The sequence below is a fragment of the Providencia sp. PROV116 genome (assembly GCF_028482485.1).
GTDB classification, from domain to species: Bacteria; Pseudomonadota; Gammaproteobacteria; order Enterobacterales; family Enterobacteriaceae; genus Providencia; species Providencia rettgeri.
Window position 1 is genome coordinate 115,344 of the sequence record NZ_JAMPQO010000011.1, and the last position, 115,343, is coordinate 230,686.

General features: G+C 42.1%; 118 protein-coding genes, 1 tRNA gene and 1 pseudogene (2 of these 120 cut by a window edge). 63 read left to right on the forward strand and 57 right to left on the reverse strand.

Annotated elements, in window-relative coordinates; all coding sequences use genetic code 11:
• From hldE to PSE72_RS08630, 3 genes are all read right to left on the reverse strand, one after another.
• Positions 1-97, reverse strand: the start of a protein-coding gene (gene hldE / locus PSE72_RS08620) for a bifunctional D-glycero-beta-D-manno-heptose-7-phosphate kinase/D-glycero-beta-D-manno-heptose 1-phosphate adenylyltransferase HldE (RefSeq protein ID WP_004908578.1). 1,331 nt of this gene lie to the left of the window's left edge; 97 of the gene's 1,428 nt are visible here — the first part of the coding sequence; the start codon lies at positions 95-97; the stop codon falls past the left edge of the window.
• 92 nt (positions 98-189) lie between these two features.
• Positions 190-3,036, reverse strand: coding sequence for a bifunctional [glutamate--ammonia ligase]-adenylyl-L-tyrosine phosphorylase/[glutamate--ammonia-ligase] adenylyltransferase (glnE, locus tag PSE72_RS08625; RefSeq protein ID WP_198641615.1), 2,847 nt, complete (start codon positions 3,034-3,036; stop codon positions 190-192).
• Between the two features lie 12 nt (positions 3,037-3,048).
• Positions 3,049-4,011 carry a CYTH domain-containing protein gene (locus PSE72_RS08630; RefSeq protein ID WP_115167811.1) on the reverse strand — a complete coding sequence of 321 codons (963 nt, stop codon included), beginning with the start codon at positions 4,009-4,011 and terminating at the stop codon, positions 3,049-3,051.
• Positions 4,012-4,291: 280 nt separating this feature from the next.
• Between PSE72_RS08630 and PSE72_RS08635 the strand changes: the two genes are divergently transcribed.
• Together PSE72_RS08635 and PSE72_RS08640 are read left to right on the forward strand one after the other, a co-directional pair.
• On the forward strand, positions 4,292-4,906 hold the full coding sequence (locus PSE72_RS08635; RefSeq protein WP_036958005.1) for a TIGR04211 family SH3 domain-containing protein: 615 nt from the start codon (positions 4,292-4,294) through the stop codon (positions 4,904-4,906).
• Between the two features lie 14 nt (positions 4,907-4,920).
• Positions 4,921-6,165 (forward strand): multifunctional CCA addition/repair protein, encoded by a 1,245-nt coding sequence (locus PSE72_RS08640; protein ID WP_198641616.1) that lies wholly within the window; start codon positions 4,921-4,923, stop codon positions 6,163-6,165.
• A gap of 39 nt (positions 6,166-6,204) precedes the next feature.
• Here PSE72_RS08640 and folB read toward each other — a convergent pair whose 3' ends face one another.
• Positions 6,205-6,564: a bifunctional dihydroneopterin aldolase/7,8-dihydroneopterin epimerase gene (gene folB, locus PSE72_RS08645; RefSeq protein ID WP_115167814.1), complete on the reverse strand. Its 360-nt coding sequence runs from the start codon at positions 6,562-6,564 to the stop codon at positions 6,205-6,207.
• A 108-nt stretch (positions 6,565-6,672) separates the two neighbouring features.
• On the opposite strand from folB, the gene plsY reads away from it, so the two are divergent.
• Together plsY and PSE72_RS08655 are read left to right on the forward strand one after the other, a co-directional pair.
• Positions 6,673-7,329: a glycerol-3-phosphate 1-O-acyltransferase PlsY gene (plsY, locus tag PSE72_RS08650; protein ID WP_004908566.1), complete on the forward strand. Its 657-nt coding sequence runs from the start codon at positions 6,673-6,675 to the stop codon at positions 7,327-7,329.
• Between the two features lie 276 nt (positions 7,330-7,605).
• Positions 7,606-9,138, forward strand: coding sequence for a methyl-accepting chemotaxis protein (locus tag PSE72_RS08655; RefSeq protein WP_109911771.1), 1,533 nt, complete (start codon positions 7,606-7,608; stop codon positions 9,136-9,138).
• A gap of 68 nt (positions 9,139-9,206) precedes the next feature.
• On the opposite strand, the gene tsaD is transcribed toward PSE72_RS08655, so the two are convergent.
• On the reverse strand, positions 9,207-10,226 hold the full coding sequence (gene tsaD, locus PSE72_RS08660) for a tRNA (adenosine(37)-N6)-threonylcarbamoyltransferase complex transferase subunit TsaD (RefSeq protein WP_004908561.1): 1,020 nt from the start codon (positions 10,224-10,226) through the stop codon (positions 9,207-9,209).
• 329 nt (positions 10,227-10,555) lie between these two features.
• Between tsaD and rpsU the strand changes: the two genes are divergently transcribed.
• The 3 genes from rpsU to rpoD all read left to right on the forward strand — a co-directional run bounded on the left by rpsU (position 10,556) and on the right by rpoD (position 14,731).
• The gene (gene rpsU / locus PSE72_RS08665; RefSeq protein ID WP_001144069.1) at positions 10,556-10,771 is read left to right on the forward strand and encodes a 30S ribosomal protein S21; all 216 of its coding nucleotides are present in this window, start codon (positions 10,556-10,558) and stop codon (positions 10,769-10,771) included.
• A gap of 171 nt (positions 10,772-10,942) precedes the next feature.
• Positions 10,943-12,688 (forward strand): DNA primase, encoded by a 1,746-nt coding sequence (gene dnaG, locus PSE72_RS08670; RefSeq protein ID WP_004908557.1) that lies wholly within the window; start codon positions 10,943-10,945, stop codon positions 12,686-12,688.
• 102 nt (positions 12,689-12,790) lie between these two features.
• Positions 12,791-14,731: an RNA polymerase sigma factor RpoD gene (gene rpoD, locus PSE72_RS08675; protein ID WP_109911769.1), complete on the forward strand. Its 1,941-nt coding sequence runs from the start codon at positions 12,791-12,793 to the stop codon at positions 14,729-14,731.
• A 68-nt stretch (positions 14,732-14,799) separates the two neighbouring features.
• Here rpoD and PSE72_RS08680 read toward each other — a convergent pair whose 3' ends face one another.
• From PSE72_RS08680 to PSE72_RS08690, 3 genes are all read right to left on the reverse strand, one after another.
• Positions 14,800-16,260 (reverse strand): MFS transporter, encoded by a 1,461-nt coding sequence (locus PSE72_RS08680; RefSeq protein ID WP_109911768.1) that lies wholly within the window; start codon positions 16,258-16,260, stop codon positions 14,800-14,802.
• 139 nt (positions 16,261-16,399) lie between these two features.
• Positions 16,400-16,807 (reverse strand): hypothetical protein, encoded by a 408-nt coding sequence (locus PSE72_RS08685; protein ID WP_109911767.1) that lies wholly within the window; start codon positions 16,805-16,807, stop codon positions 16,400-16,402.
• Complete coding sequence (locus PSE72_RS08690; protein ID WP_272687985.1) at positions 16,808-18,139, reverse strand: MFS transporter; 1,332 nt, start codon at positions 18,137-18,139, stop codon at positions 16,808-16,810.
• 99 nt (positions 18,140-18,238) lie between these two features.
• Between PSE72_RS08690 and PSE72_RS08695 the strand changes: the two genes are divergently transcribed.
• Positions 18,239-19,138 (forward strand): LysR family transcriptional regulator, encoded by a 900-nt coding sequence (locus PSE72_RS08695; protein ID WP_004908546.1) that lies wholly within the window; start codon positions 18,239-18,241, stop codon positions 19,136-19,138.
• A 112-nt stretch (positions 19,139-19,250) separates the two neighbouring features.
• Here the strand turns inward: PSE72_RS08695 and PSE72_RS08700 are convergent, their stop codons facing one another.
• The 13 genes from PSE72_RS08700 to PSE72_RS08760 all read right to left on the reverse strand — a co-directional run bounded on the left by PSE72_RS08700 (position 19,251) and on the right by PSE72_RS08760 (position 32,452).
• Positions 19,251-19,550, reverse strand: coding sequence for an HdeA/HdeB family chaperone (locus PSE72_RS08700; RefSeq protein WP_004908543.1), 300 nt, complete (start codon positions 19,548-19,550; stop codon positions 19,251-19,253).
• Between the two features lie 233 nt (positions 19,551-19,783).
• Positions 19,784-21,079, reverse strand: a complete 1,296-nt coding sequence (locus tag PSE72_RS08705; RefSeq protein ID WP_115167817.1) for an MFS transporter — start codon at positions 21,077-21,079, stop codon at positions 19,784-19,786.
• 93 nt (positions 21,080-21,172) lie between these two features.
• Positions 21,173-21,634, reverse strand: a complete 462-nt coding sequence (locus tag PSE72_RS08710; RefSeq protein WP_110731723.1) for a RidA family protein — start codon at positions 21,632-21,634, stop codon at positions 21,173-21,175.
• Positions 21,635-21,643: 9 nt separating this feature from the next.
• Positions 21,644-22,804: a M20 family metallopeptidase gene (locus PSE72_RS08715; protein ID WP_109911764.1), complete on the reverse strand. Its 1,161-nt coding sequence runs from the start codon at positions 22,802-22,804 to the stop codon at positions 21,644-21,646.
• Positions 22,805-22,819: 15 nt separating this feature from the next.
• Positions 22,820-23,887 carry an alanine racemase gene (locus PSE72_RS08720; RefSeq protein ID WP_115167818.1) on the reverse strand — a complete coding sequence of 356 codons (1,068 nt, stop codon included), beginning with the start codon at positions 23,885-23,887 and terminating at the stop codon, positions 22,820-22,822.
• Between the two features lie 11 nt (positions 23,888-23,898).
• On the reverse strand, positions 23,899-24,558 hold the full coding sequence (locus PSE72_RS08725) for a helix-turn-helix transcriptional regulator (protein ID WP_109911762.1): 660 nt from the start codon (positions 24,556-24,558) through the stop codon (positions 23,899-23,901).
• 283 nt (positions 24,559-24,841) lie between these two features.
• Positions 24,842-25,942, reverse strand: coding sequence for an ABC transporter substrate-binding protein (locus PSE72_RS08730; RefSeq protein ID WP_004908526.1), 1,101 nt, complete (start codon positions 25,940-25,942; stop codon positions 24,842-24,844).
• A 78-nt stretch (positions 25,943-26,020) separates the two neighbouring features.
• Positions 26,021-28,222: a TonB-dependent siderophore receptor gene (locus PSE72_RS08735; protein ID WP_115167819.1), complete on the reverse strand. Its 2,202-nt coding sequence runs from the start codon at positions 28,220-28,222 to the stop codon at positions 26,021-26,023.
• Positions 28,223-28,444: 222 nt separating this feature from the next.
• The gene (locus tag PSE72_RS08740; protein ID WP_115167820.1) at positions 28,445-29,215 is read right to left on the reverse strand and encodes a class I SAM-dependent methyltransferase; all 771 of its coding nucleotides are present in this window, start codon (positions 29,213-29,215) and stop codon (positions 28,445-28,447) included.
• 13 nt (positions 29,216-29,228) lie between these two features.
• On the reverse strand, positions 29,229-29,579 hold the full coding sequence (locus PSE72_RS08745; protein WP_115167821.1) for a cupin domain-containing protein: 351 nt from the start codon (positions 29,577-29,579) through the stop codon (positions 29,229-29,231).
• A 35-nt stretch (positions 29,580-29,614) separates the two neighbouring features.
• Complete coding sequence (locus PSE72_RS08750; RefSeq protein WP_115167822.1) at positions 29,615-30,355, reverse strand: ABC transporter ATP-binding protein; 741 nt, start codon at positions 30,353-30,355, stop codon at positions 29,615-29,617.
• Positions 30,352-31,371 (reverse strand): FecCD family ABC transporter permease, encoded by a 1,020-nt coding sequence (locus PSE72_RS08755; RefSeq protein WP_115167823.1) that lies wholly within the window; start codon positions 31,369-31,371, stop codon positions 30,352-30,354. The genes PSE72_RS08750 and PSE72_RS08755 overlap by 4 nt, the downstream gene beginning before the upstream one ends.
• The gene (locus tag PSE72_RS08760; protein ID WP_217007790.1) at positions 31,364-32,452 is read right to left on the reverse strand and encodes an ABC transporter substrate-binding protein; all 1,089 of its coding nucleotides are present in this window, start codon (positions 32,450-32,452) and stop codon (positions 31,364-31,366) included. Before PSE72_RS08760 ends, PSE72_RS08755 begins: the two co-directional genes overlap by 8 nt.
• 95 nt (positions 32,453-32,547) lie before the next feature.
• On the opposite strand from PSE72_RS08760, the gene PSE72_RS08765 reads away from it, so the two are divergent.
• Positions 32,548-33,264 carry a Crp/Fnr family transcriptional regulator gene (locus tag PSE72_RS08765; RefSeq protein ID WP_109911756.1) on the forward strand — a complete coding sequence of 239 codons (717 nt, stop codon included), beginning with the start codon at positions 32,548-32,550 and terminating at the stop codon, positions 33,262-33,264.
• 39 nt (positions 33,265-33,303) lie between these two features.
• Here PSE72_RS08765 and PSE72_RS08770 read toward each other — a convergent pair whose 3' ends face one another.
• Entirely contained in the window at positions 33,304-35,361 is a 2,058-nt protein-coding gene (locus tag PSE72_RS08770) for a TonB-dependent receptor family protein (protein WP_109911755.1), read from the reverse strand.
• Between the two features lie 258 nt (positions 35,362-35,619).
• Here PSE72_RS08770 and PSE72_RS08775 point away from each other — a divergent pair, with 258 nt between their 5' ends.
• The gene (locus tag PSE72_RS08775) at positions 35,620-37,164 is read left to right on the forward strand and encodes a S8 family serine peptidase (RefSeq protein WP_198641629.1); all 1,545 of its coding nucleotides are present in this window, start codon (positions 35,620-35,622) and stop codon (positions 37,162-37,164) included.
• Between the two features lie 46 nt (positions 37,165-37,210).
• On the opposite strand, the gene PSE72_RS08780 is transcribed toward PSE72_RS08775, so the two are convergent.
• From PSE72_RS08780 to PSE72_RS08805, 6 genes are all read right to left on the reverse strand, one after another.
• Complete coding sequence (locus tag PSE72_RS08780; RefSeq protein ID WP_162598833.1) at positions 37,211-37,804, reverse strand: ATP-binding cassette domain-containing protein; 594 nt, start codon at positions 37,802-37,804, stop codon at positions 37,211-37,213.
• Between the two features lie 14 nt (positions 37,805-37,818).
• Positions 37,819-38,595, reverse strand: coding sequence for an ATP-binding cassette domain-containing protein (locus PSE72_RS08785; RefSeq protein WP_004908500.1), 777 nt, complete (start codon positions 38,593-38,595; stop codon positions 37,819-37,821).
• Positions 38,589-39,401 carry an ABC transporter permease gene (locus PSE72_RS08790; RefSeq protein WP_115167826.1) on the reverse strand — a complete coding sequence of 271 codons (813 nt, stop codon included), beginning with the start codon at positions 39,399-39,401 and terminating at the stop codon, positions 38,589-38,591. The genes PSE72_RS08785 and PSE72_RS08790 overlap by 7 nt, the downstream gene beginning before the upstream one ends.
• Entirely contained in the window at positions 39,398-40,366 is a 969-nt protein-coding gene (locus PSE72_RS08795) for an ABC transporter permease (RefSeq protein ID WP_004908492.1), read from the reverse strand. The genes PSE72_RS08790 and PSE72_RS08795 overlap by 4 nt, the downstream gene beginning before the upstream one ends.
• Positions 40,366-41,919, reverse strand: coding sequence for an ABC transporter substrate-binding protein (locus tag PSE72_RS08800; protein WP_232800942.1), 1,554 nt, complete (start codon positions 41,917-41,919; stop codon positions 40,366-40,368). Before PSE72_RS08800 ends, PSE72_RS08795 begins: the two co-directional genes overlap by 1 nt.
• A 240-nt stretch (positions 41,920-42,159) precedes the next feature.
• Entirely contained in the window at positions 42,160-43,017 is an 858-nt protein-coding gene (locus PSE72_RS08805; RefSeq protein ID WP_272690948.1) for an AraC family transcriptional regulator, read from the reverse strand.
• 447 nt (positions 43,018-43,464) lie between these two features.
• Between PSE72_RS08805 and PSE72_RS08810 the strand changes: the two genes are divergently transcribed.
• From PSE72_RS08810 to ureG, 7 genes are read left to right on the forward strand one after another with little or no spacing between them, the layout of a single operon-like run.
• Complete coding sequence (locus PSE72_RS08810; RefSeq protein ID WP_217007791.1) at positions 43,465-44,301, forward strand: urease accessory protein UreD; 837 nt, start codon at positions 43,465-43,467, stop codon at positions 44,299-44,301.
• 20 nt (positions 44,302-44,321) lie between these two features.
• The gene (locus PSE72_RS08815) at positions 44,322-44,624 is read left to right on the forward strand and encodes an urease subunit gamma (RefSeq protein ID WP_004908484.1); all 303 of its coding nucleotides are present in this window, start codon (positions 44,322-44,324) and stop codon (positions 44,622-44,624) included.
• 8 nt (positions 44,625-44,632) lie between these two features.
• The gene (locus PSE72_RS08820; RefSeq protein WP_004908481.1) at positions 44,633-44,956 is read left to right on the forward strand and encodes an urease subunit beta; all 324 of its coding nucleotides are present in this window, start codon (positions 44,633-44,635) and stop codon (positions 44,954-44,956) included.
• Positions 44,957-44,958: 2 nt separating this feature from the next.
• On the forward strand, positions 44,959-46,662 hold the full coding sequence (gene ureC, locus PSE72_RS08825; RefSeq protein ID WP_198641633.1) for an urease subunit alpha: 1,704 nt from the start codon (positions 44,959-44,961) through the stop codon (positions 46,660-46,662).
• A 23-nt stretch (positions 46,663-46,685) separates the two neighbouring features.
• Positions 46,686-47,162 carry an urease accessory protein UreE gene (gene ureE / locus PSE72_RS08830; RefSeq protein WP_004908477.1) on the forward strand — a complete coding sequence of 159 codons (477 nt, stop codon included), beginning with the start codon at positions 46,686-46,688 and terminating at the stop codon, positions 47,160-47,162.
• 22 nt (positions 47,163-47,184) lie between these two features.
• Positions 47,185-47,850 (forward strand): urease accessory protein UreF, encoded by a 666-nt coding sequence (locus PSE72_RS08835; RefSeq protein WP_115167828.1) that lies wholly within the window; start codon positions 47,185-47,187, stop codon positions 47,848-47,850.
• 10 nt (positions 47,851-47,860) lie between these two features.
• Positions 47,861-48,478: an urease accessory protein UreG gene (gene ureG, locus PSE72_RS08840; RefSeq protein ID WP_115167829.1), complete on the forward strand. Its 618-nt coding sequence runs from the start codon at positions 47,861-47,863 to the stop codon at positions 48,476-48,478.
• A gap of 218 nt (positions 48,479-48,696) precedes the next feature.
• On the opposite strand, the gene hypE is transcribed toward ureG, so the two are convergent.
• The 12 genes from hypE to hypF all read right to left on the reverse strand — a co-directional run bounded on the left by hypE (position 48,697) and on the right by hypF (position 61,378).
• Entirely contained in the window at positions 48,697-49,722 is a 1,026-nt protein-coding gene (hypE, locus tag PSE72_RS08845) for a hydrogenase expression/formation protein HypE (protein ID WP_115167830.1), read from the reverse strand.
• On the reverse strand, positions 49,723-50,835 hold the full coding sequence (hypD, locus tag PSE72_RS08850) for a hydrogenase formation protein HypD (RefSeq protein WP_272690949.1): 1,113 nt from the start codon (positions 50,833-50,835) through the stop codon (positions 49,723-49,725).
• Entirely contained in the window at positions 50,819-51,115 is a 297-nt protein-coding gene (gene hybG / locus PSE72_RS08855; protein WP_004908461.1) for a hydrogenase maturation factor HybG, read from the reverse strand. Before hybG ends, hypD begins: the two co-directional genes overlap by 17 nt.
• A complete protein-coding gene (gene hypB, locus PSE72_RS08860; RefSeq protein WP_115167832.1) occupies positions 51,106-52,110 on the reverse strand; it encodes a hydrogenase nickel incorporation protein HypB in 1,005 nt (334 codons plus the stop codon). Before hypB ends, hybG begins: the two co-directional genes overlap by 10 nt.
• Positions 52,111-52,200: 90 nt before the next feature.
• On the reverse strand, positions 52,201-52,542 hold the full coding sequence (gene hypA / locus PSE72_RS08865) for a hydrogenase maturation nickel metallochaperone HypA (RefSeq protein WP_115167833.1): 342 nt from the start codon (positions 52,540-52,542) through the stop codon (positions 52,201-52,203).
• Positions 52,535-53,026 carry a hydrogenase-2 assembly chaperone gene (gene hybE, locus PSE72_RS08870; RefSeq protein ID WP_004908451.1) on the reverse strand — a complete coding sequence of 164 codons (492 nt, stop codon included), beginning with the start codon at positions 53,024-53,026 and terminating at the stop codon, positions 52,535-52,537. Before hybE ends, hypA begins: the two co-directional genes overlap by 8 nt.
• Entirely contained in the window at positions 53,016-53,513 is a 498-nt protein-coding gene (locus tag PSE72_RS08875; RefSeq protein WP_004908450.1) for a HyaD/HybD family hydrogenase maturation endopeptidase, read from the reverse strand. The genes hybE and PSE72_RS08875 overlap by 11 nt, the downstream gene beginning before the upstream one ends.
• Positions 53,513-55,216 (reverse strand): hydrogenase 2 large subunit, encoded by a 1,704-nt coding sequence (gene hybC, locus PSE72_RS08880; RefSeq protein WP_109911743.1) that lies wholly within the window; start codon positions 55,214-55,216, stop codon positions 53,513-53,515. The genes PSE72_RS08875 and hybC overlap by 1 nt, the downstream gene beginning before the upstream one ends.
• On the reverse strand, positions 55,213-56,400 hold the full coding sequence (hybB, locus tag PSE72_RS08885) for a Ni/Fe-hydrogenase cytochrome b subunit (RefSeq protein ID WP_109911742.1): 1,188 nt from the start codon (positions 56,398-56,400) through the stop codon (positions 55,213-55,215). The genes hybC and hybB overlap by 4 nt, the downstream gene beginning before the upstream one ends.
• Positions 56,384-57,370, reverse strand: a complete 987-nt coding sequence (gene hybA, locus PSE72_RS08890) for a hydrogenase 2 operon protein HybA (protein WP_115168316.1) — start codon at positions 57,368-57,370, stop codon at positions 56,384-56,386. The genes hybB and hybA overlap by 17 nt, the downstream gene beginning before the upstream one ends.
• A gap of 2 nt (positions 57,371-57,372) precedes the next feature.
• Complete coding sequence (gene hybO / locus PSE72_RS08895; protein ID WP_004908437.1) at positions 57,373-58,491, reverse strand: hydrogenase 2 small subunit; 1,119 nt, start codon at positions 58,489-58,491, stop codon at positions 57,373-57,375.
• A gap of 592 nt (positions 58,492-59,083) precedes the next feature.
• Complete coding sequence (gene hypF, locus PSE72_RS08900; RefSeq protein ID WP_217007793.1) at positions 59,084-61,378, reverse strand: carbamoyltransferase HypF; 2,295 nt, start codon at positions 61,376-61,378, stop codon at positions 59,084-59,086.
• 485 nt (positions 61,379-61,863) lie between these two features.
• On the opposite strand from hypF, the gene PSE72_RS08905 reads away from it, so the two are divergent.
• The 15 genes from PSE72_RS08905 (at position 61,864) to PSE72_RS08975 (ending at position 76,148) form a co-directional block, all read left to right on the forward strand.
• On the forward strand, positions 61,864-62,793 hold the full coding sequence (locus tag PSE72_RS08905; RefSeq protein WP_217007794.1) for an MBL fold metallo-hydrolase: 930 nt from the start codon (positions 61,864-61,866) through the stop codon (positions 62,791-62,793).
• 354 nt (positions 62,794-63,147) lie between these two features.
• A complete protein-coding gene (nirD, locus tag PSE72_RS08910; RefSeq protein ID WP_004908430.1) occupies positions 63,148-63,462 on the forward strand; it encodes a nitrite reductase small subunit NirD in 315 nt (104 codons plus the stop codon).
• Positions 63,463-63,464: 2 nt separating this feature from the next.
• Positions 63,465-63,773: a recombinase-like helix-turn-helix domain-containing protein gene (locus tag PSE72_RS08915; RefSeq protein WP_004908428.1), complete on the forward strand. Its 309-nt coding sequence runs from the start codon at positions 63,465-63,467 to the stop codon at positions 63,771-63,773.
• Between the two features lie 57 nt (positions 63,774-63,830).
• Positions 63,831-64,871: an aromatic ring-hydroxylating oxygenase subunit alpha gene (locus tag PSE72_RS08920; protein ID WP_004908426.1), complete on the forward strand. Its 1,041-nt coding sequence runs from the start codon at positions 63,831-63,833 to the stop codon at positions 64,869-64,871.
• Entirely contained in the window at positions 64,864-65,619 is a 756-nt protein-coding gene (locus PSE72_RS08925; RefSeq protein WP_115167836.1) for an SDR family oxidoreductase, read from the forward strand. Before PSE72_RS08920 ends, PSE72_RS08925 begins: the two co-directional genes overlap by 8 nt.
• A 33-nt stretch (positions 65,620-65,652) precedes the next feature.
• Complete coding sequence (locus tag PSE72_RS08930) at positions 65,653-66,429, forward strand: IclR family transcriptional regulator (RefSeq protein ID WP_004908423.1); 777 nt, start codon at positions 65,653-65,655, stop codon at positions 66,427-66,429.
• Positions 66,430-66,538: 109 nt separating this feature from the next.
• A complete protein-coding gene (locus PSE72_RS08935) occupies positions 66,539-67,456 on the forward strand; it encodes a VOC family protein (RefSeq protein ID WP_115167837.1) in 918 nt (305 codons plus the stop codon).
• Between the two features lie 4 nt (positions 67,457-67,460).
• A complete protein-coding gene (locus PSE72_RS08940; RefSeq protein ID WP_115167838.1) occupies positions 67,461-68,678 on the forward strand; it encodes an NAD(P)/FAD-dependent oxidoreductase in 1,218 nt (405 codons plus the stop codon).
• Positions 68,679-68,698: 20 nt separating this feature from the next.
• Positions 68,699-69,979, forward strand: a complete 1,281-nt coding sequence (locus tag PSE72_RS08945) for an MFS transporter (RefSeq protein ID WP_196719670.1) — start codon at positions 68,699-68,701, stop codon at positions 69,977-69,979.
• A 25-nt stretch (positions 69,980-70,004) separates the two neighbouring features.
• The gene (locus tag PSE72_RS08950; RefSeq protein WP_004257990.1) at positions 70,005-70,517 is read left to right on the forward strand and encodes a cupin domain-containing protein; all 513 of its coding nucleotides are present in this window, start codon (positions 70,005-70,007) and stop codon (positions 70,515-70,517) included.
• A 15-nt stretch (positions 70,518-70,532) separates the two neighbouring features.
• Positions 70,533-71,372: an alpha/beta fold hydrolase gene (locus tag PSE72_RS08955; protein ID WP_115167839.1), complete on the forward strand. Its 840-nt coding sequence runs from the start codon at positions 70,533-70,535 to the stop codon at positions 71,370-71,372.
• 10 nt (positions 71,373-71,382) lie between these two features.
• A complete protein-coding gene (locus PSE72_RS08960; protein ID WP_115167840.1) occupies positions 71,383-72,177 on the forward strand; it encodes an SDR family oxidoreductase in 795 nt (264 codons plus the stop codon).
• Positions 72,178-72,188: 11 nt separating this feature from the next.
• Positions 72,189-72,980: an aspartate dehydrogenase gene (locus tag PSE72_RS08965; RefSeq protein ID WP_004908411.1), complete on the forward strand. Its 792-nt coding sequence runs from the start codon at positions 72,189-72,191 to the stop codon at positions 72,978-72,980.
• 13 nt (positions 72,981-72,993) lie between these two features.
• Entirely contained in the window at positions 72,994-74,463 is a 1,470-nt protein-coding gene (locus tag PSE72_RS08970; protein WP_198641637.1) for an aldehyde dehydrogenase, read from the forward strand.
• A 41-nt stretch (positions 74,464-74,504) separates the two neighbouring features.
• Entirely contained in the window at positions 74,505-76,148 is a 1,644-nt protein-coding gene (locus PSE72_RS08975; protein WP_198641638.1) for a thiamine pyrophosphate-binding protein, read from the forward strand.
• A gap of 121 nt (positions 76,149-76,269) precedes the next feature.
• Here the strand turns inward: PSE72_RS08975 and PSE72_RS08980 are convergent, their stop codons facing one another.
• The 5 genes from PSE72_RS08980 to PSE72_RS09000 all read right to left on the reverse strand — a co-directional run bounded on the left by PSE72_RS08980 (position 76,270) and on the right by PSE72_RS09000 (position 80,540).
• The gene (locus PSE72_RS08980; RefSeq protein ID WP_109911730.1) at positions 76,270-76,764 is read right to left on the reverse strand and encodes a nucleoside deaminase; all 495 of its coding nucleotides are present in this window, start codon (positions 76,762-76,764) and stop codon (positions 76,270-76,272) included.
• Positions 76,765-77,338: 574 nt separating this feature from the next.
• On the reverse strand, positions 77,339-78,337 hold the full coding sequence (locus tag PSE72_RS08985; RefSeq protein WP_115167841.1) for a hypothetical protein: 999 nt from the start codon (positions 78,335-78,337) through the stop codon (positions 77,339-77,341).
• Positions 78,334-79,353 (reverse strand): phage integrase, encoded by a 1,020-nt coding sequence (locus tag PSE72_RS08990; RefSeq protein WP_115167842.1) that lies wholly within the window; start codon positions 79,351-79,353, stop codon positions 78,334-78,336. The genes PSE72_RS08985 and PSE72_RS08990 overlap by 4 nt, the downstream gene beginning before the upstream one ends.
• Positions 79,350-79,871 carry a hypothetical protein gene (locus PSE72_RS08995; RefSeq protein WP_115167843.1) on the reverse strand — a complete coding sequence of 174 codons (522 nt, stop codon included), beginning with the start codon at positions 79,869-79,871 and terminating at the stop codon, positions 79,350-79,352. Before PSE72_RS08995 ends, PSE72_RS08990 begins: the two co-directional genes overlap by 4 nt.
• Positions 79,872-79,952: 81 nt before the next feature.
• A complete protein-coding gene (locus tag PSE72_RS09000; RefSeq protein ID WP_115167844.1) occupies positions 79,953-80,540 on the reverse strand; it encodes a phage repressor protein CI in 588 nt (195 codons plus the stop codon).
• A 144-nt stretch (positions 80,541-80,684) separates the two neighbouring features.
• On the opposite strand from PSE72_RS09000, the gene PSE72_RS09005 reads away from it, so the two are divergent.
• From PSE72_RS09005 to PSE72_RS09020, 4 genes are all read left to right on the forward strand, one after another.
• Entirely contained in the window at positions 80,685-80,909 is a 225-nt protein-coding gene (locus PSE72_RS09005) for a regulator (protein ID WP_072502806.1), read from the forward strand.
• 30 nt (positions 80,910-80,939) lie between these two features.
• On the forward strand, positions 80,940-81,449 hold the full coding sequence (locus tag PSE72_RS09010; protein WP_115167845.1) for a phage regulatory CII family protein: 510 nt from the start codon (positions 80,940-80,942) through the stop codon (positions 81,447-81,449).
• Positions 81,450-81,600: 151 nt separating this feature from the next.
• A complete protein-coding gene (locus PSE72_RS09015; protein WP_166685120.1) occupies positions 81,601-81,951 on the forward strand; it encodes a DUF5347 family protein in 351 nt (116 codons plus the stop codon).
• A gap of 69 nt (positions 81,952-82,020) precedes the next feature.
• Complete coding sequence (locus tag PSE72_RS09020; protein ID WP_243838300.1) at positions 82,021-82,263, forward strand: hypothetical protein; 243 nt, start codon at positions 82,021-82,023, stop codon at positions 82,261-82,263.
• A gap of 6 nt (positions 82,264-82,269) precedes the next feature.
• On the opposite strand, the gene PSE72_RS09025 is transcribed toward PSE72_RS09020, so the two are convergent.
• Positions 82,270-82,752 (reverse strand): hypothetical protein, encoded by a 483-nt coding sequence (locus PSE72_RS09025; RefSeq protein WP_217007796.1) that lies wholly within the window; start codon positions 82,750-82,752, stop codon positions 82,270-82,272.
• Between the two features lie 186 nt (positions 82,753-82,938).
• Here PSE72_RS09025 and PSE72_RS09030 point away from each other — a divergent pair, with 186 nt between their 5' ends.
• Positions 82,939-85,011: a replication endonuclease gene (locus PSE72_RS09030; protein WP_115167848.1), complete on the forward strand. Its 2,073-nt coding sequence runs from the start codon at positions 82,939-82,941 to the stop codon at positions 85,009-85,011.
• On the opposite strand, the gene PSE72_RS09035 is transcribed toward PSE72_RS09030, so the two are convergent.
• Positions 84,997-86,073 carry a hypothetical protein gene (locus PSE72_RS09035; protein WP_272690950.1) on the reverse strand — a complete coding sequence of 359 codons (1,077 nt, stop codon included), beginning with the start codon at positions 86,071-86,073 and terminating at the stop codon, positions 84,997-84,999. The two genes, PSE72_RS09030 and PSE72_RS09035, sit on opposite strands and share 15 nt — an antisense overlap.
• Position 86,074: 1 nt before the next feature.
• Positions 86,075-87,190: a hypothetical protein gene (locus tag PSE72_RS09040; RefSeq protein ID WP_115167851.1), complete on the reverse strand. Its 1,116-nt coding sequence runs from the start codon at positions 87,188-87,190 to the stop codon at positions 86,075-86,077.
• Between the two features lie 127 nt (positions 87,191-87,317).
• On the opposite strand from PSE72_RS09040, the gene PSE72_RS09045 reads away from it, so the two are divergent.
• Positions 87,318-87,524 carry a hypothetical protein gene (locus tag PSE72_RS09045; RefSeq protein WP_115167852.1) on the forward strand — a complete coding sequence of 69 codons (207 nt, stop codon included), beginning with the start codon at positions 87,318-87,320 and terminating at the stop codon, positions 87,522-87,524.
• Here PSE72_RS09045 and PSE72_RS09050 read toward each other — a convergent pair.
• From PSE72_RS09050 to PSE72_RS09060, 3 genes are read right to left on the reverse strand one after another with little or no spacing between them, the layout of a single operon-like run.
• Positions 87,504-87,821, reverse strand: a complete 318-nt coding sequence (locus PSE72_RS09050; protein WP_147281954.1) for an ogr/Delta-like zinc finger family protein — start codon at positions 87,819-87,821, stop codon at positions 87,504-87,506. The genes PSE72_RS09045 and PSE72_RS09050 overlap by 21 nt on opposite strands.
• Positions 87,822-87,877: 56 nt before the next feature.
• Positions 87,878-88,900 (reverse strand): phage portal protein, encoded by a 1,023-nt coding sequence (locus tag PSE72_RS09055; RefSeq protein ID WP_115167853.1) that lies wholly within the window; start codon positions 88,898-88,900, stop codon positions 87,878-87,880.
• Positions 88,900-90,678, reverse strand: a complete 1,779-nt coding sequence (locus tag PSE72_RS09060; protein WP_217007797.1) for a terminase large subunit domain-containing protein — start codon at positions 90,676-90,678, stop codon at positions 88,900-88,902. The genes PSE72_RS09055 and PSE72_RS09060 overlap by 1 nt, the downstream gene beginning before the upstream one ends.
• Positions 90,679-90,826: 148 nt before the next feature.
• Here PSE72_RS09060 and PSE72_RS09065 point away from each other — a divergent pair, with 148 nt between their 5' ends.
• The 23 genes and pseudogenes from PSE72_RS09065 (at position 90,827) to PSE72_RS09170 (ending at position 105,644) form a co-directional block, all read left to right on the forward strand.
• Complete coding sequence (locus PSE72_RS09065; protein ID WP_115167854.1) at positions 90,827-91,582, forward strand: GPO family capsid scaffolding protein; 756 nt, start codon at positions 90,827-90,829, stop codon at positions 91,580-91,582.
• Positions 91,583-91,628: 46 nt separating this feature from the next.
• The gene (locus PSE72_RS09070; protein ID WP_115167855.1) at positions 91,629-92,660 is read left to right on the forward strand and encodes a phage major capsid protein, P2 family; all 1,032 of its coding nucleotides are present in this window, start codon (positions 91,629-91,631) and stop codon (positions 92,658-92,660) included.
• On the forward strand, positions 92,660-93,361 hold the full coding sequence (gpM, locus tag PSE72_RS09075; RefSeq protein ID WP_115167856.1) for a phage terminase small subunit: 702 nt from the start codon (positions 92,660-92,662) through the stop codon (positions 93,359-93,361). Before PSE72_RS09070 ends, gpM begins: the two co-directional genes overlap by 1 nt.
• 95 nt (positions 93,362-93,456) lie before the next feature.
• Entirely contained in the window at positions 93,457-93,909 is a 453-nt protein-coding gene (locus PSE72_RS09080; RefSeq protein WP_115167857.1) for a head completion/stabilization protein, read from the forward strand.
• Positions 93,906-94,376 (forward strand): phage tail protein, encoded by a 471-nt coding sequence (locus tag PSE72_RS09085; protein WP_115167858.1) that lies wholly within the window; start codon positions 93,906-93,908, stop codon positions 94,374-94,376. Before PSE72_RS09080 ends, PSE72_RS09085 begins: the two co-directional genes overlap by 4 nt.
• Complete coding sequence (locus PSE72_RS09090) at positions 94,373-95,041, forward strand: hypothetical protein (protein WP_115167859.1); 669 nt, start codon at positions 94,373-94,375, stop codon at positions 95,039-95,041. The genes PSE72_RS09085 and PSE72_RS09090 overlap by 4 nt, the downstream gene beginning before the upstream one ends.
• A gap of 24 nt (positions 95,042-95,065) precedes the next feature.
• On the forward strand, positions 95,066-96,190 hold the full coding sequence (locus tag PSE72_RS09095; RefSeq protein WP_115167860.1) for a DUF2586 domain-containing protein: 1,125 nt from the start codon (positions 95,066-95,068) through the stop codon (positions 96,188-96,190).
• Positions 96,183-96,638 carry a phage protein gene (locus PSE72_RS09100; protein WP_115167861.1) on the forward strand — a complete coding sequence of 152 codons (456 nt, stop codon included), beginning with the start codon at positions 96,183-96,185 and terminating at the stop codon, positions 96,636-96,638. Before PSE72_RS09095 ends, PSE72_RS09100 begins: the two co-directional genes overlap by 8 nt.
• Before the next feature lie 14 nt (positions 96,639-96,652).
• Positions 96,653-96,955: a phage holin family protein gene (locus PSE72_RS09105; RefSeq protein WP_217007798.1), complete on the forward strand. Its 303-nt coding sequence runs from the start codon at positions 96,653-96,655 to the stop codon at positions 96,953-96,955.
• Positions 96,942-97,274 carry a M15 family metallopeptidase gene (locus PSE72_RS09110; protein ID WP_115167862.1) on the forward strand — a complete coding sequence of 111 codons (333 nt, stop codon included), beginning with the start codon at positions 96,942-96,944 and terminating at the stop codon, positions 97,272-97,274. The genes PSE72_RS09105 and PSE72_RS09110 overlap by 14 nt, the downstream gene beginning before the upstream one ends.
• Positions 97,274-97,672, forward strand: coding sequence for a hypothetical protein (locus PSE72_RS09115; protein ID WP_217007799.1), 399 nt, complete (start codon positions 97,274-97,276; stop codon positions 97,670-97,672). Before PSE72_RS09110 ends, PSE72_RS09115 begins: the two co-directional genes overlap by 1 nt.
• 91 nt (positions 97,673-97,763) lie before the next feature.
• Positions 97,764-98,024, forward strand: a complete 261-nt coding sequence (locus PSE72_RS09120) for a putative phage tail assembly chaperone (RefSeq protein WP_115167863.1) — start codon at positions 97,764-97,766, stop codon at positions 98,022-98,024.
• A 50-nt stretch (positions 98,025-98,074) separates the two neighbouring features.
• On the forward strand, positions 98,075-98,215 hold the full coding sequence (locus PSE72_RS19950) for a DUF6890 family protein (RefSeq protein WP_442958891.1): 141 nt from the start codon (positions 98,075-98,077) through the stop codon (positions 98,213-98,215).
• 215 nt (positions 98,216-98,430) lie between these two features.
• A pseudogene (locus PSE72_RS09125) lies at positions 98,431-99,030 on the forward strand (baseplate J/gp47 family protein); the annotation flags it as partial.
• A complete protein-coding gene (locus PSE72_RS09130) occupies positions 99,023-99,685 on the forward strand; it encodes a phage tail protein (protein WP_115167867.1) in 663 nt (220 codons plus the stop codon). The pseudogene PSE72_RS09125 and the gene PSE72_RS09130, both read left to right, overlap by 8 nt.
• Positions 99,686-99,688: 3 nt before the next feature.
• Positions 99,689-100,993, forward strand: a complete 1,305-nt coding sequence (locus PSE72_RS09135) for a phage tail-collar fiber domain-containing protein (protein ID WP_115167868.1) — start codon at positions 99,689-99,691, stop codon at positions 100,991-100,993.
• A gap of 5 nt (positions 100,994-100,998) precedes the next feature.
• Positions 100,999-101,325 (forward strand): hypothetical protein, encoded by a 327-nt coding sequence (locus tag PSE72_RS09140; protein ID WP_115167869.1) that lies wholly within the window; start codon positions 100,999-101,001, stop codon positions 101,323-101,325.
• Positions 101,326-101,333: 8 nt separating this feature from the next.
• A complete protein-coding gene (locus tag PSE72_RS09145; RefSeq protein WP_115167870.1) occupies positions 101,334-101,639 on the forward strand; it encodes a hypothetical protein in 306 nt (101 codons plus the stop codon).
• Positions 101,636-102,208, forward strand: coding sequence for a hypothetical protein (locus PSE72_RS09150; RefSeq protein ID WP_336298876.1), 573 nt, complete (start codon positions 101,636-101,638; stop codon positions 102,206-102,208). The genes PSE72_RS09145 and PSE72_RS09150 overlap by 4 nt, the downstream gene beginning before the upstream one ends.
• Positions 102,208-102,717, forward strand: a complete 510-nt coding sequence (locus tag PSE72_RS09155; RefSeq protein ID WP_115167871.1) for a tail fiber assembly protein — start codon at positions 102,208-102,210, stop codon at positions 102,715-102,717. Before PSE72_RS09150 ends, PSE72_RS09155 begins: the two co-directional genes overlap by 1 nt.
• On the forward strand, positions 102,714-103,460 hold the full coding sequence (locus PSE72_RS09160) for a hypothetical protein (protein ID WP_254178881.1): 747 nt from the start codon (positions 102,714-102,716) through the stop codon (positions 103,458-103,460). Before PSE72_RS09155 ends, PSE72_RS09160 begins: the two co-directional genes overlap by 4 nt.
• The gene (locus PSE72_RS09165; protein ID WP_272690951.1) at positions 103,426-103,965 is read left to right on the forward strand and encodes a baseplate complex protein; all 540 of its coding nucleotides are present in this window, start codon (positions 103,426-103,428) and stop codon (positions 103,963-103,965) included. The genes PSE72_RS09160 and PSE72_RS09165 overlap by 35 nt, the downstream gene beginning before the upstream one ends.
• 5 nt (positions 103,966-103,970) lie before the next feature.
• The gene (locus PSE72_RS09170; RefSeq protein WP_115167873.1) at positions 103,971-105,644 is read left to right on the forward strand and encodes a hypothetical protein; all 1,674 of its coding nucleotides are present in this window, start codon (positions 103,971-103,973) and stop codon (positions 105,642-105,644) included.
• Positions 105,645-106,127: 483 nt separating this feature from the next.
• Here the strand turns inward: PSE72_RS09170 and PSE72_RS09175 are convergent, their stop codons facing one another.
• From PSE72_RS09175 to PSE72_RS09190, 4 genes are all read right to left on the reverse strand, one after another.
• On the reverse strand, positions 106,128-107,459 hold the full coding sequence (locus PSE72_RS09175) for a PIN-like domain-containing protein (protein ID WP_272690952.1): 1,332 nt from the start codon (positions 107,457-107,459) through the stop codon (positions 106,128-106,130).
• Positions 107,460-107,523: 64 nt separating this feature from the next.
• Positions 107,524-107,889 carry a hypothetical protein gene (locus PSE72_RS09180; protein ID WP_115167875.1) on the reverse strand — a complete coding sequence of 122 codons (366 nt, stop codon included), beginning with the start codon at positions 107,887-107,889 and terminating at the stop codon, positions 107,524-107,526.
• A 116-nt stretch (positions 107,890-108,005) separates the two neighbouring features.
• Positions 108,006-108,082: transfer RNA gene (locus tag PSE72_RS09185), tRNA-Ile, on the reverse strand.
• 619 nt (positions 108,083-108,701) lie between these two features.
• Positions 108,702-109,298: a GNAT family N-acetyltransferase gene (locus tag PSE72_RS09190; RefSeq protein WP_109911818.1), complete on the reverse strand. Its 597-nt coding sequence runs from the start codon at positions 109,296-109,298 to the stop codon at positions 108,702-108,704.
• Positions 109,299-109,521: 223 nt separating this feature from the next.
• Here PSE72_RS09190 and PSE72_RS09195 point away from each other — a divergent pair, with 223 nt between their 5' ends.
• Entirely contained in the window at positions 109,522-111,543 is a 2,022-nt protein-coding gene (locus PSE72_RS09195; RefSeq protein ID WP_115167900.1) for an NADPH-dependent 2,4-dienoyl-CoA reductase, read from the forward strand.
• 109 nt (positions 111,544-111,652) lie between these two features.
• On the opposite strand, the gene sstT is transcribed toward PSE72_RS09195, so the two are convergent.
• Together sstT and PSE72_RS09205 are read right to left on the reverse strand one after the other, a co-directional pair.
• The gene (gene sstT / locus PSE72_RS09200; RefSeq protein ID WP_004908393.1) at positions 111,653-112,906 is read right to left on the reverse strand and encodes a serine/threonine transporter SstT; all 1,254 of its coding nucleotides are present in this window, start codon (positions 112,904-112,906) and stop codon (positions 111,653-111,655) included.
• 263 nt (positions 112,907-113,169) lie between these two features.
• Positions 113,170-114,129 carry a TerC family protein gene (locus PSE72_RS09205; RefSeq protein WP_109911701.1) on the reverse strand — a complete coding sequence of 320 codons (960 nt, stop codon included), beginning with the start codon at positions 114,127-114,129 and terminating at the stop codon, positions 113,170-113,172.
• Between the two features lie 613 nt (positions 114,130-114,742).
• On the opposite strand from PSE72_RS09205, the gene PSE72_RS09210 reads away from it, so the two are divergent.
• A protein-coding gene (locus PSE72_RS09210) for a DedA family protein (protein ID WP_004908389.1) crosses the window boundary here: on the forward strand, positions 114,743-115,343 show its 5' portion. The gene runs 68 nt beyond the window's last position; the window shows 601 of its 669 coding nt (coding positions 1-601); its start codon is at positions 114,743-114,745; the stop codon falls past the right edge of the window.

A 115,343-nucleotide genomic window follows, 5' to 3' on the forward strand; every position in this document is an offset into this window, starting at 1 on the left:
AAATACGGTTTGCAGGACCATGCCAATAACGGTCTAACATAACATCACCAACCACCAGCACACCGGCTTGTTTATAATCCGGAAGAGTTACTTTCATCCTGCACTCCAGTTTTAAAAAGGAAATCTGATAATAATTAGCAACAATACTAGCATATTGCGCTATTTAGCTAAATAAAATGCGTTTATTCCTTATTCCTCAAGCCATTTTTGCCAACTCGCTAAAACTTGTTCACGTTGTTGAGTAAATTGGGTCATTTCAACACGGCTTGGCAATGATTGTAATGCTAAGTGATGAAGTTCATTACGCATCGTAACATACGCTTGAGTTAAGGCATTTGCTTCATCTTCTGGCATAAAGCCATATTGCGCCATCAGCTCGAAAATACGCACATTATCGGACCAACGCGTTAACACATTATTTTCTGTGGCAAAACGCAAAACTAAGTATTGTGCGATAAATTCAATATCAGTGATCCCTCCGGGATCGGCTTTTAAATCGAACTCATTGGCTTGATGGCTTCCTAAGTGCTGATGCATTTTCAAGCGCATATCACGCACTTGCTGCTGCAAGGTGTGAGGGTCTCTTGGCATACACAGAGTTTCGTGGCGAGTCTGTATAAATTGCCGTTGTAAATCCTCATCACCAAATACCATTCGGGCTCGTATGAGCGCTTGATGCTCCCATGTCCAAGCATCATTTTTTTGGTAATCATCAAATGATTGTATCGTACTGACTAACATTCCTGACTCACCGGAAGGCCTGAGCCGCGCATCAACTTCATACAACACGCCTGAAGGTGTTCGAGTACTAAACAAATGGATAATACGCTGAGCAACACGTAAGTAAAATTGGCGTGCATCAATGGAGCGTTCGCCATTGGTAACCACATCTAAAGGGCAATCGAAAAGAAAAACGAGATCTAAGTCAGAGCCATAACCCAATTCCCAGCCGCCTAGCTTTCCATAACCTAATACCGCAAACCCATATTGTTTTTTGTCACTTTGCGCTAGATGTACTGGCTCACCATAACGTTTTACCATTTTTTGCCATGCTTGGTGTACCACCGCATCAATAATCGCCTCTGCAAGGTAAGTCAGATGATCACTAACTTTCATTACGGGTAAAACACCTGAAATATCTTCAGCAGCGATACGCAATAACTGGGCTTGTTTGAATTGACGTAATGCTTCCAGTTGTTGTTCTTCGTCATCTTCAGGAACGCGCATTAAATATTGGCGCAATTCATCACGGTAAGCGGTTAGTGGTAGAGGTTGGTATAACGATTGAGGGTCGAGCAACTCATCAAGTAACAATGGGTGACGGGCTAACTGCTCTGCTATCATTGGTGAAGCCGCACATAGGCGAATAACGTGCGTCAAAACCTCGTCAAATTCAAGCATTAACTCGAGGTAAGTTGTGCGGCTAACAATGCTCAATAACAGTGGTGTGATACGTTCAATGACTTGCCCTGCATCATCGCGCTCACCGACTTTTGCCAATAATTTAGGCATTAATTCATCAAGTACATCCCGTCCACGAGGGCCAATTGTGCGTTTATTGAGGTCATGACGGAACATCACTATGCCGTGGATAATACGTTGTGCAATCTCTTCATTTTTAGATGGCAAATAGGTGGCTAATTCTTCTTTTGACAATTCACTTTGCCACAATGTGATGTAGATTTCATCAAATGCATCAGTGTTCTCGGCGTCATCTTCCTGGCCTATTTGCTCAGTAAATATTTGATGCACTGCCGACATTTTCTGATTCAAAACCTGATAAAATGCAGGCCAATCAGCAAAACCCATTCCCCACGCTAAACGCGCTTGGTTTAAAGCCTCTTCAGGGAGCGTTTGTGTCTGTTGGTCATCAATACTTTGCAGTAAATTTTCGGCTCTACGCAAGAAAAGGTAGCTATTTTGCAGAATATTAACTTGATCTTCGGTTAATAATGCGAGTTCTCGGATACCTTGTAGCGTTGAAAATAAGGATTGTGACTGTAAAACAGGTTCCCGTCCCCCTCTAATTAACTGGAAAACCTGTGAAACAAATTCAACTTCACGAATACCTCCAGCCCCTAATTTGATGTTATTGACCAAACCACGGCGCCGAACCTCCCGCTCAATCATATTTTTCATATTGCGTAAGGATTGGATCACGCTAAAGTCAATATAGCGGCGATAAACGAAAGGACGCAAAAGTTTTCGTAAACACTCCTCATAATGGAGGCTATCAGCGCCCATAATACGAGCTTTAACCATCGCATAGCGTTCCCAATCACGCCCTTGTTCTTGGTAATAATCCTCAAGCGCGGAAAAGCTAAAAACCAGCGGCCCGCTATCACCAAATGGCCGCAAACGCATATCGACCCGATAGACAAAACCATACTCAGTCACTTGGTCGAGTACGCGAATTAATTTTTGCCCTAAACGGGTAAAAAATTGCGCGTTATCTAACTCTTTTCTGCCGCCTTGAGTAACTCCATTTTCTGGGTATGCAAAAATCAGATCAATATCTGAAGAAAAATTGAGCTCTCTGCCCCCTAATTTCCCCATTCCTAAAATCAATAGCGGCTGAGGTTTTCCTTCTGCATTACAAGGCGTTCCCCATGACTGACGATATTCTTGATACAACCAGTCGCGCGCCGCAACAACCAAGGTTTCTGCCAATACACTGAGCTGATAAATCGTTTCTTTTTGCGTGCTTATTTCCAGTACTTGCATCCAGGCGCAGCGCACTAACATATGATGACGAAATGAGCGTAATACTTGCATCAAGTGATCTTCGTTGCTAACAGATAACAAGTCTTGAGCTAACCATGACGCATAACTTTTCCATTCATCGGCTTTGGGTGGTTGAGCGCGAATTTCAAGTAAAAACCGTGAATGTGCCAATACCTGCTTTAACACAAAATCACTAAAGGTAAGCAATTGAATTTCTTGTTCATTTAACGGTAATAATTCATTCGCTTGTTCTGCTAATTGTCTTAAAACGCATTCACCTTGGCTTTGCAATAATTCAGGAAAAGCATGCATGTTATCAGTACCTTAATGGGCTTCTTGATAGGTTAAAGCACTTAACCATTGGATAAAGGCTAATTTACATTTTAACCACTGGCTGCTATAGCAAAAATCCTCAGCACTAACCGCTTCATTGGCAATATCCGAACGTAATTGCTCTAGCGGAGTGTCATGAATAAAGTGAGGCGCTGAATTTTGGTAATGGACTAAAAATGCCTGAACAAAGCGTAAAAATTCACTAAAGCCTTGGCGTGCATTGCTGCCATTGGCTAGCCAATAAGCTTCATGCTGCTGGCAAAGTAATTGCATATGAGTTAATGACTTTTCGAGAGGTTGCTCTTCATAGTCAAACAACGAATCTGGGCGAGTTAATGGTTCTTTTGGCGGCGATAACAATGAATATCCGCGCGCAGCTTTGCTAAGTGATGACAAATGCAGACCATCGATATCTGCAAATTTCTTTGCTAAATTAAGTACATCAGCAATAAAGCCTTTTTTAAGCTCTAATTCAAACTCTTGAATAGGCAAATCCTTTGCGCCTGAGGAAATTTCGCCTTGGTCAAAAACTACTTCTATTTCGCTATCTTCAAAAGTCACTAACCATTTTTCACGGGTAAAATTGGTGCTAAAGAGGATATTTAATTCAGACTGAAGCTGAGAAATATCAGTTCCTTCGGGCCAAATTTCAGCGGGTAATGCCGCTAAATCAAGTTCTGGCGAATCAATGTCAACATTATATTCAGGCCGTTGGTGTAAACCACCAATCGCCTGCCCAGCTGTTTTCATGGTCATTTCATAACGCCCATCACAACCTCGGATGCGTAAGCCCATATCCCACTGACGTAACTGCTTGTTTGCCGTATCAAAGTAGATATTAGTTAACTTTGTCGGCTCACTGTATTGGTGAGACAATGTCGATAAACACTGTCGTACAGCCTCTATTGCGGAACTCTTAGCAGCAAGTTTGAGTTCAACCTCTACGTGGCTCATACATATCCTTATTTAATTATTTCACTTCACTCATATTACCCCAATCGAGCTAAGCTGAGAAAAGAAACTGTATGGTAATCAAAAATTCTACCTGTCATATTTCTTTCAGTGAGTTATATTGAAAATAGAGTAAAAATAAGGGTAATTTAGACAGTTAGGATAGTTCTCATTCTCCTTTAGAGTGTAGAGACATCTGCGTTTAGGGTTTGCACCCATACACTTTACTCATTAATATTCAAATAATATAAAACTCACTCACCATCAAAAGACTGTAAATACCATGCGAAAAATTCCATTATTATTAATTTCAATCATGGGGCTAGGCCTTTCCTTAAATTCACACGCAGCAGAAAAACGTTATGTGTCAGATGATTTATCCACATACGTTCATAGTGGACCTGGCACAAAATATCGTATTGTAGGTACGCTCAATGCAGGGGAAGCGGTTGAATTGCTCTCCACAGATAACAAGTTCGCACAAGTCCGTGATGAAAAAGGCAGAACGGTCTGGTTACCTGTTGACCAACTCAGCAATACGCCAAGTATGAAAACCCGAATTCCAGAACTTGAAGCTGAGAACCAAAAATTACGCCAACAGCTCGACAATATTGACAGCACGTGGAATACACGAACGGCTGATATGCAGCAAAAAGTCGCTGATAATGACAATATCGTCAGCCAACTGAAGGCTGAAAATGAAAAATTAAAAAACGAGTTGATCAAGTCAGGTAAAAAACTCGAAATTGCAGAAGTTAACTTAGACGATCGCCGTCGCGAATTGATCTTACAATGGTTTATGTATGGTGGTGGTGTTGCTGGTGTTGGCTTAATTTTAGGCCTAATTTTACCGCACATTATTCCACGTCGTAAAAAACGTAATGACGGCTGGATGTAATTGAGGCCATTCGAATGAAAGTATATCTCGTGGGTGGAGCAGTACGTGACCAACTGCTTGGGCTGCCTATTTCAGACAGAGACTACGTGGTGGTTGGCGCAACCCCCGAGGCAATGCTATCGCAAGGTTTTCAACAAGTCGGAAAAGATTTTCCTGTTTTCTTGCACCCAAAAACCCATGAAGAATACGCTTTAGCCCGAACAGAACGTAAAATTGGTGCAGGCTATACCGGTTTTAGCTGCTATAGCGCACCGGATGTCACTATCGAAGATGACTTACTGCGTCGTGATTTGACGATTAATGCGATAGCTCAAGATGAGTCAGGTGAAATTATTGACCCATTCCACGGTGTCATTGATCTCGATAAGCGTATTTTACGCCATGTTTCCGATGCATTTTCTGAAGACCCTTTACGGGTTTTACGGGTTGCTCGTTTTGCCGCTCGCTACTTTGAGCATGGTTTTACTATCGCACCAGAAACACTCGCCTTGATGCAAACGATGGCCGCTACAGGGGAATTATCTCATCTCACCGCCGAGCGAGTTTGGACCGAAACAGAAAAAGCGCTGAAATCAAATTCCCCACAGGTGTATTTTGATGTCTTACGCCAATGCGGTGCTTTAGCTGTACTTTTTCCTGAAATTGATGCGCTATTTGGCGTTCCTGCCCCTGAAAAATGGCACCCTGAAATTGATACAGGTATCCACACTCTAATGGTAATGAAAGTGATTTCCCGCTTATCTAAGGATGTGGATGTTCGCTTTGCCGCATTGTGCCATGATTTAGGCAAGGCTCTAACACCACCCGATATTTGGCCAAGCCATCCAAACCATGGTGAAGCAGGTATTCCATTAATAGAAACACTCTGTGTAAGATTAAAAGTACCAACCACGGCTCGTGACTTAGCTCGTCTAGCGGCACGATATCATGATAAAATCCATGTTATCAATAAATTACATGCTAATGATCTAATTGCGATTTTTGATAGACTTGATAGTTGGCGTAAACCAGAACGTGTTGAACAACTAAGTTTAATCAGTGAAGCGGATGCCAGAGGTCGGTTAGGTCTTGAACAACAGCCGTACCCACAAGGGGTATATTTCAGGCAAGCTTTTGCTATTGCGCAAGCTGTTGAAGTCAAACCTATTGTTGAGCAAGGGTTTAAAGGCCCTGAAATTCGTCAAGAACTCACTCGACAACGTATAGAAGCGGTCGGCAATTGGCAACAGCGACAAAAAATCATAGTTGTCGTTGCCTAATAGATACAAAACTGGCGGTTAAACACCGCCAGACAACATTTAAGCGGTTTTCGTGCCTCTTTCGATAACAACCCCAACTTGTTTAGCGCGTGCTACTGCCCCCGGTTTAGCCACTTTAATGCGAACCCATGGACTATCAAACTGTGTTAGCAATAATTGTGCAACTTCTTCGGCAACACGTTCAACTAAACCAAATTTATTATTCCCAACATGAGCAAGGATAGCTTGGCTAACTTTGGCATAATCTAAGCAATGTTCAACATTATCGCTCATAGACGCGCTTTTGTTATCCCATCCCATTTCGATATCGAGCACCAATTTCTGTTCAATATCTTGTTCCCAGTCATATACACCAATCGTGGTGATGACTGATAATTGCTCAATAAATACGATATCCATCACGTCATTTTCTCATTTATGTACTGAATTGATACCACTTCAGCAAAAATATGCGTATTATCCAAGACTGAAGTGAATTTATGGTCTTAACCGTTTTTGGAGCTAGCTATGAGTGCAACCGCGCTTGGCATGATAATCTTCGCCTATCTTTGCGGCTCAGTTTCGAGTGCGATACTGATCTGCCGTTTGGCGAGACTACCCGACCCCCGTCAACACGGCTCTGGTAACCCTGGTGCAACTAACGTATTACGTGTAGGCGGTAAAGCAGCCGCTGCCGGAGTACTCATTTGTGACGTATTAAAAGGGATGATCCCAGTTTGGCTTGCTTATTATTTAAATGTGCAACCATTCTATCTTGGCTTTGTTGCAATTGCAGCTTGTCTTGGGCACATATATCCCATTTTCTTTCGTTTCAAAGGCGGAAAAGGGGTAGCAACCGCATTTGGTTCAATTGCCGCTATTGGTTGGGATCTTTCTGGTTTAGTCGCAGGAACATGGTTACTGACAGTGTTGCTTAGTGGTTATTCATCACTAGGAGCGATTGTCAGCGCCTTACTTGCCCCCTTCTACGTTTGGTGGTTTAAACCTGAATTCACCTTCCCTGTTGCTATGCTATCTTGTTTAGTGTTAGTTCGCCATCACGGTAATATACAGCGCCTTTGGCGTGGTCAAGAAAGCCGTATTTGGCAAAAACTGAAAAATAAAAAACGAAAAACCAATAAAGAAATAGCCCAAGAAGCTAAAGAACAAGAACTCGATGACTAATGGTGACATTTTATTTTCTCTAAGAAGAGCTGATTTCAGCTCTTTTTTTATGCTACTTGCCTTGTTTAAAATTTCCCAAAAATCCTCATTGATAATAACAGCGTGATATCCCTCCTTAAAACTGTACTAGTAGTAATTTGTGCTACGTTACATTTTTGCCATAACTAGCGCACACTTTTAAAAAAAAGTTAAATTATTGCAAATTTATTACTAAGGAATATTTAAAAGCTGTCGACTATATAAAAGGAAAATTAAACTATAATAATGGTATTTATAATGAGCAGAACCCCTTATATCACTCAAAATGAATATGTGTTAGATGAAAACATCACATTAATGACAACCAGCGATCTACAAGGAAACATTGTTCACGCTAATGATTTCTTTGTGCAGGTTAGTGGTTATGAATTAGATGAATTATTAACACGTCCACACAATATTATCCGCCATCCAGATATGCCCAAAGAAGCTTTTGCCGACATGTGGGCAACACTTAAAAAAGGAGAACCCTGGACTGGCATTGTGAAAAATCGTCGGAAAAATGGTGACCACTACTGGGTTCGAGCTAATATTGTCCCAGTGGAACGCAAAGGCGTTATTACAGGCTATATGTCCATTCGTACTCGAGCAACACGCCAAGAAATTGCAACGGTAGAACCACTCTATGCAGCAATGAATGAAAATAAAAGCCAACAAAAAATTTTCAAGGGGATTGTGCTTTCTAAAAAATTACCATTTCACTTCTCAACATATTCAACACGTTCACGTATCCGACTCATCATGAGTCTGTTATTTATCCTTTGGCTCATTACGGCTAGCTTTATTTTGCAGCCAAGCGTGCCTCTACTGCTGATGAGTGCCTGTACATTTATCATACTATTGGTCGGTGATGTGATACTTGAAAAAATGCTAGCAACTCCACTGGAAAACATGACCAAACAGGCACTTGGTATTGCACGAGGAAATCGACATAGCGTTAACCATATGCAGCGCACAGATGAAATTGGCTTAATATTACGTTCTATCGGGCAACTTGGGCTAATCTGCCGTTGGTTAATAAAAGATGTCTCCGAACAAGTTGATAACGTTCGCAAAGGCAGTGAATCTTTAGTCTCCGATTGTCATGAATTAGACACTCACACTCAACAAACCGTCGGCTATATGCAACAAACCGTTGCAACAATGAACCAAATGGCCGTTTCCGTAAAAATGAATGCTGATAACACGATTCAAGTTGACCAACTTTCGAATACAACGAGCAAAACAGCAGTGAATGGGGGCGCCATGATGGAAGCCGTTGTGGATACCATGGATGAAATTGTCAGTAGCACCAGCAAAATTAACTCCATCACTGACGTGATTAAAGACATCGCATTTCAAACCAATATACTCGCGTTAAATGCCGCGGTAGAAGCCGCACGTGCAGGTGAACAAGGCAAAGGCTTTGCCGTTGTCGCAAATGAGGTTCGTAGCCTAGCAAGCCGTAGTGCAAGTGCAGTAAATGATATTCGTGAATTAATTAATGATTGTGAAAAGAAAGTCAATTCAGGGAAAAATCAAGTCCATACGGCAGGGGATACCATGAAGGAGATTGTTGACCAAATACAAAACGTCACGCAATTGATCACCCATATTAGCCAAGCAACCTCTGAACAAGCGGCAGGGATAGCCGATATTACCCAAGCAGTCAGTGAGCTCGAAACCATCACACAACAAAGCACATTACTGGTAGAACAAAGCACAGAGACATCGAAAATGGTAAAAGAACGGTCAAGCCGGCTGGAAGATGCGGTCGTTATTTTACATTAGTACTTAACTGAATAACAAAAGGGCTGTCATCCCAGCCCTTTTACAAAAATAGAGATACACCAACAACACTATTTTTCTAGCGGGGGCAATTCTGCCAAAGGCCAACGTGGGCGAACCGTCACCCCAAGCCCTGTAGTGGTTCCACCTTTAAGGCGAATAAGCCCCGCCAGCGCGATCATTGCGCCGTTATCCGTACAAAATTCAGGGCGAGCATAAAAAACTTCACCACCACGCTGCTTGAGAACGTCTTCCATTTTAGCTCTAAGTGCGCGATTAGCACTAACACCCCCCGCCATCACCAAACGTTTAAAACCTGTTTGTTCTAAAGCGCGTTTGCATTTAATTGCCAGAGTATCGACCACGGCATCTTCAAAGGCTCTCGCAATATCCGCACGAGTTTGGTCGTCATCCGCATTTTCACGGATGGTATTGGCTGCAAAGGTTTTTAGCCCAGAGAAGCTGAAATCCAGCCCTGGTCTGTCGGTCATTGGGCGAGGAAACACAAAACGACCTGCAGTACCCTGCTCCGCCATGCGAGATAACACTGGGCCACCAGGGTAGTCTAAACCTAATAGTTTTGCTGTTTTATCAAACGCTTCGCCTGCTGCGTCATCGATGGATTCGCCTAGCAGCTCATACTCACCAATTCCGGTCACACTGATAAGCTGAGTATGCCCACCAGAAACCAGTAACGCGACAAAAGGAAATTCAGGGCTTTTCTCTTCTAACATCGGTGCCAATAAATGGCCTTCCATATGGTGAACGGCCACGGCGGGAACGTTCCAGGCAAAAGCTAATGAACGCCCTACTGTTGCACCAACCATTAAAGCCCCAACCAAACCTGGACCCGCAGTATAGGCTACAGCGTCGATGTCTTGACTTGTTAAATTGGCTTCTTTCAACGCTGCTTGAATTAACGGCACTGTTTTACGAATATGATCGCGTGAAGCCAATTCAGGCACGACACCACCGTAGTCTGCATGAACTTTAATTTGGCTGTATAATTGATTGGCTAATAAGCCATGCTCATCATCATAGATTGCGATACCAGTTTCATCGCAAGAGGTTTCGATACCTAAAACACGCATTGCACTACCCTTGTTTATTGCATAACCGCAAGTCTATCACTATTTTCGTTCAATCGCGTAATTAATGTTGTCAAAAGGCTGACTTTCCTGACTGTATAGTCTATAATCAGTCCCCTGTAATAAAAATTTCGTGTGGCTAATTCTCATTATTATCTGGTTTTGTTTGCTTTTTCATCAAATGAACTGCAAATCAGGTAATCTTGTGTGATTCAATTTTATACGGCACTTTACAAACCCGTACTCATTGAAGTAAAATTCCGCACCATTTTAAATGAAGGCTGGTGAATCAGTACCAGCAACAAACCGATTTCTATTGAGGTGAGAGGCACATGCCGGTAATTAAAGTACGTGAAAACGAGCCATTCGACGTTGCACTGCGTCGTTTCAAACGTTCCTGTGAGAAAGCAGGTGTTTTAGCTGAAGTTCGTCGTCGTGAATTCTATGAAAAACCAACGACTGAACGTAAACGCGCTAAAGCATCAGCTGTAAAGCGTCACGCTAAGAAACTGGCTCGCGAAAACGCACGCCGTACTCGTCTGTATTAATTGTTTGCGGTGAAAGCCGCATTCATTGTAGACGATAGCTAATACAAAACTTTAGTTTCTCTTGTAGTCACTCCAGTTTTTGTAGTAGTACATAGCTAAGCAGTTAAAGGCCGTGCTTTCCTAAAGGAAGCGCGGCTTATTATCGTTCATCAACAGGCGAAAAAGAGGCTTATGGCTGGACGAATTCCGCGTTCATTTATCAATGACTTGTTAGCAAGAACCGACATCATTGATTTAGTCGATGCAAAAGTCCCGTTAAAAAAACAGGGTAAAAACCATCACGCTTGTTGTCCGTTCCATAATGAAAAAACACCTTCTTTTACCGTAAATGGTGAAAGACAATTTTATTACTGTTTTGGTTGTGGTGCTCATGGCAACGCTATCGATTTTTTAATGAACTATGACAAACTCGATTTTGTTGAAGCCATTGAAGAATTATCTGCACTACATGGCCTTGATGTTCCTTACGAAAAAGGAACGGGTTCAAGCCAAATAGAACTTCATCAACGACAAAATTTATATCAGTTGATGGAAAAAATTAATCAATTTTACTGTGCTGCCTTAAGTCATTCTTCAGCTAATAAAGCGAAAGATTATTTAAGCCAACGTGGTTTAAGTGCCGAAATTATTGAGCATTTTTCAATTGGTTTCGCCCCTGCGGGCTGGGACAATTTGCTCAAAAAATTCGCTGTAAACCCAGAAAGTCGCAAACAGCTTGATGATGCAGGCATGTTAGTGACAAATGATAATGGCCGAGTCTATGACCGCTTTAGAGAGCGTGTCATGTTCCCAATTCGGGATAGGCGCGGTCGTGTGATTGCCTTCGGTGGGCGCGTATTAGGAGATGCTCTCCCTAAATACTTAAACTCCCCCGAAACAGATATTTTCCATAAAGGCCGTCAGTTATTTGGCCTCTATGAAGCAACACAAAACAGTAATGAATTATCAAAATTACTGGTAGTTGAAGGCTATATGGACGTTGTTGCACTTGCTCAGTACGATATCCGCTATGCGGTTGCTTCACTTGGCACATCAACAACCTCAGAACATATTCAGTTACTTTATCGTTCAACAGATACGGTTATTTGCTGTTATGATGGAGACCGCGCTGGCCGAGAAGCGGCATGGCGAGCACTTGAAACAGCACTGCCTTATCTGACTGACGGCCGTCAATTGCGTTTTATGTTTTTACCCGACGGTGAAGACCCAGATTCATTAGTACGAAAAGAAGGCAAAGACGCTTTTGAGCAACGTATGAAAGATGCTCAAACCCTTTCTGCTTTTTTATTTGATTCACTTGTGCCACAGGTAGATTTAAAAACACAAGAAGGGAAAGCAAAATTTAGTAAACTGGCTATCCCTTTGATTAAACAAATACCTGGTGAAACACTGCGCCTTTATATGGCACAAGAGCTAGGAAATTTTATTGGTATACCGGATATTTCTCAAGTTCTTGCTATGATTGATAGAGAGAGCACAGAACAAGTTAACTATCAGGCGCCCAAATTAAAACCAACCACAATGCGAATACTTATCGCGCTGTTGGTACAGAATCCGAACTTTTCGGAACTTGTTCCCTCATTAGAGGGAATTGCCCATATTCAAATGCCGGGGCTTTCTCTATTTCAGGAATTGGTCGATGTCTGCCGTTCCACCCCCGGAATGTCAACTGGGCAGTTGCTAGAGCGTTATCGTGATAATAAATTTGCGAAACAGCTTGAAAAACTCGCAACGTGGAACGATATAGAAATAGAGGAGATAGCGGAAAATACTTTTATAGATGCCTTAAACCATCTATTTAACAGCGCACTCGACGAACGTTTTGACTACTTAATAGCAAAAGAACGAACTGAAGGGCTGACCCCAGAAGAGCGCGAAGAAGTCCGCTTAATCACTCTTTCTAGAGTGAAAACATAGTATCAACCCAAAACAGAATTAGTATTTTAAACGGCTTAAGTGCCGATAAACACAAGGCAGATGCCTGTAAAATGCTACGAAAAATAAAGGGCGTAGCAAATAATAAATGTTCCCTTTGTATGTTCTTGTTGGCCGAATGTTTCGCCGACCGACACCAATCTAAATACTCAGAAGTGTGGATACCGTCTTATGGAGCAAAACCCGCAGTCGCAGCTTAAGCTACTCGTAACCAAGGGTAAAGAGCAAGGTTACTTAACCTATGCTGAGGTCAACGACCATCTGCCGGAAGATATCGTCGATTCAGATCAAATCGAAGATATCATTCAGATGATTAATGACATGGGCATCCAGGTCATGGAAGAAGCACCTGATGCCGATGATTTAATTTTGGCTGAAAATACTTCCGATACTGATGAAGATGCAGCTGAAGCCGCTGCACAAGTGCTGTCCAGTGTTGAAAGTGAAATCGGCCGTACAACCGACCCTGTCCGCATGTATATGCGCGAAATGGGAACCGTCGAGCTTCTCACTCGAGAAGGCGAAATCGACATTGCAAAACGTATCGAGGATGGGATAAATCAGGTTCAGTGCTCTGTAGCTGAATACCCTGAGGCTATCACCTATCTTCTTGAGCAGTATGACCGTGTTGAAGCAGGAGAAAGCCGTTTATCTGATTTAATCACCGGCTTTGTTGACCCTAACGCGGAAGAAGATCTCGCACCAACAGCGACTCACGTTGGCTCTGAATTACCACAAGAAGAGCTTGATAAAGACGATGACGAAGACGAAGAAGATGAAGACGGCGATGACAGCGATAGCGATGACGATAACAGCATCGATCCTGAATTAGCGCGTCAAAAATTCTCTGATCTTCGTGAGCAATATGAAAAAACGCGTCAACATATTAAACAATATGGTCGTAGTGACGCGAAAACGGCTGCCGCTATCGAGCAGCTTTCCGAAGTATTTAAAGAGTTCCGTTTAGTTCCTAAGCAATTTGACTATTTGGTCAATAACATGCGTGAAATGATGGACCGAGTTCGCTTACAAGAGCGTACCATCATGAAACTGTGTGTTGAACAATGTAAAATGCCGAAGAAAAACTTCATTACTTTATTTAGTGGTAATGAGACCAGTGAAACTTGGTTAACTGCTGCAAAAGCAATGAACAAGCCTTGGTCAGAAAAATTACTTGAAGTTGAAGAAGAAATTCTGCGTTGCCTACAAAGACTGCGCCAAATTGAAGAAGAAACGGGTCTGACAATCGAACAAGTTAAAGATATCAACCGTCGTATGTCTATCGGTGAAGCGAAAGCACGCCGTGCGAAAAAAGAGATGGTTGAAGCAAACTTACGTCTGGTAATTTCTATTGCTAAGAAATATACCAACCGTGGCTTGCAGTTCCTTGACCTGATTCAAGAAGGTAACATCGGTCTGATGAAAGCCGTTGATAAGTTTGAATATCGCCGTGGCTATAAGTTCTCAACTTATGCGACTTGGTGGATCCGTCAGGCTATCACGCGTTCAATCGCTGACCAAGCACGTACTATTCGTATCCCGGTTCACATGATTGAAACTATCAACAAGCTGAACCGTATCTCTCGTCAAATGCTGCAAGAAATGGGCCGTGAGCCATCGCCAGAAGAACTGGCAGAACGCATGCTAATGCCGGAAGATAAAATTCGTAAAGTACTGAAGATTGCTAAAGAACCGATTTCAATGGAAACCCCTATTGGTGATGATGAAGATTCACATTTAGGTGATTTTATTGAAGATACCACTTTAGAACTGCCTTTAGACTCTGCAACATCAGAAAGCTTACGCTCTGCAACTCACGAAGTGTTAGCAGGCTTAACCGCTCGTGAAGCAAAAGTACTGCGTATGCGTTTTGGTATCGACATGAATACTGACCACACCCTTGAGGAAGTTGGTAAACAGTTTGATGTTACCCGTGAACGTATCCGTCAGATTGAAGCGAAAGCGTTACGTAAATTACGTCACCCAAGCCGCTCAGAAGTGCTACGCAGCTTCCTTGACGAATAATTGATTCATTTATATCTAAAAACACCTGCTCCGGCAGGTGTTTTTTTATGCTTACTACCCAATATTCGCTAATTCTCTGATTTATTCCTTGCCATCAGACATAACGTTATCAATATCGCTATCGCGCCACCTAACATCGCCAGATTAAAACCGGAAACAAAAGCAGAACGCGTTGCCTGCTCAATAAATGTTGATGGCATCACCGAGGAAGTTTGAATCAAACGTTCGATTTCCTGTGCCGACAACATCATGGCCAGCTTGTTATCCTGTAATAGCTGCTCTACAGCGCGATGTGTCATCAATGTCCCTAAAAAAGCAATGCCAAGGGTCATACCTGTTTGCCTTAATGCGTTCATGACCGCAGAAGCAATACCAGAATAGGCCTTATCAACACTCGCCATAACCAGTGCCCCAATTGCTGGGGTAGACATCCCCATTCCAGCCCCCAAAATAAATAAGGTTATCGCAATAGGAATATAAGGTGTTTCAGTATTCACACGAGTTAATAATAATGAAGCCAATGCAATTAAAATAAAACCCAAAATCATGAGGTTTCGCACGCTTAAACGGCGAGACAGTTTACCAAAAGAAAATGAAAAAATAGCCATGGCAATAAACTCAGGAGCCATGCGGATCCCGGCTTCAAATGCCCCCCACCCTTGGCCTTTTTGCAAAAATAGTGCGATGAAGAATACATTACTGTAAGTTGCAAAACCCAAAGCAAAAGACGCCATATTATATTGAAAGAAAAAAGGATTTTTTTTGAATAAAAAAAGCGGTAATAATGGCCGAGTTACGTGAAGTTCAACCCAAATAAACCCTAAGCATGCAAAAATCGCAATGATTAACCCACTCAATGTGAGGTAACTGCCCCAACCGTGTTCTCCAGCTTCGATTAAAGCAAAAGTTAACCCACCTAACGCAATGATACTTAAAACTTGTCCCATTGGATCTAATGCGGCTTTATCTGGATCTGCACTTTCTTGTATACCTAACCAGCCTAACAGTAATGTCAGTAGTCCAATCGGGATATTAATTAAAAATATCGTTGTCCAATCGAAGCTATCGACTAAAAAGCCCCCTAAAATAGGACCAATAATTAACGAAAGTGCACTCACTGCTGACCAAATACCAATAATTCTGATGCGCTCGATATCATTCGAGAAAGCTTGCGTAATAATAGAAAGTGCCCCTGGAATTAAAGCAGCAGCAGCGACTCCTTGGATAACCCGCCCCGCTATCAACATGTGTGGCGACGCAGAAAATGCACAAATTGCAGATCCTAGAGTAAAGATAACAATCCCTGTTAACCAAATTTTTTTACGCCCATAACGGTCGCTTATCGGGCCAACAGATAGGATCAACGCTGACAGACATAACGCATAGGCGTCAATAATCCATTGTAGCATTGACATATGAGCCTTGAGGTCACGCCCAATAGCAGGTAGTGCAACATTTACAATACTGATATCTAACGTTGCCATAAAGGTACCCAAGCAAACTGCTAGGATCAAAAAAAGCCGTCTCATTTTTATACCTCATCATCGATCATAGCAATATGATAATATTCGACCGACCGACGGTCAATAAAAATGAGAATAGATATCATTTATCACTTATATTTTTTTACTCTTTGAAAAAACGGCCTTTAGCCGTTTTATTCTTATTTTAATCCGTTTGAGTTGAAAGTACCGGAGTTTCATGTAGATAAACCCAATAACATTTCTCCGCTTCCACTCTAATGCAAACAACGGAAGTTCGTAATGTTTCTATATCACTAATTTGCTGTTTCTCTTGATATTGAATCCAGCAATAGCCATTATCCTCTCTTAATGGAACCAGATTAGTACATCTTGTCGTAAATGATGCTCGAGTCCCAATATTTTGGCTAAATAACGTGGTGACGTCATTTAAACCAATGCAATAGCCTTGTATTGTGACCATTTTGAAGTTGTCATCAAAACTGCTTAATAAAAGAGATAAGCTTTTATCGCTATTTCGTCCCTTAAATACATCTTCAATTAAAACATGTAAATCCACTACGCTTTGCAGCGCTCTTTTCATTGTTTCACTCATTTATTTTTCCTTGATCACTGAAATTAATGAAAGTAACCCGAGTATTGATGCGATAAAAAACGTATATTGATAACGTATTAAATTATTCGAGAAAGTCGTTAAGCTAAATATAGAAATAAATACGACTGCACCAACACTAAATGCGACTTGTCGATTAATATTCCACAATACGCTACCTTGAAGTAAATCTTTGTCTTTAAAATCCATTAACGAGCTAATTTGTGCAGTATTGGCGCTCAATCCCCCCCCCATCCCCATCAATAAATAAGCGATTATTAATAAACTGAGCTGGTTTGAAGATGAAACCCAATAAAGCAGAAAAATACCAAAGCTATGCAGTGTAATACCAATAATAAATAATCGCTTTTTTCCTATCTGCAAATAAAGGCGTCCACCGGTTAGCATTGATATTACTGCCCCCAATGCATATAGCACCATAAATAGCCCGGTTTGTGCCGCACTGAACCCCATATTTTCTTGTAGATTAAAAATATTGAGTAAATTAACTCCCGTAAAAATACCGGGAACAGCATAGTAAACAATAAAAGCGTTGCGTAGGTTGGAATTCTTTAATAACTGAAAATTTAAAATAGGTTCTCGGCATTTTTTAGCGTATTTAAGGTAAACAATAAATACGAGGGCTGAAGTAAAAAAACTCACCAAAGCCAATAATAAATTGTGATAATCATTATAAAAAGAGAATGATAATAATAGGCTTAACAAACTTAAACTCACCATTATTAATCCCAAAATATCTGGTTTTTCTCTTATTTTTACTCCTTCATTTTTTATCCAACTCCAGGCTAGTACTGCTGTTAGTAATGAGAAAGGCAAATTAGAATAAAACACCCAATGCCAAGACAGAGAATCAATAATTAGGCCGCCAATTGCAGGCGAAAATGCGGGAGCAATTAACGCTACAGTCATAATCAATGTTGATATACGCTGGCGATCATTATTGGGAAATAATGCGAAAACTAACGCCTGACCTACCGGAATTAATAACCCTCCTGCTGCACCTTGGATAAAGCGCCAAAAAATTAAGCTATAAATTGAACCACTGCTTCCACTAAACCAAGCAGCAACAGAAAAAAGTAACATGGAATAACACAGTAATTTTTGATTGCCTAACCTACCTGCTAGCCATAAGCTGATTGGCATCACTAAAACTAGACCTAAAATATAGGCATTGGCAACCCATGCAACTTGAGATTGGCTTACTGAAAAGGACGATGCAATATCAGGTAATGCTATCGCTGACATAAAAATGTTAATACAATCAATAAAGAAACCAAGTAAAAATACTGTGGCAATTTTGTATCGATAAGTCATGGACTTCCTCCGGTGGCAAAGAATAAGTTTTAGTCCTTTCTTTGTCGATACAAGGGAGGTAACATGATTGTTTAATAAATAAGAACAATCATTGTTATTATGCAAAAAAATCTCAAAAAGATTATCAGTTTTCTACAAGTTGTTGATTCGGGCTCATTCACTAAAGCCGCAGATATTTTAGGGCTAAGCCGTTCTATGGTGAGTGTCGATATCAAACAATTAGAAGCTCAGCTTAATGTAAGCTTGCTAACACGAAATACGCGAAATATTGCATTAACAGAGGTGGGAAAACATTTTTATGACGACTTTAAACGTATTCAAAGTCAAATAGATGAAGCTTTCGAAAAAAGCCAAAATTTAGGAACTAATATTGTAGGTTTGCTGCGCTTTTCATCAACAAGTGAATTTGGCCAACGTTTTATTTTGCCACTACTACCTGAATTTTGCCGCCTTTATCCTAAGCTAAGGTTACAGTATTCATTTAACTCATCCTTAGATGACCTTATCACAGAGAAACTCGATTTATCTATTCGGTTAGGTAATTTAAAAAATTCATCCCATAAAATGAAAAAACTGGGTGAATATGAAATTTACTTAGTTGCCACCCCTGAATTTCTAAAAAAACACCCAATCAAACAACTCACTGATTTAGCAAATGTTCCATGGATTAACCATGCGCTATTAAACTGGCAAGATCCTCAATATTTTTTACAGAATTCAAAAAATGAAAAATATTACTTACCTTTAATTAAAAACCAATATGAGTCTAATTCTGCCGCCGTTATTCACCATATGGTGTTAGCCTCATTAGGTATTGCAATATGCCCAGCTTGGATGGTTGATGATGACTTGCGGTATGAACGCTTAGTTCATGTATTACCTGAATACCGTTTGCCGAAACAAAATATTCAATTACTTTACCCAAATACTTTTGTTTTACCGGCTAAGACACGTGCATTTATCGATTTCTTAACCGATAAATTAGCGGCAAAGAAATAAAGATAGGTCGGTTCAATGTTTCTAAAATAGAGATTTCTAATCTACCACAGTATAATAGCTATTTTCCTAATCGGAAATGGCTATTATGCCCTCCATGGCATAATAGTTTGCTTTATTTCTTAGATGCTAAATAATCTTGTAGAGTGCCTTCCGGCTTTTTCTTACAAAACTCAACAATCTGAGGGACTTCGGCAACACTTTGCTCTGTTAGCGCAACATAATCTCCACCTTTAAATTGCGTTTCTTGATTTGTTACCCATAACGCAATAGGTGCCCAGCTCTGAGGGTCTAAATTAATAAATTGCTGGCAAGTCATATTTTCAGGTGTAACCGTATTTTTGTCTGCCGCCATTGAGTTAAATGAAATTGTAGATACAGCAAGTAATACGCTAGATATAATAACCTTTCTCATTTTGAACTCCTTTGAAAATTAAAAACACAGAATCATGTGCCGGAATATTATTAGCATATTATTTATGGAACTTACATATTCTAATTTTGATGATTAAATTTATACCGAGTCAAAAATTCGAATAATAAATAATAAAAACAAATAACTATGAACAATTACTTAATTAGACCATCAATATACGATATATTTTTTTATAAAAAAGCCACTTATACAAAGTGGCTATGATTATTTAATTAGACTGTTTTTACTTCCATCTCAGCAGGATCTTTAATTGGTTCATTAACAAAGAAGAAATAAACCAATGATGCTAGGAATGCGACAGTTGCACAAACCACAAGGGCTAAGGTAAATGAATGTGTTTGGTCAATAATAATACCGGTAATAATCGGAGCAAACGACCCTCCAATAAAACCACCGAAATTTTGAATGCCACTCACAGAAGTGATTAAGCGAGAAGGCACTGATACTAAAATCAATCCCCAAGCAGAAGTCCCCGCAAAGTGAATAGAAAATAGTGCCATACTAATACACGCAACGGCTGAAAAGGTACTGTCAGTATAAGCGGCCGGCAATGTAAACATCGCAGCGAATAACAAGCCTAAGCAAATCATCCACTTACGGCTTTTCATTTTGTCAGCACCGCGTTTCGCCACATAGTCTGCAACAACACCATTTACCAGCATTCCCAGCGCACCAAATAAAAAAGGTATTGCTGCAACCCAGCCGGTTTTTTCTAGACTTAAACCTCTGGAGTTTTCAAGATAAGCAGGCAACCATGTGAGGTATAACCAAACCATATAGCCCACACCATTAAACCCAATGATCATTCCCCATAAAGAACGTTGTTTAAATAATGACGCCCATTCCTTGAAAGAAACTTTATTCGTTGAAGATGGTGGAGCACCGTCATTTAAATAGTTTAATTCATCATCTGTTAATTCTAATTGTTCGCGATTACGATAGAAAATAAACCAAAGTATAGACAGAATAATCCCACTAATACCGATAATAATAAACATTGTACGCCAGCCAAAAGCTAACATTAATGCGATGAGCAAAGGTGGCGCTAATGCTTGAGCTAGCGTAGAGGACATATTTACAATCCCCATTGGCAGACCACGCTCACGGATATTATACCAATCATTAACGACTTTAACGCCTGTCGGTAAATGCGGTGCTTCACCAATACCTAAAATAACCCGTGCAATAATTAAATGGGTAAATGAAGATAATAGCCCTGTCACGGTTTGTGCTAATGACCATAAGAACAAACCGAAGCCATAGATCTTTTTAACCCCAAAGCGTTCCATTACCATACCTATAGGTAGTTGGCATAACGCATAGCCAAATGAAAATACCGATAACAATAATCCCATTTGGGTTGCACTAAATCCTAATTCTTTACTTATTGTAGAGTTAGCAATAGAGAGTGATGCTCTATCTAAAAAATTAATGATACCTGCTATCAACAAAAATGTAAGCGCAATAAGCTGCCAGCGCTTTAGCCTTTTACTCGCATGTAGTGACATAATTAAGTACCTTTAAGACGTAACAGGACCCTGCGGAATAATATTTACTCCGCAGATTTATTTTATTAATAATCTTTATTTTTTATCTATTATTTACGACTTTAACTTTAATATTAATTCTATTTCCACTGGCGTATCAAAAGGTAATGTATTCGTACCGATTGCTGAACGTGCATGCTTACCTTTATCACCGAGTATTTCAATTAAAAAATCTGAAGCTCCATTCATGACTTGTGGTTGGTTTTTAAAATCATTAGCACTTTGTACAAAACCTAATAATTTTATACATTCATCAATTCTATCTAAATCTCCTAAATATGCTTTCAACGAGGAAAATATATTAACAATGCACTGTTTTGCTGCTTCTTGGCCTTGCTCAACTGTTAATTCTTTACCTAATGTACCGCTATAAATTAAGACGCCATCTTTTTGGCAATCGTGGCCTGATGTATATAATAAATCCCCATACTGCTTAATGGATACATATGAAAATTTTGGCGTCCCTGGTGTGGCAAGTTTAATCCCTTTATCTTCTAATTTTTTTTCAATATTCATTCAATTTTCCTATTTATTGAGCAAGATATTAGCCATGTCATAATAAATTTCCGCAGCAAGGTATAATTCTTTTATTTCAACAAACTCATCTTTAACATGAGCTTGAGCTAATCCCCCTGGTCCCATAATAAGTGTAGGGATCTCACTGGTAACCGAGAAAAAAGGCGCCTCACATGTCGCTTCAAATATTTCTGGTTGCGCTGTTTTTTCTGTAAAACGGCTCACTGTATCTAATGCAACTTTAGTTAATTCGTGATCTGCTGGGATATCTGAAGCGGGAATAAATAAGTAATTATCTAAGTGATAATCTATCTCTTCACCTTTATTATATTGCGCAATAGCTTGATGCAATCTCGCCTCTATTTCTTGCTTTTCTTCCCCTGGAACGAGTCTTCTATCTATTTCAATATCACAATGCTGCGGAACGATATTCGGAGCTGTACCACCATTTATGGTGGTAATAATCATTGAAGCATTTCCTAATAGTGGGTGACTAATTTCCTCAACAGAAGTGCGATGTTGCTCTATCGCAGGTAGTATTTTGGCCATCTTAGAAATGGCACTATCAGGATAACGAGTTTTTGCTGCATGACCCGCGGTGCCTTTAGTACTTAAGTTATAACGGCTAACGCCTTTATGTGCGATACAAACACCAAGAGACGTTGGTTCACCAATAATGGCATAATCTGCAGAAATTCCATCTTTAATGTAATGCAGCATGCCAAGATTAATTCTCTCCTCATCCACATTAAATACTAATGTTAAATTACCTGAAAATGCATCTTGATTACGCTTTAATAATGTTGCCGCATACATCATTGCAGCAACACCAGACTTCATATCTGCGGCTCCTCGCCCAAAAACTTTGCCATCTTTAATCACTGGGTCGAATGGCTCGGTGCTCCAACCACAACCACAAGGCACAACATCTATATGACCGTTGAATAATAAATGTTTACCTTTTCCTGAACCTTTTAAATGTGCAATAACATTTGGACGTCCAGGAGCAACCTCTTGCATTTCAACATCAATATTTTCTTGTTTAAAGTAGTGATATATAAATTCAGCAACTTGTTGTTCTTCCCCTGGTGGGTTTTCAGATTTATGCCGAATTAAGGCACAAAGAAGCTCTAGCAACTCATGTTGTTGCTGTTCATTTAATTTATACATTTTATTCTCCGATATTTAATATCGTGCGTCTGGTATAATAATATGGTCTATTTCATTATTATTTAATGCATATATTTTGTTTGTTAAGTTAGGAATAACACAACTGTGATTCGGTATAATATTTAATACATCACCAATATTTAATTTAATTTTTTTTGGGTCATAGCGAAGATAGCCATGCTCTTCATTTAATTTAACTAGTTTTATATTTGGGTCTTCCACTATATAACCAAACCCTGGTTCTGCGGATTGATCAGAAGTTAATGTTTTTGTCCCTGCATCTACTGTTGCATACCCCTCAATAGGAATACTCACAACCGTTGTTCTTATTGTTAAAGCGCAATCTTCAGGCGTATAAATACCACCATAGATAGCATTCATATCGCCAAAAATAAAGTTCCCAGCCCGTGACTCTGTAATCCCTTTTAATTCATCAGCATAGAATGAAGATAATGTTGAGCCGCCAGATGTCCGAGGCGCTTCGATACCCAATTTCTCTAACCGTTTTTGGCAAGATAATAAAAGCTCTGCTTCTGCTTTTGCCGCTTTACGTATTTCAGGCTCTGTACGGTATTGGTATATTGTTCCTGCATAAGTAAATACACCAATAATTTTCAAATTAGGTAATTTTTGTATTGCCAGTGCAAATGGCTCTAAGTCATCTAATTGAATTCCTTCCCGGTGAGCACCATAATCAACAGCAATATAGACCTCAATAATTTGGTTTTCTTGCTTCGCTGCTACTGATAATTGTTCAGCACCTTGTAGGCTATCAATAATTGTTTTTAATCTGATTTTTTTAGCTAACTCAATAAATTGCTTGCACTTTTGTTCACCGATCATTGGGTAAGCAAGTAGAATATGATCAATTCCGCCTTCCGCCATAACTGTCGCTTCTTGCAATGTGGCACACGTAATTCCTTTTGCACCACAGGCAATCTCAAATTTTGCTAATTCTACTGATTTATGCGTTTTTATATGTGGCCAGTGTTCAATATCTTGCTGTGTTAGCTTGCCTGTCATGCCTCTGACATTTTTTTCAAGTTGCTGTAAATCTAAAGCAACATAAGGCGTTATTGGCATAAAAACCTCTCTTATTCTTCATTATTGTCTTCCCCTTTTAATTCCGCTAAATAGGTATAAAGGGTATATTTGGAAATATTTAAAAATTCACAGATTTTCTCACCTGCTTTTTTGATTAAGAATGCACCTCTATCATCAAAGAATTTAATTGCATCCATTTTTTCTTTTTTTCCCATATTAATGACGGGGACTTTAATAACCTGCATACATTCTTGAATAAGGTGATCTAATATTTCATTAACGTCCGTGACAAAAACTTCCTTAACCGTATCCTGCTCAATGCTATTGCGCTGTGTAATGCCTTGAATAGCTTTTTCTGCAGCAATAAATTCTGAAATATCTTGATTAATACAAAGTGCCCCAGAAACTTTGCCAGTTTCATCACGTAAATAGATTGAAGTTGAACGCAACATTTTCCCATCTTTGGTTTGGGTAAAATAATTGTATTTGTCGCCATCAACATCAGTGCCGCGCAATACCTCAAGCCCTAAATTACTACTTGGGTCTCCCACCTTTCGCTTCGTTACATGACCATTAATAATTGCAACAATACTGCTTTCTAGCCCTTTACTATGGTCATGTAATACCACTTCACAAGTGTCGCCAAATTGGCCCGCAATCCCTTTCATAACTGCCAATAACATTTCAAAGTTGTCTTGGATAATTTTCATTTTCTACCAAACTTATTTTAAGCCTAACTAAATATTAGTTAGATCATAATGGAGACTCAATCAAGATTTGAGCAATTTGTGATCTATATCTTGATTCTAGCTAACAAATTTTTAGTTGCCATGACTAACATAGCAATAATCCCAGTTTATAAAAAAACTGGGAGATAAGATAGAACAAGGGATTTCAGAGAGTTTGTTAATGAATGGAAAGCTATATAGAGATAAACTAGCCGCCTAACTTTTTGTTAGTTTCTATTCCCGACAAAAGTTAGCGATCCTATTTTTATAGATTCACCCAAAACACCCCAGTTTCTCGGATCTCTGTAAACTGCTTTTGAAAGTCAATTAAGTTTTGTTCTGGATTTAATGCGCTAAATCGCTCTGGATGCATAAATTTAGCCATAGCTTCAATGGCAAATATGTTCATCGGATTGTTGTAAAAATTATGGTAAATCGCCATAACGCGCTTTTCTTTAACTGCCGTTAATGATGAAATCCCTTGCCTATCCATTAATACCGATAACTGCTTCTGCACGTTAGCTTTATCTGCATTATATCCTAAGCTTACTGCGAGCGAGCGACGATTAAAATTGTGCCAATCAGCGCCAGTCAGTAAATAGAATTCTGGGTTTAATGTAATAATATTCTCAATGGAGCTTTCAGCCCCTTTTGCAGGAAAGCTATCTGCAACAAGATTATTTCCACCTGCCAAGGATGCTAAAACACCATAACCTGAACGCCCATAAAGCTGACAGCAACTATCCGCAAATAGCCCGGCATTTGCTTCAATCAAAACAGTTGGAAATGGCTGAGATAGTTGGCTTTCAATGGCCTCTAATTTCTCTTGATACAGCGTTGCAAACTGCCCCGCTCTTTCTTGTGTTCCTAATAATTCTCCTAATAATAAAATGCTTTTCGGCGTATTTTTCGCAATATCCATTCGAAAATCAATAAAAATGACTTGGATACCTGCAGCTTCGAGTTGCGGTAAAATTTGACTATCACGCATCGCACCATAATTAGCCTTATGCATAACTACCACATCAGGCATTAACTCGATCAATTTTTCAACTTGGAGACCGGCTTCACGTGTTTTCTTTAACGTGGGTATTTTGCCTAATTCAGGCAACACACTGAAATAAGCTTGTTTTAAATCTGGTGCGTATTGCGTAAGCGAATCACTCCAACCCGCAATGCGTGATATCCCTTCTTTACCAGCAGCAATATCCACTGGCAAAATATCACGGCTATCCACCAAAAATAATTTTTCGACGGGAAGATTAACAGTAACTTCACGACCTTGTAAGTCAGTGATCACCGTTGATGTTTTTGCCTGCGACCAAAAACTGAGCAAGCAAAATAACCCTATAAGAAATGATTTCATGGAATATCTCATTACTTTTTATTGCTAATAATCTGCTAGAAATAAGTCACTAATACATAGTGACTTATTTTCAATTAATTAAAATGTCACACTGTAATTAAGGGCAAAGGTTCGACCACGGCCTTTATAATCGTACAGGTTTGCAGCTCCGTATTTCGGGCTATATAAACTTTGTGCCCGCTGCCCCCAAATTGTGGAGTAATTTTTATCTAGTAGGTTTTCCACTGCAAAGCTGACTTTACCCACTGGCAGCATATAACTTCCTAATAAATCAACGGTATTATAACCATCAAGTTTCTTACCTGCCGCATCCGTTAAATTGAATGTTTGTTGGCTTTGTAAGCGTAGTGCCCAATCATTCGGTTCCCAACCAATATAAGCATTCACTTTTGACGGGCTCGCGAAGTCAACGCTCCATTTTTCCCAGCTACCATCCACTTTAGTTTCTGATTTTTGTAGATTGAAATTACTTCCTACACTCCAATCTGAATCAGCAAAGAAGTAATCCACCGCGCCTTCAACCCCATAAATACGGCGTTTATCGGTTTTCATATAGATGGTCATATCATCTTTATTAATGCCATAACTTCTATCAGACAACGAATAATAGGTGGCAACTTGTGTGCGCAGGTTTTCCCCTGTGTAACGCCATCCTAACTCAAACGAGTTAACCTTAATTCCTTTTACCTTGGTATCATTAATGTTAACACTTTTATTGAGATGGTAGTGGCCATTGGCATCTGGGGTCTTCACATAGTCACCTGTTCCGTAATACTTAGCAATATCAGGAATTTCAAAGCCTTGAGAGAAATTAAACCATGTTTGTTGCTCTTCAGTTAGGTTAACCAGCAGCCCTGCATTAAACAGTAAGTTGTTGTAATCCGTTTTCCCACCCGGTACTGCATCCGCTGATTTACCTTTACCATTAGCAATCGCTTCTTGCTGCACATAACCAATAAAATCATCCACTTTATTTTCAGTATATTGGTAACGCACACCACCGCTTAACGTGAACATCGGCGTAATGTCATAACTGCTTTGTAAAAATGTCGCCATATTGGTGGTGGTATAACTTGGATAGCGGCCGATTTGGAAAGCTTTAGTTAAATCCATTCCTCCTGATTCTTTCGCTTTATCTAAATCAAAAAACATTTGATTCGCACGAAATTGCTCATGCTCTGCATCCACACCATAAGTTAACGTTAATTCATCGATAGGTTGGCTATTGAATGTCAGCTTGGTTCCATAAAAATTGGTTTTTTGATCCGATGAGCTGATACTTGTAACATCCTTGCCAGTCAAGGTTGGGAAGGGATAAAACTTTTGTGATTCATCACGATAATAAACTTGAGCAACAAAATCTTGCCCAAACACATCTGCATTTGAATACTGTAAATTGAGCAAATTGCGCTCAGTTCCGGGCAAACGATCAGAGCTTAATTTACTGCTATTATAAGCTTCACCTTGTCCTTTAACCGCGGAAAAGTCTTTTCCTAAATAGAGGCCGTGTTTACCATCAGACTCACTTTTATAATGCTGATAAACGGCTTGAAGCTGTTGTTTTTCATCGATTTTGATGGTACCTGATGCCATCACATCTAGGCGATCAGAAAATTGCAGCCCTGTTTGGGTATTATCAATATTAATCGCATTACCTTTGCCATCATACCAACCGCCATAGCGTTGATAAGCAACAGAAATTCGTCCGTGAGCGTTCTCATTACCACCACTTACTGCTGCGGCAACATTTTCATCGTGATCTTTACCATTGTTAAAGCCTGTTTTTCCACCTAATTGCAGAGAAACCTGTTTTTCTTCTTGGCCTTTTTTCGTCACGATATTAATCAAGCCACCACTACTGCCACCGCCGTACATCGCCGTTGCACCTGAAATAACCTCGATATGATTGATATTAAAAGGATCGATGGAATCTAATTGGCGACTATCACTACGAGAAGAGTTAAGGCGTACCCCGTCCACCATCACAATCATTGAACGGCCACGCATATTCATGCCATAGTTTGTCCGCCCTTGGCCACTGACACTCATTCCTGGAATAAGCTGCGCTAAAATATCTTTTAACTCTTTTCCACCTTCAGCTTGCTGTTCAATTTCAGCATTATCAATCACCCATGTGGTTTGCGCCATTTCTGAAACGGTTTTATAACCACGTGTAGCGGATACGGTTATGGATTCTTCTTTTTTATCAGCGGCAAATACGGAGGGGGAAATAAAAGGGAAAAAGCAAGGAGAGATAATAAAAAAATGCTTTATTTTCATTAAATTAAACCTTTACATTATTAGAATTGCTGTTATTGAATCTAAAAAATAAATCACAATGCATGATTAAATTACTATTTATTATTTTATCAAATAATTATTATCAACAGTAACTAAGAATCAAGATAAATATAAGAATTATTATTATTAGCAATATAAAATATAAGGTTATTCAACATAAAAATACAAATCACGCATCCCTGCGTAAGATCTTCCTATAGGTTACTTCACGCTAACGACTGCAATATAATTCAATTTTCCACGATTTTGCCGAAAATGACGGAACATACGCAAAAATTGAGGACGGTTTTCTTTCTTCAATGCATTGCGGATAATCTTTAGCGCACCGAATACACCTTCATCGTAAATTAACCCTTTTGGCGATAATAGCGTCATTGGGCCAGTATGGGATACCACTTGCTGAAAGCCCACTTGTTGGAATAATTCCACCCACTGTGTTTCCGGTAATGGTTGCGCTTTGACATTAATCACTTGTTGCATTTGAGAAACCACATTTTGGACAGCTTGGGCATCCTTAAATGCAATATCATGGGTTAATAAACATCCGCCTGGCTTTAGTACTCGATAGTACTCCTGCAATAGCTTTGCTTTCGCTTTATCAGCGTACATGGTTAGCATGGCTTCATTAATGACCACATCAAAACTGTTATCCTCAAACGGTAATTTCGATGCATCTGCCATTTGAATTGTCACTAATTCTGTTAACCCTTTATTCGCAACGTTTTTTTGTGCTTGTGCAAGCGCCTGTTTGTCCATATCAATACCTGTAATATGGCAATGAAATTGAGAGGCAATTTCAATAGCTGTGGTTCCCATATTACACGCAACTTCAAGAACTTGGCTGTTCTTATGTAATCCTGATTGGCTAAGTAACCACTCGGTTGCTTCTTTCCCTCCTGGGCGTAGGCGTTTTTTCCCCAAACGAGCTAGAAATTTGTGCCCTGCTTCATGGGCAGTAAATGATTGGTCCATTCACACCTCCAAGTTAGTGTGTACAAGCCATTTCAGGCTCACGTAACATAATTAACAGCATTTTTACGGGTTCAAGCGCATCTACCGCATGAGGGATATTAGCCGGCATTCTGACAATTTCCCCTGGTTTAGCCATCACTGACTTACCTTCGATCGTGAGTTGTAAACTCCCTTCAACAACCATCACAATGGCATCAAAAGGGGCACTGTGTTCAGATAGCGCTTGGCCTTTATCAAAAGCAAATAAGGTGATATTCCCCCCACCATTTTTCGCTAATACACGGCTTGCAATACCTTGTTCGGTATAATTAATTAACTGATTGATAATCAGCGCTTCTGCGGGTGTTATTGTGTTATTGCTCATCGTTTATATTCCTTAATTTAATCATTTTCATTCAGTTATCTAAATAGCGGAATGACCCCTTGGGTCTGCCGGCCTTGATAGTCCATTGGCGTAATTGCAACAGGTAATTGGTACAGTTGTGTCAGGTTTTCTTCCGTTAAAATTTGTTCAGTTTCACCAAATAAACAGCCGCTACTGTTAAACAGCAATAATGAATAGTCAGCGATATGCAGCGCATGCTGTGGATAATGACTCGTAAATAAGATGGTCATTCCGCGATGTATGGCTAAATCACGTAAAACGCTGAGCACACTGTCTTGGTTGGCAAGATCCAACGCGGATGTCGGTTCATCCAGAATCAAAATTTTTGGTTCACTGGCTAATGCTCTCGCAATCATAACCATTTGTTTTTCCCCTCCACTGAGACAGTTAAAGGGTTGGTCCGCAAAATTACTTATGCCTAAGTACGCTAAACACCGCTCTACAATTTGGTTATCTTTTTCATTGGGTGAGGCATACCACGGCAAGTGACGAATACGCCCGAGACTCACCATGGTGCGAACAGAATAATGAAATAGTGAACCACTAAGCTGTGGAACATAAGCGACGGGGGCATTTAGTGAAATATTGCCTGTTGATCCTTTTTGTAAACCGAGCAAGAGTTTTAATAAGGTGGTTTTTCCACGGCCATTCGGCCCTAAAATCGCGCCAATGCTGCCTTTGGGCTGCTGAAAAGTTAAATTCGTAAATAACTGGCGCTGTGCAATTTTGAAATTAAGGTGTTCAACTTGGATCATAAATCGGCCACCTTTTTATTTAATGTATGGATCAGTAGTGCAAAAATGGGAGCACCGATTAGTGCGGTGATCACACTTAATGGAATTTCCGCATTCGTCATACTGCGGGCAAAGGTGTCGACAGCTACCATATAAATCCCACCAATAACTGCACTAGCGGGCAGTAATATCCGGTGATCATGTCCTACCACTAGCCGTGCAATATGCGGAACAATCAGTCCTACCCAGCCGATGGTGCCGGATACCGCCACTGTCGCACTAGTGATCAAGGTCACGCTGAGTAACACGGCCCAACGGGTTCTATTAATTTTCATCCCTAAGGCTTGTGCATTTTCTTCCCCTAAGGAGAGCACATTGATACGAAAACGCAGTGCAAAAATGACTAAAACACAGACCATAACAACAGGAAAAACAATATTAAGTTTAAGATAAGACGCACTGGCAAAGCTGCCCATAAGCCAAAAAACAATAGTTTGCAAAGTATTATTAGGGTCTGCAAAATAGGTAATTAACGAAATTAATGCAGCAAAAAAAGCATTAATAATCACCCCCGCAAGGATTAACATTAATAGCTGGCTGCCTTGGCGATTCAAGCCGAGTAAAAAAACTAGCATGATAGCTAACAACCCACCGACAAAAGCCAATGAAATGGTGATCAACAAAGAAGAAAATAACAAAATAGCTAGCGCGCCACCCAATGCGGCTCCAGATGAGACGCCAATAATTTGCGGCCCAACTAATGGGTTACGGAAAATGCCTTGCAAAGCCGCCCCCGCAACCGCCAACCCAGCCCCTGCTGTACCTGCTATCAGAACTCGTGGTAAGCGCACATTTAACACGACATTTTGTTCCGTACGACTATAGTTCCCCATCATCTCGTTACCCAAAATGGTGTCATAGAGAATATGCCAAACTGCAGAAAACGAAACCGGGTAGCGGCCACAACTTAGTGCCAAAACAAACGTCAACAATAGGCAAATGGCGAAAACGAGCCAAAGATATTGGGGCTTACGCATGCGGTTTCCCCATTAAAGAGATGTAGTGCTGGCTATTTTTGTTCATCTCCATTTGCAAAATGCCGTCAATTTGCTCATCAGACACGTCATAGCCATAAAGTTGCTGATATCTCAGGCGAATTTCCTCACGCAATGGCATTTTCATCGTTTCTGGATGAAAAATCATTGATAACCATTGCCAGTACAGCGGTGTTTCTTGGTTTGGTGCATCCCAGATAAAACCACCAATAGGAAGCTTATATACGCGCTGGTTTTTCACTGCAGTGACTTCGCTTAACATGGGATTGCGATAAACGTCAGCTGGCGATAACCCCTCTTCGAAATTACCCAATAGAATAATGTCAGGGTTCCAAACAAGAATTTGCTCAATATTGAGCGTTCTTGGCCCAGTGAGGTCGCGATTTAAACTCACTCCACCCGCCAGTGCAAAATCGGCATTGTTGTGTGATGTTGAGCCAAATGTTTGAATACTTTGGTTGAAATGAGAGAGATATAAGACACGAGGCTGCTGCGCTTCTGGTATTTTAGCGGTGGTAGCTGAAAGTGTATCGACAACTTGTTGGCGCCACTGGATCATCTTCTGTGCTTTATCATTGTGGCCAAGTGTTTGTCCCATTAGGCGAACCCACTCTTGCGTATAGCGTTCTTGCCCATAATCTAACGTAGCAACAGTCAGCCCTGCATCACGCATAGGGGAAATAATATCATCCCCTCGATGACCCCATTGCCATACTAGGTCGGGCTCCACATTAAGCAATGCTTCAATATTTGGTGTAAAGTTGTTACCTACGACATTTGAATTCACCTGTAAAACAGGAGAAAACATTTGGCTTAACATGCCATATCGCGCAGCAACCTTTGCAAAAGGATGCATTCCAACTAATTTTTCACTGCTTTCATCCATACCAACTAACATCGAAGCGGCAGGGATTGGGATCACGACAATACGTTTTGCAGGGGCTGACAAACGAATTTTATCCCCTGACATATCTGTGAAATCAACGGCTTGTGATGCATATACGTTGCCCATCCCCCACAAGGTCAGAAAAACGGCGATGAGTCTAAAAGCATTATTTATCATAGGGTTATTCAGCTCTCTGCTAAGATCTCAATTGATAATGTGTATGATTATCATTTATACTTATACCATTCTAAGACGGCGTAAGAGGATGACCTATGACATTTGTCAAAAACGTTTTCCCCCATACACAATCACTCAATGCCATAAAATCGTGCTTACTGTTTAATGGGATAGAAGATGAAAAACTGGCATTACTGCTGGAAAATTGTGGCCATATTCGCTTTAAAAGTGGTGAAATCCTGAACCATGAAGGGGAACCATTTAAGCATTGCCCTTTGATGATAAGCGGGCAAATTGAGGTGTATCGCCACACTTATTTGGGCGAGGAAAAAATTTTTGGTTTATTTTGCACAGGGGAAATTGTTGCCATCGCAGCCGTTTTTATGCCACATAACCGTTATCCTATGAGTTTACGGGCAAAAACCGACGGTGAAGCCTTGCTACTCGATAAACGTGATATTTTACGGCTTTGCCATGCCTGCCCACAAATTATGGAAAAGCTACTCATGCGTTTTAGTAGCAAACTGTATGAAAACATTAACCATATCGATTGGCTAACCTCAAGTTCTGCTGAACAACGCTTAGCTGCTTATATTCTTGATTTAAAACATAAACAACTAACTTCAGATATTGTTTTACCTTTATCACGGGGCCAACTCGCGGCTAAATTAGGCATACGCTACGAAACACTCAGTCGGTTGGTTTCTGGGTGGCGGCAAAAAGGGTTTATTGATATCGAGAAAGACACTGTGCATATCCATAATGAAAACTACTTAACGCAATTATCTATTTCTGCACAGCGCCCATTTTAACAACCACGCATTAACCAATATTAATGCGTTTATTTATTATTAGAAATTATAGGTTACGCCACCATTCACATTAAACCCCATACCGGGGAATAAAGTGCTGTCTTTTGCTGTGACGGTTTGGTTGGCAACCGATGTTGTTGCATAGCGCTCATCGGTTAAATTATCCATCGATAAATACACAGACCACTGCTCTGTAGGCTTATAACTACCTTTCAGCCCCAGTACGGCATAATGTTTACGTTTTTGAATATCAAGGTTGTTTTGGTGGTCAACTGCCATATCCGTAGGTGCCCAATGAATATTAGGCCCAACACTCCAATCCCCAATTTCATATAACACCTCGGCAGCAACAATATTACGTGGAATACCCGCGATATAGTTGCCATTATATTCACCGCCCATGAAACGGAAATCATTATAAGTCCAAGAAACTCGGTAATTGATATCCCCCGGACCTGCGCCAACACGTCCTGTAAGCCCAGCTTCTAAGCCTTGATGGCGAGTTTTCGCGGCATAATTAAACACACCAACGACAGTTCCTGCACTGTCATAAGTGGTAATATACTCATCTTTAATTTGGCTACGGTACAGCGCAAGGCTCCATTTCAACCCATCGGTGACATCGCCTTCTCCCCCAATTTCATAAGTAATGGCTTTTTGTGGTGAGAGTTTCGTCAATTTTCCATTGCTGGAGTTAATAATTTCCCAAAATGTTGCAGGTTCTTCACTCGCACTGATATTAGCAAAGTAACGCTGGCTTTCCGTTGGTCGCCAAATCACTCCCGCTTTTGGTGTCCAAAATGTCCAACTTTGGTCTAACGACAAATGACTCTGTCGTTTTTCTACATCACGGCGCGCATGTGTGCCTTTCACATCTAAATTAACGGTCACTGTTGGCGTAATATGTAAGTCTACCCCAACACTGCCGTAGAGGTTTTCAGCTCGGCCATCATATTTACCTATTTTTGTTTTGTCTGCGGGTGTCCCTTTACGATTTTGCATTAATTCAGTCTGCAAGGTCATTTGGTCCCATGCAAGAGCTGTACGATATGTCACGGGCTCAGTTTCAATATTATAGGTAAATTGCAGCCCTTCACTGTGGCTGCGGCTAAACCGGTAGTAAGCGGGAGTAGTAAAATTATCATGAGTACGAATGTGCCAAACTCCTGCACCAATTGCTTGGTTATCCACTTGCCAGTCAGAGCGGTTAGCCACTCGGAATTGCTCAACATTACGGTGAGGATCACGCAACCAAACCATTGGGTACACCTCTGTTGGGTTATTATTTAATACCTCTTCAGAAACTGGCCCCGCAACGTCAAAGCGCAAATCTGTCCAACTCAGCCAAGTTCGGTTTTCAAAGTTATCAGTCACATAACCAAAGTTGCTGCGTAACGTTTTACGTTGGGAAGCAGAGTGTTTGCGATAACCATCAAAATGGTCATAAGTGAAATTAATACGCCCATCAAATAACCCATCATCAGAAACACCACCGAAGGCAGTTTGTAGCCCTTCGCGCCCATGGGAGCCGTACTCATAACGTAGGCGCCCTTGCTCACTTCGGCCAGTGTAAGAGAGCACATCCAATTCACCGCCCAAGCTGTTACTTTGTGGGTTAAGGCTATTTGCGCCGCGGCGTACGCTCACCATCCGCGCATCACGCATTTCTAAGGTACTGATGTGAAAACTGCCGTCTGCATCCGTTGCGGGTAAGCCATCTTGCAGCAGCAATACACCACGAGCAAGCGGTGCACTTTGCACACCAGAGCCGCGAATATTTAAACGCGGCTGGTCAATCCCCCCAAAGAAATTTTGGATAACCAACCCAGGCTGGTAATCCAAGGCGTCTTGTAAGGTAGCAAGGCGAGTTTCTTTTTCGATAACAACTAAATTGGTTCCACCAGCTACTTTTTCAAGCTTATCTTTTTCTTGCTGTTCACTCGGTGACAAACGGCTTTGGCCTGTTGAAGACGTGACGATCAGTTTGTCTGGTGTGCCTGCTGGTGCCGCGAACCCAATTGGTGTCGCCAAAGTACCTATGCCTAAAGTGAGTGCAATACAATGCGCCAATTGGTGCCGTTTTAAACGATAAGACATATATTCACCCCAACAATAGTAATGGTTATCATTTTCATTTGAGGGATTTAAAATAGAGGATGGGTATAGATATCCCTATGACATTTGTCAAAACCAAAATAAATTAATTTATTATTTATATTAAAATTATAGTTTCCATTAAATTCTATTAAATTATCAATCTTGTCGTAAATACAATTTCCCTTTTAAATAACATACCCAACTTAATGCTTAAATAATTAAAAGCATATCAATATATGTTATATAAAAAGAGAATATATGAATATAAAAACCTTTAAATTTATCGATAAATATTCAAATGGCATTGTCGTTAACTTTGATAATAGAAACAAAAAAACAGTCACCATTAGCTTATTTTTAGATAATGAAAATATAGAAACCATTTCAACTAATAATGACCATTATCTTTTCAAGGTAGATAAATCGGGGAACTACCATGTAACCATTTCATTTATAGATAGTAATAAAAACATTCACCACCTAATTGATAGCCCTGCTAGCTATTACTTCGCCCAACAGAAAACCAAGCAAAATATTAAAAAAGAATCCAAATCAAAAACAATAAATCATAAAATAGATGGAATTAATAAATATTTTTTAGAAATTAAATCTGAAATAAAAAGTTCGCATTTGATTATGGATATATTACCAAATGAACTAATGAATTCAAAATTAATATTAATCAAATCAAATATTGAATCCTCTGTTAAACAATATGAATACCTAAACCTTTATGGGGAAGATAATTTTGATCGTTTACTTGAACTATCACAAAAGATTGAACAATTAGATTATGTCAGCTATTGCTGTATTTGTCCTGACACGACCGGCTATCTTCCGCCAAAACTCCCTTTAAATAGTCAAGTTCTAGAAGAAGACACCAGTAGCAATGAGATAACCCCTAATTTCACTTATTTACAAAAATATTTAGATGCACCAATGGGTATGAATGTGAGAAACGCATGGGAAAAAAACATTGATGGTTCGCAAGCCGTAGTACGCCATTTAGACTTTGGTGTTTACAAAAACCATGAAGATCTCAAAAATTCAAATCTGATCGTCGTTAATAGCCGCCCTGAAACTCAAGATTGTAATCATGGTACCGCATCAACAGGCTGTATTATTGCCACTAAAAATGCATTTGGTGTAACTGGCATTGCACACAATTGTCAATTTTATTTCTATGATACTGATGATCTCGATCAACTTACTAATGATGTCCAGCCTGGTGATATTGTAAGCTTAGACATTCAATTTTCTTTTGGCGAAAAATTACTTCCTGCCACAGCTGTGCGTAATTGGTGGGAAAGAATCAAAATTATGGTCGACAAAGGTGCAACGGTTATATTGGCAGCCGGTAATGGTGGGTTAGATTTAAGTGAACCCGGAGTTATGACTGATTTCGGTGATAATGGCAGTATGTTAGTTGGCGCGTGTAATAATCAGACTGGAAGTCGTGCTTATTTTTCTAATTACAATCAAAAAAGTTCATTAATTAATTCATGGGGAGATTGGAGTGTTACAACCACAGGGTATGGCTCACTACAAAAATACCCCGGTAATGAACGCAATTACACAAAAGATTACTCAGGTACATCTAGTGCGACTCCTTTGTGTGCAGGCGCATTAGCATTACTTCAAGGCTATGCCAAACAACATCAAATTATTTTATCTGCTTGGGGAATGCGCGAACTGATAAAAAAATCGACCTATACGGAAGGTGTTAACGATGGGATTGGCTATCGCCCGAATGTCAATGATTTATTAAAAGAAATTGATAAACTGGCCCAAATTACTGAATAATTGAATTATAGTTATGCCGTCATAACCGATGGCATAACATAACCTTTTATTTATCTGGGCTAAAAACACGACTACACACTTTCTCTAATAACGCTTTATTATGGCTAAAAATAATCATCGCCAACGGGCGCTCTTCCGATAATCTCACTAACAACTGCCAAATCTCTTTTTGCAAATTGGCGTCTAACTGTGCGGTGATTTCATCAGCAATCAAAATTTTCGTTCGCGGGTCAAGGGCTCGCAATAAGGCGATACGAGCAAGCTCACCACCGGATAACTCACTGGGAAGCCTTTCTAGCCATGCAGGTTTAATCGAAAAATACGCTAACCAGTGAGAGTCTGGCTGCCAAGCATCAAATACACTCGCACCGACCTTACGGTATGGGTTAAAACTTTTCTCTGGATGCTGAGGGACTAATTGAACCGGACAATAACCATGTCGAGGCAATGGTTGGCCTTCAAATAGAATGGTTCCTTGGGATGCCTTTTGCCACTGAGCTAACACTCGGCCTAACGTAGTTTTACCAAAACCACTGGGCGCAGATATTCCAAGGCGTTCACCGCTAGCCAGTGACAAACTAAAGTCATCCCACAGCCGTTGCCCACCTTGATCAATACATAAATTATTTACTTGTAAAATAGGTTCAGTAATACTCATTTACTTGCCATAAATTGATGTTCAGGTAACGCATTCCACAACGATTGTAGCCATTTTCCACCACCGCCTTGTTGCAGTTGTTGGCTGCTTAGCACTTCTTCCAACTCTCCGTTACGTAATAAGGCTATGCGGTCAGCAAAACGCACAGCCATGGATAAATCATGGGTGACCCATAAAACACCTCGGCCAACGTGACACAGTGATTTTATATTTTCGAGCAGTTGCATCGCATGGTCGTCATCCAACCATGATGAGATTTCATCCGCTAAAATATATTGTGCGCGGGAAAGTGTCGCACTGCTGGCGAGTACCCGTTTTGCCATTCCACCGGATAACTGGTTTGGGTAGCTATCCACTAGTGAGCTTTGCAAATTATATTGCTGTAAGTGCCGTGCAACATCGTGCATTTTAATATGCTGCCCACTTAACACTGCGGCACGTTCTAATTGTGGGCCGATACGAATTAGCGGATTAAGCGCGCTAACCCCTTGAGGAATATAGCATAATGCATTACCACGGTGCTGAGCTTTGTTTTGTTCCGTCAGCCTTTTACCATTAAGGTGAATACCACCACGACAGCGCATATTATGGGGAAGTAACCCCAAAACACTCTGTAATAACAAGCTCTTACCTTCTCCGCTTCCACCCACCAGCGCGACCATTTCACCGGGCTGAATATCTAAGGAAATTCCTTGTAGTAACGGAGCCCAACGTTTACGCCCTAACCAACGAAACTGCGCGACATCTACGGTGAGATTATCAAGACTCAACATACGACCCCCTTCAACCATAGCTGCTGCAAGGCCTTAGCAAATTGGTCAAATAATAACACTAATCCGACTAATGCAACGCCTGGGAAAACCACCAGCCACCAAGCACCTGTGCTGAGGTAGCGCAATGCATCAGATAATAAAATACCTAGTGAGGGTTCATGGGGCGACAAACCAAAACCTAAGAAACTTAATGCCGCACTGTGTAAAACCGCATGGGGAAACATTAACAATGTTCCTACCATCCATTGCGGCAAAATCATGGGTAAATAATGATAACGCCAGCGGTAAAATGCACTGTTACCAATACGTTGAGATAACATAATGTAATCTGACTGGCTAACTCGTTGTAACTCCGAACGTAAAATTAAGGCTAATTTTGGCCAATGTGTCAGTGCAACGGCCCAAATCACCCCCATTTTTCCACCACCCAGCGTAAAACAAATCAATACCAGTAATAAAAGATGCGGCAATGCCAACATAGCATCAATAATGCCACGCACCACATAGTCCATAACTTTGCTTATTGAAGATAACCCCGCCATGATAAGTGCAATGAAACCGCTGGTAATGGCAGCCATAAGGCCGATTTGCAAGCTAGTTGCTACACCTTGAAAGGTTCTGGCAAATAAATCACGTCCTAAATTATCTGTACCAAATAGATGCGCCCACGAAGGTGGCAAGCGCCTATCGAGTAAATTCATTTCAATATCATTAAGGGAGAGGCCAAACGCATAAATACTAACGATGACCAATAAAAGTAATGAGAAAACTAACTTAAATAAGGCGCGATTAGGGTTATAGGTCATGATCCTCTCATCACTCCCTTATTCACTTTTTTTAGCAGGCTGTCTGCTACCGTATTGCTTAAAAATATTAGCGTAGCGCATAACATGACGATCCCCATCAACAAGGGAATATCTCCACGTAGCCCCGCATCTATCGTTGCCTGACCTAAGCCTGGATAGGCAAATACTTTTTCAGCTAGCAATGCCCCGCTCAATAATTCACCTACAGAAGCAAACTGCAAACAAATTGCGGGGGTGATGGCATGTTTCAACACGTGGAAACCCATCATTGACCAGCCATTATCCCCTTGAGCCCGTGCGTAATGAATAAATTCACTGCTCATCACCTCAACAACTTTGGCTCGTGTATGCAATGCGATATTACCCACGCCTAGCATACCCAACGCAATTACAGGCAAAATTAGGTGGTGAAGTTTCTGTGAAAAAGTTGCCGTTTGCTCATCCAAGCCTATCGGCCAAGCGCAGCATATTGGAGCCCATTGTAATGTCACCGCGAACAAAGACAGCAACAGCAAACCGACCCAAAAAACAGGAATTGAAGCAAGTAAATAGCATAATGTTGAGATAAGTTTGTCTGGCCAGCGGTTTAAATAACGCCCAGCGACTAACCCTAGCGCAAAACCCACAATACCAGAAAACAACCAAGCACAAATAAGCAATGCTAAAGAAGGCACAAGGCGGTCAGCAATCACTTGAATTACAGGGGTATTATAGAGCATGGAATAGCCCAAATCCCCCTGTAATACTTGTGAAAACCAACGCCAGAACTGTACCCATAAAGGCTGATCAAGCCCCCATCGCGCAGCAATTAGCGCATATTGCTCAGGAGGCACGTGCAGTAAGTCATTGCCAATATAGGCTTTTATTGGGTCGATAGGCGAGTAACTCAGCAGGATAAAAATCCCCGCTGCCGTTACGGTTAATAAACCAAAAAATCGCAATAAAAGCCCAAGTGCAGTTCGCATTACTGACAGGTCCACGCCCATTCATCGACATTATTTAACACCGACCAAGATCCGTGAATTTCAGGAGCACTGGTACCTAAATCAACACAATTATTCAGTAAATAAATATGTTGTAGGTTCATCAACCAAGCCCATGGAGCATCACCTTTAATACCAACACCCGTGCTACCGTTCCAATCTACTTGCTGCCATAACGGAATCGCCGCGCCTTGGTCAGCTTGTGCTAACGCTTTTTCGATTACCTCATCAACGGCTGCATTTTTATAATAACCAGGGTTATAAAAGCCAACACCTGCTGCTTTGCTACTGTAATTATGGACAATTTCCATCGGGTCTAAGCTTCCCCAACCAAAAAGTGTTGGGTTAGCATGCATGTGTAGCTCAACGGTTTCCCAGCTCCCCGATTTTAAATCCATCTCGATACCAATCGGTTTTAAGCTTGAACGGATTGCCTGCGCAAGGTCTCGACGTGTGGTATCACCACTGGCATACCATAATGTCAGTTTTGCCACTTTGCCATTTTTCTCACGTAAGCCCTCTTTATTCAGCTTCCATCCCGCATCTTCTAAAATGGATTTCGCTTTTTCAAGATCACCATCTTTAAAAGCGGAGTCTGGGCTATTCCATGGCAGCCCTGCAACGCCGGTATAAGCCGGTACGGCAAAGCCTTCCAACACAGATTCCGCCAATAGTTTACGGTCAAGAGCATAGTTAATGGCTTTACGGACAGCAACATCTGAAGTGATGTCGTTACCGATAGGGTTACCTTGAGCATCTTTCTCACCGGCAGGTGGAATTGGGAAAGAAATGCCGCGGTTTTCCACGCTATAGCGCTCAACCAATTTCATGTTTTTCACATCATTAGCATTCGCCGCTACCGCAGCAGGGATACGAACAATTTCCAGTTGATTGCTTTGTGCCGCCGCAAAGGCCGCATCTTCATCAAGGAAAACAAAGACCATTTTACCAAAGTCATTTTTTGGCCCTGCATAATACGGATTTTGCTCGACAATCAGTTGCTGCCCCGGCTGGAATGCAACTAAACGATAAGGACCTGCGCCAATTGGGTTATGTGCATAGGTTTTCGCATCATATTTATCGGCACAAACAATCCCTAACGAACCAAGTACATTAATAAAGGTACTTTGTGGGGAAGATAAGGTGATTTTTACGGTGAGTGGGTCAATTTCCTCTGCTTTGGCAAAATTCCCCATGTCCACCTTACCGCCACTTGCCGCAGCATTGTTATAGGTAAATACAACATCTTTTGCCGTTAACGGTGAGCCATCGGAAAATTTTAAGCCTTTTTTCAGCTTGAGTGTCCACTGTTTACCATCTGCATTATGTTGATAACTTTCAAGCATATAGCTATGCCATGAAAGGTCAGTTTTTTGTTTCAGTAATGGGCTATGCAACAGTAGGTAGCTGCCGTGGCTCCACCCGAGCATGGGGTCAAAACCCTCTGTTGGCTCTGAGCCAATCGCTAAACGTAAAGTTTGTGATTGAGCCAGTTCTGCCGCCTGTGCTTGCAGTGTGAGCCCCATCAAGCACATTGCGGCAACGATATTTTTAATCATACATCCCTCTATAGACAGATTTTATTTTTTATTTCATATAATTAATGACGTTATTTTCATTAATGTCGCTATTGGTGAGATATTCACTATGTGTAGAGTAACCAATATGAGTTATATTAAATTTAACGCCCTGATTGCTAGGCGCTACATCAATAGAACAGCGAATTTATTCGAGAAACCGTCAAAATTAAGTCGTTATTTGACTTACCTTAACAACTACTCATCAATTTCTTTGTCAAATTCAATTGGGTTAGAGTGCAAGGACAAATTGGTAATAAAATTCGGGTCGTTCGACTGCCTTGATTGCAACCGAAATTGAGAAGGCGTCATATTGTATTTTCGCTTAAAGACATCGCAAAAATAGGCATTACTGCCAAAACCGCAACGATGACTAATTTGAAAAACAGAATAATTCGAAAATGTTAAATAATTCAACGCCATTCCCATTCGAACATCTAGCAGTAATTGACGAAATGACACCCCTTCACGGTTCAAATGGCGACGCAAAGTTGAAGGTGTCGTAAATAACGCTTTTGCGACATCGTCTAAATGCCATTTTTTTTGCGGTTCTTGGGTTATCAAATGGGTAATTGCTTGGTTTTTCGGTTCATCATAATTAAAACGAAACAGGTTAAGAATATCGATACCTTCTTGATATACCGCCATTAAAATAAAATATAGGCTCTGTTTCATTAACAATGCTTCTTGGGATTCACTCTGTTTTTTTAATGGTAAGCATTGTTTTAATAAACTAAAGTTATCTCTCACCGTTTCAGGGGGAGAAACATGGTAAATGGGTTGGTGGCTAGTCAGTGGCGCAACCGACTTCATCAATGTTTTTAGTAATAAAAATACCGATTGTAATTCTTCTTCTGACATCGACAAGGTGTGTAATTCAAGCGGCTGATTCACGGTGTTACACACAATATTGCAAGAAACTTGACTGTATTTAGGAATAATTAAGGTGACATCGGTTTCAATTTCAATGGATTGACCGTTGATCACGACATTTCCTTTCGCGCCAGTTAGCATGGCTATCATCGCGTTTTCAATATAAAACGCTTTTAACACCATTTGGCTTTCCGAAAGAAAGAATTTATATTCCATAATCTCTATAAACTGCAGTTAATGTCAGAATGACTTCCCAAGAAAAGGGATTGTTGAATAGATATAAAGCCACGTAGTAAAAGCATATCAACCCCATATCAGTGCGGATGAGAATATAGTCCCGTTACGCTGAAATCGCAATATAGATATACGCTCATTTTTTACTGTTATTTTGATGGTTGTTATATTTTCTAAATAAAATGCTGTTTAATTGAAAGGCAATTTTCGATATAAGGTGTAGAATCGCGCGGCAGATACATGCAGCCGATAACACTGCATAATAATAATGATTTTGGTATTCACTCACACCCTACCCTACTTGCATTAGCTTTTACATCATAAATACCCAATTTTTGCTGGGGTATAGCTAAACATGTTCGCGTATTTTTAGTTGACTGAGTTGCAGGAGAAAGTATGTCTGATTTTTCAGGATCAGGCTGGTTAGCTGAAATTTTTTTACGATATGAACTAAAACGTGGCGTCACCCGCTTAACGGAAAAACAACATATCGGCCCTTTAATGGTTCAGCGGCCATTCTACCCCGAGCAAGGCATTGCACACACGTATTTACTTCATCCACCCGGTGGCGTTGTCGGGGGGGATAAACTCCTTATCAATATTGATGTTCAACCACATGCCCATGCGTTATTGACCACGCCTGGTGCAACAAAATTTTATCGTAGTGCGGGCGGCGTTGCACGACAAGTACAAAGCTTAACCGTCGGGCCCAATGGGTTCTTAGAATGGTTACCTCAAGAAAACATTTTTTTCCCTGAGGCTCAAGTTCGCTTAGAGACTCATGTTCGAATCGCAAGTTCCTCAAAGTTTATCGGCTGGGAAATCCAATGTTTAGGCCGACCCGTATTAAACGAGCAATTCGACAACGGGGATATTCGGGGCCGCTTGCAGTTTTATATTGATGACAAACTCACCTTGGCGGAATCCATATTTATCGAGGGTTCACAAAAACAATCAGCCGTCATGCGTGAATTTCCTATGGTAGGTTCCTTGTATATCTACCCCGCCAGCGATGAATTAAAAGCTGAACTTCACGAGAGTTTGGCCGTGTTTTTCTCTACGGAAGTGAGGCCGCTTGAGTATGGACTGACTGATGTAGACGGTATTTTAGTATTGCGGTTATTAGGTTCTCAAACCGAGCCCATGATGGCTTGCTTCGCCCATATTTGGCAGGCAACAAGACAATACTGGTTAGGTTATTACCCTGATCCGCCGCGTATTTGGGCAACTTAAACGTTTTTTAGGAGCAAAAAATGGAATTAACCCCCAGAGAAAAAGATAAATTATTGCTTTTTACGGCAGGCCTCGTTGCTGAAAGGCGTTTAGCCCGTGGATTAAAGCTCAATTACCCTGAGGCGGTCGCATTGATCAGTTGTGCGATTATGGAAGGCGCCCGTGATGGCAAGACGGTTGCCCAATTAATGAGCGAAGGCCGAACCGTGTTAACCGCAGAGCAGGTAATGGAAGGCGTGCCAGAAATGATCAAAGACATCCAAGTGGAATGTACATTTCCTGATGGCACAAAACTGGTTTCTATTCACGACCCGATTGTATAGGTAACAACATGATCCCCGGTGAAATTAAAGTCAACCACGCTTTAGGCGATATCGAACTCAATGCAGGTCGAGAAACCCAAACAATACAAGTTGCCAACCATGGTGACCGCCCGATTCAAATTGGCTCTCACTATCATTTTTATGAAGTCAACGACGCCCTAAAATTTGAGCGCGTAGGCACACTGGGTTTTCGTTTGAATATCCCAGCGGGTATGGCGGTGCGTTTTGAACCTGGACAAAGTCGTACGGTTGAACTCGTCGCTTTTAGCGGCAAACGAGAAATTTATGGTTTCCATGGCAAAGTCATGGGCAAGTTAGAGAGTGAGAATTAATAATGAAAACAATCTCTCGTCAAGCGTATGCGGATATGTTTGGTCCCACAACCGGTGACCGCTTGCGCTTAGCTGATACAGCATTATTTCTAGAGATCGAAAAAGATTTCACCACCTATGGTGAAGAGGTCAAATTTGGTGGCGGTAAAGTTATTCGTGACGGCATGGGTCAAAGCCAAGTCACCAGTGACCAGTGTGTCGATGTGTTAATCACTAATGCCATTATTTTAGATCACTGGGGCATTGTTAAAGCGGATATCGGAATTAAAAACGGCCGTATTGCGGGGATTGGTAAAGCAGGCAACCCCGATGTTCAACCCAATGTCGATATCGTTATCGGCCCCGGTACAGAAGTGGTTGCTGGTGAAGGTAAAATTATCACCGCGGGTGGCGTTGATACTCACATTCATTTTATTTGCCCACAACAGGCAGAAGAAGGTCTGGTTTCCGGTGTTACCACCTTTATAGGTGGTGGAACTGGCCCTGTTGCTGGTACTAATGCCACGACCGTCACCCCTGGTATTTGGAATATGTACCGCATGTTAGAAGCCGTTGATGAACTGCCGATCAACGTAGGGCTATTTGGTAAAGGCTGTGTCAGTCAGCCCGAAGCGATTCGCGAACAGATCGAAGCGGGCGCAATAGGCTTAAAAATTCACGAAGACTGGGGCGCTACCCCAATGGCTATTCACAACTGCTTGAATGTGGCGGATGAAATGGATGTGCAAGTGGCTATCCATTCAGATACGCTGAATGAAGGCGGTTTTTATGAAGAAACCGTGAAAGCTATTGCAGGGCGAGTGATCCACGTATTCCATACCGAAGGTGCTGGCGGTGGCCATGCCCCTGACGTCATCAAATCCGTTGGAGAACCGAATATTCTGCCAGCGTCGACCAATCCAACGATGCCATACACCATCAATACCGTTGATGAGCACTTGGATATGTTAATGGTTTGCCACCACTTAGACCCATCGATTCCAGAAGATGTGGCTTTTGCTGAGTCTCGAATTCGCCGTGAAACCATTGCTGCGGAGGATATTTTGCACGATATGGGTGCAATTTCTGTGATGTCTTCAGACTCACAAGCCATGGGACGCGTTGGCGAAGTGATTACTCGTACTTGGCAATGCGCTCATAAAATGAAATTACAGCGCGGGACGTTAGAAGGCGACACTCTCGATAGCGACAATAACCGTATCAAACGCTATGTGGCGAAATATACCATTAACCCCGCTATCGCCCACGGTATCGCCCATGAAGTCGGTTCGGTAGAAATCGGCAAATTAGCTGATATCGTGTTATGGGACCCTGCATTTTTTGGTATCAAACCCGCCCTTATCATGAAAGGGGGAATGGTCGCTTATGCGCCAATGGGCGATATTAACGCTGCGATCCCGACGCCACAGCCAGTACATTACCGCCCGATGTTTGGAGCGTTAGGTAAAGCAAAATACCATACCTCGATGATTTTTATGTCAAAAGCCGGTATTGAAGCAGGTGTTCCTGAAAAATTAGGCCTACAGAGCCAAATAGGCCGAGTTGAAGGCTGCCGAAACATTAGCAAAGCCTCAATGGTTCACAACAGTTATGTGCCACACATCGAACTTGATCCACAAACCTATATCGTCAAAGCCGATGGCATCCCACTGGTGTGTGAACCAGCGACTGAGTTACCGATGGCACAACGTTACTTTTTATTCTGACCCCTAATTAAAAGAGCCTGAGAATGAAAAAATTTATTAAAGTGATTGCTCCACAACCGCATTCACCAACCGCGTTAACCCTGTGCTTAACCATGGATGAGCGCACCAAAAGCCGTTTAAAAGTCACTTTAAGCGATGGGCAAGAAGCGGGGCTATTTTTGCCGCGCGGAACCATCCTGAAGGAAGGCGATGTTTTATCCACTGAAGACGGCGAGTTAGTCACCATCGAAGCCGCGAAAGAGCAAGTTTCTACGGTTTACAGTGATGACGCTCTGTTGCTTGCTCGCGTTTGCTATCACTTAGGTAACCGCCATGTTCCATTGCAAATTGAAGCGGGCTGGTGCCGTTATTTTCATGACCATGTGCTAGATGATATGGCACGTGGATTAGGTGCTACCGTCAGTGTCGGTTTAGAAAAGTACCAACCAGAACCAGGTGCCTATGGCGGCTCATCAGGTGGTCATCACCACCATCACGGCCACGATGATCACCACCACTAATCGGTGGTCAGGGAGTTTGCCTATGTTAGCAGATCTGCGCTTATATCAGTTAGTTAGCCCTTCTTTGCCTGTTGGGTCATTTACCTATTCACAAGGCCTAGAATGGGCGATTGAAAAAGGCTGGGTAACGACACCTGATACCCTTGCTGGCTGGCTAACCGCACAAATGACCCATGCGATTGCGACATTAGAGCTTCCTGTTTTACGGCAAATTCATACTTCCCTTTCCCTTGGTGATATTGAAGCGGTGAAATATTGGTGTGAATTTATGATTGCCAGCCGTGAAACCAAAGAGTTGCGTCAAGAAGAGCGGCAACGAGGAATTGCTTTTGCCCGACTACTTCCTCAGCTAGGTATTGAACTGGATGCTAACCTGCAAACCTGTGTGAAACAAACCCAGCTAATAGCCTTCGCCCTCGCCGCAGTAAACTGGCAGATTGACGTTGAAAAATTGTGCACCGCGTATGCATGGGGTTGGCTAGAAAACACGGTGATGTCCGGTGTTAAGCTTATCCCTTTAGGGCAAAGCGCAGGGCAAAATATTTTATTTACCCTTGCTGAGCGCATACCCGAAGTGGTTACGCAATCGGCAATCTGGCCAATAGACGATATTGGCAGTTTTACACCTGCACAAATTATTGCCAGTAGTCGGCATGAAACCCAATACACACGACTTTTTCGTTCATGAGAAAAATGCTATGCAAGAATATAATCAACCCTTAAGAATTGGTGTCGGTGGGCCAGTCGGCTCAGGAAAAACCGCATTATTAGAAGTATTATGTAAAGCCATGCGCGACACTTACCAAATTGCCGTTGTCACCAATGATATTTACACCCAAGAAGATGCCAAAATTTTAACCCGTGCCGAAGCATTAGATGCAGATCGCATTATTGGTGTTGAAACTGGTGGCTGCCCTCATACCGCTATTCGTGAAGATGCATCAATGAATTTAGCGGCAGTTGAAGAGTTAGCCATGCGCCATAAAAACCTTGATATCGTGTTTGTGGAAAGCGGCGGTGATAACCTCAGCGCGACGTTTAGCCCAGAACTGGCAGACTTAACTATTTATGTTATCGATGTTGCAGAAGGCGAAAAAATCCCACGTAAAGGCGGCCCGGGGATCACCCATTCCGATTTATTGGTGATTAACAAAATTGACCTTGCCCCCTATGTCGGCGCTTCATTAGAGGTGATGGAAGCCGATACCGCAAGAATGCGCCCAGTAAAGCCCTATGTGTTTACTAACTTAAAGAAAAAAGTCGGCTTAGAAACTATTATCGATTTTATTATTGATAAAGGTATGTTAAGACGTTAATAAATTTGAGCGCCCTATAGTTTTTATCTATAGGGCGTTTGAGGTTGTTGACAAAGCGGGATAAAAGCGTGGTTTTTCCCGCTTTGTGTTATCAGCCGAAAATCAATAGATTGATTTTCCTAATTTATTTCAATAACCTATTAGACTTGCTGTCAAACATTATATGTTTGACAGCAATCTGAAACGGCCTATAGATAGAATCTATAGGCCGTTTTCAATTAACAAATACGGGGTAAAGGCTCACTGTGGGGTAAATCTAATAACCTTGATGTACCGAAGATCCCAACCAATTTGACTTGTTTTTGCTCAGTCACACAGCCAATGGTAGTTGCATTTTTCCCTAATGGGTGTTGGTGTAGTGCAGCAATCACTGCATTTTCCGCTTCAGGTTTCACCACAATCACTAATTTACCTTCATTCGCAAAGTTTAACGGCTCTAAACCCAATAGCTCACACACCCCCCTAACCGCAGAAGAGATAGGTAAATCGCCTTCATTAACCGCAATTCCACAGCCGCTGGCTTGGGCAAATTCATGTAGGATTGCCGTTACGCCACCACGAGTTGCGTCTCGTAATGCCCGAACGCCGTCAATTTCACGTAGCGGTGCTATCAATGGCGTTAATACTGCACAATCACTGCAAAGCTCCGCTTCTAACCCGAGTTGTTCGCGTAGGTTTAAAATAGTGGCGCCGTGGTCCCCCAGCGTACCACTAACAATCACTTTATCCCCCGCTTGAATATGCTGCGCTCCCCACTGGATATTGCTCGGGATCACACCAATACCGGCCGTATTGATAAAAATTTTGTCTGCTGCCCCGCGCTGCACGACTTTGGTATCGCCTGTCACAATATCCACTCCCGCTGCTGCTGCCGTTGCCGCCATGGATTCCACAATTGAGGTAAGCTCAGAAAGCGGAAAGCCTTCTTCCAAAATAAAACCACAAGAAAGGTATTTGGGAATAGCACCACTGACTGCGACGTCATTCACTGTGCCGCAAACGGCTAATTTACCAATATTGCCTCCGGGGAAAAAAATCGGGTCGATGACATAGCTATCGGTACTGAATGCCAAACGATCGCCTAATACGGTCATTTCTGCCAATGCTAGCCGAGCTTGGTCTTCCCGCTCATTCAGCGCTTGGTTAGCAAATGCCTGTAAGAACAGTTGTTCAATCAATTGCTGCATCGCCTGCCCACCACTTCCGTGAGCCATCGTCACTACATTGTTAGCATTACGACTCATTTATGCCTCCCGACGATATTGATAATAAGCTGCACAGGCACCTTCAGAAGAAACCATTAATGCACCAAAAGCAGTTTGTGGCGTACAACGACGCCCAAATAGCGTACATTCGCTGGGCTTACAGCGCCCTGTTAAAACCTCACCACAGCGCGCTTGCGGGTCATCCGCCACTTTATGGGGCTGTACCTGAAAACGCATCTCGGCATCAAAAAATTGATAAGCTTGGGTTAATTGAACCCCTGAACCTGCAATTTCCCCCAATCCGCGCCACTCACTGGTTTGTTTGAGTTCAAAAACTTCCTCTAGCGCCTTAAGTGCTAACAGGTTGCCTTCATCTGCCACAACGCGTTTATATTGGTTTTCTACCTCACAACGGCCATCGGCGATTTGGTCAACTAGCATGGCTAATGACTGCAAAATATCTAAGGGTTCAAATCCTGTAACTACTAAGGGTTTATGAAAATCTTCAGTAATAAACTGGTAGGGATGCGCACCAATCACCATGCTCACGTGCCCCGGCGCTAAAAAACCGTCAATACGCACATCCGGTTGTTCGAGTAAGCTACGCAAGGTGGGAATAATCGTAATATGCTGGCAAAAAACACTAAAATTGGCTAGTTGGCGGCGTTTTGCTTGCTGCAAGGTGATTGCAGTACTCGGCATGGTGGTTTCAAAGCCTAAGCCAAAGAAAACCACTTGGCGATGGGGATGCTGCTCTGCTAATGCCAAAGCATCTAGCGGCGAATAAACGATGCGGACATCCGCCCCATTACGCTTGGCGTCAAGTAAAGAACCCTTTTCGCCCGGCACACGCATTGCATCACCATAAGTACAAAAGATAACCTCTGGGTGCTGTGCAATTTCAATACAGCCATCAATTCGTCCCATTGGTAAAACGCACACAGGGCAACCTGGCCCATGAACAAATTCAATTTCAGCGGGTAATAACTGGTCAATACCAAACTTAAAAATCGCGTGGGTATGGCCTCCACAGACTTCCATGAGTTGTAATGGACGTCGTTTCGCTTGAGGTATTTCATTCACCCGTTGATGAATATGCGCCAATAGCGCTTTTGCAAGAACAGGGTCGCGAAATTCATCGACGTACTGCATCTGTTGCTCCTGCATTTAAACCGCTAAAATCACCAACTTCATGGTCTAATTGACTCATCGCGGTTAAGGCATCCAAGGTAGATTGTGCTTCTTCTTCATTGATGATACTCATAGCAAACCCAACGTGTACCAATACCCATTGGCCTAATAAATCAGTGGTTTCACCTTCACAAATTAGGCCAATATTAACATCGCGTTTTACACCACAAACATCCACTTGAGCGAGTTGGTGAATATCTTCACCAACTGCAACTATCTTGCCCGGAATACCTAAGCACATAGCTGTGTCTCCAACCATGCCAGCCATGCATCCATCCCTTCGCCACGTGTCGCAGACACTTGAATAACTTGGATATTGGGGTTCACCTGTTTGGCATTGGCAATACACGCATCGACATCAAAATTCAGGTATGGCAATAAATCAATTTTATTCAATAACATAATATCTGCTGCCGCAAACATATGTGGATATTTGAGAGGTTTATCTTCCCCTTCCGTGACCGACAGCACCGCCACTTTATGGCGCTCCCCTAAGTCAAAACTGGCAGGGCACACGAGGTTCCCAACATTTTCGATAAATAACAGGCTGTTATCTGATAAATCTAAACGTGCCGTTGCATCGTGTACCATTTGTGCATCTAAGTGACAGCCTTTTCCTGTATTCACTTGAATCGCAGGCACACCCGTTTCGCGGATCCGTTGTGCATCATTAGTGGTTTGTTGGTCACCTTCAATCACTGCACAATTGATTTTGTCACGTAGCCTTAATAAGGTTTCTGTGAGTAAGGTCGTTTTTCCAGAACCTGGGCTAGAAACGAGGTTCAATACCAAAATATTTTTCTGGTTAAAATCCTCGCGGTTATGCTCCGCCAGATGGTTATTTTTATCTAATACATCCATCTCAATTTGTAGCATGCGCTTTTGGCTGATCCCCGGAGCATGGGTACCCGCTTCACCGTGACCGTAATCAAGGTCATGGTGTTCCCCAGCTGGTTTAAAACTCGCCTCAGCCGTTTGATAAATATGTTTATGCTTATGTTTGTGTTTATGCTTTTTAGATTTATTTTCAGCAGGTGCGGGTTCATATTGGTGATAATGGTTATGCACATCACCTTGATGATAGTAATGGTGATGAATAATCACTGTTTGCCCGTGAGATTCATGATCATGGTGGTGGTCATGATGGTCGTGATCGTGGTGGTGGTCGTGACCATGATGATGGTCATCCCCCTCAATTTTTCGCTCTCTCGATGCACATCCACAAGTACTACACATAAGTTTCACTCCCAACCGCTAAATTGTTAAATTAGATTAATACATAATCTATTGAGCCTGGTTGATACACCTCAAAGTCAGTTCCAAAAGCTATTCCACTTCCAACTCTTTGATGCGCAAACTCTCTCCACTCTCAACTTTCAGGTTCAGCCCCTGACAGCGTGGACAAACCGATTGGTGGCTGTCTACCTCCACCGTTTCACTGCAATCCCAACACCATGCTTGTGCGGGCGAGTAAATGATGTGGAGCTGGCAGCCTTCTGCAACCGTACCACGGCAAACGACATCAAAGCTGAAGCGAAAGGCACTCTCTTCAACACAAGAGAGCGCACCAATTTCAAGCCAAACACCAGTGACTCGGCTAACTGTATTTTTTTTCACCTGCTGTTCAATAATTTCTATCGTACTTTGGCATAACGAAATCTCATGCATCCTGCCCCCTTAAGTGACGGGTAAACAATGCCCTGCGTTCAGGTGCTTGAGGAATATTTGGGTCACTCACTGGGAGCGATAGCAATATTCGCTGGCAATCATCCACTAGGTGAATACCTTGTTCCGGTGTCATTTTCTTTTCTAATGGTGACATTAATGAGCAAGCAACATATTGAGTTAAACCGTCTAATTCACCCACGGTATACGTCATTTCACCATAGGGAAGAATTAACCCAACCTTGTCACCGACCACGCGGTGAGGCCAATATTGTTCAGGCCCCGGTAGAATAATCGCACTGAGCATCCATGGCGTGATCACCACGCCCACCCATTGCCCGTCAAACAGTGAGAATTCACTGGCATGCACTGGCATCGTTGGATGCAAAAATGACAAATCATGCATTGATTGTTCAGCAACGCGCGTAAATGCGGCCTCCACTAGAGGCCGAGGGTTAGTGTCATAACCTAAGATTTCATCCGGCATGCAAACTCTCTTCTTTTGCTATGATTTCCAAGCCTTCGCTTCGCAAAACCTCAATGACCTTTTGTAAAGCAGGCTCTAAAGCGGCCTGCCCAGTTGCTGTCAAACCAATATGCGGTTCGAGGGATTCAGGCACAACACCCACTAATGTTAGCTTCTGTGGGAATTCATCGGTTAAATGCAAAGCCGATAGCACATCTGATAAACCGAGTTGATGCGGGGAGATTTTACGCGTAAATAACGCAGGAACTTCGTCATCGCGCAAGACTAAAATCGAGCCAGCCTGCTGGCTCGATAACACGACGTCGGCAATAATTAAATGGTCTCTATCCGCCATTGGGCCAATTAGCTCCATTCCTGCCGTTCCGCCATCAAGTACTTCTACGCATTCAGGTAGATGATAGCGCTGTTCTAAAGCCTCAACGATGCGTACCCCAATACCTTCATCGCTGAGCAGTATATTGCCAACACCTAAGACTAAAATACGCATTACAGCACCTTAACCTTAGTGACTTCGCCACCTTCAGGGTCAACAATGTGCACCGCACAAGACATACAAGGGTCAAATGAGTGAATGGTTCGCACCACCTCAAGGGGTTTAGATGGGTCAGCAACGGGAGTTCCTACCAATGCTTGCTCATAAGGGCCCGGCTCATCATTGAAATTACGAGGGCCGGAGTTCCAAGTAGAAGGTACTACCGCTTGGTAATTTTCAATTTTACCGTCTTTGATAACCACCCAGTGGGATAACAAACCTCGAGGTACTTCACCAAAACCAACACCTTTAATAGTGACATTTTCTGGGAAAATTGGTTTTACAAAGGTGGTGTGATCCCCTTTTGCGATGTTGTCCACCAGCGCTTGCCATTGAATTGACAAGGTTTCATTCAATACACAGCAACGAACACTACGTCCGATAATCCGCCCCAATGTTGAATGCAGTTGATCCACACTAATACTGTTACCTGTCAATGTTTGATACAGGTTTACCACATCATTAAAGTGTTTTTCTGTCGGTTCATGTTTTGCCGCTAGTTTGCACAGTAAGTCTGCTAATGGCCCCACTTCGACGGTTTTATCATAGAAAGTCGGTGCTTTTACCCATGAATATTTACCGTCATCATCCCAACCGGTGTAATCTGGGTTCGTGGTACCTTCCCACGGTGCTTGAGGTTCATTTTCTTTGTACCATGCATGTTTGCTACTTTCTTTGATACCGTTGATCAAATACTCGTCTGTATGGCTAGTAATGGGGCGATAAGTACTAAAATCGCTGTTTTCAAGATAACCGCCCGGTAATAGGAAGCTCCCGTTTTTACCATCCATTGGCATTTCAGGCATGCACATGTAATGTTTCGCGCCTTGACCGACTTCGAGCCATTCAGGGTAGCCCGCGGCAATCACTGCTGCGTCAATCTTATACACTTGCTCAATAAAATCCCCTAAACGGTCAATAAAGGATTTCACATACATCAAACGTTCAAGGTTCAGAACCCCGACACCATCAAGGTTAATAGGGTTTGCCACACCACCAACTGCAAGGTTTTGAATATGCGGTGTTTTCCCGCCTAATAATGCCACAATACGGTTAGCATCTCGCTGACATTCAAGGGCTTGTAAATAGTGGGCCACGGCAATTAAGTTTACCTCAGGCGACAGCTTCATCGCTGGGTGCCCCCAATACCCATTAGCAAAAATACCCAATTGCCCACTGGCAACCAGTTTTTTAATTTTGTCTTGAACTCGTGTGAACTCTTCTGGGCTATTCAGTGGCCACGTCGAAACGCCTCTTAGGATTTCGGCCGCTTTATTGGGGTCTGCATTCAGCGCAGAGGTGATATCCACCCAATCTAACGCAGATAATTGATAGAAATGAACAATATGGTCTTGAATGGTATGCGCGGCTAGAATCATATTACGGATATACTGCGCATTAACAGGGACATCAATATTTAAGGCACTTTCAATGGTGCGTACCGATACAATACCGTGCACTGTAGTACAAACCCCACAGATACGCTGCATAATCATCCAAGCATCACGGGGGTCTTTCCCTTTGACTATCTCTTCCATACCGCGCCACATCGTGCCTGAAGCCCAAGCCTTGGTGACTTTTCCATCTTCAATTTCACAATCAATGCGTAAGTGACCTTCGATACGAGTGACTGGGTCTATTGTTATACGTTGGCTCATGCTTTACCTCGGGCCTCTGAATGGCTCATCGTTGTTTTTTTCAATGCTGGAATAACAGGTAATAAGCGGATCAATAAGATATAAGCGCATACCTCTATTGCCACGAAACCTATTGAAATTAAAAGTTCTTCTGTTGTTGGGAAGTAGTCGTATCCGCCTCCGGGGTTGAATGCAACGAGGGAATAGCTCATCCGCCACATGGCAGCGCCAATCAACATGCTTAAACCGCTTGCATATAACCACCGTGAATCATTTCTTAGTGATGGCATGCGGAAAATAATCAATGGGAAAACCATTAATGCGGTTTCTATCCAGAACATCATGGCGTAGAAATCGGTATTGAAGATATGGTGCAATTTATCTCGATAAATCAGCTCCCCAAAACGACAGACCAAAAACAGTACTAACAGTACCTGCAAGATACGAGTGATACGAACAAACAGTGGTCGTTCATCTGCGCCCTGCCCACGTAATGCGGCTTGGAGTAATGACCCTTCAAAAATGACAATCGAAAAGCCCATAATGAATGCGGTTAGTAATGAGAGTAATGGCAGCATTTCATAACTTTGCCAAATAGGATGAACTTTATACCCTGCCGAAATCATCAATGAACCCATTGATGATTGGTGCATCATCGGCAATAACGCTCCTAGCGCAATAATGAAAAACATCACTTTATTTAAGCGTTTTAACGAAACTTTCCAACCAAAACGTTCACACAGTGCGGGGGCAAATTCCAATGCCATCACACCAATATAAATCGTCATACAAACCGCAGTTTCAAACAGCACCGAATTGGTGTTAAAGAAACCAGGAATGTAAAAGTAAGGCAAGTTCCAGTAGCGACCTACGTCAATGGTGATGGACAACCCACCGAGAGAGTAACCGAACAAACTGGCTAATAGTGCGGGACGCACTAACGGATGATATTCACCGCGGTTAAATACATATACTGCCCAAGCCAGCGCCCAACCACCACAAGCAAAACCGGTTCCAATCAGTAAGTCAAAAGCAATCCAAATTCCCCAAGGATAGCCACCATTTAGGTCAGAAACTGAACCTAGGCCGAAGACTAAACGTTTAACTATCAAGATGACACAAATCAGCACTAAGGGCCCAAATACCATGATTGGCCAACTGACTAAACGCCCGCCTAGCGGCTGTTCTTTATGATGCGTCGTCATTTGAGTCATCTCCTTCGTGTTTGTCATTCTTGGTATTGCGATACACCAAGAAACTCAACCCAGCCAACGCGGCCAATGGCAGTACCATGCCTTTATAAAGCGTGTGCTGCACATACTCAGAACGGGCTCCTGTGGACAACTGTTCTAACTCAGGCAGCCCAAGGTTTTGATAGGGTACACCTGAAAGAACAATAACTTGCGTGCCACCGCCTTCGAGCTCGCCATAAACATGAGCCTCATATTTCGGTACTTTAATGACATTCGGGTCATTGCTATGTAAGGTTTGTCGTGGGTAACCGTACTCATCACCCACTTTGAATGTTAAGCGTCTTTTGGCTTCCGCGAGCAATTCTTCTCGCGTTCCGAAAATCACCGCGCCCGTTGGACAAACTTCAACACAACCGGGTAAGCCGCCTTTATCTAAACGTTCGACACCTTTTTGGTTACATAACTCGCATTTATGAATTGCGCCAAATTTGTCATCGTAGGCATATTTCGGAATATTAAAAGGACACGCCACCATGCAATAACGGCAGCCGGTACATACGCTGGCATCGTAATGAACAATGCCAGTTTTTGGGTCTTTCTTCAGGGCTTGAACAGGGCAAACCGACACACAGTTAGGGTCAACACAATGCATACATTGTTTTTTAATGTAGGCGTAACCGTCTTTTTCTTGGTCTTTATTAACGCCTGTTCCGCTACTCCAAACCTGAATAATATTGTTGGTATAAGGGGTTAGTTTGTCATTATTTGACCAAGTTTGTTCCCCGACCGGGTTACGTTCCGGATGGTTAATATCTTGGCATTTTGTCACGCATGCCTGACACCCAATACACAGGGTCGAGTCATATAGCATTCCCAAAGAATTGGGAATCGGCGGACGGTTTTCAGGCCCCGCCAAACTGGGTGAACTTCCCGCAAGTAATGCTCCCCCCGCGGAGAGTTTCAGAAAATTTCGTCTATTCACGGTTATTCTCCCCGTGAGTCAGTATCTTGTTGGCGTTTTTGACGGCCTAATTCACGTACCGCCATCACGCTGACGCCAGCCACTAACCCGACAACACCACCGATTAATCCCACAGCAGTAGATGAAATTTGGCCACCTTCACGATTATTGACATCCGGTTTATCCACCCGTGGTGTTGGGTTTTCCACGCTCGCCAACTGATGGATCGCTTTGTGAAAGCCTACATTTTCCTCATTACAGCCATAACAAGGGTGACCAATTGCCACAGGCCAGACACCGCCAACATCACAGAATTGTAATGTGGAACAGTTCCCGTAAGTTTCAGGCCCCTTACAGCCTAAATGGTATAAACACCAACCTTCACGATGACCATCATCACCGAACTCTTTTGCGAAGCGGCCCGCATCAAAATGAGGGCGACGCTCACAGTGTTCATGAATTAAACGACCGTACGCGAACATTGGACGATTTTTACTATCCAATTTTGGTGGGCGATTAAACGTAATTAAGTGCGCGACTGTCGCAAGGAAATTATGTGGATTAGGCGGGCAACCTGGAATATTGATAACTGTTTTATCTTTAATCACTTGGTTTAAACCCACAGCTCCTGTTGGGTTATCGCCTGCTGCAGCAACACCGCCCCACGAAGCGCAAGAACCAATCGCAATCACAGCTGCGGCGTGTTCAGCCACTTCACGAATATGCTCAACAATCGGCTTACCCGCTACCATGCAATAAATACCGTTATCTTTTAGTGGGATAGAACCATCGACAACTAAAACATATTTTCCTTTGTACTTTTCAATTGCGTTATGTTTGTTTTGCTCAACTTGCTCACCAAAGGCAGCAGACAACACCTCGTGGTATTCCAATGAAATGGTATCGAGAATTAAATTTTCTAACGTAGGATGAGTGGAACACAACAAAGATTCTGTACATCCCGTACACTCTTGGGCACCAATCCAAATGACCGGTGGCCGTGCTGGATCACTAATAGATTCCGCTATTTGGGCTGCAGCCTTCCCGCTTAATCCCATTGTCGCGGCCAGTGCTGTACATAACTTCATAAAATCACGGCGGTTAATGCCATGCGAAGAAATAATAGAGTTATCTCCTATCATTCTTTTTTCCTATTATTATGGGTGGCTTAGAACCTATTCATTAGGCAATTTTTGTTTATTATCTTAAGGTTATAGATACCACAAAGCCCTGTGTACAAATGAGGCACACACCTTTGGCTTGTATTTTTCTATTTAAAAAGTTAACAAAACTAAGTCTAATGAAATAAATTCTTATTTAAGTAACCTGATGCATAAATATAAAATAAGATCCTATTCCTACCGCGTCCAAATCATTTGATCTTCATCAAGAGGCAATAAGAAATTTTAATTTTTTTATATATTTGCCAGAAAAATCGATTCAGTAAACCGTATTGAAAAAAGAAAAGAAATATAAATAAATGGATTTAATTTTCAATAATGCGTTATATATCACATCATTTAAAATATAAAATTCTTTTATTTTCATTGCGATATTGAAATTCATTATTGCAACTTAATTAATTAAGCGGAATGTGTGTATTAATAATAAACAATCCATTAATATAAACATGAACATGCTAAATAAGAATCAATATCAAAAAAAACAATATAATCCATTAAATATAATAAACTGCAAAGTTATAAGTGGATATACAATCTTATAAATATAATACTATTCATCAATAATAGATTCATGTTTCAATATTGCAGAAGCGATAGCTACCTGCCCAAGTGATAGCCCCCCATCACCCATGGGAAATTGTTTTGCATATAACACATCGAACTCAGATAGATTATTCACTAATAGCTCTCGCAATAGTTGGTTATGAATCACACCACCTGACAAAACAATTTGCTTAGTACCATATTGGTTCGCTGATTTCCTTGCAAGCTCGGCAAAACCTTGCGCTAATGCCACATGAAATGCATGCGCCCGTTGTGGTTTAGGCGCACAGTACGTCATCCATTGTTGCCAAAATGTGTGTAAATCCAATTGTTGACCAACTAACGGCATAGTGACCGGATGCGTAGTCACAGGTGACTTCATTGCAATCGCCTCAAGTTGGCAAGCGGCTTCCCCTTCCCAACTGGTTTGCGCCGTACAAATACCTAACGCTGCAGCAACCGCATCAAAAAGCCGCCCAGTGGATGAAGCCATTGGGCTATTAATTCCTTTTTCAATTGCTTTTTGTAAGCCTTGCCAAGGAAATGACATTAAATAAGCGGCACTTTCTTGCTTTTGCCACTGGGGAACAAACTGTAAACAATGAGCAAGGAAATTACGCCATGGCTGGCGAGAAGCTAATTCCCCTCCCGGTAGTGCAACTGGAGGTAACCCCCCTAGATATTGACTGGACTTATAATCCACCAGTAAGCATTCACCTCCCCATAAGCGGTCGTCATCGCCATACCCCAACCCATCGAGAGCTAACCCAATAACTTTATTACTATTTAACGGTAAGCCATCCTCGGCCATTACCGCAGCAATATGCGCATGATGATGCTGCACTTTTAGTAATGGAATTTGTAATTGCTGTGATAACGCCTCCCCATAGCGCGTACTCACATAACTAGGATGCCTATCACTGACTATCGCTGCTGGCGTGAAACGATAAATAGATTCAAATAATGCAATCGCAGACTGATATTGTTCGAAAATATCCATGTCATCAAGATCGCCAAAATGTTGGCTCATTACCGCACTTTTGTCTCGCAATAAACAAAAGGTATTTTTAAGATCCGCCCCTAAGGCCAGTATTGATGGCGAATTTTCAAACCCTTCAGGTAAGTCAATGGCATCAGGAACATAGCCCCGCGCACGGCGGAGCATTTCCGCTTTCCCATCATGATAACGCACCAATGAGTCATCTGCGCGTTGGACGATATCGCGGTTATGAGTGAGGTAAACGTCAGCGATATTGGCTAAATCTGCCAGCGCAGCTTGCTCACTCAACACAGGAGGCTTTCCAGATACATTTCCTGACGTCATCACTAATGGGCGATTAACTTGTGCCATCAATAGGTGTTGCAACGGATTAGACGGCAACATGACACCGACTTCCGCTAGGTTTGGCGCAATATATTGGCTTAATACATGATTTTTCCAATTTTTGATCAATACAATCGGGGCTGCTGGGCTTTTTAATAATACACGTAGCCCATCACTAGGCGGCATATTGTGCAACTCTAACCAATTCAGTGATGGGATCATTACCGCCAGTGGCTTAGTTGGACGGCATTTACGAACGCGCAAAGCCTCTACCGCCTCATCATGACTCGCATCACAAGCAAGGTGAAAGCCCCCGATCCCTTTAATAGCAACAATTTTCCCTGCCAATAGCTGTTGAGCAGCCAAGAGTAATGCGTTCTCTTTATTTGCAATCGTTTTTCCTGATGAGTCGCATAATTTAATTTCAGGGCCACACACCGAACACGCATTGGGTTGTGCATGAAATCGTCTATCTGCTGGGGATTGATATTCCTCTAAACAATTAGGGCACAAGGGGAAATCAGCCATTGCGGTATTGGGCCTGTCATAAGGCATATGGCGAATTATCGTGAAACGCGGGCCGCAATGCGTGCAATTTATGAATGGGTAATGAAAGCGCCTATTTGATGGAGTGAAAAGCTCTTGTTGGCATGCATCGCAAGTGGCGGCATCAGGGATCACTTGGGTATCCATTTTGCCTTCACCACTACGGCGAATAGTAAATGCGTTGGGTAATTTATCCCATTGAAAAGATTGCGGTTCAATACTTTCTATATGGGCTAACGGTGGGCAGTTTTGGTACAATAATTGGGTAAATTCAGTGATATCCGAATCAGTACATAAGCGCACTAGCACCCCTTCGCCATCATTACAGACATCACCTAATAGTTTGCATTGGTGGGCTAATTGCCAAACATAAGGGCGAAACCCGACCCCCTGAACTTTCCCTTTAATGCGTAACTGTATACCACTTTTCACTGAGATATCCTCTTACCACTGTAAGGATATTTTCGCGCTAAAACATAAAAAAAGCTTCACTTGAGATCAAGAAAAGTCGTGGAAGTACAATTGACCGATTCATTTTTCAAAAACCGATTCATTAATTAGCAATACAATAATGATTACATTAAAAAATAGTGCCCATTATTTACTCATTAAAAATTCTAAATAATCTTAAATATAAACTTAAAATCCAATTTAACTTGAATGCGTAAACAATATAACTTTCTCTATTAAATACTATTAGAATTATAGCCAGTTTGATTAATTATTTTCAGAATAATTCTCTATAAATCGACATAAATAACCTTTCTAAATCATTCACCTAGTCCATAAGAACGATAGTATCCCGTCAGACATAAACGTAGACTCATTTATATATTAACAATATAGCAACATCTTGGCGTGCATGAATATTATTCATAAGAAAACTCAATCTATTAATAATATAAAGAGGTGATATTTTGAAATTAAAACAACTTTTCGTTTCTCTTTCTATCGGTGCTGCGCTATTTGGTGCTAGCCATCTTGCTAGTGCCGATGAAATTATTACGCTTGGAACAAAAGGCGGTCCTTCCTTATTAAATGAAAAACGCTTGCCGCAATCTACAGCATTTATCAAGAACGATAAAATATACCTATTTGATGCGGGATATGGCGCAAGTTTGCGATTAGTTCAATCAAAAGCCCCATTAAAAAACCTTGATTCTATCTTTATTACCCACCTTCATAGTGACCATGTTGCCGATTACCCAGCCCTACTGTTAAATGCCTGGAACAGTGGTTTAAACCATAATATCGCTGTTTATGGCCCTGTTGGAACGGAAAGTATGACAAAAGGTGTTTGGGATACATTTAGTCGCGATATTGATTTACGCGTTAAAGATGAAGGTAAACCTGATTTGCGCCAAATGGTTACAGCAAAAGATATTCAAGAAGGGCCTGTACTCAAGAATGATGATGTCGAAATTAGTGCCTTATTTGTTCCACACCCACCTTTTAACTCAGACGAAGCCCTCGCTTATAAAATACAATCTGGCGGAAAAACTATCGTTATTACCGGTGATATGATTGATAATAGCCAAATCATTGAATTTGCTAAAGATGCTGACTATTTAATCAGTGAAGTCGTCTTAGTTTCTGGGGTGAAAAATTTAGCAAATCGTATCGGCAACGGTTCAACGCTGGCAAAAGCGATTATTTCCCACCATACGACCGCAGAAGATGTCGGCAAAATAGCCCAACAAGCCAATGTAAAACACCTTGTACTTACCCACTTAGTTCCTGCAGATGACCCTTCCATCACCGACGATGTTTGGATTAATGAAGTGAGAAAACATTACTCAGGCCCAGTAACGGTCAGTAAGGACTTACAACGTTTTGAGCTGAAATAGTTTATTTGAATATATCATCAATAGGATATTGCATGTAATCTCTTAATATCCTATTGATATTAACTTATATACTGAGCCTATTATCCTATAGCTTATTTTTCACTTTTCTCCATAACTCATCCCCCCAAACACCGTAAATGAGTAGTTCTATTTGAATAAATCTTTCACAAGTTTCTCATATGAAACCAAACTCCATCATAACCTCGACATACCCCACATTTTGAAACGAATATTTTACATATAGTCAACATTTAATTGACTAATAATCATCCATACAATTAATCTGGTTTTAAATAAAAAACAATGTTTCACCTATGAAACAAAATGTTACAGCACATTCAAAAGGAGAAAACCATGAGCTGGGTTGCAGTCTGCGATATCTCACAAGTTCAAGAAGAATTTCCTTTTTCCGCCAAAGTTGATAATGCCGAAATTGGGATCTTCTTAGTTGAAGACCAATATTATGCCTTAGAAGATGTTTGCCCACATGCCTACGCTCTGTTAAGCCAAGGTTTTGTTGAAGATGGCAAAGTGGAATGCCCATTACATGAAGCCGTTTTTGATATTAAAACAGGTAAATGTTTACGCGAACCCGGTGGGCGAGATCTCAAAACCTACCAAACACGCGTTCACGACAACCAAATCGAAATCAGTTTGATTGAGGAGTAGAAATGGAACCCATTCAAAATTTTAACCCGTATTTGCCGGCGAATAACCAAATCATCCCAGCGCGAGAAGGCGGTAAAGGCAGTATTCAGGCACCAGGAAGTGCACCGAATATCGTTTGGCAAACACGTTCACGTCTCCCAGATGAATATGAAAATAAACTTATTTTTGCACTGGAAACGCTATTCGCCGCAGGCACTGAATCACTTGAAGAATTAGTTAGCGCATTAAATCAACAACAATTATATGACCGACAAGGGCACCCTTGGTCTACCAGCAGTTTCCGCGAATTTCTTCTTGTCAATGGTTACTAATACATTGTCATAAAAAGAAAATAAAACAAAAACACTTTTGATAAACGGAAGCAAATGATGACAACGAATACACAACTTCAAAACTATCAAGATTACCTCGATGTCGGATTACGAGGGCAATGGTACCCCGTATTATCCAGTTGGGAAGTGAGCAGCGACCCCATCGGTATTACCCGTTTAGAAGAACAAATTGTCCTTTGGCGTGATGATAAAGGCCAAATTCACGCACTAGAAGACAGATGCCCACACCGCGGAGCCCGTTTATCAATGGGTTGGAACCTAGGTGAACGTATTGCCTGTTGGTACCACGGCGTCGAAGTCGGTGGTGATGGCGTCGTTAAAGATGTTCCAGCGGTCAGTCAATGCCCTCTTGAAGGTCAAAAATGTTTAAAAACCTATCCCGTTCAAGAAATTCATGGCGCTATCTTCCTCTATTTTGCGGTAGTTGACGGTGAAACACCTCCAGCCCTTGAGTTTCCTGAAGAGTTAGCTGATGACGAAAACCACAGCAATTTCCTCTGCACCGCATCGTGGAAATGCAATTACCAATATGCATTAGAAAACGTGATGGACCCAATGCATGGCACCTATCTCCATTCATCATCACACTCAATGGCAGAAGGTGATAAACAATCAGAAATGATCCTAGAAGCAACAAAAAATGGGTTTATTTTCCGTAAAAATGACCAAATTGGTGTCAACTTCGACTGGGTGGAATTTGCGAGTACAGGAGCAAATTGGCTACGTTTATCTATCCCATATCAAAAACGCTTCGGCCCTGGCGGGCACTTTTGGATTATCGGCATGGTCGTACCTGAAGACCGTCACCACACTCGAGTTTTCTTTTGGCGTATTCGCAAAGTGAAAGACTGGCAACGTGATTTATGGCGCTTTATGTACCGCAACCGCCTAGAAGGGCTACATTGGGATGTCCTAGAACAAGATCGCATTATTTTGGAAAACCTCACACCAAATGCACGGGATAAAGAGTTTCTTTATCAACACGATGTGGGGTTATCTCGCCTACGCCGCATTATGCAACGTGAAGCGAAGAAACAGTTTGACTTAATCAACAATAAGGAAACTGAAAATGCATGATGTCTTGTCAGGAAAACGCATTGTAATCACAGGCGCTGCAAGAGGGCTTGGCTTTAGCTTTGCACAAGCCGCCGCAGAACAAGGGGCCCAAGTTATCTTGTGTGACATCCTCGAACAGCGATTACAAGAAAGTGTCGAGTCCTTACAACAACAAGGTTTTGAAGCCCAAGGTGTTTCTCTCGACTTAGCAGATCCTGACTCAATCACTCATGCATTCGACCGTATTGGTCAACAAGGTGCAATTGATGGGCTGATTAATAATGCGGCTCTGGCAACCGGAGTGGGTGGAAAACTGCTCGATGAATATGACTTGGCGCTATGGGATAAGGTTATGACCGTCAATGTCAGAGGAACGTGGCTAGTCACCAAAGTCGCTCTTCCTTTTTTAAAGCAGAGCTCCCGCGGGAAAATTATCAATATTGCTTCTGACACCGCGCTTTGGGGAGCTCCCAAGCTGATGGCCTATGTCGCCAGTAAAGGGGCTATCATCAGTATGACACGCTCAATGGCACGTGAACTCGGAGTTCACCGTATTTGCGTCAACGCGATTGCTCCGGGACTCACAAAAGTCGAAGCGACCCAATACGTCCCAGCAGAGCGCCACCAGCTATATGAAAATGGCAGAGCATTACAAGGGGAGCAGATGCCCGAAGACGTTACAGGAACCGCTTTATACTTGCTTTCGCCTATGGCTGATTTTGTTACAGGACAGCTAATCCCAGTTAATGGTGGCTTTATTTTTAATTAATTTCGCCATTTTGTCGGTAAAGAGGTGAGGACCATGAATTCAACATGTAAATATCTGGTACCCGGTTTGGAAAAAGGGCTACAGCTTCTTTTGCTACTTGCAGAACAGCACCGTGAGCTCACATTTGCCGAGATCCTTCGCTTAGTCGATATGCCCAAAGCAACGGCTTACCGTGCGATCCAAACCTTAGTGCACTTGGATTTCCTCGTCCAACACCCGCGTACTGGGGCATTTTCATTAGGCCGCAAAGTACTCAGCCTTGGCCTTGGCTATATTGCATCGCTCGATTTAACCCAGTTAGGCCAGCCCATTATCGAGCAACTCAGAGACCGAAGCCAATGTAACAGCCATTTAGTCATTCGAGATGGCCGAGACATTATTTACATCGCCAGAGTCAGTGGCGCAGAATCAAAAATTAACCATGTTAGCGTAGGCACGCGTTTATTAGCCCATCGAACCTCACTCGGTCGTATGCTACTCAGTGGGTTAACTCGCGCTGAATTCGATGCACTTTACCCAGACGATGAGCTACCCGACAACGCAGGCAGCAAGCAGGAATTTTGGCAAATGATCCAAGCTGACAAACTGCGAGGCTATGTGATTGGTGAATCATTTTATCGTCGAGGAATTTCATCCATTGTTTACCCTGTTTATAACCAAGCGAATGGCGTAGAAGCGGTGATTAGCATCATGGTGCCAATGAATAGCATCCCTGCACAAGAGTGCCGGCGATTACAAAATGAAGTGAGCTATGCAGCCCAAAAACTCACTGAATTTATAGGTGGCATGAGCCAAGCAAAAGCCGTTTAGCGTTAACCGAATATCATCCACACATTTTTAGGTTTATTGCCATAAGCCTCAGGTTCTTTTTGCCCAAAAAAACCTTTGGCAATAACACCAATCGATAGAGGACTTTACAATGTCAGTGATTGGAATAGAAAAATTAGAATTTGGTGTTGAAGATATCCCTAGCTGCCAGAAATTTTTACATGATTTTGGCCTTCAAGCAGCCTCTGATAACGCCTCGTTATTCACCACGTTATCGGGTGCTGAAATACAGTTATTTTCCTACCAAGATCCAAATTTACCCGCACCTTTTGAAGCAGGTTCAACACTGCGTCGCATTACGTGGGGAGTTGAAAGCCCGGATAAACTCAAGGAGATCATTGAGAAAATTAGGCCTTGTGATGGTTTTCAACTGACGTCAAATGGCGCACAGTGCCGTGACCCAAATGGCATGACGGTCGCTTTCACCATTAGTAAACAAAAAACAGTTGAATTAGAGGTCACCGCTATCAACCAATGGGGGGATATTCGCCGCATTGATAAACCCAGCCCAGTTTACGAAAAAGCCACGCCAATTAACGTCGGTCACGTGGTATTTTTTGTTGATGACTTACCTTCTACAGAAGCGTTCTATTGCCAAAAACTGGGTTTTCAAGTTTCAGACCGTTATATCGACCGTGCCGTCTTTTTACGAACACAAATAAACGGTTGCCACCATAACCTGTTTTTGCTGAAACTTCCTCATCGTGGCAGCGGCCTTAACCATGTCGCTTTTACAGTTCGTGATATCCATGAAGTGATTGGCGGCGGTCTGGCAATGAACCGCCATCAATGGAGCACCTTTATTGGCCCAGGCCGCCACCCTATCTCATCCGCTTACTTTTGGTATGTCAACAGCCCAACAGGTGGGGCTTTCGAATATTACACCAATGACGATTACCTAACCGATAAATGGCAACCGCGCGAACTGGAACATTCCTTAGTTTCATTTACGGAATGGGCTGTGGAAGGTGGTCTTGATTATGAAACTCGCCGCCAAGTTAAGGAGTAACGCCATGAGCTCATTAATCCAAGGCGGTATTGTCATTATCGGTGGGGGTCAGGCAGGTGGTTGGGCAGCAAAAACCCTACGCGATGAAGGCTATCAAGGTATTATTTCGGTGATCAGCGATGAAAACCATGATTTTTATGAGCGCCCACCGCTGTCTAAAGCCGCATTGACACAGGAGAGTTTTTCATTATCACGCTTATTCAGCGAACAAGAAACTAATGCCTTAAATTTACAGTGGTTTCGCCCACTACGTGCCACCAAAATTGATAGCCAAACCCAATGTATTTATTTAAGTGATGGTCGTGCCATTACGTTTGATAAATTACTACTTGCGACTGGCGGCCGGCCCCGCTACCTGTCGAATCGTTGGCAACAACACCCACAAGTATTCGCCTTACGTTCGTGGGATGACGCGCAGAAATTGCGCATTGCGCTGCTCTCTGCACAAAAAATTGCCATTATTGGTGGTGGTTGGATTGGCTTAGAAGTTGCCGCTTCCGCTCGAAAAATGGGGATTGATGTCACGATTTTTGAGCGGCAAAGCCGCTTATGCGAACGAAGTGTACCGCAGAATGTTTCAGAGGCTCTTGCATTACGCCACACACAAGCAGGTGTTCATGTCATAACCGATTGTGGAGATATCGAACTTGGCGAGCCGACAACAAGTGGATTACAAATTAGTTGCCAAAAACAGCCTTCGCAAAATTTCGATCTCGCTGTTATGGGGATTGGTGTTGAATTAAATCTCGAACTTGCCAAAGAAGCGGGGCTTGATGTTACCCACGGTATTGTGATTAATCACCAAGGGCAGACTTCTCACCCAAATATTTACGCTGCGGGCGACGTCGCTTGCCATCCAACACTGTCCTTATGTTTACAGTCATGGGCTTATGCACAAAACCAAGCCATCACCACAGCAAAAGCCATGCTAAACCCGCAGTCTGAAGGGTTCAATGAACTCGCTTGGTTATGGTCAGATCAATACCAGGACAACATCCAAATTTTAGGTGTCCCAACCTCACAAAAATTAAAACATATTCAACGGTATACCCCTAATTCAGAGGTTCATTTTGCTTTAAATGAAAGCAATGAATTGGTGCAAATGATTGCATTTAATGATGCACGAGCCATCAAGCTAGGTAAACGTTGGATACAAGGCCACCGCAAATTGGACCCTTCACAACTTGCTGATCCCACATTTTCATTAATGTCACTGAAATAGTGCCCAGCAGGAGAAATCTCATGGCTAATCAGACTATAACCTTACAAAATTCAGAGCATGATCAAGTCGAGCAAGATGTTCCTGAAAAGATCAATTGGTTGATCCCTATCGGGCTGTTTTCCTGTGTACTACTGGCTTTCTTCGATAAAATCAGTATTGCAGCTCTATTTTCTGACGAAAAATTTCAGCAAGCTCTGGGAATTGATTTTGACCCAACCCGTTTGGGGTTACTGATGAGCGCATTTTTATTCGCTTATGGTGTTTCTTCCATGCTACTAAGCGGTATTGGCGATAAATTTCACCCCACCAAAATGCTGCTATTTATGATCAGTAGCTGGTGTTTTCTCATGATTTTTATGGGATTCACACACCACTATGGCACGATGGTTTTTCTGCGTGTATTGCTAGGAATTGCCGAAGGGCCTTTGCTGGCAATCGCTTACGCCATTGTGCGCCGTACCTTTCCGCCAAAAATGCAAGCGCGTGCCACCATGATGTGGTTATTAGGCACACCGTTAGGCGCAGCATTAGGCTTTCCTATTTCATTGTATTTACTTAACAATTATGGTTGGCAAAGTACATTTTTTGTCATGGCTGCCTTTACTGTTCCTGTTTGGTGGCTTGTGGTGATTGGTATTCGCCATCCCAACTTAGTCAATCGCCAAGCTCAGACTAAAAACACAGCAGGTGAAACACTTCCAGCGGAGCAATTGGCCGTGATGCGAGCCCATAAAAAACGCTTATTCCAAAATAGCCATTTTTGGATTATCTGCATGTTTAATATCGCTTTTCTTGTCTACCTTTGGGGAATGAATGGTTGGTTACCCAGCTATTTAATTAAAGGTAAGTCTATTCACTTAGAACATGCGGGAATTCTGTCATCCCTTCCCTTTATCGCCATGTTATTTGGTGAAGCCATCGGAGCGTGGTTATCAGATCGCTACGATCGCCGCGCACTCGTTTGTTTTATTTCACTACTTGGTGCCGTGTTAGGCCTTGCTGGTGTGTTATTTCTCACTGGCACCTACAGCATCATTCTTATGATGGCATTTAGCATGTTCATGTGGGGGGCGGGCGCACCAAATATCTTTGCTCTACTCGCAAAAGCCACACAAAAGCAAGTCAGTGCATTAGCAGGCGGTATTTTCAATGGGTTAGGAAACCTTGCTGGCGCCGCTGCACCGCTGGCAATGGGAGTTCTTATTACCGTCACTCACACTATGGATAGCGGGCTGTTATTTATCGTCGTCATAGGTTTATTCGGCAGCTTGTTACTAGTGCCTTTACTGAAAAAATATTAATTCATTTTTTATTGGAGATAACACCATGTCACAACCGCAAATCAAACCACAAGATATTCCAATGGCACAATGGATTGAGTCGCGCATTGCTCGCCTTGAAGGGCGTAAATATGACTGGAATGCCCTGAAATTCCAAGCGGATTACGACCCTAAATATCGCCGCGCACAAATGCGCTATATCGGCACGGGTGCGACTGGCGTTGCTAATGATGTCAACACCGTTCCCGCAGAGAACTTTACTTTCTCCACCATGGTTCTCCCTGCCAAATGCGAGGGGCCATTACACCTCCACCCCGATGTTGAAGAAGTGTTCTTTATGTTGAAAGGCACTATCACGTTGTTTGTGAAAGATGGCAATGAAGAGTATGAAACCGTACTGAAAGAGCGTGACCTAATTTCAGTCCCTGCAGGCATTTATCGTGGTTTATTTAACCACGGGGAAGAAGAAGCCTTAATGTGCGTCATGATAGGGACACCAAAACCTGCGATCCCAACATATCCCGAAGATCACCCTTTATCAAAAGTTAAACGTAACTAACAGGAGTCGTCAGTGATGAATTTGCTCAATAAAAAACTCCCGGAACCACTGATAGCAGACTTTGGCCAATATCGTCTCAATTGGCGAGAAGCAGGCCAAGGGCACCCAGTGGTATTGTTGCATGGTATCAGCTCTGGATCTGCTTCATGGGTAAGCCAACTGACCAGTCCATCACTGACAAAACACTATCATCTCTATAGCTGGGATGCGCCCGGCTATTTAGAAAGCCGTGAGCTAGAGACGACAACGCCTACCGCTATTGATTACGCAAATGCATTGAATGCTTTTATTGACAAATTAGCCTTATCAAACATCGTGTTAGTGGGACACTCTCTTGGCGCCATAATGGCAAGTGCTTTTGCCTCGCAATATCCCAATAAAGTTAAAGGCTTAATCTTAGCGAACCCCGCGCAAGGTTATGCAACAAAAAGCCCTGACCAACAAAAACAAGTTTACCAACAGCGGCAAGATATTGTTTTGAGTTCTGGTATTGAGGCATATGCGCAAAATCGTGCTGCTGCTTTGTTATCCGCCAACGCAACCACTGAGAAAGTCAATTGGGTTCAACAGAACATGAAGAAGCTCAACCCTAAAGGCTTCTTAGCCGCGGCGTGGATGCTAGCCCATGACGATATCAGCCAATATTTAAATCGCTATGATGGCCCATTGAAAATACTGGTTGGCACAGAAGATACCATTACGCCACCAGCACAAGTAGAGCAACTCGCACGCCAAAAAAACTGCCCCTATTTCCTGATAAACCAAGCGGGGCACGCCAGTTATTTAGATGCGCCAGATGCCTTTAACAACCATTTACAACAATTTTTAGAGACGCTCTATTGCCAAGCAGAATAAAGGAAGACTCATGAATTTACAGTTAAATAACCGTGTTGCTGTCGTGACAGGAGGAAGCTCCGGCATCGGCTTTGCAACCGTCAAACTCTTACTGGATGAAGGCTGTAAAGTGGCATTCTGCGGTCGTGATCAAGACAAACTCCAGCAAGCGCTTACAACATTACGAGAACATTACCCTCAAGGGCATTTTATCGCACAACCTTGTGATGTTCTTGATAAAACACAAACCGAAGCTTTCGCAAAACAGGTTCATCAACAATATGGACACGTCGATATATTGATAAACAACGCAGGACAAGGCTATGTCGCAAGCTATAGCGATACCCCCGAAGAAGCATGGTTACACGAAGCCCAAGTAAAACTATTTGGTGTAATTAACCCGGTGAATGCTTTCTTGCCACTCTTAGAGCAATCAAATATTGCTTCTATCACCTGTGTCAATTCACTGCTGGCCTTACAGCCTGAACCACATATGGTCGCCACCTCGGCGGCTCGGGCAGCATTATTAAACATGACGCTAAACTTGTCGAAAACACTGTTACCCAAAGGGATCCGTGTGAACTCTATTTTACTTGGCATGGTGGAGTCCGACCAATGGCGACGTCGCTTCGACAATCGCAGTGATAAAAATCTCGATTGGGAACAATGGATTGGTGATATCGCTAAAAAACGCGGCATTCCAATGCAACGTTTAGGAAAACCCGAAGAGCCCGCACGTGCCTTAGTCTTTTTAGCCTCCCCCATGGCGTCGTTTACCTCGGGTGCCGCTTTAGATGTTTCTGGTGGCTTTAGCCACCATATTTAAAGGATTTAACGATGAAAACACTCATGTTGATTGGTTATGGTGCAATGGCTCAAGAAGTGATTACTCGCTTACCTAATGAGATAGCCCTGCGTTACATTGTAGCCCGGCCCCATCACCATCAAGCCATTTTGGAACGCTTTAAAGGGGCAGTCACCCCCATCGATAACCTTGACAATAATATCATTCCACCGGATTTAGTGTTGGAATGTGCGGGTCACCAAGCCGTTAAACAATATGCACCAACGGTACTAGAAAGAGGCTGGACACTGGCCATTATCTCAACGGGAGCCCTTGCTGACACCGACTTTGAACAACACTTGGTCGCCTTAACCCAACGCCACCACAGCCAGTTAATTCCACTGACTGGCGCTGTTGCTGGTCTTGATGGCCTACGTGCCGCAAAAGAGGCGAATATCACCCATGTGACCTACCTGTCACGTAAAAGCCCTGCAAGTTGGCGCAATGGCGCGGCTGAGCGTTATGTCGATTTATCACAAGTGACACAGCCCACGGTGTTCTTTAGTGGCAGTGCCCGTGAAGCGGCACTGAATTTTCCAGCGAATGCCAATGTGGCTGCCACTGTTGCACTGTATGGCATAGGGATGGATGCCACCCAAGTACAATTGGTTGTTGACCCGACTACCACACAAAACTCACACCGCATTGATGTTACGGGCGATTTTGGCCATTTCTGCATTGAACTCAATGGAAATCCACTACCTTCAAATCCGAAAACATCGATGTTAGCTGCTTTAAGTGCTGTTGAAATTTGTCGTCGAGTCGCTGAACACCGAGCTATTTAATAGGAGCCCTATTATGAACAAAATGGATATTTTTGTTGGCGGTAAATGGCAGCAAGGTCGCGGGCCTGAAATGCAATCGCGTTTTCCGGGGGATAACCAGGTGATTGCGACCCTTAACAGTGCAAGTTTGGAAGATGTCGAAGATGCCGTAATTACGGCAGATAAGGCATGGAGATCGCCTTCTTGGCGTAATCTTCCCGCTCACCAGCGGGCAACTATCTTGTACAACGTGAGTCGCTTAATTGATGAAAACTGCGAAGCATTAACTCAATTACAAACTTTGGATAACGGCAAGCCTTGGGCAGAAGCACGTGGCTTAGTGATGAGCGCAGCAGCAACCGCTCGCTACTTTGCGGCGGTTTGTGAAGTTTCAGGTGGTGAACTTCCTCCTCGTCGCCAGCCAGAGCTGATGACCATAAGTACCTACCAACCTATTGGCGTGATCGCTGCAATCACGCCATGGAACTCCCCGATTGCCAGTGATATGCAAAAAATTGCCCCAGCGATTGCGGCCGGTAACGCGGTCATCTTAAAACCCGCGGAAGCCACACCTCTAATTTCATTAAAATTGGCTGAGTTATTTGAGCAAGCAGGTTTACCCAGCGGCCTGTTGAGTGTGCTACCGGGTAAAGGTTCGATTGTCGGTGATGCACTGGTTCGCCACCCTCTGGTGAAAAAAATCTCCTTTACAGGTGGCACCAATACCGGACGACAACTGGCTCATATTGCAGCGGATAAACTTATCACCACGTCACTTGAACTTGGGGGAAAATCCCCAACTATCGTGTTGTCAGACGCTGACCTTGATATCGCCGCACATGGTGTTTGTTACGGTATCTTTAGTTCGATGGGGCAAGCATGCATCGCAGGTTCGCGCCTATTTGTGGCTAAAGATATCTACTCATCCTTTATGGAAAAGCTAACACAATTGACCCGCAACCTGATTATTGGTGACCCAAGGCAAGAGCGTGTTCATCTAGGGCCATTAATTTCCCCTTCGCACCGAGATAGTGTCAGAAACTATGTCGAACAAGCCGTTCAGCAAGGGGGGAAGATCTGTATTGGTGGAACTGCACCCGCTGACCCGGCACTCAAAGATGGCAACTACTTTTTACCGACGATTATCGAAGGCTTAAATAACCAATCTACGGTTTGCCAAGAGGAAATTTTCGGCCCCGTGCTCGTCGTAATGCCATTTGATGATGAAGAAGACCTCATTCAGCAAGCTAATGATTCTGTTTATGGGCTTGCCGCAGGTATTTGGACAAAAGATTACACTAGAGCATTTAAGCTCGCCGATGCGCTTGATGTCGGCACTGTTTGGGTCAATACCTACAAAGTTTTTTCTATTTCAACGCCATTTGGCGGCTTTAAAGAAAGTGGCATTGGCCGTGAAAAAGGCCTTGAAAGCCTCAAAGCCTATATGCAACAAAAAAGCCTATTTCTTGCACTTAACCCACAACCAAACCGTTGGTGTGAATAGCAAATCCGTCACCGGATTATGGCAGCATTGAGGAGAATAAAATGTCTGAAATGATTACAGTTGGCGAAGCTATCGCCAGAACACTTGAACAATACCAAGTCACAACGGTTTATGGGGTTATTTCAATTCATAATTTACCCATAGCAGATGCTATCGGGCGCCGGGACGTGATTGATTTTACGCCAAGTCGTGGGGAGGCAGGGGCCGTCACCATGGCGGATGCCCATAGCCGTTTTAGTGGCTTAGGGGTAGCGCTAACCAGTACAGGTGCAGGTGCTGGAAATGCTGTAGGATCAATGATTGAAGCTATGAATGCATGCTCCCCCATGATCCACATTACAGGCCAAGTTGAAAAAGCTTATCTGGATATGGACGCAGGGTTTATTCATGAAACACATGACCAACTCGGCTTTTTACGTTCGAGTTCAAAGCACGCTTTTCGTGTTCATACCCCCGAACAAGCCGTCGCCACGCTGCATAAAGCCATTCAAGTTGCTCAAACTATACCTTGTGGCCCTGTCTCTATCGAGATCCCAATTGATATTCAAAGTGCGCAAGTGCCATTATCTATACTGAGTGCACCACTTCCCCCTTATAGGTTGCCTGACAGTTGTACATCGTTAGTCAATGCAATTTGGGACAAACTTCAACACGCTGCACAGCCGTTATTGTGGGTTGGCGCAGGAGCCCTACAAGCAAAAGATGCTGTCAAACGCCTTGCTGATGCAGGTATTGCCGTCATCAGCAGTACCCATGGACGAGGTATTTTATCGGATGACCATCCATTCAGCTTACGCGCTTTTCATAATGCAGATTCCGTTGATGCATTAATGCGTTCATGCGATTTAACTATCGTCGCAGGCTCACGTTTACGCAGTAATGAAACCAAAACATGGTCATTACCTTTGCCACACCCCATCATTCAAATCGATATAAACCCACTCGCCGCCAATCGCAACTATTTAGCTGACTTGACGATAACTGGGGATTGTAAAAGTTTACTTGAAGCACTTGCCGATAAAATCGAACAAGCCAAGCGCCCTATCTCTACTCAGTGGAAAAAACAAGTGCAAGAGGCCGTACAGCAGGCTGAAGAACAACTAAGGCAACAATGTGGCCCTTATAGCCAACTCAGTGATGCCGTAGAGCAAGTCTTACCAAGCGATGGTATTTTTGTCCGCGACATTACGGTATCAGGGAGTTTATGGGGAAGCCGTTTACTCAAAGCGACCCAGCCAATGCACAACATTCACTCCTTAGCAGGCGCAATCGGGCTAGGACTCGCCATGGCAATTGGCAGTGCCAAAGCAAACCCTAATGTATCTGTTATTGGCTTAGTTGGTGATGGCGGGTTAATGTTAGGCGTAGGCGAATTGGCCACTATGGCACAAGAGCAGCTCCCAATTGTATTGATTATTATGAATGACCAAGGTTATGGCGTAATGCGAGGTATTCAGGAAAAATATTTCTCAGACCGCCAATACTATAATGAGTTACTCACCCCTTCATTTAGTCAATTAGCTCAATCGATGGGGATTCAAGCATTTACGATAGATAAAGCCACCGATTTTCAATCAACGCTCCGCCAAGCTGTCGACTTGAAGCAACCTGTTGTCGTTGAAGTGTTAATGAATCATATTGGTACAATGAATTTTTCAGGCCCCCCACAGAAAAAGTTATTTTAACTTTCACCATGGTTAGGGTGGCAATAAGCTACCCTATTTCATTGATAGATAATGATGCAAACGATTAAAGCCATCTGCTTTTTAAATTATTATAGTGGGGAACTATAGCACCCGACTAAGATTATAAATTTGGCTTAAAATATTGCGTATAAATAGAAACCGCTTGCTCTTTTAAGATGCCTTTAACCACTTCAGGTTTAAAGGGGCTTTTGTCAAAGATTTCATCACTCCCCAACATAATATTAAAACCGGCAATCTCGGCAAGTTCATCATGAGAAAGGCTATAAACCATCCGACCTAATTGGCTCCATACCATTGCACCGGAACACATACAACACGGCTCACAACTGGTGTACAGCGTATAATCGGATAAATCCATGACTTTATGTTCAGAACAATACTGGCGTATGAGACCCAACTCCGCATGATAGGTTGGGTCACTTTCAGTATGAATATGATTTTCACCTGTCATAACAACTTGGTTATTTTTAACTAATACTGCACCAAAGGGTTCATTGCCATTTTTCGCAGCATCCGTTGCTAAAGCCAAAGCCTGTGTCATAAACTGAATATCTAGCGCATTCTGCTGCTCATTGTTGTTAAGCTTATTTTCCATATACACACCCTTTATGCATAAATTAATTTAATTTTAAAATAACCTAAATAGGTTATATCAAGTCTAGTTATGAATTAATACAAAATAACCTGCATGTGCACAATTTCCTTGCACATTTGGGAGATGCAAAACATTTCGCCTATGTTTTGTTAGTACAAGGGTGCAACTGAAACTATCAAGCTTAAATATATGAAAAGGATTTCAATAGATTCAATCTTTAGGTCACCAAAAGAATTGCAATATCAATCACATAATTTCAAAAAACCAGTAAATATACGAATTAATAAGAAATGAAAAGCTGAAATGAATTACAAAAGTATTTGGGGGTAATTAGCGTGATATGCTTTAGAAAAACAAAAAAACCACTTACGATGAAGTGGCTTAATGCGCTGATTTAACAGCTAAAATTTGGTGGCCCCTACTGGACTTGAACCAGTGACCAATCGATTATGAGTACGTTCCCTACCCTTTATAAATCAATAAATTACATATTTATCAAAAGGATAGAAAACGGTAACTATTGGTTATTCAGGAGGGTTCTGGTTCTCTGCCGCCAGTTTGTCGCCAATTTAAATTAATAGAGATTACTTAAATCTTTTTGGATATCTTTAATTTTGTTTTTAATATCATTCAAACTAGGTAAAAGAATATTAATATCTTCATCTGGATATAAAACAACCATAATCTCTGAAATTATATTTACCATATCCTCTACAAAGTAAAGTGAGTTACTATAAAGAGTGATATAACCATGTTTAACATCAGGATAATATTCAAAATCAAACTCATTATTTACAGTTTTCATTTTTTTATAAAGCAGCGAGCCTTCACTTAGCCACTTATCGTAATCATTAATTAATGAGCTTTTTTTCTCTATATAAAATATATTTTTTATATTATTCAAATAGAAATCAACATCTAGAAACTTCATCTTATCTTTATGTATTAAATTTTGATTTTTATCGTAATCCTCAAGTAAACTAAAAATATCCAGTGTACTAAACCCAGCGGAGAATAGCGTTAGCTGATTAAATTTTATTATATTACTTTCAATTTCATCCGATAAACATTTTGCCATTTTATCTTCATAATTATATGTTTTAAATGCAGATATATGTAACGATGTGAACTTTGTGATTTTTTCATCATTAACAGTTATAATTGAAGATAATTGTTCATTAATAAATTTTCTTTTAGAAAAATAAATATCTATCCTATTTTTCTTTTGTGCTTCTTCTAATTGTTCTTTAGCTGTTTTTATTTGAAGTTCTGTTTGGTAGGAACGATGTGCATACACAACAAAAGCACCCAATATTGGTGATAATGCTAGAATCCCCAATGAAAATTTATTAATTTCTAAAAAATTATTATATCCATCAGCATCATGTTTAAATGGATAGTCAGAGCCTAAACACACCATAAAATATAAACTACTGATAATTGGGAAAATCACAGCTAGCCGAAAGAGCCATTGTTTATGCAAGCTCTCTTCATTTAAAGTGAACTTTTCCTTATGCCTTATCATCCAACGGATAAAAAATCCGACAGCTACAACATATACAATGAAACTCATATCTTTTGCCTTACCAAAGGATTATAAACCAGTGCATCATTAAGATGATCTGGGGCGAAATGGGCATACCGCATTGTCATTTTGATATCGGTATGCCCAAGGATTCTTTGTAATACTAAAATATTTCCACCGGACATCATAAAGTGAGATGCAAAAGTGTGGCGTAAAACATGTGATGATTGTCGTTCTGGTAACTCAATACCTGTGCGTTTCAGCGCTGAACGAAATGCAGAATAACAAGATTTAAATAACCGCTTTGAGCCTTTCACTTTCGGTAATTCTGCAATTAATTCTTCACTGATAGGAATAGAACGATTGCGCTTCCCTTTTGTCTTGGTAAAAGTCACCGTATTATTACGAATCTGTATGGCGGTTAAATTCTCCGCCTCCGACCACCTTGCCCCTGTTGCCAAGCAGATTTTAACCACATGAATTAAATCAGCCGATGAGCTATTTTCACACTCCGTCAATAACAGCTTGATTTCATCATCCGTTAAAAATGCCATTTCTTGTTCGTCGGTTTTATAAGAACGAACTTTAGCTAATGGATGCTCTAATCCCCACTCATCAAGACGAATTAGTTCATTAAACATAGCTCTAAAATAAGCCAGCTCTAAATTGACAGTACGGGGTGTAACTGTCTTTAAACGCTCAGTACGTGTTATTTCACCGCTTAAACGCTTTTCACGGTATACCGAAAACATCTTGGCATTAAACTCAGCGGCTAACGGGTCACCCATTGCATCACAAGCAAAAATCATTAGTGACTGACGTTTCTCACCATCCCCAAGCGTGACACCATGCGCACGGTACCAGGTATCCACTAATTCAGTCAGCTTGCGCCTATCCTGCTTTTCACCTAGCCACGGCTTATCTTCCGTCTGCTCAACGATATGGCGCTCATAGGCTATGGCTTCACCTTTTGTGGTGAACAACTTTCTAATTCGTCTACCAGTACGCCCGTTAGGGTATAACTCAACTTGCCAACGGCCGTCAGGTTGTTTTTTAATTGTCATTTAAATTTAGTAGCCAACACAAGTGTAGCTGATAAAAATGCGCCACTTATTATTGAAACAAAATCAGTATTCATATTAAATAGCCCCTCAATAGTTATGTAAAAAGTAACAAATGTAATTAATGCAGTAATAAAAATCATAATGACTTTATTACACTTAATTAATTCAAATAATTTAGAAATATGATATCCAAACACCACAGATAATATAACAACTAAAAATAGATAAAGTGGTTCTTCAGGAGTTTCTTTCCAATATTTACAATAAACCCAAAGAAGAAAACATGAGTTCATGAAAACCATAACATTATAAAAATAAAAACATCGTTCTTTAAATTGCTGGTAATTAGAACCAATAAAAACAGTAGCACAAAGAATAGAAACAGACACTAGTTGCCAAATAATACTATAATTAAAAAAGCCAAGACCTCCCATAATTATAATAATTTCAGAAAACAATGTGAGTAAAGGCATAACTATCAAGTATATATCATTTAAAAAAAAGGATTTAATATTCATTAATATTCCTAAAAATTATTTTTAATTGTAAACTCTTTACTTGCCCCTGAACTTAGTCAAATGATCTAGCTATAAGTCAACCTAGTTATTATTAATAACTATTACTACACGACCAATAATTTCTAAGTCTTTCAACTCACAATCAAACGCCATTCCTACACCAGAAACACGGACACGTTGCATAGGCATTCGGGTTAATTCTCTAATACTAACTTTGCCATCGATTTTCACTAGCCATTTACCGTCGTAGACTTCACCAAATTGACGATCCACGATGTAATAATCTTGGCCATCTTGAACGATAATAGGCTCTTTCGGAAACGGAACGCCCTGCTTGAATAACACTTTATCAAACATGGCCATGCCAGCATTGAATTGCTCGCCATCGATAATTTTAAATTTTGGCAGGCGTAAAACGTCTAATTCTTCATCATCAAACTTTTTACCCTCCCCCGTTACAAGCCATTCAAGGGTAACGCCCGTTTCAGCCATACAACGAACAACCATATCCGCAGGAAAGCCAGGTCTTCTATATCGACCAGACAAACTACTCGCAGCCATTTCAAAGTGTTCGGCAAGCATAATTTTTGATGAAAAGCCGTAAGCCTCAATAATTCTATCAAGTACTTGAGTGTTATCTTCACTTGGTTGAAATGCAAAAATTCCCATAAAGTGCACCTTAACTTTTCAAATTGAAAACTTTCGCCTTGACTATTTTCATTATGAGAAGTATCTTTAATTTGTTTTCAAAATGCGAACACCGTTGGCGAGCGGTGTATAAAACCGAAATAAACTTAAATAGGATTTTGCCTTATGAGACCCACAATTTCAATTAACATTCCATCCCCTTACCTCACAATTGAGGCATTTAGCCAGCATTCAGGGCTTTCAAAATCAACCATCCGCGACATGATTGCCGATGGCCGTTTGCCTGTCCGTGGCAAATCTGCCGACATGAAACGAGGAAAAGTACTGATTAACCTACTTGCACTTTATACGGATGCATCGAAAGGCTGTGATGTTTCGCTTAATGCGTAACTAATTATTCGCTTTTGGAGAATTTAAGCCATGTTTGATTATCAGGTTTCCAAACAAGCACACTTTGATAATGCCTGTCGGGCATTTGCTACATCCCACAAAGGTGAGCTTGTTCAGATTGCGAATGATATCGGCATGAACCCACAAATGTTACGCAACAAGCTCAACCCTGAACAGCCGCACTTAGTCACTTGTGCAGACCTGTTTAAGTTAACCGATGCCACCAAAGACCCATCATTATTAGATGGTGTGCTGGAGCAACTGAATTGCCAGCCATCCGTCCCTATGACGGATATTGGTGATAACAATGTGCAAGGTTATCTATTAGGGGCGACAGCAGAGGTCGGTAAGTTAGCCAGCCATATGGTTAATGGAGTGCATGTTAACAGCGCAAGGTCAGCAGAAATTAAGCAAAGCGTTAATAATGCGATCCGTTGTTTGGCCTTAGTTGGCGTGACTATCTCAGAACGTTTTCATTCAAACCCTGCATTAGTATCGGCAATTGATACGGTGGTAGGTTTTGGCCAATCAATGGTGTGAGGACAATATGACTCAAGCACACAAGCAGCAATATAAATACAAAGTTACGGGCGATTCATTTAAAGCAAAATCTAACAATGATTTAAAAGTGATTATCCCTGTAATTGTTTTCGCCACTATCTATTTACTTGCAAGAATATAGGTGGAATCTATGCATCAGAACCCAATAGAGCTAGAACAACGCGCCCAATACATGCAATTAGACCAGCGTATTAATGGGCTTAATAAAACATCAGAAATTAAATCAAAACACTTTGGTTTAAAAAATGATGAGCTGAAATATTTTATCAAAGAAATGCGCGACCGTTTTAATGAGCATCACGAAGAAAATAAAAAATTTTTAGGCGTGATTTTCTATATGGCAAATATTGATAAAAGCCGCCACGATTGCCAATTTGAAGATCTCACCACTAAAGAGATTTTTAATATCGTTAAAGCCATTAATCACATAAAAGCGATTAGTGCATTTTTACCAAAAAACTTAGCTTTACCCCTTAATTAAATAACCGAAAAAATTAATGACATTGATTTGTCAGGGCTTTTTACACGCTAAATTTAGGAAAACAGATAAATGAATATACCAGAACCGATGTTTACACCTGTATTAGATAACAGTTCAAACGACGCTGTTTTGATGGATAGCTGCATCAACTGGAACCGCCAAGACGAGCGCAAGATCTGTAATGACCGTTATGCGTCACGCCTGCGCAAACTGCAAATGTATGTACTGACTGAAAAGCCTGATTACGCGGCTATCAGTCAGTTAATCGAAAGTGAGATTGGGCATATAGAAAATACAAAAGGAGCAATGTAATGACTATTAACCTCTTAGCGGGGCGTATTCAGGATACTTGCCATTATCAGCTCCAGGCGTCATACCAGAATCAACCCGTGCAACCCAAGCAGGGTAAATTTCGCCAGCAACCAGAGATGCAAGAAACTCATTCATACGTGAGGGAACAACAAAAACATCTGTCGGCATTGGCAAGTGTCGGTTGTCACCACTTTGAAAAAGCAAAATCGTCTTGCGCGTCGCCTGAATCGCAAGGTGTAAGTCTGACTCTAATTCTTCCAAAGAATCCCAAAACTCAGATTCAGGTATACGGGGGTGGTTACGTCCATGAATCATACTATCCAATCCGTGCTCAATTAGTTCTGTCCATTTTGCGTGCTCTATCCATTCGTTTGGAAAAATCGTGCGCAGGTGGTGCGCCAACGCATTTCGACAATCTTTTGATGGAAGCCAACGCCTTTCTATATGGTTTCGAGTGGCGCGCTGAAAAACGCCGCAAACCTCGTACAACTCGCCAGCTGATAAGAGCCTTACTTCGTTTGGAGGAACGCCTACAGAAGACAACATATTAACAGTGTCTATATATCTTTTATTTTCAGGTTTATTCATTGAATACCTCAATCAATAGCGGCAGACCGAACAACATGCCGCTAACGCTTTTTAAAGTACCCCAGTTTTCTTTTTCATGAGGTTTAAATGACTACAGAGCTAAGAAATACAGTTAAGAAAACCTTATATTACAAGCCAGCACAGCCTATTGAAAGGCCGTTTCCGACTTATCCAGAACTTCATGAAAAAGAAAAAAGAGCCAAAGCATTAGCTAACGCAGAAACGCTACTTTCAGAGCAACCTAAAATTGTCCAAATTACCGTTAACAAACGTTATGACGTGTTACTCAAAGAGCAAGGCCTTGAACGTGCAAATGCTTACCTTGCTAAGAATTTCTGTGAACGTATTTACCCAAGGGTTGAGCTAGTCACAAAGCGCTACTGTTTAACGAATAAAAATTCTGAAACCTACCGATTTTTTAATTGGTTTAATGCGATGCCTGATATGTCGCGTAAATCCCTTGAATCATTAGCCCTTGAATTATCCGCTTTTGTATTCACCACACTTGCTGACCTCAGTAAAAAACGCACAGATGAAGGTGATTTAAAAATCGCTCATATGTTGTATACGGAGGCGGCTGCGATTACCCAAGCCTATCACCAAGAACCGCCACGACTCGCGAAGTTAACCAAACGCTACTTTAACGAAAAGGACGCCTTTATTGCTATCGCACAAATGACGTCTGAAAAGTGGTGGCTAAACCGTTTACGTAGGCACGCATCAGAATGGCGGGAGCACTTACATATCGCATTAACTAATGTCAGTAAGCGCAGTAGCCTTTATGCAAGCTCTATGGCCATGAGTGAATGGAAAGAGCAAAAGCGACGTACTCGTGAGTTTCTGAAATCAATGGAATTAGAAGACGAGGACGGTAACCGTTTTAGTTTGATTGATAAATATTATGGCAGCGTGGCAAACCCTGCCATTCGTCGTACTGAAATGATGGTCAGAATTCGCGGCTTTGAAAATATCTGTAATGAGCTTGGCTATATTGCAGAATTTTACACATTAACAGCCCCATCTAAATATCATGCCACTACCATACACGGTCACCGTAATCGCAAGTGGAATGGCAGCAGTCCAGCCGATACACAGCGTTATTTAAGTAAAGTTTGGAGCAAAGTGCGCGCGAAATTACACCGCAATGATTTACGGATTTTCGGTATTCGTGTGGCAGAGCCGCACCATGATGCAACCCCACATTGGCACATGCTGTTTTTTATGTTGCCAGAGCAAGCGGATAGCATCCGCGAAATTCTTAGGGAATATGCATTTGAAGAAGATGAAAGCGAACTTATTACTGCCAAAGCCCGAAAAGCCCGTTTCCATGCCGAAGCCATCGACCCTGAAAAAGGTTCAGCAACAGGCTATGTGGCCAAGTACATTTCTAAAAATGTGGATGGTTATGCGCTTGATGAAGAATTAGATGATGAAAGTGGCAAACCGATGAAAGAGGCGGCAATGGCTGCCGCTGCATGGGCTGGGCGTTGGCGTATACGTCAGTTTCAATTTATTGGTGGCGCACCTGTTACCGTTTACCGTGAATTACGCAAGATGGCCGATCACGATACTGCGGTGGGTTTGGATGTGGAGTTTGCTGTTGTACATGATGCCGCTGACTCAGGGGATTGGGCTGGCTATATCAATGCACAAGGTGGCCCATTTGTGCGTCGTGACGATCTTATTGCGCGTCTGTGGTACCAAGAGAGCGAGGAAACCAATGCCTATGGTGAGGAAATCATACGGGTTAAAGGTGTGTTCTCGCCTTTAGTGGGTTCTGATAGCCCAATTATCACCAGACTCAAGAGCTGGAAGATTGTGAAGAAGTTAGACGAAGCGATAGCGGAGTCTGTTTTTAGTGATGCGAACGCATCACCTAGGAGTTCTGTCAATAACTGTACGGAGGTTCTCGGTACGGTTAAAGATAAAAACGTAGCCATCCATAATATTGTAGATGCGGCCAAGTCTATTGGGATAATTTTTGACCCTGATAAGGATAAACCGATGTTGCTTTCGTTATGGAAAGGAGCTGTTTATACAGAAAATGGCCAAAGCGTGAGGTTTCACGGGAATGGCCATATACAAAAGATTGTGACTAAGGAGCAGAAAAGTAAAAATAGCAAAAATATAACTCACAAATTTATATTAAAAATCAGATAGATAATCATCTATCGATTTTCCTAACTTATTTTCTTTCTGATGTACTTGAGTTAGTAACTTCATTAGTTTTGTTGATAAAGTGACCATGCAATTTAGTTCCTCTTTAGTTTGCTCAACATTAATTGTATCAAACACTTTATCTATTAATTTTAATACTGATTGTGTGTATATAATGATATAATTTAGCCCCTTTCTTGATAAATGATATTTTCTATATTCATTTAATAACGATTTAATACTTTCATTGTTTTTATTATATCCTTTTATTTTACTTTCTAAGTCAAGTGTGGATTTTTTTAAGTATTCTAATATGGGATTTCCAATAGTTTTTGTTTGATTATAGCTTAAGATGTTTTTAATTTTTTTATCTAATTCAAAAAATGCCTTAGTCAAGTTTCTATTGAATTCATCAAAAGAATACGAATCTATATTTTTTACAAGATCTTCTACTACAAGCAGTTCTTTATTTATGAATAAAAAATAAGAATTTATTCTTGAAACAAAAAAATAACTTACATCTTCATTTCCACCATCTTTTATACTCGATTCTTTATATATTGTTTTATAGAGCTTATTAGGGAATGAAATTTGAAATGCAATATCAAAAGCGACACCTTCTTCTTTTATTAGCTTAAACTCTTCAACGATATACTTATTATGAGAGTAAAAACTATCCGCAATATTTTTTCTTTCAGTGACTGCTATTTGTTTTTCAGTTTGTATTGTTCGATGAATATTAGAAACTATAACTCCAAAGATCGGAGATAGGGCTAGTACACCTAATGGCAGTTTACTTTCTTCAAAAAAAGCTTTAAACCCAGTTGAATTGAAACTTATCTCATTAGATAGAAAAACAAAATATTCTAGATAAAAGAAAATACCAATAGGCACTATAATTCCTAACCAGAATAAGTATTGCTTATCTAAGCTATCTGATTTTATCTCAAAAGAAACCTCTCTAGTTCCTTTTAAGGATGCATCGGTTACTAAATAAGATATGGCAAAAAGTACTGCTATTGTGACTAGTAGCATAATCACTGGCATTTGTTCAATAGGTGTCATTTTATTGTTCATCCTTAAAATCGTTACCATAATAGTCAAGCGGATTTATTTCTTTATATATGGATAGGTTTTCCTCAAATAGATATATTGAACCTTTAAAAGAGAAAATGTATCTCTTTATTTCTTTATGAATATCTTTTGGTATGCTGTCAAATTCAATGATTTTCACAACTCCATCTATGATTTTTATACTTTCTTTAAATATTTCCAGATAAGTTGTGAATACATCTTCAATTAAATCATATTTGATATAAATGACATTTTTCCCAAAAATGTAAGGGTCATAATCACTATTATTTTGTATTGAATATAAAAACTCGCTGGATTTTTGTAAGGTTTTACTTTTAACCATTTCAAATTCAAGGAAATTAATTGCATGTTCAAGGTCATGAGCACATTTGTCTATTATTCTAACTTGGGAGCTAGATATTCCGAAGTAATCCTCACCAATAATTTTATTGAAATTATTTAATTCAAACTCTGCCTCCATTAATTCATGAACTACCTTACCTAATAGCTTGCTGGAAACTTCTGAGTTTAACCCATTATTATAATTTGAGTTTTTATATATTTTCCCATATAGTAATAAAGGATTTTTTACCGTTACAAGGCTATTTTTTGAATTAATTTTGTTTATCTCATTAACAAACCAATCTCTATGTTTGAAAAATAAATTTACTTTATTATCATTATCTGAGGTTTTTAGTTCTACACTAACTTGAATAGATTTATGAATATTAGAAATCAATACACCGAATGTGGGAATTAATGCAGAAACATATAGCGCGGATGCACTTTCAGTAAATAATTTTGTTATTGCATTAGTTTCATTTAATAAAAACAATTTAGGATTTAATAAATAAATTTGATATTCAATCCAAACTGCCCCTATTAAGGGGATACCTATCAAAATCCAAAATATTGGTTGTCTTGCTAGGCTTTTCTCATCAAGACTCACTAAGCGTTTTAAAGTTGGTATTTGATAAGAAAAAAATGACCCTATTTTAAATTTATAAAAATTATTCCCGTTTAGTTTTTCGCCGTATTCGTGCATAAACCAATCAGAAACGATACAATATAAAACAAAAAGTATTAGTAACGAATAAATAGTATCCATACCACCCCCTATCAAAATTTGCACAGAATTCTAATCGATCAAAAAATTTTAAACTACCTCTTTCATACTAGATAAATTTACTGTATAAATAACCAGTAAAATGATTTTATGTAAGAGGATCATGTAGATGCTAGAGGCGTCAGTGGCGTTGGAACGGATAGAAATCATCGCCAGGTTTGGAAGTTTGGATTTATGTAATGATAAAGAGCGCCAAGTTGTATTAGCGCTGATTATGGAAATCGCAGAGGACACACGCAGAATTGAGAAACATAAAATAAAAAAGTCACTCGAAAGTGACCAACGAAAAATAGCTTTAAACGGGGCTAGACTTTAACAAGTCTAGCGCCATTTGGCGCTGTTCTGGGTTTAAATTCTGTATCATCGAACCTATCATTTTATTACTTTTCGCGCTTGGGCTAATCGTATGGTCAAACGTCAGGCTTAACACATAAGTGTGGCCGCATTCGACGTCACTGCATGCACAATAGAGATCTGAAACTTCACGATGCTTTCTATTTGATTTACGAATAATCGCCTTTTCCCCACACTCAGGGCAGAATATTTTTAATACTCGCATGTTCCAAATCTCCGCTTGATAATGACCCCGTAATTTTACCTTATTTTTGCGCATTTTTCATTTCCCTATGACCGTTAAATTCCGTAAATATCATTAATTTTACGTTATTCTTAATTCAATTGGTGGCTATCTTCTTGAAAAGTGATCTTTAAATGATCGGGCACCTCACCATCATTATTTATCGCGTTTGCAAACATGCGCTGAACAGGAATAATTTCATCTTGTCGGTACGCTTCACGGGCATTGCGCGGGTCACCTAAGCCGCCAACATTGCCAGGAATAATCCCCGCTAACCCAGCAGGGAAACGGTGCGCGGTTAGAATATCTTGCGCACTGATGTTTTTCACATTACTAAATTCATCATTGGCCGAAATATCCCCCACAGGAATAAACTTGATGCCGTCCGCATCCCCATTGGGAATATGCACGAACATGGTTTCAAAGTTACCAATCCCTTTGCTTTGTTCTAATTTTTTGGTGATCATCACCTCCACTTCATCGGTGAGCATCGGGTCATTACAAAAAATCATCCCCCCAGTGTGTGCCCCGTTGTGGTAGTAACGACGGCGAAAGATAGTAGCCTCACTGTTTAACATAGCCGCATGAATGCCCCCGATATAATCAGGAATGCCATACACTTGCTGTTGGGGGTCATACTGCTTGATGTAAATCACATCGTCAGGGGTATACACCATCGGTTCGCCTTCTTGCAAAATCACAAAATCATCATTTTTACGACGACGCATAAACAGCGCAGGCAGCACATACAGCCCCACCACTTCCCCGTAATAATTACGCAGCTTTAAGATGGGCGTATCACCAAACACAATATAATCCAACACACTGGCACGCAGCTCCTGATGCGTCAGGCCACCGCCTCGGTAATCCGATAACACCATATTGGAACGCGCATGGATCACGCCCCCGTGTTGACCATTTAAGTTCACCAATTGCGCCAAGGCGGTGCGGTCTATGGGCAAGCTGTAATGGTCATAATCATTGTCATACCAAATGTTTTGGTATTCCGTATGAGTGGTTAAAATCGGTTCTGGCTTGCCTAATGTGATGATGTTCATCGATTTTTGGCTAACCGTTTGCTTCTGTGCAGTTTTCCGTAACTTTTTCTTACTCATCATGCAGCCTTTTGAAATTTATATTTAGATTTACGCTGTCTTTCATTGTTTAGCGGTTCGTTGGCCACGGCGTGTGAGGTGGCAAAAAACACGTCTGCGTGACCCGTTTCCTTACTGCGATCCGCGATAAAGGTCATTGAGCCCCCTTTACCCGTGGTGGTGTGCCGAATGGCTAAGAAGCTGGCCATAATTTCTTTTTGCTCAACGTCCCAGGCAATGCGCTGTTCATCCACCAAATCAATCATTTTGAGGACTAATTGCGTTTTGGTGTTTTGGCTGTAATGAATGGCTGTAGTGACGCGCGGGGCAAAGTCGGCCACCATCTCATATACCCCGTGGCCAATCCCTGTGGTGTCGATGCCGATATGGGTAAAACGGTATTGGCTGTACAGGTCTTGAATTTGTTTGGCTTGGTGTTTCCAGCTCATGCCTTGCCAATAAAAGGTGGCGAGGATGCGAAAATATTCACCTGCCACCAAAGGCGGTGCGACTATTACAAAAGTGGACGTATCCCCCGAACGTGCGGGGTCGTAACCGCCCCAAACTTCTTTATCACCAAACGGCCGTGCGGCATTAATATCGTGATCATCCCAAACACCAATATCGATGGCACATTTTTCAAGGTCGTTATATTTGAAAACGGATGCGCCACTGTCCACAAACACGCACATATACAGCATGTTAAAGGTGTCTTTGTTATAGCGGTTGCGCAGTTTTTCAATGGATGCCAGGTTAAACCCGTTTCGGACGGCATCTTCAATGGTAATGACATAGCGCCACTGGCCATCAGGGCAATCACGGCCACCGTCTTGCATCTCTTCAAAGCTTGGAAATTCCACATTTTTACGAGTGGCTTCGCTGCCGCGCCATTCGTCACCTGTCCAAAACGGGTAAGCAGGATGGGTTTTGGCGCTCGGTGTGGAAAAATAAGTGGTGCGCCATTTGTCGTGGGTCGCCATCGCAGAGGCGACTTCATTCAGGCGCTTAAAATCAGGTACCCAAAAATATTCATCGCAATACAAATGGCCACTGTATGACTGTGCGGTGTTTTTATTGGTGGATAAGAAGCGCAGCTCTGCACCATTGCTTAAACGGATAGGGTTCCCCGTCAGCGTGACGCCAAAAAACTTATCCGCGATATTGACGATATAAGAACGGAATACCTCGGCTTGTGGCCGTGAAGCGGATAAAAAGATTTGCGGATCGCCAGTGAGTACCGCATCTTCAAACGCTTCAAAGGCAAAGTACCAGGTCGCCCCGATTTGACGTGATTTGAGGATATTGCGAATAGCCTTTTTAATATTGATGCGTAAGTGTTTTTGATAACCAAAGAGCATTTCATCCGCGAACTTTTGAAAATCGTCTGGGGTCAGTTCAGAGATATCATTTTTCTTATAACGTCGTTTTTTCTTAGTTTCGCCATCGTCACTTGTACTGTATTCCCCGCCAGACTCGGCTTGTGCTTTGATTTCAGCCAGCTTTTCTTTGTGCTTATTGGCCTGCGCCATCAATTTGACGTGATGAGCAATCAGCCTGTCGAGTTCCTCCAGTTCAAGTTCCGTTTTTTTATTGCGTTCCGATAACAGCGCAATGCGTCGGTTAATTGCCTCCAACACGCTCTCATGGTTGAGCATATCCGCCCAGCACCATTTTTGCGCCCAATAGTAGACAATCCGCCTGTTAGGCAGGTTAAGTTCCTCCGCAATTTCAGCGGGGGTATAGCGTCGCAAGTAAAGTGACTTGGCGACCTGTATTTTTGCATCTGAGTGTTTAGCCATAGTGGTTCCATTGTGCAATGTTCAGAAATTGCAGGCATCTACCTGTTTTCGGTAATAGCCGGATAACCGAACTCAACCATTCGCACCGTGAATAAGAATTGGCAATACTGATGGCTTAAAAGGAACGGAATGCAGCTAAGGATTTTGAATGTCGCAATTACGCACAACATGGCTCTGCATTGCCACGGAAGGTGAAACCGTTGATGGTCGGGAAATTCTGCCCGAGGAAATTATCGAAATGGCAGAAACCTATGATACCGATTTGTACACCGCCATGATTTGGCCTCGGCACAATAAGCCAGGTGAAGACCGCGGTGACCCACTGGGTGAAGTCATTGAGCTACAAGCGGATACCGATGAAAGCGATACGTTACGTTTGTATGCCGTATTGCGGCCATTTGCCCGTTTATTGGAAATGAACAGCCAAAACCGTGGGGTGTTTACCTCGGTCGAGATGAATACCGATTTTCGCAATTCAGGCGTGACATATTTAGAGGGCTTGGCGGTAACGGACACCCCAGCCAGTGTAGGTACGACAAGGCTCGACTTTAGTCGTCAAAAACAAAGGAAACGAAAAATGGCAAAACCCGCAAAGAAAACATGGCGTCAGCACTTTGGCATTGAAGAAGTCAAAGAAGAAAAGCCAACCGAAACCACCGTTAACGATGAAGTGCTATCCGGTATGGCGGCAGATTTGGCGGCAGCACTGACTAAAATCGCTGAATTAGAAACCATGTTGGAACAAGCACAAAGTGATGTGGAAGTGGTGAAAGAGGTCGTGGACACCGAAGATTTCGCCAAACTGCGCGACAACTTACCGGAAATCACCAAATCATTCAGCAAAGTGGCGACCCCGCTCCCAGGGAAAAACCCCGCAGGCCGTAAAGAGTTTGTACACCTCTAATCCATTGTGATCAGAGCCCATTACTGAATTTTGGAGAGGGATTTCCATGTTTTTAAACAATACGGCCAGAACGTATTTAAAAGGCCATAAATCAGGCCTTGAACGCTCATACAACATTGATGATGCGTCGAAATATTTTGCCATCACCGAACCCAAAGAAATTGCGTTACGTAAAGCGATTATGGAATCGGTTGAGTTTCTCAACTTGATTTACTGCGCGGACGTTGACCAATTGGCTGGCCAAGTGATTTCGGTGGGTAACCCTGGGTTATTCACGGGGCGTAAAAAAGGCGGCCGTTTCATGCGTGAAACGGGCATTGATGGCAATGAGTATAAATTAGCCGAAACCGACTCAGGGGCGTTTTTACCGTGGGATGTGCTATCAGTTTGGGCAAACTCAGGCGGTGAAAATGAGTTTTACCAACGGATGCAAAATTTCGTTAATGAAAGCTTTGCCCTCGACATGTTGCGCATTGGTTTTAACGGTACCCATGTGGCCGATAGCACCGATGCGAAAAAGTACCCGAACGGGGAAGATGTGAACAAAGGTTGGCACCAAATCGCCAAAGAATGGGACGGTGGTAAACAAGTGATCTCCGAATCCATCACTTTGGATGAAAAAGGCGATTTCCGTTCGCTCGATGCGATGGCGCAAGAAGTGGTAAACACCTGTATTCCTGTGCAATACCGCACCGACCCACGCCTTGTGGTGTTAGTGGGCGCTGACTTGGTGGCTGCGGAGCAACATCGCTTATATCAAGCCGCTGACCGCCCAACGGAGAAAATTGCCGCGCAATTACTGGGTACCACCATTGCAGGGCGTGCCGCCTACATCCCGCCATTTATGCCAGGGAAACGTTTAGTGGTCACCACGTTATCCAACTTGCACCTGTACACGCAGCGCAATACGCGCCAACGCAAAGCAGAGTTTGTGGATGACCGTAAACAGTATGAAAACAATTACCTGCGTAACGAGGGATATGCGTTGGAATACCCTGAGCTGTACGGGGCAATTGATGAGTCAGCGGTTACTATCGGTGAATTGATTGAGCCGAAAGACACCGTCGAGACAGAGTAATGTTATCACCCGGTCAACGCCACCGCTTAAAAGTGGAAATGCGCCAAAAGCTGGAGCAGCAACAAGCGATTGCCATTGCCGATGGCGAAAGTATGCACTTACAAGCGCGTGCCGTTGACAAGGATGCCGCACGGCTCAAAGGGATGACCAACGCAGAACGCACCGAGATAAAGCGGCAGGAATTTTTGCCCAATTATCTGCCGACTGCACAGCGTTATCTGGACGACGGGAAAATCTATAAAAACCCGATTTTTGCCTACTGTGTCGTGTGGCTGTTTGATGTGGGGGAGTTCCAGCAAGGACTGGATTGGGCGGACATCGCCATTGAGCAAGGACAGCTCACCCCGACAGGCTTTAAAAGTGGCTTTCCTGCCTTTGTGGCTGACACCATCTTGCAATGGGCGCAGCTTGAAGCAGAGGCAGGTCATGCCATCGAGCCCTATTTTTCACGCACGTTTCACAACGTCACCGAAAAATGGCGAGTTCACGAAAAAATTAAGGCCAAGTGGTACAAATTCGCGGCCTTGGAAATCCTCAAAGGGGATAACAGCGAAGCGAAAGCCAGTGCCATTGATAACGTGGATGATTTAGAAAAAGCCGATGCCTACCTTGCAAGGGCGCATCAGCTTAACCCAAAAAGTGGCGTAAGAACCCATCGCACGCGCATTGCTATGCGGCTGCGGGCACTTACTGCCGAATGACTACCGCAAGCCAAGTGGGCGCAGCTGAGGCAATGCAATTAATTGCAATTGGCCATGGAAGCTGGCCTTGCCCACTTTTTAATTAAGGACAGCCCATGTTTGATGGTAATAGCGGTAATTATCGCCAAGAAATCATTACCAATGACGGTTTTTGGCCAGATGTGGATTTATTGGAGTTTCAAAAAAGCCGTTCGCTACCAAGTAGTATCGATACGGATTTTTTAGCCGATGCACTCCTGAACACCATCACTGAAATCAATGGTGAGCTAATAAGCGTGAAAAATCAGCACCACGCCAAAGGGTACCACCAAGCGGCAGAGGTACCTGGTGTGCAACGTAATGGCCGCAATGCCTTATGTGCACAGTATTTAAAAGCGGTATTTGCGCGAGCCAAAGCGGATTTATTGGGGGAATACAGTTCCATCGTAAACCGTGCCCCGAACTCGCAGCAAGAAAGCCCTGAACTGCGTAACCGCCTGTTAGCGGAATCTTCATTAGTGATCCGCAATATGAAAGGCTTAAAACGTGCCACGGTGACCATGATATGAGCAAATTGCAGCAATTAACCACTTTTTTAAAGGCTAACTTGCCCGATGGTGTGTGCAATGTGGAGTTTTCTAGCGTCACAGATAGCATTCAGTTTATCCCTGCGCAACGCGATTTGGGCAATGACCAATACCGAATGCACATCAAACAATATGACGCGACGATTGCTTGGGGGCGTTTTCCCTATCGCCAAGTGAACCCTGATTATATCGGCATCTTGATTGATGCGTGGCTCAATGAAAATGACGATATCGATGATATTCAACTGGATTTAGAGCGCCCATCAATGGATGTGGATTTAAACGAAAGTCACCAAGCGGTGGTGATTGTTACGCTGCAATTGGCGGAGAACGTCAACATGCGAGAGGACGAAAACGGCATTATACCGATGGATGGTAAGCGTTGGACACTGTGTGATCCTGATGTATGGATTGCCCAAGAAGCTGATATTACAGGCGTTCACGCATGATTAGTGGCCAGTTAAATCAAGGCCAATTTAACACGCTGCAAGAGGCGCTTAAGCGGTTTGATTTAACCCCGAAAAAACGCCAACGCTTATTATGGCGCATCGCGAAATATGGCGTGATAGCGGCAGCAAAACGCAATGTTCGCAACCAACAAACGCCCGAGGGCGAATCGTGGCAACAGCGCCAAGGCAATTGGCGCAAAAAGATGCTGCGCAATATGCCTAAAGTGCTGCATATCAAGGAACTGCCCGAAAGCGAAAGTGTGCGGATTTACCTCAAAGGGGGCAAATACCGCAACGGAAAAAAACAGCTCCCTGCGGGGGTTGTGGGTTACTCGCAACAACATGGCATGAACGTGACCGTGAATAAATCCAGCTTTAAATCTGAGCGCGATAAAACACGGCCAGCCACCAAGAAGCAAGCCAAAAAGTTACGGGCGCTGGGGTACAAAGAGCGCAAAGGCAAAGGCTGGCGCAAACCGTCTGTTAAAGCCATTGAGAGCGGAATGAGCTTTGCTAAAGCAGGTTTATTAATTCGCACCTTAAGCGATGAGACACCGCAAAATTCATGGGTGATTGATGTGCCAGCGCGTGAGTTTTTGGGCATCAATCAAGATGAATTTGAAAAAGCCCTCGCACGGCAATTGCAAGGGATTGGGTTTGGTTAAACAACCATAAAAGAGGGATTTTTTATGACATGGCCATCTGTACAGGTGAACCAAGTAAATCAGCTACAAGGGGAAACCAAAGAGGTTGAGCGCACTGTGCTGTTTGTCGGCACAGGCAATACCAACGTGGGCAAAACGGTTTCCGTCAATACACAAACGGATTTTGATGATGTGTTAGGCCGTGAAGATAGCGACCTGAAACGCAATGTGATGGCCGCCATGAATAACGCGGGACAAAACTGGTCGGCTTATCTTCATGTGATGGCGGTTGATGCTGAACCGCTGGATTTTGTGGATGCGGTGATTGCCGCACAAGACGTGGCCAGTGTAGAGGGTTACGTTTTACTGACCGCAGCGAGCAAAGAAGTCATTGATGCGGCCAATACCTTGCGTGAAACCTTAATCGCCAAATATGGTCGTTGGGTCTGGTCAATCATTACCGTGGATGCCCCCACCAAAGACGAAAGCTGGCCAGATTATGTGGCTCGCATTATTGCCTTACAAAAAGGCATCGCCGCCCCATCGGTGCAGCTAGTACCACAACTGTGGGGCAAAGAAGCGGGTGTATTAGCAGGCCGTTTATGTACCCGTTCGGTAACTATCGCAGACACGCCTGCGCGGGTAAAAACAGGCGCATTAAAAGACATGGGCGCAACGCTACCCCTTGATGGCACAGGCAGAGAGATTGATTTGGCCACCTTGCAGGCCTTAGAGAAAAACCGCCTCAGTGTGCCGATGTGGTACCCCGACTACGACGGTTTGTACTGGGCAGATGGCCGCACGTTAGATGTGGAAGGCGGTGATTTTCAAAACATCGAAAACCTGCGCATTGTCGATAAAGTGGCGCGAAACGTGCGTATTCGTGCGATTGCCAAAATTGGGGATCGCAGCTTAAACAGTACGCCCAATTCCATTGAAACCCACAAAAGCTATTTTGCCCGTGTGATGCGTGAAATGGCGCGTTCTAGCCAGATTAATGGTATTACGTTCCCTGGGGAATGCAAACCGCCACAAGATAGCGATGTGGTCATTACGTGGATGAGCAAAACCAAAGTCGCGGTCTATTTTGTGGTTCGCACCTATGAATGCCCGAAAGGCATTGAAGCGAGTGTGATCTTAGATACCAGCTTGGAGGGGCAGCATGAGTAAACGGATTTCGGGTCAGTCGTTTGATTTCAACCTAGACGGCTCACTCATTCATGTTGAGAAATCAACGTTAAACCTTACGGATAACACGGGCGTCGCCCAAACTAATGGCGTGCCCGATGGGTGGGTTTCAGGGGATGTGTCTGCCGAGGGTGAGTTGGAATTTAGCACCAAAGCGTTAGCCATTTTAAAAGCCAAAGCCCGTGCGGCAGGCTCATGGCGCAGCATTCCCGAAGTGGATTTGATGTGGTACGCCAAAGCAGGCGGTGAAGAAATGAAAGTGGAAGCCTTTGGCTGCAAATTGCTGTTATCGGACATTCTAGACCATGACCCAAAAGGCGGCAGTACCGTCAATTTAAAGGTGAAATTCCTTGTCACCAGCCCTGATTTTGTGCGCTTGGATGGCATTCCTTACCTTGAGTCAGAATTGACAGACAAATTAATCGGTTAAAAGGAAAAGTGTTCATGGAAGAACATGAAAAAACATTTATCACTTTGTTTTTTATGGGGGTGCTTATTGCTGTTGGCAAAATCCTCACCAGTGACGAACAAATTACCGCCCGTTTGTTTTTCGGGCGTGTCTTTCTGGGAGCCGCAATTTCAGTCATGGCAGGTGCCGCGCTGATTTGGTTCCCCAATATCTCACCTTTAGCGGTCACGGGGATTGGTACCGCTTTTGGGATCGCAGGTTACCAGCTAGTTGAAATGTGGCTTAAAAAGCGTGGAAAAGCGTTATTACAAGGAAAGTTAAAAGATGGCATTAAGTGAGAAACAAGCCTTATTCACCGTGATGATCGGCAGGCTAATTTTATGGGCAGATGAGCACGGTTACCGCCTGACCTTTGGCGAAGCCTTTCGCACTACCGAGCAAGCCAGCGCGAATGCCAAAACAGGCAAAGGCATCAAAAACAGCTTGCACACCTCACGTTTAGCCGTGGATTTTAATTTATTTATCAACGGCCAATACCGTGAAGATACCCCGAGCTATTTGCCCTTGGGCGAATATTGGGAATCTATCGGGGGCACTTGGGGCGGCCGATTTAACGATGGTAACCATTTCAGCTTAGCCCATAACGGGGTGAAGTAATGGCCAAACAGCTTGCGTTGGTATTTTCGCTAGGGATAGCGACCTTTGGCGCAGGTTGGTGGGTGAATGGGCTTTATCACGATAGCTTACAGCTCAACATTGAACGCGCTGCCAAACAAGCAGGCGATAAAGCCCGAGCCGAAGCCCAAGCCATTTCCCGTGAGTCTGCGCGTCAGCTTGAAAACCAATTGGAGAATATCGCCAATGCAACGCCCAGGGAAATCAGAACCGAAGTTATTAAACCTGTGTTCACTAATGTGTGTGTTAGCCCTGAGTTTGTCAGCTTGTACAACCGCGCCGCCGAGCGTATTGAGCGAGAGTTATCAGGAAAACCTGTTAACCAAATGCCCAATCTTGTTGCCGAGACTGAACGGACAAACGGGCAAACACGTCAGTGAACCGTTAGAACTGTTTTTAACCTTGTACGGCAATTGTGCCGCACGCCACAACCAGTTAGTGGATGACATTAACCGCAAAAGGAATTGAATTATGAGCCAACCAATCACATTAGACATTGCCGGAAAAGATTACCGTTTCGAACCCAACATGACCGCCTATAACGGGTTTATCAATGAAATGGCGATGGACAATAAAATTGCCCCTGCCCACACCTATTTACGCCGCATTGTGGTGAAAGACGACAAAGACGCACTGGATGAACTGTTAAAACAGCCAGGTGCCGCGTTGCAAATCGCCTCATCCATCAATGAGCAATACGCCCCGAAATTGGACATTAGCGTAAAAAACTGAGGGCACGGGTTGAATCTATCGAGCGCAACGAGTTAGAGCAATTTATTGCGCTGCGTCGTCATTACTATCCTCATGATAATGATGAAATTGATAGTTTGGCTCGTGCTGCATGGCTGAATAACCAACATTGGGAAAATATGCGCATTGCCGTGGCCAACGGCATTGCACTGGCGTTAAAGGGTGATAAATGAACTCATTAGATTTTACCTTAAGCTTAATTGATAACGTGACACAGCCGTTAAAACAAGCTCAGTCTGCGTTATCCAATTTTGCCAATGAGAGTCAAAAAGCCTTTACCCAAAGCGCCATCGGCGTTGCAGGGTTAGCGGGTGCGTTGTTTTCCTTAAAAGGCTTACTTGATCCCGCGCTGCAAATGAATGAAGCGATACAGACCGCCAGTTTGCAAGGCGCGGATGCCGAAAGCGATGATGACTTGCGTGACCGCTGCCGCAACCAATTCAATTTAGTAGGGAATTACCATACCGATGCGGTTTATCGCGGCATGATAGCCAGCCTTGTGGGCTTGAGCATTGACCGCATTTTCTTTTTGCATGATGCACCACGTGGTGCAGGTACCGCCAATGCGTATTTGTTATTAGACAGTGGCGTGGCAAGTCAGCCTTTTATCGACCAAGTGAATGACTACGTGATGAAACATGGCCATCACGGCCACGGTGATGACATGCAGTGCTTTGCCATGCCAGAAACACAGCATGCGTTAGTTTTAACCGTATTCGTCGATAACCTCGGCAACTTTAGCGCAGAGCAACTGGGCAGCTTAAAAAATGAGGTGAACGATTTGGTGCGCTGTGCCTTTCGTGAAAACAGTTTGTACCAGGTCAAACAAACATGGCCATATTCACGGTTTTCATTTTCGAACTTGGGGCGCGAGCTGCACCGCCAGTTTAGTGATATTCAGTCACTGCATTTCTCATTGGGAGATATTACCAGCGAGCTCAATGTACCCCGCTTAACATCGTTAGTGGTTGAGGTGAAAAATGTCTGACTTTCACGAAAAACTTAAACGCCTTGCACTGCCAAGTTGGATGGACAAAGGCGAGCCCGCCAAGCTACTGGCGGCATTACGTCGCTTCTGGTCATTGATTTACGGCTGGCTAACGTGGCCATTAGCGCAATTGGGCGCTGAAACCTGCACAGAAGCATTACTGAACTTACTGGCATATCAGCGGGATATTCAGCGCTTCAATGGTGAGCCATTGGACTTATACCGCAAGCGGGTGAAATACGCCTTTATCAACGCTAAAGACAGTGGCAGCGTGGCGGGGTTTATCGCCATTTTTGAACGGTTAGGCATAGGTAAAGTGCTGATTAAAGAGCGCCAGCCGCACATTGATTGGGATGTGATTATTCTCGTGCTCAATGATGAGCAGCTCTCACGTGCCCCTGATTTGCTGATCAACATCATTTATCAATATGGGCGCACATGCCGACGCTATCAGTTTGAAGTGATTAACGATTATCAACTGAATATGCGAGTGGGCAGCATTGAGGGCGAGCACATCAGCTATCACGCAAAACTGCCTATGCCTATTTTAACGCTGCGAGTGGGTGAAATTGCCAGTGATATTCAAATTAGTTATGCGACGCTGCAAGGAAGCAGCGCACCCAATATGACCTATGGGGCATCATTAAAAGGATAAATTATGTCATCAGTCATTACCCTTGAATTTGAGCACTACAAAGCGCAGGAAGCCGCAACAGGTAAACCCATCATTTTAGATGAATTTGTGTTTGCCTTAGTGCCAAATTTAGACCCTAAGAAACCCATTGAACGCACCGAACAACTACCCGATGCTAAACACATTGTGCATCGCCAAGCGGTAAATAAAGCGGGATTAGTCAGCGAAAATGCGGTGGCTTTCAGCGTAACGTTGGGCACGGAAATCGGTGATTTCGAATTTAATTGGATTGGGCTGTTGAACAAGGCTAACAATTCCGTGGCGATGATCACCCATGCCCCGACACAAAAGAAACTGCGCACCCAAGGTGGCCAACAGGGCAACGTCTTAACCCGCTCATTTTTGCTGGAGTTTGACGGGGCTGCCAAAGATACCGCTATTAATACCACCGCAGAAACGTGGCAAATTGATTTCACGGCTCGCTTAACGGGGATTGATGAAGCGCAGCGGCTGATGAATACCGACAGTTACGGTGAGGCGGCTTTCTTTGGTTCTGCCTTTGAAGTCACTCGCGATGGCGAACAATTTACCGTGAATAGCGGTTTAGCCTATGTGGGCGGTTTGCGTGGTGAGCTAGCTAAAAGCCAAGTGTTTAATAAACTGCGTGATACGCACATTTATGCGGATTTCAGCTATCAAGGTAACTTACTTAGCCAATGGCAAACGGTGGTTAAACTTACCACGGGCAACCAACTCAAACACTATGTGGATAGCCACGGATATGCCCATTTTGTATTTGCCATCGCGGCGATTGATAAAACAGGGGTTATCACCGATTTGCGCCCACAAGGGGCGAAATGGGAACAAAGCATCGCGCAAATCAAACAGCAATATGCGCTAAAAAGTGAGATGAAATCATGGCGCTATGTTGCCAAAGGCAATGAAACAACCCTCACCCCAAACGAGGTATTTCATCGCTGTTTGCTGTTTATTAATGGCCTTGAGCAATACGCCAATTATTCTTTTGCCGTTGAAAACAATACGGTTTATTTAGCCGAGCCGTTGCTAAAAGACGACCACATTGAGGTATTGATTAATGTGCCGGTGATTAGCCCACGTGCATTACATGCCGGTTCTGAAACTGATGTGTTACGCAATGAAGTGGAGGCGCTCAGAACCACGGTGAAGAACTTGAAGGGAAAGGATTTTATTAGCGCGGACAGCCAGAACTTAGCGGCCATCGGCTCTGATGAAAACATTTTTATTTCAGAAAAACAGTTGCAGCACATTCACGACATTGAAGTCGAAACCACCATTAAAGGGAAATAGCGAACATGGCCATTAAACGTACTATCACACTGAATTTTAAAACCTCTGACGGTAAAACCTTACCTGCCTCTTTTGATGTGAGTGACGGTGAATCGACTTTTGAGGTCTGGAAAAAACTGCCAGGAAATGCAGCCAAAACAGAGGCGCAATTTTTCGCAGAACAAAAAGGCGCGCAAGGAGCAAAAGGTGATAAAGGTGATAAAGGTGACAAAGGCGACCGAGGGGCTCAAGGTGAAAAAGGCGCAACGGGCGGTCAAGGCGCAGCAGGAGCCGCAGGCGCACAAGGTGCCAGTATCGTCAGCGTCTCAGTCCAAGTTAAAGAAAACCCGTGAGGTGATGCATGGCGAAAGGTCGCACGGTCACGCTGACGTTCAAAAACAGTGCTGGCACTAACTTGCCGCCTGTTTCTTTCGTGGTGAATGACGGTGAAAAAGGCGATAACGCCCATATTCAAGTCACGTCCATTATTCCAACGGTCAAGGGTGGCGAGGTTTCTTTTAACATCGGCAACGTGGTGGTGTTATCGGTACAAATTAATGGCATCACTCAGCCCCAAGGTTATGCGTACACCGTGGAGGGAGCCACATTGTATTTGGCCGAAGCGTTAAAAAATGGCGATTTTATTTCTATTGAGGTAACAAAATGAGCAAACCAACAGGGAAGTTGATCCGATTAACCGCAGGGAATGTCGGTGCGGTGCCCGTCGGGCGAAAAGTGAATAACAAACCGCTTAGCGCGGATATTTCGTTAAGTGCGGGTGATGTGGGAGCGTATAGCAAAACAGAAACGGATAACAAAGTCGCGGATGCGAAAAAAGCAGGTACCGACGCACAAACTAAAGCCAATGCCGCCAGTACTGCCGCAACCAATGCCAATAATAATGCCAATGGCCGTGTGCCAAGTGGCCGTAAAGTGAATGGTAAACCGTTAACGTCGGATATTACGTTAGGTGCGGGGGATGTGGGGGCGTACACCAAAGCAGAAACAGACAGCAAAATATCTATGTCATCGAATGGAGCTGTTATGAATATTCGAAGAGGAGCTCCAGTTAATCCACCTAAACAAAATGAATATGGACCAAAAGAAAGTCCGGCTGGTTGTATTGTTACGAGTGTTAGGCACGACCCGACAACATCTTATGGGATATTTTTTACTTACAGACCGCTTCAAATATTAGTTAACGGAGCGTGGAAAACACTTGCGGGAGATGCGTAATGCAATTAAATAATTTTATACAATACATACCTAACGATGAGAAAAAAATTCAAAATATCCAATATTTCATTTCTGATAATGGTATTGATTTTTATGAATCATTTGAAAAATTCAAACTAAAATATAAGATTGGTTTTGATAAACAAGGAATTATTAGAACCGTTTCTGAAGATATATCCGCTATCTATCCTTTGGGATTGAGTATCGTAGATATTGCTTTCCTACCCGATGATTTCAATATAGATGGGCAATGGGTATTTAAAAATGGAGAGATAAAGCAATATATATTCACATTAGAAGAAGTTGTTTTTTTCGCCAATCAACAAAAAAAGACTCTTTTGGATAAAGCAGCAGCAACTATCGCACCACTCCAAGACGCCATTGATTTAGGCATCGCCACCGATAAAGAGCTCAAACAGTTAAACGCATGGAAACAGTATCGCGTTGATTTAAACCGTATCGACACTGCAAACGCCCCCGATATCGCATGGCCAGAGAAACCCCAATGAACGAGCCCCGTTATCAGTGGCATAAACAAAACATAAAAATGGCGGCAGGTTTGCCGCCGATCACTTGTTCCATTTTGCCTGTGCATCCGTTTATTTATGGTGTTGGTCAAACAAATAGCTCAGGTAGCTATCTCAGCCCCACCAATGCGATTAACCATTTAGCGGATAAGCTCACAGGGGCTGGCCAAGTTTCGGTATTGGTGCTGATGGTCACAGGAAAAACATTTGCTGAATTTATGCAGCAATTATCGGCTTTTTCGGCCGTGTTTCCGCTGCCTGTTTTTGCCCAAGTTGAGCGAATGACCAGAACGGCACACACGTTGGCCACCACAAAAATGCAATTGCCAGGGAAAATGGCAAGCGGTTTACCTTTACCACAATCCCTATCAACGGCAACCAGCCGTATGGCGTCTAACGCACAATTAATTGAAGCAGCCAAAGCAGCCGCAAACCAGCCTAGCGGATTAGATAGCATGAAATCGGCACTGTCGGATTTTAGCCAACAAAAAGACAATGCCTTAAAACAGATGAGTGATGCCCTAAACGGACTTTTAGGCCAGTCAGCGACCGTTTGGGCATTTTCAGGTACGAATGATGCCAGCGTTTTAGCGGATAAAATGCGAAAAAATATCCCTGAACCTGATGCGGTATTTACCCTCGCCACCTTATTTGTCGGCAATGAAATTCACGCTTTAACAAGGATGTTAAATGACACAGACCATAACCCTTGCCCTGAACGGTGAAGCTATCCCACTGAAAAACTTGGCCGTTACGCCCAGTATGATGTTCCAGGATAAAGACCAATCGGGACAATCCTCCAGTACGGCCGTAGCCGAGCAAGGTATCAAACCTAAAGAACTGCGCATCACAGGCATTTTACCATTTACAGAACATAAGGCATTTTCGCGCCTTTTTGCGTTAGCGGAAGCCAAAGAAAACGGCAATTTAAAACGTTATCGTGTGGCCAATTTGACGGCTCAAGCCATAAATTTTCGCATCGGCACATTCACCAATTCTATTGATGCTAGCAAAATTGAAGGGAAACAGGCGTGGCAAATTACCTTTACCTTACGTGAGCATTTATCGGTATCAGAAAAACGCGAAGCGCGAGCTAACAGTAAAGTGTCCAGCAAAACGCAAGGCGGTAGTGCAACAAAAGGCGGTCAATCAGGGGAATCCGATGAAACCGAGCAATTAACTTGGTTTGAAAAAAAAGTGTTAAAACCGATTAACGATTCGTTGGAGTAAAGGGAATGAAACCCATCAATCGACTGTATTTATCAGGTGATGAAATTCAGGTCACCGATATCAACATTATGTTAGAGCTCTCTGCCGCAGGGCGCGGCTTTGTCACCGTGAAAACCGATGAGGACTACACAGGCAAATTAGTGCGCCTTGATGTCGGTTATCCCGAATTATTATTGCGTTATTTCACAGGGTTTGTGGAGCGCTCGCAGCCCTCAGCCAATGGATTCCAACGGTTATTTATTCGTGAACTGGTTGGCGTGTTTGAACGTGAGTGGCCATGTTCTTTTCAGCATCCCACTTTGCGCACTATTGCCGAACACCTGCAAAAAGAAAGCGGCTTAACCTTTCAATTACCCGATGCACCTTATGTAGATGAGCCTATTCCTCACTTTACCCACAGCGGCACAGGTTATCAGTTATTGGCCAATTTGGGGCATGTGTTCAAAATTGATGATTATGTGTGGCAGCAGCTCCCCAATGGCCATGTATATGTGGGCAGTTGGCCACATTCACTATTTGCCAATAAACCCGTTGAAATCCCGAATGAATTTGCCACTTCACAGGCAGGCGGGAACAGCATGACCATTCCGATGGTGCAATCATTAAGACCAGGTGTGAATACCAACGGCAAACGTCTCCAAAAAGTGAACCTTATCAATGAAGACATGACGCTCACGTGGGCAATCCCCAATAAAATCACAGGGAAACCGGCCAACAAGAGCCCTGTTCAAAACCAAATCGACAATGCCTATCCTGAGCTGGCCGCAGGTTTACACCTGCCTAAAACCGCCCGCATTGAAGCCCACAGCGAACCCGTTCGCGCTGGTGATATTTCCGACCCGTACCGCCCACGCTATGCGGTCGATGTGCAATTATTGGATGCCGACGGGAATCCATCCAGCGCCCCGATTTACCGTGCAGTACCATTGCCGCTGCCAATGGCAGGGGGTGAGAGTGGCTTATTCCAATATCCGCCCGTGGGTACCGTCGTGGAAATTGCCTTTGAAGGTGGTCGACCTGATAAGCCATTTATTCGCCAAACCCTTAGCCAGGGAAACACGCTACCCGATATCCAGCCAGGCGAACAATTGCAGCAACAGCGCCAAGAGGTTTCCCAGCGCATTACGCAAGATGGTAGCTGGCAACGGCAAACTGACCAGACCATTAGTGAGTCATCCATGCATCGACAAGTTACCGCAGACACCGAACAGCGCACCTTAGTCACCCGAGACACCACTATTCAAGCCACCGATAAAACGATGGTGCTTGGCACTGCAACATTACTGGCAGGCGCTATCCAGCAAATAGCCGATGGTGATTACAGCATTGCATCAAAGGGCAGCTTTGTAGCCAGCATTGGTAAAAAAGCCGAAATTGATATTGCCGAAGATGCCACGCTCACTATTGGCCAAAAGCTAATTGAAAAGGTAGGCGCACTTAAGCAGAGTATCGCGGGTACCAAACAAGAAATTATTGCACCGGTTGTTTGGATTGGCAGCCAAGAAATTAACGTGGCGCAGCTGATGATTGATACATTGGATATTGTGAAAGAGCTGGCCGAACTCACTGCCAACCACAGCCATCACAACACAGGAACGCCACTGAATGCCAATGCCATCAAAGGCACGGCAAGTAAATCAGATGGATTGAAAGAAAAGTATCAGCCAGTTATTGGTTAATAAAGTTTTAGTCCAACTCTTGCCCACAGCCGTGGGCTTTTTTATACCTGTAATTTAACAGCGTGTAAGACAGTCTAAGCACTCCAACCATCAAACCACATCAAGAAACCTTTCATTTGGATCACATCAATAGCATGGCGCAGAAGCAACGCTACCCCACGAAATAAAGTTACCTACCACGTAAAATGCACTACACCGCACCCGCCTGCACAATTTGGATCTAAACTTTATTTCAGTTTTGAAATTCTACAAAACATATCGCCAAGCAGCGCCAGTACTAGGGCGCTGCCGAAAATATCAAACTGAAATTAGTGAAAAGAATTTCAATGGATTTCAGTTTTTGGATATCAACGCAAGCCCTAAAAAAACATAACGAGTTGAAATAAATGTTAATTTCAGAATTTATGTGAGTTTCGCTAGGTGGTAAAACTAACTGTATGATTATAGAAAATTAGTAAACATACAGGGTTGATATCACCGACATTAAAAAATAATTTTCGCCACTCTTAAATTACTATCTTCAATCATTTTTAAAATGTCATATTTTAATGACTCGAGATAACCCTCAAGTTCTTTTAACTTAAAAATATTCTCATCATTATAATTTTTAATAAAGGATAGCTTTAATTTCTCCAGTTCTAATTTTTTTGACGCAAGAAAATTAAAAAAATCAGAAATCAAATCTAAATTGTCATTTATTTCAGAGCTTACACCCGAATGTAACTCTCTTATCATTCGGTCCAAATAATCCATCTGATGTTCAATCCTTTTAATTAAAAAAGAAATTTTTGCCAACTCACCTTTTATATTATAATTAACATTCTCATTAAAACCTGACATCATTTGATGGTAATAAGATATTATATCTTCATCACTTGATGAATCGTCATTTAATTTTTCTATTTCTTGCAATGATGATTGTTCTAACTGAACGTCCTGTAAATATTTCTTAGCCTCATATAAAAATGTAGATTGAGTTAGCATTTTAAACTTAGAAATATCAGAATTATTTATTATCTCAGAATTTAACGCTTCCAACGCACCATGCCTTTGACTGTTAAGCTCAAACCACCAATCAGATTTTAAATCATCACAAATAAAAATTATATTATCAACATCTGAACTTTTTGCTTTATTTATAATTTCCTTCCATAGATAAAGATCCCCAAATTTATTTTTATATTTAACATTTAAATATTGCACTTCTAATTCATTCTTTATTTTAGAATCATGAAACCCTGGCGGAATTTTATTATCATACCTTAATTCGCCCTCTACGTTTATCCTATCAATTTCATCCTGATCAAATGATTCCCCAACTCTATTTTTAATTATTTCATCCAGTCGTCTTCTAATGCTATCATCTTTTGAAATATCTTGTTTATGAGCTACTCGTGGTTGAATACTTTTATCTATATATTCATTTATAGAATTCTCTATATTTTTCCTAAGGGACTCTATTTCACTTGCTAATGGCTGATATAAATTTTTTTTGAAATTAGTAGTTTCAAAAGTATTTGAAATTGAAATAGGTATTTTCCTTAAGGATTCAACAAAATTTTGTAAACTAGATAACCCATCACTTATCACTTTCTTTCTATTTCGTTGGTATTCAAGTGCTACCTGAAATGGGAGCCACGTTCTTTCCGATATTTTTTCCATAACTGCAAGTATATCTTTTTGCGTTTGTTCTTCACAGCGATAGAGATTTAAAAGACAATTTGCATCAAAGATAAAGAGTGTTTTTTCATCTGCCCAAATGTTCTGTAATTCATCTTCATCCAAAGAATAAAAACCTGAAAATTTTTCTTTCATATCAGTCCATTACATAAAATTAATGTTAATAAATTTAATGACAAATATTGAGTGTATAAAATAATTATTTGTCTTCTGGCTCATCCCGTTTAGCAACACGAATACTCTCACTCGCCTCGATCAAGCGGATTGCCTCTTCCTCTGAATAACCGCTTAAATCGACAATTTTTTTATCTGCGTAAACTTCAATTCTGACATTACGTTTCTGACCAAACATTTTTAATATCCCTATAAATTTTTTCGCCATCTCGCTTTTAGCTATGGTTTCAAATAATACACTTACAACACTTGGCGTATTTTTTGAAAAACACATCACTTCACCAGCATCCACGCCAGCTTTTTTACATTCTAGCAAAAATTCATCTTTGAGGTCAGCAGGTACAGACATACGAATCGAACTGTATTTAGGGGTTACTTCGGAATTACTCATATGCATAAGTCCTTAGAATCAATAGCAGCGGTGAATCTCTGTCGCCATTGGCTTTTAGATACAAAAAAGCCACTTCGTTAAAAGTGGCTTAATGTGCTGATTTAACAGCTAAAATTTGGTGGCCCCTGCTGGACTTGAACCAGCGACCAATCGATTATGAGTCGACTGCTCTAACCAACTGAGCTAAGGGGCCAAAGTGGAGAGGATTATACGTGTAGTTTTAGCTTAGGTCTAGTGTTTCGAAACCGTATGCTGAAATTGTGTTCAACTCAATCCCTCCACTTATAATTCAATGCGATAGCATAAGCAATTGCTATCATTTGAAAGTCGTTTTCTGCAATTTTAATGAGCTCTACTCTTTTTTATTTAAATCAGTTTCTCACACCTTATCTATATTTAACTTTTACCAATATCAAATTAATAATAAAAACAACATCATAATGGCAACTAAACTTATTAAAAGTTCTTCATTCAAATAATTGATATAAAACAATATTTTTTACATTCAGACCTCACAATATAGTTTATAGATAATTCTCATATAGAACAAAAATGATGAAAAAAGTACATGCAGTTCAATATGGTTGCGGAAAAATGGGTAAATGTTTGATCCGTTACTTGTAAGAACATGGTGCTGACGTTGTGGCGACTTTTGAAATCAATAAAGCGGTTATTGGCAAAAATATAGGCGAAATCACAGGAGCGAGGCCAACAGAGGTTAAAGTACAAGCGCTACATAAAGCAGCGAAATGTTAAAGCTTGATGTTGGCATCATCGCCCACCTTTCGGTGGGCGATTACTGGCACCTAATCTTAGCGCGGTTTCACCATCTGCCATTCTAAGTGATGTTTTATCGACGGCCATTCTGATTCGATAATGCTATATACACAGCTATCACGTAGCTCACCTGTTTTAGTTTTCATATGGTTGCGCAAAATACCATCGAGCTTGGCCCCTAAACGTTCAATAGCTCGACGACTTTGGCTATTTAAAAAGTGCGTACGAAACTCCACTGCAACGCAATTTAATTCCTCAAAAGCATGCTTTAACAGCAAATATTTAGCCTCTGTATTTAATGCAGTGCGTTGTACTTCGACCCCATACCAAGTGGCTCCGATTTCAACCCGTCTTACCGCATGGTCCACACGGTTATAAGAAGTAATACCAACAGGCTTACCAGTGCGTTTATCAATCACCACAAAAGGTAAACATTCCTTTTTCTGGAAATTTTCCAGACGCTTTTCCACATCTTGAGAAAAATGCTCAGGCTCAGGAACTAAGGCATACCACAAATTATTTAACCCATCTCGTCGAATGATATCTGCCAGTTCGACATCATATTGGTGAGATAGAGGTTCAAGGCGAACGTATTCACCTTCTAAAGTAATAGCTTGGCAAATCTCTTTCATCATTGTTTCCCCTATATCGTTCTTTATGCTGTGTGTCTCTTTTTTTAATCTCTGTTTATGACATAAAAATAAAAAAACACCTATTTTTTATGACACTCAGCTATTTAACCGAAAACATATGATAAAAATCACAAAATTTTAACATCTTTACCAAATTGCAGCTTCATTACGCTACAGTTAACTCATCTGACCTGTTAATGAAATCCCGAATGGGAGTATAATAATGAGCAATTTTCCACACCTTTTTACCCCGCTTGATTTAGGCCATACCGTCCTAAAAAATCGCATTTTGATGGGCTCAATGCATACTGGGCTTGAAGAGCACCCACAAGGCAGCGAACGACTGGCACATTTCTATCGCTTACGCGCTGAAAATGGTGTCAGCCTTATCATTACCGGTGGCATCGCCCCCAATCCTGAAGGGGCGCTTACCGCACATGGCGCGGTACTAAATGATGAAAAACAGCTGTCATTTCATCAACAAATCACGGATGCCGTCCACCAAGCTGACGGTAAAATCGCCTTACAAATTTTGCATGCAGGGCGCTATGGGCTACACCCCAAATTAGTTGCCCCAAGCCCTATTCAAGCTGAAATTATTCCATTCGCCCCCAGAGAGCTCTCAACTGATGACGTTGAAAAAACGATTGATGACTTTGTGACAACAGCCAAACTCGCTCAACAAGCAGGCTATGATGGTGTCGAAATTATGGGCTCCGAAGGCTATTTAATTAACCAATTCATCACCAAACGTACCAACCATAGAACCGATAAATGGGGTGGAAGTTACACAAACCGAATTCGTTTTCCTATTGAAATCGTACGGCGAATACGGGAAGCTGTTGGCGCTAACTTTATTATTATTTATCGACTTTCCATGTTGGATTTAGTTGAAGAAGGTTCAATATGGGAAGAAATCGAATTACTCGCCAAACAAATTGAAAATGCAGGCGCCAGTATGATTAACACAGGTATTGGTTGGCACGAAGCTCGAATACCGACGATAGCAACGCAAGTTCCCCGTAGTGCATTTAGTTGGGTTACCCAGAAATTAATGGGAAAAGTGAATATTCCGCTGATAACTACTAACCGCATCAATGACCCTTTTGTTGCAGAACATATTATTGCCAATCATCAAGCCGATATGGTTTCAATGGCTCGGCCGTTTCTGGCTGATGAAGCGTTTGTTCGTAAAGCGGCAGAAAATAGAGCAGACGAAATCAACACCTGCATTGGCTGCAACCAAGCCTGTCTCGACCTCATTTTTAGTGGCAAACTGGCCAGTTGTTTAGTTAACCCACAAGCCGTTAGAGAAATGGATTACCCCAACGAAAAAGCCCCACAGAGTAAATCTGTTGCAGTTGTTGGCGCAGGGCCTGCTGGGTTGTCTTGTGCAATTTACGCGGCAAAACGGGGGCATCGCGTCACTTTGTTTGAAAAATCTAACCACATAGGTGGGCAATTTAACCTCGCAAAGCAAATACCCGGTAAAGAAGAGTTTCATGAAACTATCCGTTACTTCTGCCGACAACTAGAACTATTACATATTGATGTACGCCTTGAACACCAAGCCGATGTTGACTGTTTATCGGGATTTGATGAGGTCATTATTGCAACGGGCGTCACCCCACGGAAAATCCAGCTCGAAGGCATTGAACACCATAAAGTCATTTCTTATATCGATGTCATCACCAAACAGCGTTCTGTTGGTAAAAGCGCCGCTATTATTGGTGCTGGAGGGATTGGCTTTGATGTTGCTGAATTGCTAACCCAGGAAGGGAAAAGTAGCAGTTTAGATACTTCACTATTTAATAAAGAGTGGAATATTGATACCTCAATTCATTCTAAAGGTGGCGTATTTCCCCCACAAAAAGTCCCTATGGCATCAGCCCGTCAATTGTACTTATTACAGCGTAAAAATAGTAAAGTTGGGGCAGGCCTTGGTAAAACGACGGGTTGGGTTCACCGTTTATCACTGATGAAACGTGGTGTTCATATGCTAAATGGTGTTGAATACATGCGAGTTGATGACGAAGGGCTCCATATTCGCTATCAAGATAAAACGCAGTGCCTTCCCGTTGACAATGTGATTTTATGTGCAGGACAAGAGCCTTACCGTCCATTAAAAATACAATTAGCAGAACGTGGCATTAATGCCCATGTTATTGGCGGTGCTGATGTAGCAGCCGAGCTTGACGCTCGCCGCGCAATTGAACAAGGAATGAAAATCGCGTATCAGCTTTGATTGCTCGTTCTGTTGGTGAGGTTTGTCACTGACAATTAACCGTATTTTCAAAAATAAAGGCAGAGATTGTTTTCACGATCCCTGCCTTTTTATTTAGTTCACTTGCTCATTAATCACGGTGAGATAACCGCGCTTCCGCGTTCGCCAGTTTCTCATCTTCCGCTAAACACACCGCCGCAGTAAATAACACGTCAGTTGAAGAATTAAGCGCCGTTTCTGCTGAATCCTGTAACACGCCAATCATCACACCAACTGCGACCACTTGCATCGCAATCTCATTTGAAATACCAAACATGTTACAAGCTAATGGGATCAGCAATAGTGAGCCCCCCGCAACCCCAGAGGCGCCACATGCACAAACTGCTGCCACAACACTTAATAATAATGCCGTTGGGATATCAACAGGGATCCCTAACGTATGTACCGCAGCTAACGTCAGAACAGTAATCGTTACCGCTGCACCTGCCATATTGATTGTTGCACCTAATGGGATAGAAACAGAGTAGGTATCTTCATGCAGATTCATACGACGACACATCCCCATATTCACAGGAATATTCGCTGCAGAACTACGTGTAAAGAATGCCGTTACCCCACTTTCACGTAAACAAGCGAAAACTAATGGATATGGGTTGCGTTTCATTTTCCAATACACAATTAGTGGATTAACAATGAAAGCAACAATTAACATACAGCCAATTAATACTGCGAGAACATGTATATAGCCTTTTAAGGTTGCAAAGCCTGTCGTTGCGATAGTTGAAGCAACTAAGCCAAAAATCCCTAAAGGCGCTAAGCGGATCACAACACGTACCAGTTGTGTTACTGCATTAGAAAAGTCATGAACTAAATTTTTTGTGGTTTCATTTGCATGGCGCAGCGCAATACCCAGCCCGATCGCCCACGCTAATATACCAATATAATTACCCTTAATCAGTGCGTCGACAGGATTCGCAAATATATTGATTAGCAAACCTTTTAACACTTCGGCAATATTACCCGGTGGATTTAACTGTGTATCCCCCACGGCTAAAACTAAACTTGACGGGAACAGGAAAGAACCAATAACGGCAACAACCGCGGCAAAAAATGTTCCCAAAATATACAACACCAGGATCGGTTTGATATTGGTTTTTTGCCCTTGACGATGGTTAGCAATGGATGACATCACTAACACCCATACCAATACCGGAGCAACCGCCTTTAACGCACTAACGAATAAATCCCCTAACAACCCGACATTTTTTGCAGCAGATGGCCATAACCATGCAAGCAAAATACCCGCGACCAAGCCAACCAGTATCTGTTTGACTAGACTACCTTGGCTAATAACTCGCCATAACCCTGTTTTATTTGTATCCATAATAGACCTATATTATTTATCTTTATTAGGAATTAAATGTGTTTGCACAGCAAGTATAAGGAATAATAGTCGCCTGAAAAGGCAATTATTCAAAATATACACAATGATTGACTTTGTTTAACAAACATTTTACATAACTGTGATCTCAATAGAGTTTTGTTTCTTATAGTAGAATGAGAGGAGTAAAATGGTTGAGTATTTTCATAGGGTTAAAAAAAATCCCCTACTTTTACAGTAGAGGATTTAAAAATAAAAAAGTTAAATTAACTTTTTGCTTCGTTACGTTTATTAACAATGGCATTAATGATTAACGTTACGACTAAGATTGAGGCAATTACCCCCAACGAAATCGGCGTTGGAATATGGAAAATATCAATCAATAGCATTTTTATACCGATAAAGCTTAAAATTACTGCTAAGCCGTATTTTAGCATTGAGAACTTTTCAGCAACTCCAGACAACAAGAAATACATCGCACGTAGGCCTAAAATGGCAAATAAGTTCGATGTTAAAACAATGAATGGGTCAGTCGTTACCGCAAAAATAGCAGGTATGCTGTCCACCGCAAATATCACGTCACTAATTTCAACTAAAATCAGCACTAAAATAAGTGGGGTCGCAAATAGGACACCATTGCGTTTAATAAAGAATTTTTCACCATGTAATTCATCCGTCATACGTAAATGAGAACGAACCCATTTTACTAACGGTTTATCCGTGATTGGCGAGTCATCTTCTTTAGCAAAAGCCATTTTCAAACCAGTAAATAGCAAAAACAAGCCAAATACATATAAAATCCAGCTAAATTGTGTGACTAACCAACTACCTGCAAAAATCATAATCGTACGAAGTACGATAGCGCCTAATACTCCATAAACCAGCACACGACGCTGTAAATTTGCAGGGATTGCAAAATAACTAAAGAGCATTAACCAAACGAATACGTTATCAACAGCTAATGCTTTTTCTAATAAATAACCCGTTAAGAACGCCATTGTTTGGCTATCGGCAAACTCACGTCCCACGTTTTCATTAAGATACCACCAAAAGCCCGCCGCAAAGAGAAGCGAAAGCGTTACCCACACGATACTCCAAGCTGCAGCTTGTTTCATCGACATTGCTTGGCCTTTGTGTTTCCCTTGCCAGAACAAATCAATGAGTAACATAAGTAAAATAATAACGGCAAAACTACCCCATAAAATTGGGTTACCAACTGAGTGCATTTTCCTTTCCCTTAAAAACAAAAAACGGCTGATATCCAGAAGACATCAGCCGCTTAAAATTCATTAACCACAAGTTATGTCTTTTGGTTGTAAATTATGAGCAAACCTCGCCTTCTGGCAAGGTCTCACTTACAACACAAATAACCCGAAAACAGGGAACTGTGGTGCTCGGCTACCGGGTGTAATGAGTACACCGTAATGACGATAAACCGACAAGAAGAAGTTACTCCCCTTTGCTATGGCGATAAGATACGGTAAATAGTCTTAAAATGCAATAATTAGCCATTATTGTTTTATCGTTATTTTTTTACATTAAAAGATAAATTAACCAGTATATTTCGCATACTCTAAGCAAAAAACAGGCTAAAAGCCGTTTTTAAGCACTTTACATCATTACATGGCACACTGTAATTTGTAAAAATCGGCCGAAACTTAAATGAATTCTAAAAATAAGCTTAAAATTTGCTGTTTAGTTATTTTCTGTTTTGTTAAAGTGAGCGTGCTTTACACTAACAGCCTGAGGAAACACTACTTTCACTTTGGCATTCACTTAATCCATTTCTCCCTGCCCAACAACAAGTTTGTTGCTGTTATTGCCGTTTAGGAAACATTAATGGAATTAGTTAAAGAACTTTTTTTCGCCCTTTGGCACCAAGATTATGTCACCCTATCTAACCCTGCGTTAGTATGGTCGATTTATTTCATGCTGTTCGCTATCTTGTTTCTTGAAAACGGGGTATTACCTGCAGCGTTTTTACCTGGCGATAGCTTGTTGATTTTAGTTGGTGTACTCATCGCTAAAGGCACATTAAGTTATCCACTCACCATCGTAATTTTAACCGCTGGCGCCAGTTTAGGTTGCTGGGTAGGTTATATACAAGGGCGATGGCTAGGGAACACACGTATTGTTAAAGGCTGGCTAGCACACTTACCCGAACACTACCACCAACGCGCTCATGGCTTATTCCATCGTCATGGCCTCGCTGCCTTATTAATTGGCCGTTTTTTAGCTTTTGTTAGAACACTACTTCCAACAATTGCAGGCCTCGCAGGTTTACAGAATGGCCGTTTCCAAGTATTTAATTGGTTAAGTGGTCTGTTGTGGGTGTTAATTTTAACGGCTATCGGTTATGGCTTTGGTAAAAGCCCAATCTTCCTACAATATGAGCATCACATTATGAATGTATTGATGCTAATTCCTGTAGGCTTATTAA

What these genes read in the sequence shown, in the direction of transcription:
- PSE72_RS08720 (WP_115167818.1), bottom strand. Translation starts at nt 23,887, where the DNA reads ATGCCAATAACGCCTTATGTTGCTTTAGATTTACAGCAACTTGAAAAA.
- PSE72_RS09005 (WP_072502806.1), top strand. Translation starts at nt 80,685, where the DNA reads ATGAGACCCACAATTTCAATTAACATTCCATCCCCTTACCTCACAATT.
- PSE72_RS08790 (WP_115167826.1), bottom strand. Translation starts at nt 39,401, where the DNA reads ATGACCTATAACCCTAATCGCGCCTTATTTAAGTTAGTTTTCTCATTA.
- PSE72_RS08740 (WP_115167820.1), bottom strand. Translation starts at nt 29,215, where the DNA reads ATGGACCAATCATTTACTGCCCATGAAGCAGGGCACAAATTTCTAGCT.
- PSE72_RS09175 (WP_272690952.1), bottom strand. Translation starts at nt 107,459, where the DNA reads ATGAAAGAAAAATTTTCAGGTTTTTATTCTTTGGATGAAGATGAATTA.
- PSE72_RS08685 (WP_109911767.1), bottom strand. Translation starts at nt 16,807, where the DNA reads ATGAGTGAAACAATGAAAAGAGCGCTGCAAAGCGTAGTGGATTTACAT.
- PSE72_RS08755 (WP_115167823.1), bottom strand. Translation starts at nt 31,371, where the DNA reads ATGCGTAAGCCCCAATATCTTTGGCTCGTTTTCGCCATTTGCCTATTG.
- hybG (WP_004908461.1), bottom strand. Translation starts at nt 51,115, where the DNA reads ATGTGCTTAGGTATTCCGGGCAAGATAGTTGCAGTTGGTGAAGATATT.
- hypE (WP_115167830.1), bottom strand. Translation starts at nt 49,722, where the DNA reads ATGAGTCGTAATGCTAACAATGTAGTGACGATGGCTCACGGAAGTGGT.
- PSE72_RS08915 (WP_004908428.1), top strand. Translation starts at nt 63,465, where the DNA reads ATGGAACCCATTCAAAATTTTAACCCGTATTTGCCGGCGAATAACCAA.
- hypD (WP_272690949.1), bottom strand. Translation starts at nt 50,835, where the DNA reads ATGCAGTACGTCGATGAATTTCGCGACCCTGTTCTTGCAAAAGCGCTA.
- rpsU (WP_001144069.1), top strand. Translation starts at nt 10,556, where the DNA reads ATGCCGGTAATTAAAGTACGTGAAAACGAGCCATTCGACGTTGCACTG.
- hybO (WP_004908437.1), bottom strand. Translation starts at nt 58,491, where the DNA reads ATGATAGGAGATAACTCTATTATTTCTTCGCATGGCATTAACCGCCGT.
- PSE72_RS09205 (WP_109911701.1), bottom strand. Translation starts at nt 114,129, where the DNA reads ATGCACTCAGTTGGTAACCCAATTTTATGGGGTAGTTTTGCCGTTATT.
- PSE72_RS09065 (WP_115167854.1), top strand. Translation starts at nt 90,827, where the DNA reads ATGTCGCAATTACGCACAACATGGCTCTGCATTGCCACGGAAGGTGAA.
- hybB (WP_109911742.1), bottom strand. Translation starts at nt 56,400, where the DNA reads ATGACGACGCATCATAAAGAACAGCCGCTAGGCGGGCGTTTAGTCAGT.
- PSE72_RS09045 (WP_115167852.1), top strand. Translation starts at nt 87,318, where the DNA reads ATGCTAGAGGCGTCAGTGGCGTTGGAACGGATAGAAATCATCGCCAGG.
- PSE72_RS08765 (WP_109911756.1), top strand. Translation starts at nt 32,548, where the DNA reads ATGACATTTGTCAAAAACGTTTTCCCCCATACACAATCACTCAATGCC.
- PSE72_RS08700 (WP_004908543.1), bottom strand. Translation starts at nt 19,550, where the DNA reads ATGAGAAAGGTTATTATATCTAGCGTATTACTTGCTGTATCTACAATT.
- PSE72_RS08730 (WP_004908526.1), bottom strand. Translation starts at nt 25,942, where the DNA reads ATGAAATCATTTCTTATAGGGTTATTTTGCTTGCTCAGTTTTTGGTCG.
- PSE72_RS08735 (WP_115167819.1), bottom strand. Translation starts at nt 28,222, where the DNA reads ATGAAAATAAAGCATTTTTTTATTATCTCTCCTTGCTTTTTCCCTTTT.
- PSE72_RS08990 (WP_115167842.1), bottom strand. Translation starts at nt 79,353, where the DNA reads ATGACAATTAAAAAACAACCTGACGGCCGTTGGCAAGTTGAGTTATAC.
- PSE72_RS08940 (WP_115167838.1), top strand. Translation starts at nt 67,461, where the DNA reads ATGAGCTCATTAATCCAAGGCGGTATTGTCATTATCGGTGGGGGTCAG.
- PSE72_RS09055 (WP_115167853.1), bottom strand. Translation starts at nt 88,900, where the DNA reads ATGAGTAAGAAAAAGTTACGGAAAACTGCACAGAAGCAAACGGTTAGC.
- PSE72_RS08715 (WP_109911764.1), bottom strand. Translation starts at nt 22,804, where the DNA reads ATGTATAAATTAAATGAACAGCAACAACATGAGTTGCTAGAGCTTCTT.
- PSE72_RS09130 (WP_115167867.1), top strand. Translation starts at nt 99,023, where the DNA reads ATGTCTGACTTTCACGAAAAACTTAAACGCCTTGCACTGCCAAGTTGG.
- plsY (WP_004908566.1), top strand. Translation starts at nt 6,673, where the DNA reads ATGAGTGCAACCGCGCTTGGCATGATAATCTTCGCCTATCTTTGCGGC.
- PSE72_RS09135 (WP_115167868.1), top strand. Translation starts at nt 99,689, where the DNA reads ATGTCATCAGTCATTACCCTTGAATTTGAGCACTACAAAGCGCAGGAA.
- PSE72_RS09090 (WP_115167859.1), top strand. Translation starts at nt 94,373, where the DNA reads ATGATTAGTGGCCAGTTAAATCAAGGCCAATTTAACACGCTGCAAGAG.
- PSE72_RS08690 (WP_272687985.1), bottom strand. Translation starts at nt 18,139, where the DNA reads ATGACTTATCGATACAAAATTGCCACAGTATTTTTACTTGGTTTCTTT.
- PSE72_RS09190 (WP_109911818.1), bottom strand. Translation starts at nt 109,298, where the DNA reads ATGAAAGAGATTTGCCAAGCTATTACTTTAGAAGGTGAATACGTTCGC.
- nirD (WP_004908430.1), top strand. Translation starts at nt 63,148, where the DNA reads ATGAGCTGGGTTGCAGTCTGCGATATCTCACAAGTTCAAGAAGAATTT.
- PSE72_RS09070 (WP_115167855.1), top strand. Translation starts at nt 91,629, where the DNA reads ATGTTTTTAAACAATACGGCCAGAACGTATTTAAAAGGCCATAAATCA.
- PSE72_RS08970 (WP_198641637.1), top strand. Translation starts at nt 72,994, where the DNA reads ATGAACAAAATGGATATTTTTGTTGGCGGTAAATGGCAGCAAGGTCGC.
- PSE72_RS09020 (WP_243838300.1), top strand. Translation starts at nt 82,021, where the DNA reads ATGAATATACCAGAACCGATGTTTACACCTGTATTAGATAACAGTTCA.
- PSE72_RS08725 (WP_109911762.1), bottom strand. Translation starts at nt 24,558, where the DNA reads ATGAAAATTATCCAAGACAACTTTGAAATGTTATTGGCAGTTATGAAA.
- PSE72_RS09105 (WP_217007798.1), top strand. Translation starts at nt 96,653, where the DNA reads ATGGAAGAACATGAAAAAACATTTATCACTTTGTTTTTTATGGGGGTG.
- PSE72_RS08810 (WP_217007791.1), top strand. Translation starts at nt 43,465, where the DNA reads ATGTCTGATTTTTCAGGATCAGGCTGGTTAGCTGAAATTTTTTTACGA.
- PSE72_RS09120 (WP_115167863.1), top strand. Translation starts at nt 97,764, where the DNA reads ATGAGCCAACCAATCACATTAGACATTGCCGGAAAAGATTACCGTTTC.
- hypB (WP_115167832.1), bottom strand. Translation starts at nt 52,110, where the DNA reads ATGTGTAGTACTTGTGGATGTGCATCGAGAGAGCGAAAAATTGAGGGG.
- PSE72_RS09050 (WP_147281954.1), bottom strand. Translation starts at nt 87,821, where the DNA reads ATGCGCAAAAATAAGGTAAAATTACGGGGTCATTATCAAGCGGAGATT.
- ureG (WP_115167829.1), top strand. Translation starts at nt 47,861, where the DNA reads ATGCAAGAATATAATCAACCCTTAAGAATTGGTGTCGGTGGGCCAGTC.
- PSE72_RS09085 (WP_115167858.1), top strand. Translation starts at nt 93,906, where the DNA reads ATGAGCAAATTGCAGCAATTAACCACTTTTTTAAAGGCTAACTTGCCC.
- hybE (WP_004908451.1), bottom strand. Translation starts at nt 53,026, where the DNA reads ATGCCGGATGAAATCTTAGGTTATGACACTAACCCTCGGCCTCTAGTG.
- hybC (WP_109911743.1), bottom strand. Translation starts at nt 55,216, where the DNA reads ATGAGCCAACGTATAACAATAGACCCAGTCACTCGTATCGAAGGTCAC.
- PSE72_RS09030 (WP_115167848.1), top strand. Translation starts at nt 82,939, where the DNA reads ATGACTACAGAGCTAAGAAATACAGTTAAGAAAACCTTATATTACAAG.
- PSE72_RS09140 (WP_115167869.1), top strand. Translation starts at nt 100,999, where the DNA reads ATGGCCATTAAACGTACTATCACACTGAATTTTAAAACCTCTGACGGT.
- PSE72_RS09150 (WP_336298876.1), top strand. Translation starts at nt 101,636, where the DNA reads ATGAGCAAACCAACAGGGAAGTTGATCCGATTAACCGCAGGGAATGTC.
- PSE72_RS09080 (WP_115167857.1), top strand. Translation starts at nt 93,457, where the DNA reads ATGTTTGATGGTAATAGCGGTAATTATCGCCAAGAAATCATTACCAAT.
- PSE72_RS08680 (WP_109911768.1), bottom strand. Translation starts at nt 16,260, where the DNA reads ATGAGACGGCTTTTTTTGATCCTAGCAGTTTGCTTGGGTACCTTTATG.
- PSE72_RS08630 (WP_115167811.1), bottom strand. Translation starts at nt 4,011, where the DNA reads ATGAGCCACGTAGAGGTTGAACTCAAACTTGCTGCTAAGAGTTCCGCA.
- PSE72_RS08925 (WP_115167836.1), top strand. Translation starts at nt 64,864, where the DNA reads ATGCATGATGTCTTGTCAGGAAAACGCATTGTAATCACAGGCGCTGCA.
- PSE72_RS08745 (WP_115167821.1), bottom strand. Translation starts at nt 29,579, where the DNA reads ATGAGCAATAACACAATAACACCCGCAGAAGCGCTGATTATCAATCAG.
- PSE72_RS08640 (WP_198641616.1), top strand. Translation starts at nt 4,921, where the DNA reads ATGAAAGTATATCTCGTGGGTGGAGCAGTACGTGACCAACTGCTTGGG.
- PSE72_RS08655 (WP_109911771.1), top strand. Translation starts at nt 7,606, where the DNA reads ATGAGCAGAACCCCTTATATCACTCAAAATGAATATGTGTTAGATGAA.
- PSE72_RS08980 (WP_109911730.1), bottom strand. Translation starts at nt 76,764, where the DNA reads ATGGAAAATAAGCTTAACAACAATGAGCAGCAGAATGCGCTAGATATT.
- PSE72_RS09095 (WP_115167860.1), top strand. Translation starts at nt 95,066, where the DNA reads ATGACATGGCCATCTGTACAGGTGAACCAAGTAAATCAGCTACAAGGG.
- PSE72_RS08770 (WP_109911755.1), bottom strand. Translation starts at nt 35,361, where the DNA reads ATGTCTTATCGTTTAAAACGGCACCAATTGGCGCATTGTATTGCACTC.
- PSE72_RS09180 (WP_115167875.1), bottom strand. Translation starts at nt 107,889, where the DNA reads ATGAGTAATTCCGAAGTAACCCCTAAATACAGTTCGATTCGTATGTCT.
- PSE72_RS08820 (WP_004908481.1), top strand. Translation starts at nt 44,633, where the DNA reads ATGATCCCCGGTGAAATTAAAGTCAACCACGCTTTAGGCGATATCGAA.
- PSE72_RS08815 (WP_004908484.1), top strand. Translation starts at nt 44,322, where the DNA reads ATGGAATTAACCCCCAGAGAAAAAGATAAATTATTGCTTTTTACGGCA.
- PSE72_RS09160 (WP_254178881.1), top strand. Translation starts at nt 102,714, where the DNA reads ATGAACGAGCCCCGTTATCAGTGGCATAAACAAAACATAAAAATGGCG.
- PSE72_RS08975 (WP_198641638.1), top strand. Translation starts at nt 74,505, where the DNA reads ATGTCTGAAATGATTACAGTTGGCGAAGCTATCGCCAGAACACTTGAA.
- glnE (WP_198641615.1), bottom strand. Translation starts at nt 3,036, where the DNA reads ATGCATGCTTTTCCTGAATTATTGCAAAGCCAAGGTGAATGCGTTTTA.
- PSE72_RS09195 (WP_115167900.1), top strand. Translation starts at nt 109,522, where the DNA reads ATGAGCAATTTTCCACACCTTTTTACCCCGCTTGATTTAGGCCATACC.
- PSE72_RS08695 (WP_004908546.1), top strand. Translation starts at nt 18,239, where the DNA reads ATGCAAAAAAATCTCAAAAAGATTATCAGTTTTCTACAAGTTGTTGAT.
- PSE72_RS08795 (WP_004908492.1), bottom strand. Translation starts at nt 40,366, where the DNA reads ATGCGAACTGCACTTGGGCTTTTATTGCGATTTTTTGGTTTATTAACC.
- PSE72_RS08960 (WP_115167840.1), top strand. Translation starts at nt 71,383, where the DNA reads ATGAATTTACAGTTAAATAACCGTGTTGCTGTCGTGACAGGAGGAAGC.
- dnaG (WP_004908557.1), top strand. Translation starts at nt 10,943, where the DNA reads ATGGCTGGACGAATTCCGCGTTCATTTATCAATGACTTGTTAGCAAGA.
- PSE72_RS09000 (WP_115167844.1), bottom strand. Translation starts at nt 80,540, where the DNA reads ATGGGAATTTTTGCATTTCAACCAAGTGAAGATAACACTCAAGTACTT.
- PSE72_RS09110 (WP_115167862.1), top strand. Translation starts at nt 96,942, where the DNA reads ATGGCATTAAGTGAGAAACAAGCCTTATTCACCGTGATGATCGGCAGG.
- PSE72_RS08835 (WP_115167828.1), top strand. Translation starts at nt 47,185, where the DNA reads ATGTTAGCAGATCTGCGCTTATATCAGTTAGTTAGCCCTTCTTTGCCT.
- PSE72_RS09060 (WP_217007797.1), bottom strand. Translation starts at nt 90,678, where the DNA reads ATGGCTAAACACTCAGATGCAAAAATACAGGTCGCCAAGTCACTTTAC.
- PSE72_RS08800 (WP_232800942.1), bottom strand. Translation starts at nt 41,919, where the DNA reads ATGTGCTTGATGGGGCTCACACTGCAAGCACAGGCGGCAGAACTGGCT.
- tsaD (WP_004908561.1), bottom strand. Translation starts at nt 10,226, where the DNA reads ATGCGTGTTTTAGGTATCGAAACCTCTTGCGATGAAACTGGTATCGCA.
- PSE72_RS08930 (WP_004908423.1), top strand. Translation starts at nt 65,653, where the DNA reads ATGAATTCAACATGTAAATATCTGGTACCCGGTTTGGAAAAAGGGCTA.
- PSE72_RS08950 (WP_004257990.1), top strand. Translation starts at nt 70,005, where the DNA reads ATGTCACAACCGCAAATCAAACCACAAGATATTCCAATGGCACAATGG.
- ureE (WP_004908477.1), top strand. Translation starts at nt 46,686, where the DNA reads ATGAAAAAATTTATTAAAGTGATTGCTCCACAACCGCATTCACCAACC.
- PSE72_RS09145 (WP_115167870.1), top strand. Translation starts at nt 101,334, where the DNA reads ATGGCGAAAGGTCGCACGGTCACGCTGACGTTCAAAAACAGTGCTGGC.
- hypA (WP_115167833.1), bottom strand. Translation starts at nt 52,542, where the DNA reads ATGCATGAGATTTCGTTATGCCAAAGTACGATAGAAATTATTGAACAG.
- PSE72_RS08760 (WP_217007790.1), bottom strand. Translation starts at nt 32,452, where the DNA reads ATGATAAATAATGCTTTTAGACTCATCGCCGTTTTTCTGACCTTGTGG.
- PSE72_RS08775 (WP_198641629.1), top strand. Translation starts at nt 35,620, where the DNA reads ATGAATATAAAAACCTTTAAATTTATCGATAAATATTCAAATGGCATT.
- ureC (WP_198641633.1), top strand. Translation starts at nt 44,959, where the DNA reads ATGAAAACAATCTCTCGTCAAGCGTATGCGGATATGTTTGGTCCCACA.
- PSE72_RS08785 (WP_004908500.1), bottom strand. Translation starts at nt 38,595, where the DNA reads ATGTTGAGTCTTGATAATCTCACCGTAGATGTCGCGCAGTTTCGTTGG.
- PSE72_RS08955 (WP_115167839.1), top strand. Translation starts at nt 70,533, where the DNA reads ATGAATTTGCTCAATAAAAAACTCCCGGAACCACTGATAGCAGACTTT.
- PSE72_RS09170 (WP_115167873.1), top strand. Translation starts at nt 103,971, where the DNA reads ATGAAACCCATCAATCGACTGTATTTATCAGGTGATGAAATTCAGGTC.
- PSE72_RS08985 (WP_115167841.1), bottom strand. Translation starts at nt 78,337, where the DNA reads ATGAGTTTCATTGTATATGTTGTAGCTGTCGGATTTTTTATCCGTTGG.
- PSE72_RS08945 (WP_196719670.1), top strand. Translation starts at nt 68,699, where the DNA reads ATGGCTAATCAGACTATAACCTTACAAAATTCAGAGCATGATCAAGTC.
- PSE72_RS09040 (WP_115167851.1), bottom strand. Translation starts at nt 87,190, where the DNA reads ATGGATACTATTTATTCGTTACTAATACTTTTTGTTTTATATTGTATC.
- PSE72_RS08705 (WP_115167817.1), bottom strand. Translation starts at nt 21,079, where the DNA reads ATGTCACTACATGCGAGTAAAAGGCTAAAGCGCTGGCAGCTTATTGCG.
- PSE72_RS09010 (WP_115167845.1), top strand. Translation starts at nt 80,940, where the DNA reads ATGTTTGATTATCAGGTTTCCAAACAAGCACACTTTGATAATGCCTGT.
- PSE72_RS09035 (WP_272690950.1), bottom strand. Translation starts at nt 86,073, where the DNA reads ATGACACCTATTGAACAAATGCCAGTGATTATGCTACTAGTCACAATA.
- folB (WP_115167814.1), bottom strand. Translation starts at nt 6,564, where the DNA reads ATGGATATCGTATTTATTGAGCAATTATCAGTCATCACCACGATTGGT.
- PSE72_RS08935 (WP_115167837.1), top strand. Translation starts at nt 66,539, where the DNA reads ATGTCAGTGATTGGAATAGAAAAATTAGAATTTGGTGTTGAAGATATC.
- PSE72_RS08750 (WP_115167822.1), bottom strand. Translation starts at nt 30,355, where the DNA reads ATGATCCAAGTTGAACACCTTAATTTCAAAATTGCACAGCGCCAGTTA.
- PSE72_RS08965 (WP_004908411.1), top strand. Translation starts at nt 72,189, where the DNA reads ATGAAAACACTCATGTTGATTGGTTATGGTGCAATGGCTCAAGAAGTG.
- PSE72_RS09155 (WP_115167871.1), top strand. Translation starts at nt 102,208, where the DNA reads ATGCAATTAAATAATTTTATACAATACATACCTAACGATGAGAAAAAA.
- PSE72_RS08920 (WP_004908426.1), top strand. Translation starts at nt 63,831, where the DNA reads ATGACAACGAATACACAACTTCAAAACTATCAAGATTACCTCGATGTC.
- PSE72_RS08710 (WP_110731723.1), bottom strand. Translation starts at nt 21,634, where the DNA reads ATGAATATTGAAAAAAAATTAGAAGATAAAGGGATTAAACTTGCCACA.
- PSE72_RS09165 (WP_272690951.1), top strand. Translation starts at nt 103,426, where the DNA reads ATGACACAGACCATAACCCTTGCCCTGAACGGTGAAGCTATCCCACTG.
- gpM (WP_115167856.1), top strand. Translation starts at nt 92,660, where the DNA reads ATGTTATCACCCGGTCAACGCCACCGCTTAAAAGTGGAAATGCGCCAA.
- PSE72_RS09115 (WP_217007799.1), top strand. Translation starts at nt 97,274, where the DNA reads ATGGCCAAACAGCTTGCGTTGGTATTTTCGCTAGGGATAGCGACCTTT.
- PSE72_RS09100 (WP_115167861.1), top strand. Translation starts at nt 96,183, where the DNA reads ATGAGTAAACGGATTTCGGGTCAGTCGTTTGATTTCAACCTAGACGGC.
- sstT (WP_004908393.1), bottom strand. Translation starts at nt 112,906, where the DNA reads ATGGATACAAATAAAACAGGGTTATGGCGAGTTATTAGCCAAGGTAGT.
- PSE72_RS09015 (WP_166685120.1), top strand. Translation starts at nt 81,601, where the DNA reads ATGCATCAGAACCCAATAGAGCTAGAACAACGCGCCCAATACATGCAA.
- PSE72_RS08995 (WP_115167843.1), bottom strand. Translation starts at nt 79,871, where the DNA reads ATGAATATTAAATCCTTTTTTTTAAATGATATATACTTGATAGTTATG.
- PSE72_RS08635 (WP_036958005.1), top strand. Translation starts at nt 4,292, where the DNA reads ATGCGAAAAATTCCATTATTATTAATTTCAATCATGGGGCTAGGCCTT.
- PSE72_RS08875 (WP_004908450.1), bottom strand. Translation starts at nt 53,513, where the DNA reads ATGCGTATTTTAGTCTTAGGTGTTGGCAATATACTGCTCAGCGATGAA.
- PSE72_RS08805 (WP_272690948.1), bottom strand. Translation starts at nt 43,017, where the DNA reads ATGGTGTTAAAAGCGTTTTATATTGAAAACGCGATGATAGCCATGCTA.